At 72.4% G+C, this 115343-nt stretch carries 97 protein-coding genes, 1 pseudogene and 1 riboswitch (2 of these 99 running past the window's edge); of the genes and pseudogenes, 30 read left to right on the top strand and 68 right to left on the bottom strand.

The genetic code is table 11. From position 1 onward, the window contains the following. Positions 1-301 carry the beginning of an acetoacetate--CoA ligase gene (locus ABZ865_RS31975; RefSeq protein WP_361238040.1) on the bottom strand. It extends 1667 nt beyond the left edge of the window, so 301 of the gene's 1968 nt are visible here — the first part of the coding sequence; it begins with the start codon at positions 299-301; its stop codon lies off the left edge, out of view. Between the two features lie 214 nt (positions 302-515). Between ABZ865_RS31975 and ABZ865_RS31970 the strand changes: the two genes are divergently transcribed. Continuing rightward, on the top strand, positions 516-2876 hold the full coding sequence (locus ABZ865_RS31970; RefSeq protein ID WP_361238037.1) for a glycoside hydrolase family 31 protein: 2361 nt from the start codon (positions 516-518) through the stop codon (positions 2874-2876). Between the two features lie 9 nt (positions 2877-2885). On the opposite strand, the gene ABZ865_RS31965 is transcribed toward ABZ865_RS31970, so the two are convergent. Beyond that, the gene (locus ABZ865_RS31965; protein ID WP_361238033.1) at positions 2886-3422 is read right to left on the bottom strand and encodes an NUDIX domain-containing protein; all 537 of its coding nucleotides are present in this window, start codon (positions 3420-3422) and stop codon (positions 2886-2888) included. A 225-nt stretch (positions 3423-3647) separates the two neighbouring features. Between ABZ865_RS31965 and ABZ865_RS31960 the strand changes: the two genes are divergently transcribed. The 5 genes from ABZ865_RS31960 to glpK all read left to right on the top strand — a co-directional run bounded on the left by ABZ865_RS31960 (position 3648) and on the right by glpK (position 9724). Next, a complete protein-coding gene (locus ABZ865_RS31960) occupies positions 3648-4094 on the top strand; it encodes a zinc ribbon domain-containing protein (protein WP_361238030.1) in 447 nt (148 codons plus the stop codon). After that, a complete protein-coding gene (locus ABZ865_RS31955; RefSeq protein WP_361238028.1) occupies positions 4091-5281 on the top strand; it encodes a lipid-transfer protein in 1191 nt (396 codons plus the stop codon). The genes ABZ865_RS31960 and ABZ865_RS31955 overlap by 4 nt, the downstream gene beginning before the upstream one ends. Positions 5282-5412: 131 nt before the next feature. Beyond that, positions 5413-7062 carry a GGDEF domain-containing protein gene (locus ABZ865_RS31950; protein ID WP_361238025.1) on the top strand — a complete coding sequence of 550 codons (1650 nt, stop codon included), beginning with the start codon at positions 5413-5415 and terminating at the stop codon, positions 7060-7062. A gap of 357 nt (positions 7063-7419) precedes the next feature. Continuing rightward, a complete protein-coding gene (locus ABZ865_RS31945; protein WP_361238022.1) occupies positions 7420-8169 on the top strand; it encodes an MIP/aquaporin family protein in 750 nt (249 codons plus the stop codon). Between the two features lie 34 nt (positions 8170-8203). Next, positions 8204-9724 carry a glycerol kinase GlpK gene (gene glpK / locus ABZ865_RS31940; RefSeq protein ID WP_361238020.1) on the top strand — a complete coding sequence of 507 codons (1521 nt, stop codon included), beginning with the start codon at positions 8204-8206 and terminating at the stop codon, positions 9722-9724. A gap of 124 nt (positions 9725-9848) precedes the next feature. On the opposite strand, the gene ABZ865_RS31935 is transcribed toward glpK, so the two are convergent. The 5 genes from ABZ865_RS31935 to ABZ865_RS31915 are packed head-to-tail and all read right to left on the bottom strand — an operon-like array spanning position 9849 to position 17825. Then, positions 9849-10454 carry an ATP/GTP-binding protein gene (locus ABZ865_RS31935; protein ID WP_361238017.1) on the bottom strand — a complete coding sequence of 202 codons (606 nt, stop codon included), beginning with the start codon at positions 10452-10454 and terminating at the stop codon, positions 9849-9851. Beyond that, a complete protein-coding gene (locus ABZ865_RS31930) occupies positions 10435-14079 on the bottom strand; it encodes a hydantoinase B/oxoprolinase family protein (RefSeq protein ID WP_361238015.1) in 3645 nt (1214 codons plus the stop codon). The genes ABZ865_RS31935 and ABZ865_RS31930 overlap by 20 nt, the downstream gene beginning before the upstream one ends. 24 nt (positions 14080-14103) lie before the next feature. Continuing rightward, complete coding sequence (locus ABZ865_RS31925; protein ID WP_361238012.1) at positions 14104-14499, bottom strand: DUF742 domain-containing protein; 396 nt, start codon at positions 14497-14499, stop codon at positions 14104-14106. Between the two features lie 9 nt (positions 14500-14508). After that, positions 14509-14943, bottom strand: a complete 435-nt coding sequence (locus tag ABZ865_RS31920; RefSeq protein WP_361238010.1) for a roadblock/LC7 domain-containing protein — start codon at positions 14941-14943, stop codon at positions 14509-14511. Then, positions 14940-17825, bottom strand: coding sequence for a nitrate- and nitrite sensing domain-containing protein (locus ABZ865_RS31915; RefSeq protein WP_361238007.1), 2886 nt, complete (start codon positions 17823-17825; stop codon positions 14940-14942). Before ABZ865_RS31915 ends, ABZ865_RS31920 begins: the two co-directional genes overlap by 4 nt. 419 nt (positions 17826-18244) lie before the next feature. On the opposite strand from ABZ865_RS31915, the gene ABZ865_RS31910 reads away from it, so the two are divergent. After that, positions 18245-18787: a hypothetical protein gene (locus tag ABZ865_RS31910; protein ID WP_361238005.1), complete on the top strand. Its 543-nt coding sequence runs from the start codon at positions 18245-18247 to the stop codon at positions 18785-18787. Positions 18788-18845: 58 nt separating this feature from the next. Here the strand turns inward: ABZ865_RS31910 and ABZ865_RS31905 are convergent, their stop codons facing one another. From ABZ865_RS31905 to ABZ865_RS31890, 4 genes are all read right to left on the bottom strand, one after another. Continuing rightward, entirely contained in the window at positions 18846-23549 is a 4704-nt protein-coding gene (locus ABZ865_RS31905) for a hypothetical protein (RefSeq protein WP_361238001.1), read from the bottom strand. Between the two features lie 67 nt (positions 23550-23616). After that, complete coding sequence (locus ABZ865_RS31900; RefSeq protein ID WP_361237999.1) at positions 23617-24495, bottom strand: hypothetical protein; 879 nt, start codon at positions 24493-24495, stop codon at positions 23617-23619. Between the two features lie 31 nt (positions 24496-24526). After that, the gene (locus ABZ865_RS31895; protein WP_361237996.1) at positions 24527-26053 is read right to left on the bottom strand and encodes a hypothetical protein; all 1527 of its coding nucleotides are present in this window, start codon (positions 26051-26053) and stop codon (positions 24527-24529) included. 232 nt (positions 26054-26285) lie between these two features. Further along, positions 26286-26993, bottom strand: coding sequence for a GntR family transcriptional regulator (locus tag ABZ865_RS31890; RefSeq protein WP_361237993.1), 708 nt, complete (start codon positions 26991-26993; stop codon positions 26286-26288). Positions 26994-27181: 188 nt separating this feature from the next. Between ABZ865_RS31890 and ABZ865_RS31885 the strand changes: the two genes are divergently transcribed. The 5 genes from ABZ865_RS31885 to ABZ865_RS31865 all read left to right on the top strand — a co-directional run bounded on the left by ABZ865_RS31885 (position 27182) and on the right by ABZ865_RS31865 (position 31794). Further along, positions 27182-28501 carry an MFS transporter gene (locus ABZ865_RS31885; protein WP_361237990.1) on the top strand — a complete coding sequence of 440 codons (1320 nt, stop codon included), beginning with the start codon at positions 27182-27184 and terminating at the stop codon, positions 28499-28501. Further along, positions 28498-29337, top strand: coding sequence for a putative hydro-lyase (locus ABZ865_RS31880; protein ID WP_361237988.1), 840 nt, complete (start codon positions 28498-28500; stop codon positions 29335-29337). The genes ABZ865_RS31885 and ABZ865_RS31880 overlap by 4 nt, the downstream gene beginning before the upstream one ends. A 110-nt stretch (positions 29338-29447) precedes the next feature. Further along, entirely contained in the window at positions 29448-30206 is a 759-nt protein-coding gene (locus ABZ865_RS31875; protein WP_361237985.1) for a 5-oxoprolinase subunit PxpA, read from the top strand. Positions 30207-30310: 104 nt separating this feature from the next. Next, positions 30311-30928 (top strand): 5-oxoprolinase subunit PxpB, encoded by a 618-nt coding sequence (gene pxpB, locus ABZ865_RS31870; RefSeq protein ID WP_361238094.1) that lies wholly within the window; start codon positions 30311-30313, stop codon positions 30926-30928. Next, the gene (locus ABZ865_RS31865) at positions 30925-31794 is read left to right on the top strand and encodes a biotin-dependent carboxyltransferase family protein (protein WP_361237982.1); all 870 of its coding nucleotides are present in this window, start codon (positions 30925-30927) and stop codon (positions 31792-31794) included. The genes pxpB and ABZ865_RS31865 overlap by 4 nt, the downstream gene beginning before the upstream one ends. A gap of 167 nt (positions 31795-31961) precedes the next feature. On the opposite strand, the pseudogene ABZ865_RS31860 reads toward ABZ865_RS31865, so the two are convergent. The 5 genes and pseudogenes from ABZ865_RS31860 to ABZ865_RS31840 all read right to left on the bottom strand — a co-directional run. After that, positions 31962-32798, bottom strand: a pseudogene (locus tag ABZ865_RS31860) (SGNH/GDSL hydrolase family protein); the annotation flags it as partial. Further along, a complete protein-coding gene (locus tag ABZ865_RS31855) occupies positions 32795-33976 on the bottom strand; it encodes a glycosyltransferase (RefSeq protein ID WP_361237979.1) in 1182 nt (393 codons plus the stop codon). The gene ABZ865_RS31855 and the pseudogene ABZ865_RS31860, both read right to left, overlap by 4 nt. Continuing rightward, entirely contained in the window at positions 33973-35103 is a 1131-nt protein-coding gene (locus tag ABZ865_RS31850; protein ID WP_361237976.1) for a glycosyltransferase family 1 protein, read from the bottom strand. The genes ABZ865_RS31855 and ABZ865_RS31850 overlap by 4 nt, the downstream gene beginning before the upstream one ends. Before the next feature lie 160 nt (positions 35104-35263). Then, positions 35264-36682, bottom strand: a complete 1419-nt coding sequence (locus ABZ865_RS31845) for a HEAT repeat domain-containing protein (RefSeq protein WP_361237973.1) — start codon at positions 36680-36682, stop codon at positions 35264-35266. A gap of 311 nt (positions 36683-36993) precedes the next feature. After that, positions 36994-37386, bottom strand: a complete 393-nt coding sequence (locus ABZ865_RS31840; protein ID WP_361237970.1) for an ankyrin repeat domain-containing protein — start codon at positions 37384-37386, stop codon at positions 36994-36996. Between the two features lie 265 nt (positions 37387-37651). Between ABZ865_RS31840 and ABZ865_RS31835 the strand changes: the two genes are divergently transcribed. After that, entirely contained in the window at positions 37652-37846 is a 195-nt protein-coding gene (locus ABZ865_RS31835) for a hypothetical protein (protein WP_100825097.1), read from the top strand. 36 nt (positions 37847-37882) lie between these two features. Continuing rightward, complete coding sequence (locus tag ABZ865_RS31830) at positions 37883-39508, top strand: ATP-binding protein (RefSeq protein WP_361237967.1); 1626 nt, start codon at positions 37883-37885, stop codon at positions 39506-39508. A gap of 64 nt (positions 39509-39572) precedes the next feature. Here the strand turns inward: ABZ865_RS31830 and ABZ865_RS31825 are convergent, their stop codons facing one another. Next, on the bottom strand, positions 39573-41081 hold the full coding sequence (locus tag ABZ865_RS31825) for a PLP-dependent aminotransferase family protein (RefSeq protein ID WP_361237964.1): 1509 nt from the start codon (positions 41079-41081) through the stop codon (positions 39573-39575). Positions 41082-41249: 168 nt separating this feature from the next. Here ABZ865_RS31825 and ABZ865_RS31820 point away from each other — a divergent pair, with 168 nt between their 5' ends. The 4 genes from ABZ865_RS31820 to ABZ865_RS31805 all read left to right on the top strand — a co-directional run bounded on the left by ABZ865_RS31820 (position 41250) and on the right by ABZ865_RS31805 (position 44744). Further along, positions 41250-41921 (top strand): hypothetical protein, encoded by a 672-nt coding sequence (locus tag ABZ865_RS31820; protein ID WP_361238091.1) that lies wholly within the window; start codon positions 41250-41252, stop codon positions 41919-41921. Between the two features lie 5 nt (positions 41922-41926). Then, positions 41927-42694 carry a glycerophosphodiester phosphodiesterase gene (locus tag ABZ865_RS31815; protein WP_361238088.1) on the top strand — a complete coding sequence of 256 codons (768 nt, stop codon included), beginning with the start codon at positions 41927-41929 and terminating at the stop codon, positions 42692-42694. 61 nt (positions 42695-42755) lie between these two features. Further along, positions 42756-44102, top strand: coding sequence for an MFS transporter (locus ABZ865_RS31810; RefSeq protein WP_361237961.1), 1347 nt, complete (start codon positions 42756-42758; stop codon positions 44100-44102). Between the two features lie 267 nt (positions 44103-44369). Then, positions 44370-44744 (top strand): RNA polymerase-binding protein RbpA, encoded by a 375-nt coding sequence (locus ABZ865_RS31805; protein WP_003977404.1) that lies wholly within the window; start codon positions 44370-44372, stop codon positions 44742-44744. A gap of 132 nt (positions 44745-44876) precedes the next feature. On the opposite strand, the gene fxsA is transcribed toward ABZ865_RS31805, so the two are convergent. The 4 genes from fxsA to ABZ865_RS31785 form a co-directional block, all read right to left on the bottom strand. Then, positions 44877-45440 carry an FxsA family membrane protein gene (gene fxsA, locus ABZ865_RS31800; protein ID WP_361237958.1) on the bottom strand — a complete coding sequence of 188 codons (564 nt, stop codon included), beginning with the start codon at positions 45438-45440 and terminating at the stop codon, positions 44877-44879. Between the two features lie 68 nt (positions 45441-45508). After that, positions 45509-46303, bottom strand: a complete 795-nt coding sequence (locus tag ABZ865_RS31795; RefSeq protein WP_361237955.1) for a polyprenol monophosphomannose synthase — start codon at positions 46301-46303, stop codon at positions 45509-45511. Between the two features lie 543 nt (positions 46304-46846). Next, on the bottom strand, positions 46847-48448 hold the full coding sequence (locus tag ABZ865_RS31790; RefSeq protein ID WP_361237952.1) for an amidohydrolase: 1602 nt from the start codon (positions 48446-48448) through the stop codon (positions 46847-46849). 408 nt (positions 48449-48856) lie between these two features. Then, positions 48857-49297: an Lrp/AsnC family transcriptional regulator gene (locus ABZ865_RS31785; protein ID WP_100825104.1), complete on the bottom strand. Its 441-nt coding sequence runs from the start codon at positions 49295-49297 to the stop codon at positions 48857-48859. A gap of 262 nt (positions 49298-49559) precedes the next feature. Here ABZ865_RS31785 and ABZ865_RS31780 point away from each other — a divergent pair, with 262 nt between their 5' ends. Further along, complete coding sequence (locus tag ABZ865_RS31780) at positions 49560-50003, top strand: hypothetical protein (RefSeq protein ID WP_361237949.1); 444 nt, start codon at positions 49560-49562, stop codon at positions 50001-50003. A 22-nt stretch (positions 50004-50025) separates the two neighbouring features. Here ABZ865_RS31780 and ABZ865_RS31775 read toward each other — a convergent pair whose 3' ends face one another. Continuing rightward, complete coding sequence (locus tag ABZ865_RS31775; protein ID WP_361237946.1) at positions 50026-51120, bottom strand: phosphotransferase family protein; 1095 nt, start codon at positions 51118-51120, stop codon at positions 50026-50028. Between the two features lie 10 nt (positions 51121-51130). Next, positions 51131-52228, bottom strand: coding sequence for a hypothetical protein (locus ABZ865_RS31770; protein ID WP_361237943.1), 1098 nt, complete (start codon positions 52226-52228; stop codon positions 51131-51133). A gap of 137 nt (positions 52229-52365) precedes the next feature. Here ABZ865_RS31770 and ABZ865_RS31765 point away from each other — a divergent pair, with 137 nt between their 5' ends. Beyond that, on the top strand, positions 52366-52608 hold the full coding sequence (locus ABZ865_RS31765) for a hypothetical protein (RefSeq protein ID WP_361237940.1): 243 nt from the start codon (positions 52366-52368) through the stop codon (positions 52606-52608). Here the strand turns inward: ABZ865_RS31765 and ABZ865_RS31760 are convergent. Then, complete coding sequence (locus tag ABZ865_RS31760; protein WP_361237937.1) at positions 52571-53743, bottom strand: acyl-CoA dehydrogenase family protein; 1173 nt, start codon at positions 53741-53743, stop codon at positions 52571-52573. The two genes, ABZ865_RS31765 and ABZ865_RS31760, sit on opposite strands and share 38 nt — an antisense overlap. 334 nt (positions 53744-54077) lie before the next feature. On the opposite strand from ABZ865_RS31760, the gene ABZ865_RS31755 reads away from it, so the two are divergent. Continuing rightward, positions 54078-55316, top strand: a complete 1239-nt coding sequence (locus ABZ865_RS31755; protein ID WP_361237934.1) for a glycoside hydrolase family 18 protein — start codon at positions 54078-54080, stop codon at positions 55314-55316. Between the two features lie 78 nt (positions 55317-55394). Here the strand turns inward: ABZ865_RS31755 and ABZ865_RS31750 are convergent, their stop codons facing one another. The 5 genes from ABZ865_RS31750 to ABZ865_RS31730 all read right to left on the bottom strand — a co-directional run bounded on the left by ABZ865_RS31750 (position 55395) and on the right by ABZ865_RS31730 (position 60593). Beyond that, complete coding sequence (locus tag ABZ865_RS31750; RefSeq protein ID WP_361237931.1) at positions 55395-56066, bottom strand: TetR/AcrR family transcriptional regulator; 672 nt, start codon at positions 56064-56066, stop codon at positions 55395-55397. A gap of 102 nt (positions 56067-56168) precedes the next feature. Then, positions 56169-56309 (bottom strand): SCO1431 family membrane protein, encoded by a 141-nt coding sequence (locus ABZ865_RS31745; protein WP_361237928.1) that lies wholly within the window; start codon positions 56307-56309, stop codon positions 56169-56171. Between the two features lie 101 nt (positions 56310-56410). Continuing rightward, the gene (locus ABZ865_RS31740) at positions 56411-57784 is read right to left on the bottom strand and encodes a peptidase C39 family protein (protein WP_361237925.1); all 1374 of its coding nucleotides are present in this window, start codon (positions 57782-57784) and stop codon (positions 56411-56413) included. A gap of 268 nt (positions 57785-58052) precedes the next feature. Next, positions 58053-59594 (bottom strand): amino acid permease, encoded by a 1542-nt coding sequence (locus tag ABZ865_RS31735; RefSeq protein ID WP_361237923.1) that lies wholly within the window; start codon positions 59592-59594, stop codon positions 58053-58055. A gap of 42 nt (positions 59595-59636) precedes the next feature. Beyond that, a complete protein-coding gene (locus ABZ865_RS31730; RefSeq protein ID WP_361237920.1) occupies positions 59637-60593 on the bottom strand; it encodes a hypothetical protein in 957 nt (318 codons plus the stop codon). Between the two features lie 256 nt (positions 60594-60849). Between ABZ865_RS31730 and ABZ865_RS31725 the strand changes: the two genes are divergently transcribed. Beyond that, a complete protein-coding gene (locus tag ABZ865_RS31725; protein WP_361238085.1) occupies positions 60850-61470 on the top strand; it encodes a hypothetical protein in 621 nt (206 codons plus the stop codon). 430 nt (positions 61471-61900) lie between these two features. Beyond that, a complete protein-coding gene (locus tag ABZ865_RS31720; RefSeq protein WP_361237918.1) occupies positions 61901-63769 on the top strand; it encodes an AAA family ATPase in 1869 nt (622 codons plus the stop codon). Between the two features lie 92 nt (positions 63770-63861). On the opposite strand, the gene ABZ865_RS31715 is transcribed toward ABZ865_RS31720, so the two are convergent. The 9 genes from ABZ865_RS31715 to ABZ865_RS31675 form a co-directional block, all read right to left on the bottom strand. Continuing rightward, positions 63862-64953, bottom strand: coding sequence for a hemolysin family protein (locus ABZ865_RS31715; RefSeq protein ID WP_361237915.1), 1092 nt, complete (start codon positions 64951-64953; stop codon positions 63862-63864). Continuing rightward, a complete protein-coding gene (locus ABZ865_RS31710; protein ID WP_361237912.1) occupies positions 64950-66284 on the bottom strand; it encodes a hemolysin family protein in 1335 nt (444 codons plus the stop codon). Before ABZ865_RS31710 ends, ABZ865_RS31715 begins: the two co-directional genes overlap by 4 nt. Positions 66285-66491: 207 nt before the next feature. Then, on the bottom strand, positions 66492-66953 hold the full coding sequence (locus tag ABZ865_RS31705; protein ID WP_361237909.1) for a PH domain-containing protein: 462 nt from the start codon (positions 66951-66953) through the stop codon (positions 66492-66494). A 15-nt stretch (positions 66954-66968) separates the two neighbouring features. Then, the gene (gene hisG / locus ABZ865_RS31700; protein ID WP_361237906.1) at positions 66969-67817 is read right to left on the bottom strand and encodes an ATP phosphoribosyltransferase; all 849 of its coding nucleotides are present in this window, start codon (positions 67815-67817) and stop codon (positions 66969-66971) included. A gap of 55 nt (positions 67818-67872) precedes the next feature. Beyond that, a complete protein-coding gene (locus ABZ865_RS31695; protein ID WP_007491392.1) occupies positions 67873-68145 on the bottom strand; it encodes a phosphoribosyl-ATP diphosphatase in 273 nt (90 codons plus the stop codon). A gap of 34 nt (positions 68146-68179) precedes the next feature. Further along, a complete protein-coding gene (ribH, locus tag ABZ865_RS31690) occupies positions 68180-68665 on the bottom strand; it encodes a 6,7-dimethyl-8-ribityllumazine synthase (RefSeq protein ID WP_361237903.1) in 486 nt (161 codons plus the stop codon). A gap of 47 nt (positions 68666-68712) precedes the next feature. Further along, positions 68713-70023 (bottom strand): bifunctional 3,4-dihydroxy-2-butanone-4-phosphate synthase/GTP cyclohydrolase II, encoded by a 1311-nt coding sequence (locus tag ABZ865_RS31685; RefSeq protein WP_361237900.1) that lies wholly within the window; start codon positions 70021-70023, stop codon positions 68713-68715. Continuing rightward, positions 70020-70661: a nicotinamide mononucleotide transporter family protein gene (locus ABZ865_RS31680; RefSeq protein WP_361237897.1), complete on the bottom strand. Its 642-nt coding sequence runs from the start codon at positions 70659-70661 to the stop codon at positions 70020-70022. The genes ABZ865_RS31685 and ABZ865_RS31680 overlap by 4 nt, the downstream gene beginning before the upstream one ends. Continuing rightward, positions 70658-71263: a riboflavin synthase gene (locus ABZ865_RS31675; RefSeq protein WP_361237894.1), complete on the bottom strand. Its 606-nt coding sequence runs from the start codon at positions 71261-71263 to the stop codon at positions 70658-70660. The genes ABZ865_RS31680 and ABZ865_RS31675 overlap by 4 nt, the downstream gene beginning before the upstream one ends. 153 nt (positions 71264-71416) lie before the next feature. Further along, positions 71417-71547, bottom strand: a riboswitch (FMN riboswitch). Positions 71548-71914: 367 nt separating this feature from the next. Between ABZ865_RS31675 and ABZ865_RS31670 the strand changes: the two genes are divergently transcribed. Then, the gene (locus ABZ865_RS31670) at positions 71915-72658 is read left to right on the top strand and encodes an NAD(P)H-binding protein (protein ID WP_361237891.1); all 744 of its coding nucleotides are present in this window, start codon (positions 71915-71917) and stop codon (positions 72656-72658) included. Between the two features lie 163 nt (positions 72659-72821). Here ABZ865_RS31670 and ABZ865_RS31665 read toward each other — a convergent pair whose 3' ends face one another. Continuing rightward, the gene (locus ABZ865_RS31665; RefSeq protein ID WP_361237888.1) at positions 72822-74123 is read right to left on the bottom strand and encodes an ROK family transcriptional regulator; all 1302 of its coding nucleotides are present in this window, start codon (positions 74121-74123) and stop codon (positions 72822-72824) included. Positions 74124-74229: 106 nt separating this feature from the next. Between ABZ865_RS31665 and ABZ865_RS31660 the strand changes: the two genes are divergently transcribed. Continuing rightward, positions 74230-75444, top strand: coding sequence for an MFS transporter (locus ABZ865_RS31660; RefSeq protein WP_361237885.1), 1215 nt, complete (start codon positions 74230-74232; stop codon positions 75442-75444). Here the strand turns inward: ABZ865_RS31660 and ABZ865_RS31655 are convergent. Continuing rightward, positions 75404-75862, bottom strand: a complete 459-nt coding sequence (locus ABZ865_RS31655; RefSeq protein WP_361237882.1) for a thioesterase family protein — start codon at positions 75860-75862, stop codon at positions 75404-75406. The genes ABZ865_RS31660 and ABZ865_RS31655 overlap by 41 nt on opposite strands. 231 nt (positions 75863-76093) lie before the next feature. On the opposite strand from ABZ865_RS31655, the gene ABZ865_RS31650 reads away from it, so the two are divergent. The 3 genes from ABZ865_RS31650 to ABZ865_RS31640 all read left to right on the top strand — a co-directional run bounded on the left by ABZ865_RS31650 (position 76094) and on the right by ABZ865_RS31640 (position 79393). Further along, positions 76094-77497, top strand: a complete 1404-nt coding sequence (locus ABZ865_RS31650; RefSeq protein WP_361237879.1) for a solute carrier family 23 protein — start codon at positions 76094-76096, stop codon at positions 77495-77497. 145 nt (positions 77498-77642) lie between these two features. Then, positions 77643-78329, top strand: coding sequence for a DUF5995 family protein (locus ABZ865_RS31645; RefSeq protein ID WP_361237876.1), 687 nt, complete (start codon positions 77643-77645; stop codon positions 78327-78329). Between the two features lie 134 nt (positions 78330-78463). After that, positions 78464-79393 carry an LLM class F420-dependent oxidoreductase gene (locus ABZ865_RS31640; RefSeq protein WP_361237873.1) on the top strand — a complete coding sequence of 310 codons (930 nt, stop codon included), beginning with the start codon at positions 78464-78466 and terminating at the stop codon, positions 79391-79393. Between the two features lie 76 nt (positions 79394-79469). Here ABZ865_RS31640 and ABZ865_RS31635 read toward each other — a convergent pair whose 3' ends face one another. The 10 genes from ABZ865_RS31635 to ABZ865_RS31590 all read right to left on the bottom strand — a co-directional run bounded on the left by ABZ865_RS31635 (position 79470) and on the right by ABZ865_RS31590 (position 92274). Beyond that, a complete protein-coding gene (locus tag ABZ865_RS31635) occupies positions 79470-81167 on the bottom strand; it encodes an NAD(P)/FAD-dependent oxidoreductase (protein ID WP_361237870.1) in 1698 nt (565 codons plus the stop codon). 62 nt (positions 81168-81229) lie between these two features. Further along, on the bottom strand, positions 81230-82018 hold the full coding sequence (locus ABZ865_RS31630) for a carbon-nitrogen hydrolase family protein (RefSeq protein WP_361237868.1): 789 nt from the start codon (positions 82016-82018) through the stop codon (positions 81230-81232). A gap of 314 nt (positions 82019-82332) precedes the next feature. After that, the gene (locus ABZ865_RS31625; RefSeq protein ID WP_361237865.1) at positions 82333-82713 is read right to left on the bottom strand and encodes a DUF742 domain-containing protein; all 381 of its coding nucleotides are present in this window, start codon (positions 82711-82713) and stop codon (positions 82333-82335) included. A 7-nt stretch (positions 82714-82720) separates the two neighbouring features. Next, positions 82721-83158: a roadblock/LC7 domain-containing protein gene (locus ABZ865_RS31620; RefSeq protein ID WP_361237862.1), complete on the bottom strand. Its 438-nt coding sequence runs from the start codon at positions 83156-83158 to the stop codon at positions 82721-82723. After that, complete coding sequence (locus tag ABZ865_RS31615) at positions 83148-86393, bottom strand: nitrate- and nitrite sensing domain-containing protein (protein ID WP_361237859.1); 3246 nt, start codon at positions 86391-86393, stop codon at positions 83148-83150. The genes ABZ865_RS31620 and ABZ865_RS31615 overlap by 11 nt, the downstream gene beginning before the upstream one ends. Before the next feature lie 131 nt (positions 86394-86524). Then, positions 86525-87994 (bottom strand): HAD-IA family hydrolase, encoded by a 1470-nt coding sequence (locus tag ABZ865_RS31610; protein WP_361237857.1) that lies wholly within the window; start codon positions 87992-87994, stop codon positions 86525-86527. Positions 87995-88316: 322 nt separating this feature from the next. After that, positions 88317-89411 (bottom strand): ABC transporter ATP-binding protein, encoded by a 1095-nt coding sequence (locus tag ABZ865_RS31605; RefSeq protein ID WP_361237854.1) that lies wholly within the window; start codon positions 89409-89411, stop codon positions 88317-88319. A 3-nt stretch (positions 89412-89414) separates the two neighbouring features. Continuing rightward, positions 89415-90233: an ABC transporter permease subunit gene (locus tag ABZ865_RS31600; RefSeq protein WP_361237851.1), complete on the bottom strand. Its 819-nt coding sequence runs from the start codon at positions 90231-90233 to the stop codon at positions 89415-89417. After that, the gene (locus ABZ865_RS31595) at positions 90218-91117 is read right to left on the bottom strand and encodes an ABC transporter permease subunit (RefSeq protein WP_361237848.1); all 900 of its coding nucleotides are present in this window, start codon (positions 91115-91117) and stop codon (positions 90218-90220) included. The genes ABZ865_RS31600 and ABZ865_RS31595 overlap by 16 nt, the downstream gene beginning before the upstream one ends. Further along, positions 91114-92274 carry an extracellular solute-binding protein gene (locus ABZ865_RS31590; RefSeq protein ID WP_361237845.1) on the bottom strand — a complete coding sequence of 387 codons (1161 nt, stop codon included), beginning with the start codon at positions 92272-92274 and terminating at the stop codon, positions 91114-91116. The genes ABZ865_RS31595 and ABZ865_RS31590 overlap by 4 nt, the downstream gene beginning before the upstream one ends. A gap of 227 nt (positions 92275-92501) precedes the next feature. On the opposite strand from ABZ865_RS31590, the gene ABZ865_RS31585 reads away from it, so the two are divergent. Further along, on the top strand, positions 92502-93242 hold the full coding sequence (locus tag ABZ865_RS31585; protein ID WP_361237842.1) for a GntR family transcriptional regulator: 741 nt from the start codon (positions 92502-92504) through the stop codon (positions 93240-93242). 33 nt (positions 93243-93275) lie between these two features. Here ABZ865_RS31585 and ABZ865_RS31580 read toward each other — a convergent pair whose 3' ends face one another. The 9 genes from ABZ865_RS31580 to fmt all read right to left on the bottom strand — a co-directional run bounded on the left by ABZ865_RS31580 (position 93276) and on the right by fmt (position 102542). Continuing rightward, complete coding sequence (locus ABZ865_RS31580; protein ID WP_046726552.1) at positions 93276-93728, bottom strand: Lrp/AsnC family transcriptional regulator; 453 nt, start codon at positions 93726-93728, stop codon at positions 93276-93278. Between the two features lie 27 nt (positions 93729-93755). Beyond that, a complete protein-coding gene (locus tag ABZ865_RS31575) occupies positions 93756-95240 on the bottom strand; it encodes an amino acid permease (protein WP_361237838.1) in 1485 nt (494 codons plus the stop codon). Between the two features lie 366 nt (positions 95241-95606). After that, positions 95607-97049: a GuaB1 family IMP dehydrogenase-related protein gene (locus ABZ865_RS31570; RefSeq protein WP_361237835.1), complete on the bottom strand. Its 1443-nt coding sequence runs from the start codon at positions 97047-97049 to the stop codon at positions 95607-95609. Positions 97050-97182: 133 nt separating this feature from the next. After that, positions 97183-97512: a barstar family protein gene (locus ABZ865_RS31565; protein WP_361237832.1), complete on the bottom strand. Its 330-nt coding sequence runs from the start codon at positions 97510-97512 to the stop codon at positions 97183-97185. Further along, positions 97509-97937 carry a ribonuclease gene (locus ABZ865_RS31560; RefSeq protein ID WP_361237829.1) on the bottom strand — a complete coding sequence of 143 codons (429 nt, stop codon included), beginning with the start codon at positions 97935-97937 and terminating at the stop codon, positions 97509-97511. The genes ABZ865_RS31565 and ABZ865_RS31560 overlap by 4 nt, the downstream gene beginning before the upstream one ends. Before the next feature lie 144 nt (positions 97938-98081). After that, complete coding sequence (locus tag ABZ865_RS31555) at positions 98082-99125, bottom strand: sugar-binding domain-containing protein (RefSeq protein ID WP_361237826.1); 1044 nt, start codon at positions 99123-99125, stop codon at positions 98082-98084. A gap of 90 nt (positions 99126-99215) precedes the next feature. Further along, a complete protein-coding gene (gene rpe / locus ABZ865_RS31550; protein WP_361237823.1) occupies positions 99216-99902 on the bottom strand; it encodes a ribulose-phosphate 3-epimerase in 687 nt (228 codons plus the stop codon). Positions 99903-100063: 161 nt separating this feature from the next. Beyond that, positions 100064-101491, bottom strand: coding sequence for a transcription antitermination factor NusB (locus tag ABZ865_RS31545; protein ID WP_361237820.1), 1428 nt, complete (start codon positions 101489-101491; stop codon positions 100064-100066). A gap of 118 nt (positions 101492-101609) precedes the next feature. Continuing rightward, entirely contained in the window at positions 101610-102542 is a 933-nt protein-coding gene (fmt, locus tag ABZ865_RS31540; protein WP_361237818.1) for a methionyl-tRNA formyltransferase, read from the bottom strand. A 516-nt stretch (positions 102543-103058) separates the two neighbouring features. Here fmt and ABZ865_RS31535 point away from each other — a divergent pair. After that, positions 103059-103601, top strand: a complete 543-nt coding sequence (locus tag ABZ865_RS31535) for a hypothetical protein (RefSeq protein WP_361237815.1) — start codon at positions 103059-103061, stop codon at positions 103599-103601. 97 nt (positions 103602-103698) lie between these two features. On the opposite strand, the gene ABZ865_RS31530 is transcribed toward ABZ865_RS31535, so the two are convergent. From ABZ865_RS31530 to carB, 9 genes are all read right to left on the bottom strand, one after another. Continuing rightward, a complete protein-coding gene (locus tag ABZ865_RS31530; protein ID WP_361237812.1) occupies positions 103699-105846 on the bottom strand; it encodes a primosomal protein N' in 2148 nt (715 codons plus the stop codon). 423 nt (positions 105847-106269) lie between these two features. Next, positions 106270-107478: a methionine adenosyltransferase gene (gene metK / locus ABZ865_RS31525; protein WP_361237809.1), complete on the bottom strand. Its 1209-nt coding sequence runs from the start codon at positions 107476-107478 to the stop codon at positions 106270-106272. Positions 107479-107738: 260 nt separating this feature from the next. After that, the gene (gene coaBC / locus ABZ865_RS31520; RefSeq protein WP_361237806.1) at positions 107739-108944 is read right to left on the bottom strand and encodes a bifunctional phosphopantothenoylcysteine decarboxylase/phosphopantothenate--cysteine ligase CoaBC; all 1206 of its coding nucleotides are present in this window, start codon (positions 108942-108944) and stop codon (positions 107739-107741) included. A gap of 121 nt (positions 108945-109065) precedes the next feature. Continuing rightward, a complete protein-coding gene (gene rpoZ / locus ABZ865_RS31515; RefSeq protein WP_009187588.1) occupies positions 109066-109338 on the bottom strand; it encodes a DNA-directed RNA polymerase subunit omega in 273 nt (90 codons plus the stop codon). Between the two features lie 51 nt (positions 109339-109389). Beyond that, a complete protein-coding gene (gene gmk / locus ABZ865_RS31510; protein WP_361237803.1) occupies positions 109390-109947 on the bottom strand; it encodes a guanylate kinase in 558 nt (185 codons plus the stop codon). Positions 109948-110007: 60 nt separating this feature from the next. Further along, positions 110008-110331, bottom strand: a complete 324-nt coding sequence (locus ABZ865_RS31505) for an integration host factor (RefSeq protein WP_003977346.1) — start codon at positions 110329-110331, stop codon at positions 110008-110010. Positions 110332-110620: 289 nt separating this feature from the next. Beyond that, the gene (gene pyrF / locus ABZ865_RS31500; RefSeq protein WP_361237800.1) at positions 110621-111466 is read right to left on the bottom strand and encodes an orotidine-5'-phosphate decarboxylase; all 846 of its coding nucleotides are present in this window, start codon (positions 111464-111466) and stop codon (positions 110621-110623) included. Beyond that, positions 111463-112569, bottom strand: coding sequence for a quinone-dependent dihydroorotate dehydrogenase (locus ABZ865_RS31495; protein WP_361237797.1), 1107 nt, complete (start codon positions 112567-112569; stop codon positions 111463-111465). The genes pyrF and ABZ865_RS31495 overlap by 4 nt, the downstream gene beginning before the upstream one ends. Before the next feature lie 65 nt (positions 112570-112634). Beyond that, positions 112635-115343: the 3' portion of a carbamoyl-phosphate synthase large subunit gene (gene carB / locus ABZ865_RS31490; protein ID WP_361237794.1), read on the bottom strand. 600 nt of this gene lie beyond the right edge of the window; only the last 2709 of its 3309 coding nucleotides appear in the window; its start codon lies off the right edge, out of view; its stop codon occupies positions 112635-112637.

The raw sequence follows: 115343 nt of genomic DNA, 5'->3' as shown, positions 1-115343 counted from the left end.
CGGCACGCAGGGCGTGCTCGGCGTAGTTGAGGGTGGCTCCGGGGAACCACTGGGCGCCGGGCATCGAGCGGTCGCCGAGCACGCGCGCGTAGGGTGTCGAGAAGCGTACGTCGAACCACTCCGTGACGGCCTTCCAGAAGGTGTCCAGCTCGTCGACGGACCACCGGTGCAGGGCCGGGTAGCCTCCCTCGGCCGGGGCGCCGTGGTGCTCGGCGGCCCATGCCTGGAACTGGGTGATGCGTGCCTGGGCGATCCGCTCGGGATCGGGCTGCCAGAGCGGCTGGAGGTTCGCGGTCGACATGGGGCGGCTCCCGGGCTGTGCGCGTCGTGGGCGTCGGTCCGCGCACGTGCTGGGGTGTGCGCGTGACGCGGCTGACAGGGACGATGCCATGTGATCGACTTCTACACCAGGGTGCGCCCCACATAGTCCGTGTCGTGAAGATGTGGTCCCGGCACGGGTGAACGGCAGTTGAACGACACGCGCGCGTGGGGCGCTCAGTGGCAGGGTGAACAGCATGGACGGTCGTGACCTGGTGCGTTCGGTGAGTGGGGTCGGTGCGGGGAGAGCGGCTCAGGGGGTGCGTACCGTTCGCGCCGCGTGGCGCAGGAGGCGGATCGACGCCGCGGGGCTGCCGCCTCGGGGTGCCGAGCGTGCGCGGGTCCCGGGGCAGGTGCGGGAAGCGGAGCCGGGGCCCGGGGGCGGTCTGATCCGTTTCGCCCGGTCCGAGCTGAGGATCACCGTCGCGGTCAACGGGGCCGTCTTCTGGGGCTGGGACGGAGCGGGGCCTGAGCCGTCGTACGCGCTGGCCCAAGGCTGTCCCGAGCCGGATCCGCGGGCGGTGCTGGAGCCGGACAAGGACGGCGGCTGGCGGGTCGTGGCGGAGCGGGTGACGGTGGTCGTCTCGCGGCACGGCGCGGTGGAGGTGTGCACGCCCGGCGGGGTGATGCTGCGGCGGGACCTGCCGCCACGCTGGTGGGAGCCGGTGGGCGGGGGCGTGGCGCGGTGGATGCAGCGGTCCGAGGTGGCCGCGGACGCCCGGTTCTTCGGGTTGGGCGGGCGCGCGTCGGGGCCCCGGCTGCGGGACGGCACGTACCGGCTGTGGAACACGGACCCGGGGCGCGCGTTCGGCCCGGACGAGGATCCGCTCTACCTGACCATGCCGGTGCAGCTGGTGGTGGCCGACGCCGCGCCGCACCTGGTGTTCCACGACACGACGTGGGACGGCACGGTGACCCTGCGGGAGGGTGAGGAGGGTGCCGGGTCCGGGCACGACCGGGCGGGGCGCTGCGAGGTGCGCATGGACGGTGGTCCGCTGCGCTGCTGGGTGATGGTCGGCACCCCCGCGCGCGTGCTGCACACCTGGGCCTCGCTGACCGGGGCGCCCGCACTGCCGCCTGCGTGGGCGCTGGGCCACCATCACGCGCGCTGGGGCTTCGGCAGCGAGCAGGAGGTGCGCCGGATCGTCGCGGGCTACCAGGAGCGCGGTCTGCCGCTGGACGCCGTCCACCTGGACATCGACCACTACGAGGACCATCAGGTGTTCACCGTCGACCAGGAGCGCTTCGCCAAGCTTCCGGTGCTCGCCGACGAGCTGCGCCGGGACGGGATCCGGCTGGTGTCGATCGTCGATCCGGCGGTGAGGGCGGCTCCGGGCAACGCGGTGTACGACAGCGGGTCGGCCGTGGACGCCTTCGTCCGGGACGCCTCGGGGCGGACCGTGCGGGGCGAGGTGTGGGCCGGTGAGTCGGTCTTCCCGGATTTCACGCACGCGCGCGTACGTGACTGGTGGGGCGGGCTGTACCAGGAGCGGCTGGGGCAGGGCTTCGCGGGGTTCTGGCACGACATGAACGAGCCGACGTCGTTCAGCGCGTTCGGTGAGTCGACCCTGCCGCGTTCGGCCCGGCACGCCCTGGAGGGGCGCGGGGGCGACCACCGGGAGGCGCACAACGTGTACGGGCTCTGCATGGCCAGGGCGGCCTACGAGGGGCTGAGCGAGCTGTCGCCCCAGGAGCGGCCGTTCGTGTTCTCCCGGGCCGGCTGGGCGGGCATGCAGCGCTACGGGGGCACGTGGTCGGGGGACGTGGCGACGGGCTGGCCGGGGCTGCGGGCGTCCCTGTCGCTGGTGCTGGGGCTCGGTCTGTGCGGGGTGCCGTACTCGGGGCCGGACGTGGGTGGTTTCGACGGGAGTCCGTCGCCGGAGCTGTATCTGCGGTGGTTCCAGATGGCTGCGTACCTGCCGCTGTTCCGTACGCACGCGAGTCTGCGGGCGGGGCGCAGGGAGCCGTGGGAGTTCGGGCCTCAGGTGCTGGAGCACGCGCGCGTGGCGCTGCTCGAGCGCCGGCGTCTGCTGCCGTACTTCGTCACGCTGGCGCACCTGGCCCGGCGGACCGGGGCGCCCTATGTGCGGCCATTGTGGTGGAGGTCGCCGGAGGACCGCGCGCTGCGTGACTGCGGGGACGCGTTCCTGCTCGGCGACAGTCTCCTCGTGGCCCCGGTCCTGGACCCCGGTGCCGACCGGCGCGCGGTGCAGCTGCCGCGGGGCCGCTGGTACGACACGGTGACGGAGGAGGCGTACGAGGGTCCGGCGCAGGTTCTGGTGGACGCGCCGCTGTCGCGGATTCCGGTGCTCGCGCGCGCGGGTGCGGTCGTTCCGGTCCGCGGCGCGGACGGCGGGCTGGAGCTGGAGGTGTGGGCGCCCGCCCGGGGACGGACCGGGGGCGGGCTGGTGGTGCCGGACGCGGGCGACGGCTGGGACGAACCGGAGATCGAGCGCTACGTCGCCCGCCGGCAGGGCCGGCAGGTGGTGGTCACCCGGGAGGGGGAGGACGGCGCGGTCGAACCGTCCTGCCCGGTGCGGGTACGGGGCCTCGGCTGAGCGTGGGGCTCAGACGTACCGGCCCTCGAACCAGGCCCGCACCGCCGCGGTGTGCAGCGGGAAGGCGAGTTCCTCGGGCCTGCGCAGCAGGTGCCAGCCCTCGGTCTCGTCCGTCGCGGCGGACGTCGGCAGCCCTTCGACCGGGCGTTCCGGGAGGACTCCGAACAGCAGCAGGTGCCCGTCCGGCGAGCTCATGGCGTCCACGAGCCGCACGTCGCGGGCGGCCGCTTCGATGCCCGTCTCCTCCTTGAGTTCGCGGACGACGGCCTGCTTCCAGTCCTCCCGGTCGTCGATGTAGCCGCCGGGCAGTGCGATGCCGCCGCGCGCGGGGGCGACGGTCCGGGTGATGACGACCAGGGCCGTGCCCTTGGTGTCGTACACGGGCTGCAGCGCGATCGCGACGGGCAGCGGGTTGCGGTAGGCCACGGCGCCGCAGGACGGGCAGGTGCGCGGCCAGCCGGAGATGCCCTCCCCATAGGGCGCTCCGCAGCTCGAACAGTGTGAGTCAGGCGCGGAGTTGGCAGTTGAGTGCTGAATTTCGGACACGCGCGGACTGTATCCGATCAAAGGAAGGACGTCTTCCGCCAGCGGGCCGCACGGGACGATCAGAATCCGGAGGAGCCGCCGGAACCACCCCCGTCGGCCCCGGCAGCCCCTCCTGTTACCACGACGCAGGGAGAGGCCCGATGGTTCACCGGCGCGGCCTGCCGATTTTCGGTTGCCCGTGGCACACTTCTGACGATTCGTCAGATCGCTGCATGGGGAGGGGCCTTGTCGCGTACACGCACACCATCGGTCTCCGGCTGGTTCACCGGTGAAGGGGACGCCTTCCGGCTTCTCGGCACCCGATGCTCGTCGTGCGGCACGGTCTTCTTCCCGCGCGAGGACCTCCACTGCCGCAATCCGCGCTGCGCGGGCGGCGCCCTGGAGGAGGTCCCGCTGTCACGCAGGGGCCGGATCTGGTCGTACACCGACAGTCGCTATCGCCCTCCGTCACCCTTTGTGAGCAATCCGGAACTTCCGTGGGAGCCGTACGCGTTGATCGCGGTGGAGCTGGAGTCCGAGCGGATCGTGGTGCTGGGACAGGCGGCTCCCGGGGTCACCGTCGCCGATCTGACGGTGGGCATGGAGGTGGAGGTCGTCCCCGGAGTGCTCCACGAGGACGCGGAGACGACCTGGACGACCTGGAACTGGCGGCCTGCGGGGGTGAGGGCATGACGGCGGACGTGGCGGTGCTCGGCGTCGGCATGCACCCCTGGGGCAAGTGGGGGCGCGGCTTCGTGGAGTACGGGACGGCGGCTGCCCGCGCGGCACTCGCGGACGCGGGCCTCGACTGGACGGACGTCGGCTCGATCGTCGGCGCGGACACGGTCCGTGGCGGATATCCGGGGTACGTGGCGGGCGCGACGTTCGCCAAGGCCCTGGGCTGGCAGGGCGCCAGGGTCGCCAGCGTGTATGCGGCGTGCGCCTCCGGCGCGCAGGCGATCGCGGCGGCCCGGGCGCAGATCCTCGGGGGGCTCGCGGACGTCGTTCTCGTGGTGGGGGCGGACGCCGCGCCGAAGGGGTTCTTCCGGCCCGCCGGCGGTGAGCGCCCCGACGATCCGGACTGGCTGCGCTTCCGGCTGCTGGGCGCGACGAATCCGGCGTACTTCGGGCTGTACGCACGCCGGCGGATGGCGGTGCACGGAGACACCCCGGAGGACTTCGCGCTGGTCAAGGTCAAGAACGCCGCCCAGGGGGCGTTGAATCCGTACGCGCGCTACCGCAAACGGGTCACGGCCGAGGAGGTCGCGGGCTCGGCGGTGGTCGCCGATCCGCTGCGGCTGCTCGACATCTGCGCGACGTCCGACGGCGGCGCGGCGCTGGTGCTGTCGAACCTGGACTTCGCGCGCCGGCACGGGGCGGCACGACCGGTGCGCATCCGGGCGGTGTCGACGGTGACCCCCCGCTTCCCGAACACGGTGCTGGATCTGCCGGACATCGCCACCGACTCCGCGGCCACGGTGGCACCCCTGGACGAGACCTTCAGGGCATCCATAGCCCGCACCGCCTACGAGGAGGCGGGCATCGGCCCCGAGGACCTGTCCCTGGCCGAGGTGTACGACCTGTCCACGGCGCTGGAACTGCAGTGGTACGAGGACCTGGGGCTGTGCGGCGAGGGCGAGGGCGCGAAGCTGCTGCGGGAGGGCGCGACGGCCCCGGGCGGCCGCATACCCGTCAACACCAGCGGCGGTCTCGCCTCCTTCGGCGAGGCGGTGCCGGCCCAGGCGATCGCCCAGGTCTGCGAGGTGACCTGGCAGTTGAGAGGAGCCGCGGGCGACCGCCAGGTGACCGGCGCGCGGGTGGGGATCACGGCGAACCAGGGGCTGTTCGGGCACGGTTCATCGGTGGTCGCGGTGCGCTGAGCACCCCCGGGAGAGGGGCCGTGACGGGAGGGACGCAGGAGCATTTCCACGCTGTGTGACCACCCCGGAATCCTGCGTGAACGTCTTATGAACTGCGCCTGGGCGTATGCGGGCGGCGCCATCATGCTCCCGTGCACTCCTGGACGGATACTCTCCGCTTCGCCTTCCAACCGGTGGTCAATCTGACGACCGGCGCGATCGCCGCACTGGAGATACTCGCCCGCCCGGAGACCGGCGACATCCTGGCCGAAGCCCGTCGTGACCCCGAACTCGATGGCAGGCTGGCCGTGTTGGCGCTCCGCGCGGCGACTCGCAAGGAGACGCTGCTGCCACTGCATCTGAACGTGTTCGCGGCCACGCTCGCCGACCTCGGGGGACTCACTCTGCTGCACGACGCCGTCCGGGCGGCGGGCCGGATGCCGTGGGAGGTGACGCTCGACATCGTGCCGCCCTACACGCACGTGCCGCAGCCCGCGCTGCTGGAGGCGGTGAACACACTGCGCGAGCAGGGCTTCCGCATCAGCGCGGACGGCATCGGCGACGGGGACGTACCCCTGAGGCTGCTCACCGACCTCTGCCCCGACCTGGTCAAACTCGACGCCTCGCTGCTGGCCCGGCCGGCGGCGGTACGGGCCATGAGGACGCTCTGCGAACAGCTGGGCGCCCTGGTGGCTGTGGAGGGCGTAGAGACCGAACTGCAGTGCGCCGCCGCGCTGACGGCCGGTGCACAGCTGGCCCAGGGCGAGCTGTTCGCGCCGCCGGCCCGGATCCCGGTGGCGGACGTATACATTCCGCCCCGCTCCCCCGGCGCCGTGGCCGTGCCCCGGTCCGGGCCGTCGATACGGGAGTTCGTGCGCCCCGCCGCCGTCCTGCCGCTGAATGCTTCGGCCGGGCAGGTACGGGCGCTGCTGACCGGCTCGCCGGACATCTCCGGCGTGCTCCTCGTGGACCAGGCCGGGATCCCGGTCCGGTCGGTGCACCGGTCGCGTTTCCTGCTGTCGTTGTCCGGCCGGTACGGGCACGCCCTGTACGCGGACCGGCCGGCCTTCAAGCTCGGCGACGCACCGCGCACGGTCGGGGTCGACGCGACGGCCTGGGAGGTGCTGGACGTGGTGGCGGTCGGCGGCCGAGGCCGCACCTCGGACGATGTGGCGGTCGTCGACCGTCACGGCCGCTGCGTGGGTGTCGTACGGCTCGCGGACCTCGTGCGGGCGCTGGCCGAGACCCGCGTGGAGGAGGCGGCCGGGCTCAACCCGCTGACGCGGCTGCCCGGTTCGGACGCCATCACCAGCGAGGTCGACCGGCACATCGCCGACGGGCGGACCTTCGCGCTGAGCTGGCTGGACATCGACCACTTCAAGCAGGTCAACGACGGTTCCGGGTTCGCGGCGGGCGACGAGCTGATCCGCTCGGTGGGGCAGGCGCTGCAGGCCGCCGTGGCCGGGCCCGCGCGCGTGGGCCACATCGGCGGCGACGACTTCCTGGTGCTGGCCGAGGAGGAGGCGCTCGGTCCGCTGGTGTCCGCCGTGCTGGACGCACCGTGGTCGGCGGGCGGCCGCCCCGTCACGATGTCCCTGGCCACCGTCGTGTGCGGGCCCGGCAGCGTGGCGGACCACCGGCAGGCCGCCGCCCAGCTCGCACCGCTGAAGAAGGCGGCGAAGGCGCTGCACGGCGCCTCCTGGGTGCTGGGGCGGGCGGGCCTGCCCGGGCATGAGATCCGGCGCGGCTCCGGGGCGGCACCCGCCCCGGCGGGATACGCGACGGCCGAGCCGCTCGGCTGAACCTCCCTGCCGCGAACGGCCGTTGATCACTCGCCCGTGGCATGGAGCCGAGGGCCGAGGGCTCCGGACAACCGCTGTCATCGTTGCCGTCGGCGACCTTGACGGTCCCCGAGTGCCGGTGAACACTTCCGGGTGTCAGCCGACATCGCCGTACATTCTCGGCGTCATCAGCCACGCGCCACGGGCCTTTCTCCTGCTCAACGGCCCGTCCCCCATGGGCGATCCGGCTGCGACGGCACGCTCGTCACGGACGCCGGGCGGGGCACGGGACCTCCTGCCTTCGGCTGAAGTCGCCAAGAAACCGTTCCTGCACGGAGGGCCGGGGCCGATCCCCCGACCGGCGCCAAGGGAGCCGCCATGAGCAATGGAGACATTTTCGTCGGCGAAGTCATCGGCACCGCGATCCTGATCCTCTTCGGTGCCGGCGTCTGCGCCGCCGTCACCCTCAGGTACTCCAAGGCACGCGCCGCGGGGTGGATCGTCATCGCGTTCGGATGGGGATTCGGCGTGCTGGCGGGCGCGTACACCGCCGCACCGCTCTCCGGTGGCCAGCTCAACCCCGCGGTCACCATCGGCATCGCCGTTGACACCGGAAAGTGGGGCAAGGTCTGGGTCTATCTGCTGGGCCAGGTGGTCGGCGCCATGCTCGGTGCCGTCCTCGCCTACCTGGTGTATCTCGCCCAGTTCCAGGCCAACGTCCGCAAGGAGGGCGGCAGCGAGGGCGACGCCGACGAACCGGTGGCCACCCTCGGCATCTTCTCCACCATCCCGGAGATCCGGAACCCGGTCGCCAACCTCATCACCGAGATCATCGCGACGATCGCGCTCGTGCTGCCGATCCTCGCCTTCGGGCTGACCAAGGGGCTCGGCGAGTCCGGCACCGCGGTGCTGGTCGTCTCGCTGCTGGTCGTCGGCATCGGCTGCTCCCTCGGCGGGCCCACCGGCTACGCCATCAACCCCGCACGTGACCTCGGCCCGCGCATCGTGCACACCTTCCTGCCCATCCCGAACAAGGGCACGTCCGACTGGGGTTACGCCTGGATCCCGGTCGCCGGCCCGCTGATCGGCGGGGCACTCGCGGGCCTCGTCTACAACGCCGCCTTCTGACCCAGCGACCCGACCCAGCGACCCAGGGACAGCCATGACGGACACCGCCGAGAAGTACGTCGCCGCCATCGACCAGGGCACCACGTCCAGCCGCTGCATCATCTTCGACCACGGCGGCGCGATCGTCGCCGTGGACCAGCGCGAGCACCGCCAGATCTTCCCCAAGCCCGGCTGGGTGGAGCACGACGCCACCGAGATCTGGTCCAAGGTGCAGGCCGTGGTGGCCGGCGCGCTCGCCAAGGCCGGGCTGCGCGCCGACCAGCTCAGCGCCCTCGGCATCACCAACCAGCGGGAGACCACCGTCCTGTGGGACCGCGCCACGGGCAAACCCGTCCACAACGCGATCGTGTGGCAGGACACCCGTACGGCGGCCCTGTGCCACGAACTGGGCGGCAGCGACGGACAGGACCGCTTCCGCGAACAGACCGGACTGCCCCTGGCCAGCTACTTCTCCGGGCCCAAGGCGGCCTGGCTGCTGGACAACGTGCCCGGTCTGCGCGACCGCGCCGAACGCGGCGAGATCGCCTTCGGCACCATCGACTCCTGGCTCATCTGGAACCTCACCGGCGGCACGGACGGCGGCCGGCACGTCACCGACGTCACCAACGCCGGCCGCACCATGCTGATGAACCTGGACACCCTCCAGTGGGATCCCGCCATCCTCTCCGCGATGAACGTGCCCGCGGCGGTCCTGCCCGATATCAGGTCCTCCGCCGAGGTGTACGGCACCGCCGTCGGCCAGCTCGACGGAGTGCCCGTGGCCTCGGCGCTGGGCGACCAGCAGGCCGCCGTGTTCGGGCAGGCCTGCTACGACGTCGGCACCGCGAAGAACACCTACGGCACCGGCAGCTTCCTGCTGCTCAACACCGGAAACCGGCCGGTGCCGTCCAAGAACGGGCTGCTGACGACGATGGGCTACAAGATCGGCGACGAGGCGCCGGTGTACTGCCTGGAGGGGTCCATAGCGATAACGGGCGCTCTGGTCCAGTGGTTCCGCGACCAGCTCGGGATCATCCGCACCGCCGACGAGATCGAGACCCTGGCGGCGAGCGTCGAGGACAACGGCGGGGCCTACATCGTGCCCGCCTTCTCGGGACTGTTCGCCCCCTACTGGCGCTCCGACGCCCGCGGGGTCGTCACGGGGCTCACCCGGTACGTCACCAAGGCACACCTCGCGCGCGCGGTGCTGGAGGCGACCAGCTGGCAGACGCGAGAGGTCGTGGACGCCATGTACCAGGACTCCGGCGTGCAGATCACGACGCTCAAGGTCGACGGCGGCATGACCAAGAACAACCTGCTCATGCAGCACCAGGCGGACGTCCTCGGGGTGCCGGTGATCCGGCCCCGGGTGTCCGAGACCACCTGCCTGGGCGCCGCCTACGCGGCCGGCCTGGCGACGGGCGTGTGGAACGACCTCGACGAGCTGAAGTCGCACTGGCAGAAGGACGCGGAGTGGACGCCGGCGATGGAGGCGTCCGTGCGCGACCGCGAGTACCGCAACTGGCGCAAGGCCGTGGAGAAGAGCTTCGGCTGGCTGGAGGACGGCGACGAGTAGACGAGCGGTGACGTGAGCGCGCGGCACGCGCGCGTGGGACATCCATGAGCCCGCGCGCGTGGGCGCCGCCGTAGGACCACGGCCCGTACCCCGGTCGGCGGGGGTACGGGCCGTGCCCGTGCGGTCAGGTGGTGACGGCCGGGCGGCGGTGGGCGGCGTACGCCATCGCGTGCTGCACGACTCCGATGAGGACGTCCTTGACCGACTCCCGCTCGCGGGCGTCGCACAGCAGCACGGGGACGTCCTCGTCCAGATCGAGCGCCCTGCGGACCGTCTCGGCAGGGTAACGGTCCGCGCCGTCGAAGCAGTTGACGCCGACGAGGAAGGGTATGGAGCGCCGCTCGAAGTAGTCGACGGCGGCGAAGCAGTCCTCCAGGCGGCGCGTGTCGGCGAGGACCACGGCGCCGAGCGCGCCCTCGGACAGCTCGTCCCACATGAACCAGAAGCGTTCCTGCCCGGGCGTGCCGAACAGGTAGAGCACCAGGTCCTCGCGCAGGGTGATGCGGCCGAAGTCCATGGCCACGGTGGTCGTGTGCTTGCCCTCCACGCCGCTGGTGTCGTCGACCGGGCGCCCGGCCTCGGTCAGTGACTCCTCGGTGCGCAGCGGCCGGATCTCGCTGACCGCGCCGACGAGGGTCGTCTTGCCGACGCCGAAGCCGCCGGCCACCAGGATCTTGAGCGTGACGGGCTCGACCGGGGGCTTGCCGCGCTCAGAACGCCCGAGGATCATCGGTCTCTTCTCCTGCTTGATGGGAATCGGGCGACGGCCGGCCGTAGCCGCCGCCACCGGGGGTTTCGATGACCAGTACGTCGTCGGGGCCGACGTCCGCGGAACCGCTTCCGCCGAGATCGGTGACCGTGCCGTCGGTCCGCTCCACCCGGTTGGCGCCGAGCGCCCCGGGCGCGCCGCCCGCCATGCCGTACGGCGGCACGCGCCGGTGCTGGGAGAGCGTGGAGACGGTCATGGGTTCCAGGAAGCGGATGCGGCGCACGGCACCGTTCCCGCCGCGCCGGCGTCCGGCGCCGCCGCTGTCCGGCCGGACGGCGAACTCCTCGAGCCGGACGGGCAGCCGCCATTCCAGGACTTCGGGGTCGGTGAGCCGCGAGTTGGTCATGTGGGTCTGTACGACGTCGGCGCCGGCGAAGTCCTCACCCGCTCCGGATCCGGAGGCGACGGTCTCGTAGTACTGGTGGCGGTCGTTGCCGAAGGTGACGTTGTTCATGGTTCCGGAGCCCTCGGCCTGGACGCCGAGCGCGGCGTAGAGGGCGCCGGTGATGGCCTGGGAGGTCTCCACGTTGCCCGCGACGACGGCGGCGGGAGGCTCGGGGGCGAGCATCGAGCCGGGCGGCACGACGATGTCCAAGGGGCGCAGGCAGCCGTCGTTGAGCGGGATGTCGTCGGCGACCAGGGTGCGGAAGACGTACAGGACGGCCGCGTTGACGACCGAGAACGGGGCGTTGAAGTTGGTGTCGAGCTGCGCCGAGGTGCCGGTGAAGTCGATGGTGGCGTGGCGGGCGGCCCGGTCGACGCGCACGCGGACGCGGATGACGGCGCCGGAGTCCGTCTCGTAGGCGTACTCGCCGTCGTCCAGGGCGTCGATGACGCGGCGGACCGCCTCCTCGGCGTTGTCCTGCACGTGCCGCATGTAGGCCTGGACGACGTCGAGGCCGAACTCCTCGATCATGCGGCGGACTTCGTCGACGCCCTTCCGGTTGGCGGCGATCTGGGCGCGCAGGTCGGCGAGGTTGGTACGGACGTTACGGGAGGGGTGCGGCGCCTCGGTGAGCAGGCGGCGGGTCTCCTCCTCGCGGAAGCGGCCGTTCTGGGCGAGCAGCCAGTTGTCGAAGAGGACGCCCTCCTCCTCGATGGTGCGGCTGTTGGCCGGCATGGAGCCGGGGGCGATCCCGCCGATCTCGGCGTGGTGGCCACGTGAGGCGACGTAGAAGAGGATCTTCGGCTCACTCTCACTCTCCGTGTCCTGCGGGGAGTCGGTGTCGAAGACCGGGGTGATCACGGTGACGTCGGGCAGGTGGGTGCCGCCGTGGTACGGGTCGTTGACGGCGTAGGTGTCGCCCGGTCGCATCTCGGTGCCGCGGCGGCGGATGACCTCTTTGACGCTGGTGCCCATGGAGCCCAGGTGGACGGGGATGTGGGGCGCGTTGGCCACCAGGTTTCCGTCCGGGTCGAACAGGGCGCAGGAGAAGTCCAGCCGCTCCTTGATGTTCACGGACTGGGCCGTGGACTCCAGCCGGGCGCCCATCTGTTCGGCGATGGACATGAACAGGTTGTTGAAGACCTCGAGCAGAACGGGATCGACTTCTGTGCCGATGTCGGAACTCTCCGTGACCGCCACGCGTTCCATGACCAGATGCCCGTCGTCGGTCGCCGCGGCCCGCCAGCCGTCGTCGACGACGGTGGTGGCGCCGGCCTCGGTGATGATCGCGGGGCCGGTGACGGTCTCGCCGGGAGGAAGGGCCTCGCGGTGATGGAGGGGTACGTCGCGCCAGGCACCGCCGGTGTGGAGGCGGACGGTGTCGGGGGCGGCGGGGTTGCCCTCGTAGGGGGCGAGGGCGGAGAGATCGGGGGGTGCGGTGATGCCGGTGGCTTCGACGGAGAGGGCTTCGACGACGATCGGACGGTCGAGGGTGAAGGAGTAGGTGTCGCGATGACGTTCTTCGAAGGCGTGCTTCATGGTGCCGGGCTCGGTCAGCTCGACGGTCAGTGTGGTGTCGGTGCCGTCGTAGCGGAGCTGGGCGCGGCGGACGACCTCGATGCGGTCCTCCGGGACGTCCTCGGCGAGGAGTTCGGCGCGGGCGGCGCCCTCCAGGTCGTCGGCGGTCTTGCGGATGCCGGGCATCGAGGATGCCTCCAAGGAGGCCTCGACCGACTGTTCCCGCATCGCCGTGGTGTCGGCGAGGCCGATGCCGAGCGCGGAGAGGACACCGGCCATGGGGGGTACGAGGACGGTGCGGATGCCGAGCGAGTCGGCGACCATGCACGCGTGCTGGCCGCCCGCCCCGCCGAAGGTGGTGAGGGCGTAACGGGTGACGTCGTGGCCCTTCTGGACGGAGATCCGCTTGACGGCGTTGGCGATGTTGGCGACGGCGATCTGCAGGAATCCCTCGGCCACCTGCTCCGGGGTGCGGTCGTCGCCGGTCCGTTCGCGGATCTCGCGGGCGAGGGCGGTGAACCGGTCGTGGACGACGGTGTCGTCGAGGGGCTGGTCGCCGTCGGGGCCGAACACCGGGGGGAAGTGGGCGGGTTGGATCCGCCCGAGCATCACATTGGCGTCGGTGACGGTGAGCGGGCCTTCCGCGCGGTAGCAGGCGGGTCCGGGGTCGGCGCCGGCCGAGTCGGGGCCCACGCGGTAGCGGGAGCCGTCGAAGTGCAGGATCGAGCCGCCGCCCGCGGCGACGGTGTGGATGTCCAGCATCGGGGCGCGCAGCCGGACGCCCGCGATCTGGGCGGTGAAGACGCGCTCGTACTCGCCGGCGAAGTGGGAGACGTCGGTGGAGGTGCCGCCCATGTCGAAGCCGATGACGCGGTCGAAGCCGGCGCGCTGCGACATGCGGGCCATGCCGACGATCCCGCCGGCCGGCCCGGACAGGATGGCGTCCTTGCCGCGGAACTGACCGGCCTCGGCGAGCCCGCCGTTGGACTGCATGAACATCAGCCGCACATCCCGCAGCTCGTCGGCGACGTGCCGCACGTAGCGGCGCAGCACCGGCGACAGGTAGGCGTCGACGACGGCGGTGTCCCCGCGCGGTACCAGCTTCATCAGCGGGCTGACCTCGCTGGACAGCGAGATCTGCGGGAAGCCGATGCGCTCGGCGAGATCACCGATCGCGCGCTCGTGGGCGGGGTGCAGGTGGCTGTGCAGACAGACCACGGCGACCGAGCGGATCCCGTCGTCGTAGGCCCCCCGGAGCGGGCCCTCCAGCGCGTCCAGGTCGGGGGCCCGCAGGACGGTGCCGTCGGCGGCGATGCGTTCGTCGACCTCGACCACCCGCTCGTACAGCAGCTCGGGCAGTTCGATGCGGCGGGCGAAGATGCGGGGGCGGTTCTGGTAGGCGATCCGCAGGGCGTCGCGGAAGCCGCGCGTGATCACCAGGAGCGTGCGCTCGCCCTTGCGTTCCAGCAGCGCGTTGGTGGCGACGGTGGTGCCCATGCGGACGGCGTCGACGGGCTCCTCGGAGCCCCCGAGGAGTTCGCGCACACCGGCGACGGCCGCGTCGGCGTACCGGGCGGGGTTGTCGGACAGCAGTTTGTGTGTGAACAGCCGGCCGTCCGGGCGACGCGCGACGATGTCGGTGAAGGTGCCGCCTCGGTCGACCCAGAACTGCCAGCCTGTCACGTCACTACTCCGCTTCCGCGCCGGTCACAGCGCCCGGAGGCCGTTGATCACATCGCGCAGAATACTCTCGTCCGGCAGCTCGGCCGGGGGGACCGGGCGCGTCACATGAACGAGTTCGGCGTCCACGAGGTCTCCGACGAGGACCCGCACGACGCCGATGGGCAGGTCGAGTTCCGCGGCGATTTCGGCGACGGACTGCGGGTCCGTACGGCAGAGTCCGACGATCTCCACGTGCTCCGGGGCGAGCGTCGGGTCCGCCTCCGGATCGCCCGCGCCGGGCTCCGTGACGACCACCGCGATCAGGTCGAGACGGTGCTGGCCGGCACTGGTGGTGCGGCCGCGTGTCATGGCGTACGGACGGACGACCGGTCCGGCCTCGTCATCGAACCAGTGGCTTGTTCCCTGACCGTCTGCGCTCATGTCATCCCACTACCCGCCTGCGGGCAGATCGGTGCGCGGAGCGGCACCCAGATGCACGCCGACCCGCTTGACCAGGAGCGTCATCTCATAGGCGACCTGCCCGACGTCGGAGTCGGCGTCCGAGAGGACCGCGAGGCAGCTGCCGTCACCGGCTGCGGTCACGAACAGGAAGGCGTCGTCGAGTTCGACGACGGTCTGCCGGACCGCGCCCGCGTCGAAGTGGCGGCCCACGCCCTTGGCGAGGCTGTGGAAGCCGGACGCTACGGCGGCCAGGTGCTCGCTGTCCTCCCTGGTCAGGTCCTTGGACACCCCCGTGGCCAGGCCGTCGCCGGAGAGCACGACGGCCTTGCGGATGCTCGCGACGCGGTCGACGAGGTCGTCGAGGAGCCAGTTCAGCTCCCCCTTGTTCGTCGCCGAGTGGTCGGTCACCTTCGGTGCGGTCATCGACCGTCCCCCTTAGTCGTTCCTTGTGCTGAGCCGTTACGGGCCCCGTCGCCCGCGGCGTTCTCCTCACGGCCACGCTGCCAGCCGCGCTGGAGCGACGCCATGCGGCTGCGGACCTCGTCGGCGTCGCGATCGGTCGCCCGGTCCGCGGGTTCGGTGCGCCGTTCGGGGTCCTTCTTGAGCTGCGGGGCCAGGCTGGCCTGGCGGACGCGCCGGGGCAGCGGGCCGGTGCCGGTTCCGGGCCCGGGGGTCGCGTCGCCGGTGGGCGGGGTGCCGGCGCCCGGGCCGCCTTCGGAGGCGGCCGCCGGGGGCGGGGTCCGTCGGGGCAGGGCCGGGACCTGGGAGGTCTCGTCCGGGCCGGCCAGGGGCGTCGGGGGGCGGTCGTCGACAGCCGCCGGGCGCAGATCGGCCGGTATCGGGCGCTCTTCGACGCGATCGGCACGGTCTGCGCGGCCGGCCGCTCGGCGTACCGCGTCGCCGCGGCGGCGGGAGGGCAGCGGGGGCGGTCCGCCCGGGTCGGAGCGGCGCTGGCCGGCTTCGGGCGGCTCGCCCAGGCCGCCACGCCGGGGCCGCTGCTCGGTGACGGGCTTGCCGTGCGAGCTGACCAGCTTGGGGGTCCCCCGCCGGGGCAGCGGTACAGGGCCCAGGAGACGGTCGTCTGCCTCGGTGTCCTCCGCGCTTCGGGAGAACGGCTGCTGGAGCGGTTCGGCAGGCCGGACGGCGGCCCGGTCGTCGGCGGGGGCGAGGGGACGGCGGGGGCGGAACAGTCCGCCGCGCTCGCTGTCGTCGTCCGTCAGGGCGCCGGGGAAGTCGTCGAGGGCGTCGAGGTCCACCGGTGCCTCCAGTTCGACCGGGCCGTCCAGCAGGGAGGTCGGCAGGCCGGGCAGCGCGGGTGCCTGCGACCCGGCGACGGTGCGGCCGGACGACTGCCTGGCGTGCTTGGCGGACCGGTCCCGGTCGAGGCGGAAGCCGACGCCGTTGGTGTCCGGCACGTCGTCGGTCAGCAGCGCGTCGGGGATGAAGACGACGGCGGTGGTGCCGCCGTAGGGGGACGGCTGGAGGGAGACCCGGACGTTCTGTCGCTGGGCGAGCCGGCTGACCACGAACAGGCCGAGCCGGTCGGTGTCGGACAGCTCGAACTCGGGGGTCTCGGCGAGCCGGAGGTTGGCGTCCAGCAGGGCCTCGGCCGTCATGCCGAGACCGCGGTCGTGGATCTCCAGGGTGAAGCCGTTGGCGACCCGCTCGCCGAGGACCTGGACGGCGGTGTGCGGGGGCGAGAAGACCGTGGCGTTCTCCAGGAGTTCGGCCACGAGATGGGTGAGGTCGGCGACGGCGGGGCCGGTGACGGCGACGCGAGCCAGACGCCGGACCTCGACGCGCTCGTAGTCCTCGACCTCGGCGACGGCGGCCCGCACGATGTCCATCAGCTGCACGGGGCGGCGCCACTGCCGCGACGGCGCGGCGCCGGAGAGGATCACCAGGCCCTCGGCGTGCCGGCGCATGCGGGTGGTGAGGTGGTCCAGGCGGAAGAGGTCGGCGAGTTCGTCGGTGTCCTCGGTCCGGCGTTCCATGGTGTCGAGCAGGGTGAGCTGCTTGTGCAGCAGCACCTGGCTGCGGCGGGCGAGGTTGACGAAGACCTCGGAGACGCCGGCCCGCAGTTCGGCCTGCTTGACGGCGGCCTCGACGGCGGCACGCTGGAGGGTGTTGAGGGCCTGGCCGACCTCGCCGATCTCGTTCTTGTCGTACTCCAGCCGGGGTACCTCGGTCTCGACGTCGACTTGTTCCCCGGTGGACAGGCGGCGCATGACACTGGGCAGCCGCACCCCGGACGCCTCGTGCGCCTCCAGGCGCAACTGCCGCAGGTCGCGGATCAGGCTGCGGCCGATGCGTACGGACAGGACGATGGAGAGCAGGACGGCGACGAGACCGAGGAGGCCGGCGACGGCCGCCTGCGCGATGACGCTGACGGCCACGGGACGCATGCGGTCCTGGAAGCGGTCGCCGACCTGGTCGTCGAGGGTGCCGAGTTCGTCGAGGACGCTTGCCGCGGCGGAGTCCCAGCTCTGGGCGGAGACGCCGCGGAGGGTGCCGGAGTCGGTGCGGACGACGGTCTTCTCGGCCGAACGCAGCGGTGCGGTGGTGGCGTTGCTCCAGAACCGTTCGTAGCGTTCGCGCTCGGCGGCGGGCAGCAGCGGCCGGCTGATGTCGTACAGGAGGGTGCGCTGGGCGACGAGGTCGGAGATGTCTCGGGTCTCGTCGTGCGAGAGCCTGCCGACCACCAGCGCGGAGCCGAGCAGGGCGTCCTCGCGGGAGAGCAGTTCACGGGCGCGGCTGATGTTCACCAGCGCGCCGGCCTGCTTGTCCATCTGGACGTCGTCGATGGTGTCGAGGGCCGCGAGGAGGGAGAAGCAGGGGTCGACGAGGCGGTTGTAGAGGTTGTAGGCCTGGGCGCGGGTGACCGTGCGCTCCTCGACGCTGCGGCGCAGCGAGTCGAGGCCGTCGAAGGCGTCCAGGACGGTGGTGAGGCGCTCGCTGTCGTCCGCGTCCAGCCCGTCGACGATGTCGTGGTCCTTGGCGTTCGCGCGGATCCTGGTGATGGCGTGGTCGCTGGCGGTGCGGGTGCGGTGCAGCGCGGACAGGGCGTCGGCGGCGCGCGGGTCGGCGAGGTAGACGAGGGTCTGGCGGCGCTCCTGCTGCAGGACGCGGACGGTGTCCTCGGTGGGGTAGCCGATGTCCTGGACGGTGTCGGACACCCGGAAGAGCTGGGCGACTTCACGCCCTGTGAGCACCGTGGCGAAGCCCCAGATGACGGTCAGGGACACCAGCGGCACGAGAAGCAGCGCCACGATCTTCCGGCGGATCGACTTCCCGCGAAAGCGCATGGCCTCCCCCAGCTCGACCCCCGCCGGCCGGGGGTACACATGTGCGTCAACAAACGGCGCGAGCCTACTACCGCCTCACAGTTAACTCGAAGACTTGTCCGGAGGCTGAACTTCCGCATCAGCGGCGAGACATGGCGAGTTGTCCGGGCATTGCGGGAGATTGTCCCCGTCATGCGTGGCCCCTGGGGGATGCCGACCGAAGCGGTACAGACAGTCGGTTGGCCGGAATTTTTCGCAAGATGGGAATCTTCGAGGAGAGTTGTTCGTCCTTCTCTATGGGAAATGGGGGCGGAATCGGCCACAGGAGCCGCATCCCGCACCCCGGCGGCGTAAAAGAACGCAAGCCGGGCAGCCACTGGGGGTCGGTGTCTTCGGACACCGGGGCGAGCGGTCTGCCGGCGGTGGGGAGTGACACGGTGATGGGCACGGCGGAGCGGCGCGAGGCGCCCGAGGAGAGCATGGCGGTGCGCTCGGCGACGCGGCGGGAGCAGGGGGCGCCCGATCGCGACATTCCGGAGCGTCGGCGTGCCGGGGAGCGTGGGCGGGAGTCCGCCGACGCGCAGCCGTCGCCGTACCGGCCCCTGTGGGTCGAGGAGCCCGCGCGACGGTATCGGATGCCCGATCCGGTGCGCACGGCCGCGGTGCGGGCGGTGCTGATCATCGCGGTGACGCTGATCCAGGCCATGGTGGCGTTCCTGTGCACGCTGGCCGGGTCCTGGCTGGCGTTCCCGATGGTCATCAGCAGCGTGGCCAGCACGGTGGTGGCCACCTGGGCGGTGGTCGACGTGTGGGTGACCCGCCAGGTGTGGAACCAGCGCTACGGCGTGGTCTCCGAGCCGAGCAGCACGGCCCGCTCGCTCCGCCGGGAGCGCCGCGCCGCACGGCGACGGGAGCGGGCCGCCCTGCAGGATCAGGAGCGAATACGCCACCAGAGCGGCGCCGGACAGCTGTCCCACTCGTGACCTTCGGATGGCGGGCCAGCGACGCCAGGCAGGCGTGCCACACCGGCGCGGACGGTGATCAACCTGTGGCCGAGGCCGGCCGCTTGAACATCCGTGTCGCCGTGATCTCGCTGTGCACCGCTTCTCCGGCCTGGGGCTGCTGGGGCAACCCGGGCCGGAGGTGTTCCTCCACGCTGATGTACTTCAGGCCCGCTCTGAGGTCGGCGTCGTTGCGCAGCCGGATGACCAGCGGGAACTCGGCGAGCGCGGTCGTGTCGAACAAGCCCGTGGTGTACAGCAGTTGCACACCTAGCGCGTCGGACACGGCCCGCTGAAGCTCCAGCAGGTACGTCGCGTTGGCGCGGCCGATGGGGTTGTCCAGGAACAGCGTGCCGGCGTGCCGGTGCTTGTCGTGTCCCCGGTCGTTGGAGCGCAGGGCGGCCATCGTGCAGTACAGGGCAATGGCGGCGGTGAGCAGCTGACCGCCCGAGAACACGTCGCCCATCTGTCCGACGGGGACCCGCTCGGCGCGCAGCACGGCGTCCGGCTTGAGGATCTCGACGGCCACGCCCTTCGGCTGGAGCGCGGCGGCGACGCCGCGCAGCAGCAGGGACATGCCGTCGCGGCGCAAGTCGGAGTTCTTCTTCACGGCCGCGCGCGTGGCCTCGTCGATGACCTCGCCGAGCCGTTCGGTGAGCGTGGCCTGGTCGGGTTCCTCGAAGCGGATGCGCAGGAACTCCTGCCCGGACCACTCGCCGAGCCCCTCGGGCAGCCGGGAGAGCCGCTGGGCGGACCGGAGCGTCGCCAGCGCCGATTCGACGAGCCCGCGCAGCCGGTCCACGATCGAGTCGCGGTTGCGCTCCAGCTGCGCCAGCTCGTCGGTGAGGACGCGCAGCCGGGGCGCGAAGGCGTCCGCCCACTTCTGGGCGTGCTCGGGCAGCGTGGCGGCGGGCAGCTCGCGGATCTGCTGCCGGGCGGGGGTGCGGACCTGCTCGTAGCGCGTGGAGTTGGCGTGCCGGACGAGGACGTCGCTCGCCTCGCGTACGGCCGCCTCGGCGGCGGACAGGTCGGCGGCGCAGCCGCGCAGCGAGCGGCGGGCCTCGGCAGCCGAGTGCCGGGCCTCCTCCAGGCTGCCGGGGTACGGCTCCGGCTCCTCCTGCTCCTCCTCGGGGGTGTGCTCGCGCAGCAGGTCGCGGAGCATCGCGGCGATCTCGTCGAAGCCGCCGGCCGCGTCCTCGGCGGCCCGGTGGGCCTCCAGCAGCTCGGCGTGCGCCTCGCGGGCCTCGGCCAGCGCCTCGGTGCGGGCGGCGAGTTCGGCCGTGGCGGTGCGCAGCAGCGCCTGGGCGTGCTCGGCGTCGCGCGGGACCAGCTCCTCGGGCAGCTCGGTGTGCGCCTCGCCGTCCTCGGGGGCGTGCCGCTCGGCCTCACCGCGCAGCCGGCCGAGCTGCTCGCTCGCGGTCGACATACGGGTCTCCAGGAGCTGCACCAGCTCCTCCGCGCGCGCGGCGGCCGCCTGCCGGGAGGGGCCGTCGGAGCCGTCGGGCGACTGGAGCAGCTGTTCGGCGCGCGTGCGGACCTTGTTGCTGAGCCGGTCCAGTTCGGCGCGGGCGGCGCTCTCGTCGCTCTCCGCACGGGCCTGTTCGGCGCGCAGGTCGGCGCCGACGCCGACCTTCTCGTACACCTGGGAAGCGGCGCGGTAGGCCTCGCGGAGGGCGGGCAGGGACGCCTTCGGCGCGTCCGCCTCGCTCTCCGGTACGTCGTCGGGGGCGCCCGCGATCTCGGAGCGCTCGGCGCGCAGCGCACGCGCGGTGCGGCGGGCGTCGTCGGCGGCGCGCTGGGCGGCGCGGCGGTCCTCGTCTGCGGCGCGGGCCCGGTCCAGGCAGGCCTGGGCACGGCCCTCCGACTCAGCTGCCTCGTCGGCGAGTTCGCGGAGCTTGACCTGCCAGCCGGCGCGCTCGCGCAGGCGGTAGGCGAGCCCGGCGAGGGCGTCGGCGGCGCGGCGGGCCTTCTGCGCGGCCTCCTGCCGCTCGTCGCGGACCTGGGTGGCCTCGGCGGCGGCCTCGTCGGCCTCCGCGCGCGTGGTGCGCGTCTCGGCGAGTTCGGCCTCGGCCTCCTCGGCGAAGGCGCGCGCCTCCTGGGCGGTCTCGGCGAGTTCGGTGAGCCGTCCGACCGGGCAGCCGGTGCGCCAGGAGGCGAGCCGGGCGGCCAGTTCGCGGTCCTTGCCGAGCCGGGCGGCGAGCGCCCGGATCTCCTCGTCGCGCTCGGTGGCCCGTGCGCGCAGTGCCTGGCGTTCCTCGTCGGCCGCATGCTCGTCGTGCATGGCCGGGTTCGGCGGGACGAGAAAGACGTCCCCGGGGGTGGCGTCGGGGGCCGGGGTCGGAGCGAGCAGGGCGGCGGCCGTGCCGACGGCCACGGCGGAACGCGGCAGCAGGGCGGCGTCGCTGAGCGCGTCGCGGGCACGCGCGTGCGTGTCCGGGTCGGTGATGATCACACCGTCGACCAGTTCTGGGCGGGCGGCGAGCACGCGCGCGTGGTCGGCGGGGTCGACGGCCTGGGCCAGGTAGCGCCAGCCGGGCAGCGCGGGGATGCCGTGCTCGCCGAGGAACTCCACGGTGGCCAGCACGTCCGGTCCGGGCGGCAGCAGCCCGCCGTCGCCGAGGGCGCCGAGGATGCGGGCGTCGTCGGCGGCGGCGGTGCGCAGTTCGAAGAGGTGCCGTTCGGCGGCCGACACGGCGTCGTCGAGAAGGGTGCGCAACTCGTCGGCGAAGCGGTCGAGTTCCTCGGGGGTTAGCGGGCCGTCGGCGCGGGAGTGGGCGCCCTCGGACTCGTCGCCGCGGCGCGCGGCCGCACCGGCCGCGTCCGCGCCCTGGCCGTCGGACGCGTCGTCCGCTGCTCCCGTCCTGGGGCCGGGCACCCCGGCCCGGGCCGTGCCGGACGCTCCCGGCAGGCTCAGCAGCTCCGCGAGCCGTTCCTCGGCGGCCAGGGCCTCGGCGAGCCGCTGCTCGGCCTCGTGGGCCCGTTCGGCCGCGGTCGCCGCGTCCGCCGCGCGGGCCGCGGTCAGCTCGGCGCGCGACTCGGCGGAGGCCGCCTCGCGCGCCTGCTCGGTCGCCTTGCGGGCGGCCTCGCGGGCCGCGTCCCAGGCGGCCACGGCGGTCTTCTCGGCGTCGCTGGCGGCGAGCGCCGCGCGCGCGGGGTCCGCGTCCGGGGCGCTGTCGTCCAGCCAGCCCACGCGCACGGCCTCCGCCGTCTCCTGTTCGACCTCGGTGAGGCGCTGGCGCAGGTGGCCCGCCTCGCTGCGGGCGCGCTGGCCCTCGGTGGCGGCGGTCGTGGAGTCCCGGTAGGCGGAGTCGCTGACCTCCTGGAGCGCGGCGGAGCGCTCCTCCTCCTCGTTGGCGAGGGCCTCGGCGCTCTCGGCGGCCGCGTGCAGGGCCCGTACGAGGTCCACGGCGGCCTTGGCGCGGGCGGCGAGCGCGGGCGCGGCGTCCCGCTCGGCCTCCTGGATGGCGGCGGACACGCGCGCGACGCGGTCGGCGGCGGCGCGGTGGCGCAGCACGGCCTCGGCGGCCTGCCAGGCGGAGTGCAGGGTGCGCGCGTCGGCCAGCTCGCGCTTCTGCGCGGCGGCGGACTTCTCGGCTGCGGCGAGCGCCAGGGAGGCGTGCCGGTAGGCGAGTTCGGCGGCGACCAGGGAACTGCGCTCGCGGGCGCCCTCGGAGTGCGTGACGGCGTAGGCGGCGGCCGTGACACGCTGCGCGAGGTCGGCGGCACGCACCCGCTCCCGCACGGCCCGGGCGGACAGCCGCCGGGCCAGCGTGCGGGTGCGCCGCTCGGCGCCCGCGTGGACGTCACGCGCGCGTGAGCGGGCGTCGGCGGCCTCGACGATCCGTCCGAGCAGGTCGACCGAGCCCGCCGTGAACTCGCGTTCGGCGATCAGCTCGGCCCGCCGGCCCAGCTTGTTGCCGAACCCGCTGACGAGGTCGGCGAGGCCGTCGGTGTCACGGGTGTCGGTGACCGCGCGCAGCAGCAGGTCGGTGAAGTCGGAGTCCTTCTTGACCGCGAAGAGGCCGGCCGCCTCGCCCTCGTCGGCGTTCATCTCGCGCTGGTAGCGGAAGAGTTCGGGGTCGAGGCCGAGGTCGCCGAGGTGCTCGGTCCAGCGGTCGTGGATCTCCTCCCAGTGCACTTCGAGATGCGGGTACGCCTTGCCCGCCTCGGTGAACGCGTCGCGGAAGCCCTTCATGGTGCGGCGGCGCCCCTGGGCACCAGAGGCGCCCTCGACGGGCGGTCGTACGGCGGTGGACTCGGCGACCGGCAGGTTGTCCAGGCTCAGGCCGGGGCCGGGCCGGAAGGAGTACCAGGCCTCGGCGAACTTCCGCGGGTCGTTGGAGACCTGGCGCCCGCGCCACTCGCTGACCTTGCCGACGACCACGCACTCGCCGGTCTGCACGTGCTGCCACTCCAGCGCCACGTGCCCGCAGTCGTCGGCGAGCAGGAACTTGCGCAGCACGCCGGAGCTGGCGCCGCCGAGGGTGTTGCGGTGGCCCGGCAGCATCACCGAGAAGATCAGCTTCAGCAGCACGGACTTGCCGCCGCCGTTCTCCAGGAACAGGACGCCCGCGGGCGCGGGGCGGCGCGGCGGGCCGGCCGGCTCGTCCTCGAAGAACTCCGCCTGCGTGGGCGCCGGGTCGGGCACGGGCTCGCCGACGCCGCGCAGGTCAAGCACGGTGTCGGCGTAGCGCGCACCGGCGGGCCCGATGGAGTAGAGGCGGACCCGGGACAGCTCGTACATGGCGGACTCTCGCGTTAAGTCTTCGGAAAGGTGCGGTGGTTCGGGTGTTGCGGCGGCTTCGGGAGCGTCAGGAGTGGAACGGCAGCCCGGCGTCGGCCACCAGGTCCAGGTCGTCGGTCTCCTCGGCGGGCAGCAGGCTGGCCGAGCCGTCGGTGACCGGGACGACCCCCAGCTCCAGCAGTTCGGCCATCGCGGCGGTGCCCGCCATGTCGCGCACCTGCAGCTGGTAGCGGGCCGTGGTGCGATACGTGCCGCCGTTGTCGTCGCCCGTGCGCTGCAGGAAGCCCGAGTCGGTCAGGAACGCGACGGCCTTCGCCACGATGCCCGTGGTGGAGGCGGCCGGCCGGCGCGCGTCCTTGGTGGCGCCGGTGGCGCTGCGTCTCGCCCAGATCCGCCACGCCGCCTCCAGACCGGGGGCGTCGGTGGCCGGGTCGGTGTTCTCGCCCAGCTCCTCCGCGCGCTCCTCCAGCCGGCGGCAGGCCTGCCGCACGAAGGCGTCGACGCCGTTGACGGTGACCCGGCCGATGTAGGAGTCGTCGGCCAGGTCCTCGGGGCGCGGGAACGCCAGCGCGGCGACGGCGAGATGGGCGAGTCCGTGCAGGAAGCGGTCCCCGGAGTCGGTGGCGGTACGACGCGCGTAGTCGCCCATGCGAACGGCGAACACCGAGTCCTCGGCGGCCGTCACGGCCATCCCCGCGCGCGGGGACACCTCCAGCACGACGAGCCCGAGGCCGGCGGCGACGGCGTCCGCGAGCCGCGCGAACGCCGGGTCGTCGCGGTAGCGGCGCAGCAGCTCGGTGTACTCCTGGTCGCGCGCGGGCTGCAGCTTGGGCTGCAGCCCGAAGGCGACGAGCCGCGCCGCGTCGGCGGCGTCGGCGGGGGTGACGGCGGTCGTCGCCGACGGGGCGGTCGGCTCCGCCTCACTCCACTCGACGTGCTCGCTCACGGCTTGGGCTCCTTGTCGCGCTCTTGTTCACTCATGCTGCTTCCGTCCGGTCCGCCGCCATCCCCGCCGCGTCCAGCAGCGCGGTCCCGACGATCAGATCGGCGCCGCCGAACTCGGCATCGTCCAGCTCGGTCCCGTCGTCCACGGCGAACAGCAGCTTCTCCTCGCCCTGGCGGTACGCGGTGCCCACGGCGGGACTGGCCGCGTGCACAGCCAGCAGCGCGACCAGGTACGGCAGTTCCGGATCCTGTCTGCGCGCCTCCGCAAGCAGCCCCGACAACCTCCGCGGCGCGTCGGCGGGCAGGTCCAGCAACTCCATGGCCGCGGCCAGCTGTTCCTCGCTGAAGCGGCTGTCGTCCGGTGTCGCGATCAGGTCGGGCTCGGGCATCTCGGCGCCCAGGTGCTCCCGCTCGACCGGCGGGGTCAGCAGGATGTCGACGAGGTCGCCCACCCGCACGGACACCGGAGTACGCAACCCCGTACCCCTCGCGAAGAACGCGTCCGTGACCCGGATCGCCTGTTCCAGAGGCAGCGGCAGCACCGGCGCGACGAGATGGCCGTACAGGTCGATCCCGGACGTGGCCGTGGGCGTGGCGAAGGCCTGCCGGTCCTGTTCGGCGCGGAAGAGCGGGCCCGCCTCCAGCAGGCGCGACTGGAGCTGGGTGTGCCGCCGGATGCAGTCCTTGACGATGTCCACCAGCTCGGCGGCGCGCCGCTTGTGCTCGGGATCCTCGGTCTCGTCGCGGGCCTTGCGGATGTTGGTGAGGATCGCGTTCTCGTGGCGGTACCGGTCGGCCACGTGGTCGAGGGCCTCGGCGATCATGTCGGGCACGGTGTTGAGCCAGTCGACCGCGCGGACGTTGCGCCGGGTGGCATCCAGGGCGCGGCGCAGGGTCTCTGAGTACTGCACGGTGCGGTACCGGGCCTGCTCGGCGGCGAGCTGCGCGTCGGCGAGCCGGCCACGGTTGATCAGCACCTCCAGCTTGACCTCGGCGGCGATCTGGGCGCTGGTGACGTCGGTGTCCAGGGCGCCGACGAGGACGTTGACCGCTTCGTCGGTGGTGCGCAGGTAGACCGTGCCGCCGGGACCGGGGACCTCCTCGATCAGCTTGAAGTCGTAGTCACGCCGGACATAGGTGCCGTCCGGCGCGAACGTGCCGTACACCGCGCGGAAGCCGCGGTCCACGCTGCCGACGTTGATCAGGTTCTCCAGGACCCAGCGGGCCACGCGCTCGTGCTCACCGGTGGGCCGGTGCGGGGCCTGGGCGGCGATGCGCGGGACGAGCCGGGCGATTATCTGTTCGTGGTCGGCGCCCGTGTCGAAGTCCATGTTCAGCGTGACCAGGTCGATGGCGGCCAGGGCCACCTCGGCCATGCCGTACACCGAGTACTCGCCGGCCAGGTTGGCCTTGCGCGCGTCCAGGTCGTGCAGCGGCGCGGTGCAGGCGAGCGCGCGCAGCCGCCGCGCCAGCCCCTCGTCGGCGGCCGGGCCCGGTGCCGGGCGCGGCCCCGCGCTGAGCTGGGGCGGAACGCTGTCCGTCGATGCAGGCGAAGTCACGGTGCACAGATTAGGTCCTCGGTCTGACATCGACCCAAACGCCACAGAAGCGACGGCCGTCACAGCGACGCGAGACACCGTGCGGGAACGGGGTCGGGCCCTCGGCCGGAACCGGCTCCCCGGCCTCCGCCGCGATCGGCTCCCCGACCTCGCCGCGATCGGCACCCCGGCCCCGCCAGGGTCGGCACCCCGGCCTCCTCTGGCCTCCCCGGGGTCCGCGCCCCACCCGTCGTCAGCCCGCCCCGGGCCCTTCCTCGCCGACCCGTCGGCGGTAGACCTCCACGACCCGCCGCAGGGAGTCGGCGAGGTAGGTCTCCAGCAGCCGCTCCGCCTCGCGCCGGTCCCCGGCCTGGAGGGCCCCCAGGATCTGGCGGTTCCGCACGAGGTACGGCTCGTGCAGCCGGCGCGGGTCGTCGACGACGTGGAAGGCGAGCCGCAGCTCGGCGAAGACGCTGCGCATCAGCTCGTCGGTGCGCTCGCTGCCGGCCAGCGCGACCAGTTCCCGGTGGAAGTGGATGTTGGCCGTGCCCAGCGATTTCCAGTCATTCTCGTGCGCGGCCAGCTGCCCCTCGTTGACGGCGGCGGCAAGGCGGTCGAGCGCGTACGGCGGCTCGCCGAGCCCGCGCACGACGGCGCACTCCACCAGGGACCGGGTGCGGTAGATGTCCTCGACGTCCTCCACGGTCAGGACCCGGACGAACACACCGCGGTTGAGCTCGTGGACGAGGAGTCGCTCGTGCGTGAGCAGCCGGAACGCCTCGCGCAGGGTGTTGCGCGACACACCGAGCGCCCCGCCGATGCTGTCCTCCGACAGGCGTGTGCCTGGCGGGAAATAGCCCTCGGCGATGCGGCTTCTGAGGATGTCGGAGACGCGTTCGGCGGTGCTGGTGCGCCCCAGGAGGGCGCGGTCGTCGGCCAGTCCCGTCAGCTGCTCTGCCATGCCCGGAATTCAATCGCAGACCCAGGAACGAAACAACGTGGGTATTGAAGGATCGTTGAACGATCCTCTACGGTGCTCCGCACGGCACGCTCACACAGCGCTCCGGACTGCTCACCGCACAGCCCTCGGCACGGTTCTCCGCACTGCTCAGTTCCCCGCACCCTCCGTCCCCTTTCTGCGAGGTGCCCATGAGCACGACTCCTCCGCCCCGGTCCGTGACGTCAGGCGTACGGCCACCACTCAATGAACGCGCCGCCGAGGACGGCGCGTTCGGCTGGCTGCGCGCCCTCGGCCCGCGCGGCCGGCGCGCGTTCGCCGGTGCTTTCGGCGGATATGCCCTGGATTCCTACGACTACTTCACGCTGCCGCTGAGCATGGTGGCGCTCGCGGCCTACTTCGGCCTGGACAGCGGCCAGACCGGCCTGTTCACCACCGTCACGCTGGTGGTCTCCGCGATCGGCGGCGCCGTGGCGGGCGTGGTCGCGGACCGGGTGGGCCGGGTCCGGGCACTGATGATCACCGTGATCACGTACGCGGTGTTCACCGTGGCCTGCGGCTTCGCGCCCAACTACGAGACGCTGCTGGTCTTCCGCGCGCTCCAGGGCCTCGGCTTCGGCGGCGAGTGGGCGGTCGGGGCGATCCTGGTCGCCGAGTACGCGAGCGCGAGGCACCGGGGCCGCACGCTCGGCGCGGTCCAGAGTTCCTGGGCGGTCGGCTGGGCGCTGGCCGCGGTCGTCTACACACTGGTGTTCTCCTTCGCCGGGGACGATCTGGCCTGGCGCATCATGTTCTGGACCGGGGCGCTCCCCGCGCTCCTGGTGGTGTGGCTGCGCCGCCGGGTGCACGACGCGCCCGCGGCGACGGCAGCCCGGGAACAGAGCCCGCAGCGCGGCTCGTTCGCGGCGATCTTCCGGCCCGGCACGGACGGCGAGCCCGGGCTGCTGCGCACGACGGTCTTCGCGGGCCTGCTGTCCACCGGTGTCCAGGGCGGCTACTACACGCTGGCGACCTGGGTGCCGACGTACCTGAAGACCGAGCGGGGCCTGTCCGTCGTCGGTACCGGCGGCTATCTGACCTTCCTGATCTCGGGAGCCTTCCTCGGCTACCTGACCGGCGGCCACCTCACCGACCGGCTCGGCCGGCGCCGCAACATCTGGCTGTTCGCGCTGCTGTCGGCGATCTGCGTCCTGGCGTACGCGAACATCCCGCACGGCGCCAACACCCTGCTGCTGGTGCTGGGTTTCCCGCTCGGCTTCTGCATGTCGGCCATCTTCAGCGGCTTCGGCTCCTACCTGAGCGAGCTGTACCCGACGGAGGTGCGCGGCACCGGGCAGGGCTTCACGTACAACACGGGCCGCGCGGTGGGCGCCGTCTTCCCGACCCTGGTGGGCTTCCTGGCCGACAGCTGGGGCGTGGGCGGTGCGCTGGTCTTCGGCGCGGTCGGCTACGGCCTCGCGGCGCTGGCGCTGCTCGGGCTGCCCGAGACACGCGGGAAGGAGCTGGCATGACGCGGCCGCACCGTACCGACGACCGCCCGGTCACCCTCGTCGAGGAGCACGCGCACGCGTGGCGCCCGGAAACCGCGCGGCGCCGCTTCCGGGAGGGCCTGGCCGGGCCCACGGCCGGTGTCGCGGCCGGTCACACACAGGCCAACCTGATCTCGGTGCCGGCCGACTGGGCGTACGACATGCTGCTGTTCTGCCAGCGGAACCCCAAGCCCTGTCCGGTTCTGGACGTCACGGACGCGGGTTCCGTCACGACCGTCCTCGCCCGGGGCGCGGACCTGCGCACCGATCTGCCGCGCTACCGGGTGTGGCGGGACGGCGAGCTGGTGGAGGAGCCGACGGACGTGCGGGCGCACTGGCGGGACGACCTGGTGTCGTTCCTGCTCGGGTGCAGCTTCACCTTCGAGTGGGTCCTCTCCGGGGCAGGCGTCCCGATCCGGCACGTCGAGCAGGGCCGCAACGTGCCGATGTACGTGACCGGCAGGCAGTGCCGCCCGGCGGGCCGGCTGCACGGGCCCATGGTGGTGTCGATGCGCCCGGTGCCGCCGGAGCACCTGCGCACGGCGATCCGCGAGAGCAGCCTGCTGCCGGCCGTCCACGGCGGCCCCGTGCACTGCGGCGACCCCGCGGCCCTCGGCGTCGAGGACCTCGGCCGGCCCGACTTCGGCGACCCGGTGGACCCCGGTCCCGACGACATCCCGGTCTTCTGGGCCTGCGGAGTGACCCCGCAGGCGGCGGTGATGGCCTCCCGGCCGCCGTTCGCCATCACCCACGCACCGGGCCAGATGTTCCTGACCGACGCCCGCGACGAGCAGTACCGCGTGGTCGGCGTCGACTGACACCGACACGCGGCACGCGGCACGCGGCACGCGGCACACCGAACAGCACACAACACAGAAGCGCCCAGCACACAGCACCCAGCACACGAGGACCGGAGACACGGAAGACCATGACCGCGATCGATCTGAACGCCGACCTCGGCGAGGGCTTCGGCCGCTGGCGGCTGACCGACGACGAACGGCTGCTGTCCGTCGTCACCAGCGCCAACGTGGCTTGCGGGTTCCACGCCGGGGACGCGGCCACCATGCGCCGGGTGTGCGAGCTGGCCGCCGCACGCGGGGTGACGATCGGCGCGCAGGTCTCGTACCGGGACCTCGCCGGGTTCGGGCGGCGCGCGATGGACGTGCCGCCCGCCGAGCTGGCGGCCGAAGTGGCCTACCAGATCGGCGCCCTGGAGGTGTTCGCCCGCGCGGCGGGCGCGCGCGTGGCGTACGTCAAGCCGCACGGCGCGCTCTACAACCGGGTCGTGCACGACGAGGACCAGGCCCGCGCGGTCGTCGACGGCGTGCTCCTGGCGGACGCCTCCCTGCCGGTGCTGGGCCTGCCGGGCTCGCGGCTGCTGGAGCTGGCCGAGAAGGCGGGGCTGCGGGGCGTCACGGAGGCCTTCGCGGACCGCGCCTACACCGACGCGGGCACGCTGGTGCCGCGTGACCGGGACGGCGCCGTGGTGGCCGACCCGGACGCCGTCGTGGAGCGCTCGGTGGGCCTCGCGCGCTCCGGCGAGGTCACCGCGCACTCCGGCGCGCGGATCCAGGTCCGGGCGCGCTCGCTGTGCCTGCACGGCGACACACCCGGGGCGGTGGAGCTGGCCCGCCGGGTGCGCGAGCGGCTGGTCGCGGCGGGCGTGCGGGTGGAGGCCTTCGCATGACGACCCCGCCCGTCGACCGCACGACGACCCCACCCCTCGGCCACCCCGACGACCACTCGAGCGCCCCGCCCACCGACCACCCAAGTGACCTGCACCCCGGCCGCCTGAGGGTCCTGCCCGTCGGCGACGACGCGCTGCTCATCGAGGTCACCTCGGGCGAGCAGGCGCAGGCCCTGCACATGGAGCTGCTGCGCCGCCGCGCGGAGGGCTCGCTGACCGTCCGCGAGATCGTCCCGGCTGCGCGTACGGTCCTGCTCGACGGTCTGGAGGATCCTGTCCGTTGGGCATCCGAACTGACCTCCTCCGAAGTGCCTCCCGCTCCCCCACGCGCGCGTGAGCTGATCGAACTGCCCGTGCGCTACGACGGCCCAGACCTCGCCGAGGTCGCCGCCCACTGGCAGGTGACCGAGGACGAGGTGGCCCGCATTCACGCGGGCACCCAGTTCACGGTGGCCTTCTGCGGATTCGCGCCCGGCTTCGGTTACCTCACCGGACTACCCGCGCGCTACGACGTCCCGCGCCGGGCCACCCCGCGCACGGCGGTTCCGGCCGGTGCGGTGGCGCTGGCGGGGCCGTACACCGGCGTGTACCCGCGCTCCTCGCCGGGCGGCTGGCAGCTGATCGGCACCACGGACGCGCCGCTGTGGGACCACACGCGCGTACCGGCCGCGCTGCTGTCCCCGGGCACGCGCGTGCGCTTCGTCCCGGTGGGGGACGCATGACCGACCGTGCGCTGGTCGTCGTGCGGGCCGGGGCGCTGACCACGGTGCAGGACCGGGGACGGCCCGGGTACGCGCACCTCGGCGTGCCCCGCTCCGGGGCGCTCGATCCGCTCGCGGCGGCCCTCGTCAACCGGCTGGTCGGCAACGCCCCGGACGCGGCCGTCCTGGAGACCACGCTCAACGGCTGTGCGGTGTGCCCCCGTTCGACTGTGACCGCCGCGGTGGGCGGCGCGCCCTGTGCCGTCACGGTGGGCGGCCGCCCGGCGGCCTGGGGCGGCCCGGTCGTCGTACGCGCCGGTGAACTGCTGGAGGTGGGACCGGCCGTGGCGGGCGTCCGCGCCTACGTGGCCGTCTCGGGCGGTGTCGCGGTGGAGCCGGTCCTCGGCAGCCGCGCCACGGACCTGCTGTCCGGGCTCGGACCGGCGCCGCTCACGGACGGCACGGTGCTGCCGCTCGGCACCCCGGCCGGGCCTCCCGCGCGCGTGGACGCCGTTCCGCAGCCGCGCCCGCCGGCCGAACTCGTGCTCCGGGTGACGCCGGGACCGCGCGAGGACTGGTTCACGGGGCGGGCGGTCCGGGATCTGACCACGCGCGCGTACCGGGTGTCGTCGGCGAGCAACCGCATCGGGCTGCGCACCGAGGGGCCCGCGCTGGAGCGGGCCCGGCCCGGTGAGCTGCCCAGCGAGGGCATGGTCCTCGGCGCGGTCCAGGTTCCGCCGGACGGACGGCCGGTGGTGTTCCTGGCCGACCATCCGACCACCGGGGGCTACCCGGTGATCGCCGTGGTCCGCACCGCCGACCTCCCGGCGGCCGCGCAGGCGGTTCCCGGCACGCCCGTCAGGTTCGTCTCCGTGCGGCGCCGCTGAGCCTCGGCGCCGGCCCCGGGGACGTGCGGCCCCTCGGCCACTACGGGCACGTCCGGCCCCTCCGCCACCACAAGGGCGTGCGGTCCGTCCGCCACCACGAACGCGTGCGGTCCCTCGGCCACCACGAGCGCGTCCCGCCGCTCCGCCGCCACGAGCGCGTCCGACCGCTCCGCCGCCGCGAGGGCGGCCAGCGCCGACGACACCGAGGCGGCCGCGCGCAGGTCGAGGCGCGAGCTGGTGCCCCGCGCGCGGTGCCGTAGTTCGTCGGCGGCCAGCCTCAGCAGCTGGGGCAGCAGGTCGGTGCAGCGCCGGACCACCCAGCCGGTGCCGGCGGTGGCCAGCCACACCAGGCTCGCGGCGCGGGTCGGCGCGGGGAACTCCGGTTCGGGCGAGGGCGGTTCCCCGGTGGCCAGGCCCGCCTCCGTGAGCAGGGCGTGGAAGCGGACGGCGAGCTGCCGGTGGCCGCGCTCGCCCGGGTGGAGCCGGTCCGCGCTCCACAGGGCGCGGTCGGTGAGCCAGACGCCCTCGGAGGCGTGCAGGTGGATCGCGCCGTACCGGTCGGAGAGCGCGTGGACGACCGCGTTGACCGCCCGTTGCCGGCGTGCCAGCGGGCGGGCGAGGGCGGCCGGGAGTCCCAGCATCGCGCCGGGGTCGGGCAGGCAGGCGGTCAGCAGGGTGGTGCCCCGGGCGGTGAAGGCGGCGTACACCTGGTCGAGGCGGGCGGCCACCGCGTGGATGTCGTAGGTGTCGCGCAGGGTGTCGTTGACGCCGATGACGACGGACGCGAGGTCCGGGCGCAGGTCGAGGGCGGCCGGGGTCTGCCGTTCCAGCACGTCCAGGGTCTGGGCGCCGCTGACCGCGAGGTTGGTGAACTCCGCCTGCCCGGGGTCGGCCGCGAGGCCGCCGGCCAGCAGGGCGGCCCAGCCCCGCCAGCCGTCGCCGACCCGGTCGCCCACGCCCTCGGTGAGGGAGTCGCCGAGGGCCACGAAGCGCACGGGTCTCATGCCACGCCCTCCCGGACGGCCGGGCGGGCCGGGGTGTCGTCGCGCGTGAGCACCTCCGCGTCGTGGGCGGCGAGGAACGCCTCCACGGCCGCTCCCCACCCGAAGCACTCCGCACGCGCGCGTGCCGCCTCACGCCGCGCGGGCTCGGGACGCGCGAGGAGCAGCTCCACGGCGTCGGCGAACGCCTCGCCGTGATCGGCAGCGGTCGCTCCGGCGGTGCCGATCACCTCGGGGAGCGCGGAGGACGCGCTCGCCACGACGGGCGTCCCGGACGCCATGGCCTCCAGGGCGGCCAGCCCGAAGGTCTCGGCGGGCCCGGGTGCGAGGCACACGTCGGCCGACGCCTGGAGCGCGCCGAGGGCGGACCGGTCGGAGAGGTGGCCCAGGAAGGTCACCGGCAGCCCGCGTTCCCGCGCGCGCTGTTCCAGCCGGGGGCGCAGCGGTCCGTCGCCCGCCACCACCAGCACCGCCCGCCGCCCGCGGCGCAGCAGCGCGTCCAGGGCGTCCAGGGCGGTGCCGGGCCGCTTCTCGACGGACAGCCGGGAGCACATCACGAGCAGTGACTCGTCCACGCGCGCGTGGAGTGTGCGCAGGCCGGGGTCGCGCAGGGCGGGGTGACGTTCCATCAGGTCGACGCCCAGGGGGGCGCGTACGACGTTGCGCGCGCCGATGCGGACGAACTCGCGCTCGGCGAACTCGGTGGTGCACACGATCCGCGAGTAGACGTGCGCGGTACGGGTGTTGAGGGCGTCGGCGGCGCGCCGGGACAGGTTCTCGGGCAGTCCCCAGGTGCGCAGGACGCCGTCGGCGGTCTCGTGGGAGACCATCACGGCGGGTACCCGGGCGCGCCGGGCCCACCGGCCGGTCCACCGCAGGGTCGTGCGGTCGGAGACCTCCAGCCGGTCCGGGGCCAGGTCCTCCAGGAGGCCGGCAACGCGTCCCTTGTCGGTGAGGACGCGGTAGCCGCCGGTGCCGGGCAGCAGCGGGCCGGGCAGGGTGATGACCCGGCCCTGCTCGGTGTCGCGGTCGGTGTGCCGCTCGCCCGGCACGATCAGCACGGGCTCGTGTCCGGCCGCCAGGAAGCCCCGGCCGAGTTCGCGCAGGGCGGTGCGCAGGCCGCCGGAGGCCGGGGCGACGAAGTTGGCGAGCCGGACGATGCGCAGGGGTCGGCCGGTCATACCGCCACCGCCGTCTTCCGTGCCGCGAGCACGTCCTCGTAGTGGGTGATGAGCTGGTCGCCGACGGCGGCCCAGGTGCGCCCCTCGACGGTGGCCCGCCCGGCGGCGCCGTACGCGGCGCGCAGCAGCGGATCGGCGGCCAGGGTGCGTACGGCGTCGTGTACGGCGGTCGCGTCGCGCGGAGGGACGAGGAGTCCGGTGCGGCCGTGGTCGACCAGGTCGAGCGGGCCGCCGGCGGCGGGCGCGATCACCGGCACACCGCTGGCCATGGCCTCCTGCACGGTCTGGCAGAAGGTCTCGAAGGGGCCGGTGTGCGCGAACACGTCCAGCGAGGCGAAGATCCGGGCGAGTTCGCCGCCGGTGCGGCGGCCGAGGAAGACCGCGCCGGGCAGGGCCTCGGTGAGGTGGGCGTGGCTGGGTCCGTCACCCACGATCACGACCCGTACGCCCGGCAGGCCGCAGGCTCCGGCGAGGAGTTCGACCTGCTTCTCGGGGGCGAGCCGGCCGACGTAGCCGACGATCACCTCTCCGTTCGGGGCGAGTTCGCGGCGCAGTGCCTCGTCCCGCAGATCTGGCCGGAAACGAACGGTGTCCACGCCGCGCGGCCACAGCCGCACCCGGGGCACTCCGTGTTCCTCCAGGTCCTGCTGGGCGGCGCTGGAGGGGGCCAGGGTGATGTCGGCGGCGGCGTGCACGGAGCGGATCCGGCGCCAGGCGGCCGCCTCGCCGGCCCCCATGTAGGTGCGGGCGTAGCCGGCCAGGTCGGTCTGGTAGACGGCGACGGCGGGGATGCCGAGCCGGGCGGCGGCGGCCATGCCGCGGACGCCGAGGACGAAGGGGCTGGCCAGGTGGACCACGTCGGCGCGGTGCTCGGTGAGCGCGGCGGCCAGGCGCCGGCTGGGGAGGGCGACGCGGACCTGGGGGTAGCCGGGGAGCGGGAGGGAGGGGACACGGACGACGGGACAGGGCTCCGCCAGCGCGTCGGGCTTGGTGCCGGGCGCGGTGGTGGGGGCGACGACGAGCGGGAGGTGACCGCGATCTACGAGGTGCCGGGCGGTCTGGAACGCGCAGTGGGCCACGCCGTTCACATCGGGGGGAAAGGATTCGGTCACGATGACGACACGCATACGGGTGTTGTCGCCGTGCCGGACGTGGCCGCGTCAACTTCGATCTTTCCGGACGGGGAACGTCCCGTGAGCGTTGTGCGGCACAGGCTCGCAGGTCAGGGCGTGTCCCCCGTTGGCCCCTCGCTGTCCATGCCCGTCTGGTCCGCGCGTCACGCGGTGTTCATGAACCCGACCCCTCGGGTGCGATACGGCTGCGGACGGCCGTCTGCACCTCGTCCTCCTCGGCCGGATCGGCGGCGAGCCGGCGGAGCCGTTCGACGACCCGGGCGTCGCCGGTCTCGGCGTGCCGGGCGGCCACTTCGCGGGTGGTCTCCTCGCAGTCCCACAGGCACTCGACGGCGAAGCCGGCGGCGAAGGAGGGGTCGGTCGCGGCCAGGGCGCGGGCCGCGTGGCCCCGGAGGTGGGAGGAGGCCGTCTCGCGGTAGATGTGCCGCAGCACGGGGGCCGCGCACGCGATGCCGAGGCGTCCGGCGCCGTCGACGAGGGTCCCCAGGGTGGGCGCGTCGGGGCCCTCCCCGCGCACGGTCTCGCGCAGCGCGCCGAGGACGAGGTCACTGTCCTGTGCTCCGCCGCGGCAGGCGAGCATGCGTCCGGCGGCGGCGCCGAGCGCGTCGGGGCGCTGGGCCCAGCCGCGCGCGCGGTCGACGGCAGCGATGCTGCGCATCCGCTCGAAGGCGTCCACGGCGGCCTCCACGACGAGCGTCGTACCGTCGGCCACCGCCGCCTCGATCAGGTCGGGGGCGTCGGGGTCGTTGCTGTCGGCGAGGTAGCGCAGCGCCGTGCAGCGCGCGCCCTCGGTGCCGGTCCGGGCGGCCCGCAGGATCTCCGGGCGGTCCTCGGGGCCGGCCACGGCGACCAGGCAGCGGGCGGCGGGGACGTGGAGGGCGGCGCCGCGTTCGACGCCCTGCTGGGCCCATTCGAAGACGGCGCGTACGCTCCATCCCGGGCGTGGTCCGCCGGGCCCCATCTGGCGCTGCCAGCGGTCGAAGCAGCCGGTCTCCTGGGCGGCACGCACGCGCGTGGCGATCGACGCGCGCGGATCCTCGGCCCACAGCCGCCAGGGCCTCGGCTCGAAGGCGTCCCGTACGGCGGCGGCCAGCTCGGCCTCGCCCTCCGGGTCGGCGGGAAAGCGGGCCAGGACGGGGGCGGCGAGGGCGCGCAGGCCCGCGTCGTCGTCCCTGAGGGCCAGCTCGTCCAGCGCCCAGGCCCAGTTGGAGCCGTGGGCGGCGTACCTGCGCAGCAGTTCGAGCGCGTCCCGCCGGCCGTAGGAGGCGAGATGGCCGAGGACGGCCAGGGCGAGGCCGGTGCGGGACTCGTCGGTGTCGAGGAGGTCCTCGGCGTCGAAGAGGTGCGCCTCGATGGCGTCCAGCTCGCCGTTCAGGTCGAGGAAGAGCCGGGCGTAGTAGAGGGAGCGGTTCTCGAGCTGCCAGTCGTGGCGGGGGTCGTGGAGCACGCAGTGGTTCAGGGCCGCGAGCGCTTCCGCGCGCGGGGCGGTGAGTGCGTGCAGCGTGCCGTCGCCGCGGCCGCGCTGGAGCAGGCCGAGCAGCGTACCGCTGGGCGCTATGACCGGATCGAACATGGGAAACAGCCTCACATCAAGCGTCGACGCAACCGGGGAACACGCACTACCTGGCCGCGTGACACAACGTCGGAGCGCCCGCCGTCTCTTGCTTGCTGTAGACCATCTCTCTCTGCCTCTCGTCGGTGGCCCATGCGGACCGCATCACGGCCCGCGCGGTGCGGCAACACCTGCCCAGCCATCGCGTCCGTGAATCACGACGTCATGATGACCCGCGGTGTGTGCTGCCGCGACCGTATTTCCGGCGGCCCTGTACCGCCTCCCCCGTTTTCCGTGTCGTAGCTGGTCAGTGCCTGCTCAGGACGTTCGGATCACTGCGCGCCGAACAATTCCAGAAGTTCCGTCTTGGCGAACATGCGCGCCGTGTCCACGGCCGACGGGGTGCCCGCGGCGGGATCGGCACCGCCCTCCAGGAGAGCCTTGATCACGTCCGTCTCACCCTTGAAGACGGCCCCCGCGAGCGGGGTCTGACCCCGGTCGTTGACGCGGTCCGCCTCCGCGCCGCGGGCGAGCAGTTCGCGCACCGCGTCGGCGTGGCCGTGGTAGGCCGCGAGCATCACCAGGGAGTCACCGCGGTCGTTGGTGAGGTTGGCCGGAACGCCCGCGTCGACGTACGCCACGAGCGCCTCGGTCTGCCCCTGCCGGGCCAGATCGAAGATCTTGGTCGCCAGCTCCACGACCTCGGGGTCGGGGGCTTCACTCATCGCCGGTCCGCCTCTCATTACAACCGTTCAGGTGAATCGCAAGAGTACTGGCTCACGCCTCACATGACCCGAAGTGCCCGAGGTAAAGATCACCACACACCCGGCCGGGCGCAATCAACCTGCTCAACCGGCGTATCGACGACTCCACCAGCCGAGGGAAAAGAGCCGGATTTCACCCAGTTGCACCTTTTATCCTATGGATACATCCTGTGATCCTGGAAGTACTCATGGTGACTGTCCCCACCTCGACACCAGGAGGCCTCAAATGATCCTCTCCATGTCCGGCGTCGTCCTGCTCGGCATCATCGTCTTCCTCTTCTTCCGGAAGGACGGACTCAAGGGCTCGCACGCCTGCATCTCGGCGCTCTTCGGCTTCTACCTCGCCAGTACGGCCATCGCCCCCAGCATCAAGGCCGGCGGCGAGAGCCTGGCGAGCCTCCTCGGCGGCATCAAGTTCTGACCCGTCCCGCCCGCACGCACCACACAGGAGACAGCAGTGGCCCGGCCTCTCCCCCGCATTCTGAGCAAGGACAGCGCGCAGATCGCCCGGACGCAGATCGCCCGGAGCCGGGAGCTGGCCCGGACGGCGGCCGACAGCGCCACCGATGTCCTCCACCCGCTGATCACCATCTCGCGCGGGCTGCGCCGGCTGGCCTCGGCCGGGCGGCGCAAGTGGGCCGAGACACCCAAGGACAAACGCGGGCCACTGCTGTTCCTGGCGGCCTCGATGGTCCTGGTCGTGGCACTGGTGCCGTACGGACCGCTGCTCGCCGCCATCACCCTGATGGCGGCGGCGGCCTGGCAGGGCCGCGACCGCGCTCCGTCGGCACCCGAGGGCCCCGACGAGTCGCAGAGCGAACGGCTCCAGTGCCTGTACGAGGCCCTGGTGCCCTACTTCTCCACCGCCGAGGACCCGGCGCCGCTCTACTCGCACGGCGGAGAGTGGGAGAAGGCCTACGCGACACACGAGTTCGACGACGCCGGGCGCATCGACCACCTCGTGATCCGCTACCCGGCGTACTTCCCCGACGGCGACCCCGCCTCCCGCGCGCGGATCGAGCAACTGCTCGCCGCGAAGGCCGGGCGGGGCCGCGAGTACCACTTCACATGGGACGAGGAGGGCAACCGACTCACGGTGAACGTCCTCGCCCCGCTGCCCACCGACATCACCGCCCAGCGCTTCGTCACCGCGCCGGGCGAGACGGTCCTCGGCTTCACCGACCCCACCGAGGTCCAGCGCACGCTCCCCCTCTCCTACGGAGAGGAACAGCGCGACGTGCCACCGGTCGTCTGGCGCACCGGCATCCGCTCCACCGAGCCGCACCTGCTGGCCATGGGCCACCCCGGGAGCGGCACCTCCACCCTGCTGCGCTCCATCGCCCTGCAGGCCGTCCAGTACGGCGACGTCCTCATCGTCGACGGCGGCGGCACCGGCGAGTACGCGTGCCTGACCGGCCGGGACGGGGTGCTGGCCGTGGAGTGCGCGCCGGCCGGCGCGGTGGCGAGCCTGGAGTGGGCCACGCACGAGACCGAGCGGCGGCTCATCGCGATCAACCGGGCCCGGCAGGCGGGCGATGCGCCGCCGGAGGACACCAGGCGCCCCCTCTGGATCCTCCTGGACCGCCCGACCGTCTTCACCCACCTCGCCGAAGCGGACCACCGCACCGATCCGCAGGCCCTGCTCCAGGTGCCGCTGCGGCACGGCCGTACCGCGAACGTCACCGTGGTCGTGGCCGAACAGTTCGACAGCGCGGAGACCCTGAGCGAGGCGGTACGACAGCACACGCGCGCGCGTGTCGTACTCGGACCCGCCGCCCCGCAGCAGGTGCAAGCGGTACTGGGGGCTCCGCCCCACACCACGCCCCTGACCCATGTGCCGGCCGGGCGTGGGTACGCACGCCTCGGGTCCGGCCCCGTGCTCCGCCTTCAGGTCCCGTCCACGCCGGACCCCTACGACGACGCGACCAGCGAGCCGGACCGCCAGGCGGTGCTGTCCCTTCTGCCACCGCGTACGGCTCCCGCGGACGCGGAGCCGACGGAGAGGGCCGAGACGGTCGAGCCGGTCGAGGCGGTGAACTCAGCACCGCTGGCCGCGGAGGCCGTGGCCGCGGAGAGTTCGTAGGCGCCCGGCGTCGCGGCTGGGCGGGGGCGGGGGCGAGTCGCTCACCGACGCCTACGGTGTGCCGCTACGCCACGAACGTGCGGGGTGGTTCCGTGCCGCCGGTGGCGCCGGTTTCCACCAGGCGGGCGGCTGCCGCGAGGCGGGTGGCGGCTTCTTCGGCCACCGCTCCGCCGACCGTGAAGGGGAGACGGACGTAGCCCTCGAAGGCGCCGTCGACGCCGAAGCGGGGGCCGGAGGGGACGCGGACGCCGACGCGTTCGCCCGCCTCGGCCAGGCGCGAGCCGGACAGGCCGCCGGCGCGGACCCAGAGGGTCAGGCCGCCCTGGGGGACCTCGAACTCCCAGTCGGGGAGTTCCCGGCGCAGCGCGGCCACCAGGGCGTCACGGTTCTCGCGGGCCTGACCCCGGCGCAGCTCCACGGCCTGCTCCCAGCCTCCCGTGCTGAACAGCCAGTTGACGGCCAGTTGCTCCAGGACGGGGGTGCCGAGGTCGGCGTAGGCACGCGCGGCGACCAGGCTGCGGATGACGTCCGGGGCGGCGCGCACCCAGCCGATGCGCATGCCCGCCCAGAACGCCTTGCTGGCCGAGCCGACCGTGATCACGGTCGAACCGGCCGGGTCGAAGCCGCACACCGGACGGGGCATCCCGTCGCCCGCGATCTCCTCATCGAGCCACAGTTCGCTCATCGTCTCGTCGGCGACCAGCACGGTGCCGGCCGACCGCGCCGCGTCCACCAGCCGGCGCCGCTGGTCCTCGTCGGCGAGCGCGCCGGTCGGATTGTGGAAGTCGGCGACGACATAGGCGAGCCGGGGCGCGGCCTCGCGCAGGACTTGGCGCCAGCGGTCCATGTCCCAGCCGGTCAGCCCCTCGGCCATCGCGACGGGGATCAGCCGCGCACCTGCCTCGCGCATCAACTGGAGGATGTTGGCGTACGACGGCGACTCGACGGCGATGCGCTCGCCGCGGCCCGCGAAGAGGTGGCAGATCGCGTCGATGGCACCCATGGCCCCGGTCGTCACCATGATCTGCTCGGGCATGGTGGCGATCCCGCGCGCGGTGTAGCGCTCGGCGATCATCGCGCGCAGGGCGGGCAGCCCGGCCGGGTAGTCGCCGTGCGTGTGGGCGTACGGCGGCAGCTCCTCCAGCGCGCCCTGCACGGCCCGGGTGAGCCAGGGTTCGGGGGCCGGGAGAGCCGCGCAGCCCAGGTCGATCATCGAGCCGAGCGCCTCGGGCGGCAGGGGCTCGAGTCCGCGCGCCGGCAGCGGGTTGCCCGCCGGGACCGCCGTCCAGCTGCCCGCGCCGCGCCGGGACTCCAGGAAGCCCTCGGTGCGCAGCGCCTCGTACGCGGCGGCGACGGTGGTGCGGCTGACGGAGAGGGCGAGGGCCAGTTCCCGTTCGGCGGGCAGTCGGGCGGCCACCGGGACGCGCCCTTCGAGCACCAGGAGCCGGATGCCGTCGGCCAGGGCACGATAGGCGGGCGGGCGCCGCGTGCCGGGACCGGCGGGGCGCTCCTGCTGGGAGGTGAGCAGCCGGGCGAGCTGCGCGGCCCCCACCGCCGAGGTCCACTGCGCCATGACGATCAGTCCACCTTCCCCGAATTGGCCATGGATGGCATTCCATCCCAAGCCACAGAGTGTCACGGGTCAGGCCACCGCCACCACCCAGGGGGGTATGTCGTGTCCACCACCGGGTCCACAACAGGATCCACGGGCCGGTCCACAGCCGGATCCACCGCTCGTTCCATCACCGCAACCACCACCCCATCCACCACCGGCCGCATCGGGCGACGACTGATCCAGCTGTACGTCGGACTCGCGCTGTACGGCGCGAGTTCCGCGCTGCTCGTCGAGGCGGGGCTCGGGCTCGAGCCCTGGAACGTGCTGCACCAGGGCCTCGCGGAACTCACCGGGATGACCATCGGCGTCGTGTCGATCATCGTGGGCGCGGCGGTGCTGCTGCTGTGGATCCCGCTGCGCCAGCGGCCCGGCCTCGGGACCGTCTCCAACGTCTTCGTCGTCGGCCTCGCGATGGACGGCACCCTCGCCCTGGTCCCGGACGCGCACGACCTCGCCGTACGGATCCCGCTGCTGGTCGCCGGCATCGTGCTGAACGGCGTGGCGACCGGCCTCTACATCGCGGCGAGCTTCGGGCCGGGCCCGCGTGACGGGCTGATGACCGGGCTGCACCGGCGCACCGGCCGCTCGATCCGGCTGATGCGCACGGTCATCGAGGTGGCGGTCGTGGTCACCGGCTTCGCGCTGGGCGGCACCATCGGTGTCGGCACGCTGCTGTACGCGCTGGCCATCGGTCCGCTGGCCCAGCTATTCCTGAGGGTGTTCGCCCTCCCGACGGCATCGGGCGGCAGCACGGTCGTTGCCGAGCGGACACCGGAGGGGGTCATACTGCGTCCGTGACCACCGTGACACCGCCCATACGCCATCCGTATCTCGACCACCCCGTTCCGATCGCCTTCGCCCACCGGGGCGGGGCCGCCGACGGGCTGGAGAACACCGTGGCGCAGTTCCGGCGCGCGGTCGAGCTGGGCTACCGGTACATCGAGACCGACGTCCACGCCACGGCGGACGGCAGGCTCGTCGCCTTCCACGACACGACGCTGGACCGGGTCACCGACGGGGCGGGCCGCATCGCCGACCTGCCGTGGGAGGACGTACGGCACGCGCGCGTGGGCGGGCGGGAACCCGTGCCGCTGTTCGAGGAGCTGCTGGAGATCTTCCCCGAGGTCCGCTGGAACGTGGACCTCAAGGCGGAGCCTGCCCTGCGGCCCTTCCTGGAGCTGATCGAGCGCACGGACGCCTGGGACCGGGTCTGCGTGGGGTCCTTCTCCGAGGCACGGGTGCTGCGGGCACAGCGGCTGGCCGGGCCGCGCCTGGCCACCTCCTTCGGCACGCGCGGGGTGCTGAGCCTGCGGCTGCGCTCCTGGGGGCTGCCGGCCGCGGTGCGCCGGTCCGCCGTCGCCGCGCAGGTGCCCGAGGCCCAGTCGGGGGTCCCGGTGGTCGACGAGCGCTTCGTCCGCGCCGCCCACGCGCTCGGGCTCCAGGTGCATGTGTGGACGATCAACGAGCCGGAGCGGATGCACCGGCTCCTGGACCTGGGCGTCGATGGCATCATGACCGATCACATCGACACGTTGCGCAAGGTCATGGAGGACCGCGGCGTCTGGGTCTGAGCACCCGGAGCGGCCGGGCCCCGCCTTCGCACGGCACTCAGGCGGGGAAGCGAGGGCACGGGTGGGCACCGACACCCTGCGGGCAGGGACGGCCGACGAGGCCGCCGCACTACGGCGCGAACAGCGCGGCTGGTACTTCTACGACTGGGCGTGCTCGGTCTACTCGACGAGCGTCCTGACCGTGTTCCTCGGCCCGTATCTGACCGCGGTCGCCGAGCACGCGGCGGACGCCGACGGCTTTGTCCACCCGCTGGGCGTCCCGGTCCGGGCGGGGTCCTTCTTCGCGTACTCCGTGTCCCTGTCCGTGATCCTCGCGGTCGTGGTGATGCCCCTGGTGGGGGGCGTGGCCGACCGTACGGGCCGCAAGAAGCCGCTGCTCGCGGCCGCGGCCTACACCGGGGCGGCGGCCACGACGGGCATGTTCTTCCTGGACGGCGACCGGTATCTGCTCGGCGGGGTGCTCCTCGTCGTGGCCAACGCGGCGCAGTCCGTGGCGATGATGCTCTACAACTCCTACCTGCCGCAGATCGCCCCGCCCGAGCAACGCGATGCGGTCTCCTCCCGGGGCTGGGCCTTCGGCTACGCGGCGGGCTCGCTCGTCCTCGTCGCCAACCTGGTCCTGTACTCGGCGCACGACTCCTTCGGGCTGTCGGAGGCGGCGGCCGTCCGCGTCTGTCTGGCCTCGGCCGGACTGTGGTGGGGCGCCTTCACGCTCGTACCGCTGCGCAGGCTGCGCGACCGGCACGCGCGCGTGGAGCGCGCCGTCGCGCCCGGGCTCCGGCAGCTCGCGGCGACCGTCCGGGACATGCGCCGGCACCCGCTGACGCTCTCCTTCCTCCTGGCCTATCTCATCTACAACGACGGCATCCAGACGGTGATCTCCCAGGCGTCGGTCTACGGCTCCGAGGAGCTGGGACTCGGGCAGTCGACGCTCATCGGCGCGGTGCTGCTGGTGCAGGTGCTGGCCGTGGCGGGAGCGCTCGCGATGGGGCGGCTGGCGCGGACGTACGGCGCGAAGCGGACGATCCTCGGTTCGTTGGTCGCCTGGACGGCGACTCTGGGTGCCGGCTACTTCCTGCCCGCCGGGGCGCCGGTGTGGTTCTTCGTGCTGGCCTCCGGGATCGGGCTGGTCCTCGGCGGCAGCCAGGCGCTGTCCCGGTCGCTGTTCTCCCACCTGGTGCCGCCGGGCAAGGAGGCCGAGTACTTCTCCGCGTACGAGATGAGCGACCGCGGGATGAGCTGGCTCGGCCCGCTGCTGTTCGGCGTGACCTACCAGCTGACCGGAAGCTATCGCTCCGCGATCATCTCCCTGGTGGCCTTCTTCGTCATCGGCTTCGCCCTGCTCGCGAGGGTTCCGGTGCGGCGGGCGATCGGCGACGCGGGGAACCCGGTACCGGACAGGATTTAGCGTTCGGCACCAAAGGGCGGTAGTGTACGCGTTTGGCCTGCCAGGCGTACCGTTACTGCGCGTCAAAGATGCCGAAACGCTGGGTGACATCTGCTAGCAGATGTGACAAACCGGGCGCTGGTGGGTACAACAAGGGGCGGCTACGACGGCGACGCATGACCCGGAACGGGACCCGGAACGGGAATCTTTACCGCCGACCGGACGTTGACCGGATGACGACGACAGCGACACCTGTCCTGTGGGCGACAAGCCCGGGAGGCACGATTCATGAGTGAGCGAGCTCTTCGCGGTACGCGCCTCGTGGTGACCAGCTACGAGACGGACCGCGGCATCGACCTGGCTCCGCGCCAGGCCGTGGAGTACGCATGTGAGAAGGGGCACCGCTTCGAGATGCCCTTCTCCGTCGAGGCGGAGATTCCGCCGGAGTGGGAGTGCAAGGTCTGCGGGGCCCAGGCACTTCTCGTCGACGGCGACGGCCCTGAGGAGAAGAAGGCCAAGCCTGCGCGTACCCACTGGGACATGCTGATGGAGCGGCGCACCCGTGAGGAGCTCGAAGAGGTCCTCGAGGAGCGCCTGGCGGTTCTGCGCTCGGGAGCGATGAACATCGCGGTTCATCCCCGGGACAGCCGCAAGTCCGCGTAGTCCCTGCGGGGCTTCGCCGGAGACACAGCGCACGTGAACTGACCGCGGGCGCCGTACGTCACCTGACGTACGGCGCCCGCGGTCTTGTGCTGGGCTGTGAACGCTTGGGCCGGGATGTGAACGAGGGTGTGCTCAGCGGGTCAGCGGCGGGCGCTGCTCTGTCGGCGCGTCCCCCGGCTCGGGCCCGTCGTTCCTGATGACCTCGCCCTGGACCACCTTGCCGTCCGGGCGGTGGATGCGGACCTGCTGGAAGGCGTCGCCCAGGGTGCCCGGTGCGGCGCGGCGGAGAGTCTTGTCGAAGGCGCGCTCCGCGGAGCGGCTCACGGCCTTCTGGACCGGCGGGAGCAGCAGGAGCAGGCCGGCCGCGTCGGAGATCAGGCCGGGGATGATCAGCAGCAGGCCGCCGAGCATCATCAGTCCGTTGCCGCCGCCCCGGGACGGGGAGCCGCCGCGCTGGAGCGCCTCGTTGAGGTTCTGGAAGGCCCGGCGGCCCGCACGCTTGATGACCACCGAACCGGCCGCGAAGCCCGCCACCAGCAGCAGGAACACGGTCAGACCGCCCGCCGCGTCCGCGACCTGGGTCAGCAGCCAGATCTCCAGCACCAGCCACGCGGCGACGCCCAGCGGCAGATATCTGCGCAGCCGGGAGCGCCGGGGCCGGGCGGTGGTCGGAGCGGTGGGTGCGCCAGTCGTCATGCTCCCAGTGTGCCTGGGCGCGGCTCAGCGCGGGATAAGGGGCCCCTGCCCCGGGGCCCCGCCCGGCCTCAGCTCTGCTTGCCCTTGCCGGTGATCCGGTTGACGCGGTCCCGCACGCCCCAGGCGGTGACCCGCCACAGCGCCTCGACGAGGATGTCCTTGCTCATCTTGGAGTCGCCGAGTTCGCGCTCGACGAAGGTGATGGGGACCTCGACGACGTGGTAGCCGGCCTTGACCGCGCGGCGGGCCAGGTCGACCTGGAAGCAGTAGCCCTGCGAGGCGACCTCGTCCAGGCCCAGGCCCTCCAGCGTCTCGCTGCGGAAGGCCCGGTAGCCACCGGTGATGTCGCGCAGCGGCAGATCGAGGGCGACTCGGGAGTAGAGGCTGCCGCCGCGGGAGATGAACTCGCGGGACTTGGGCCAGTTCACCACCCGGCCGCCGGGCACCCAGCGGGAGCCGAGGACCAGGTCGGCCCCCTTGAGCGCGGTCAGCAGGCGGGGCAGTTCCTCGGGCTGGTGGGAGCCGTCGGCGTCCATCTCGACCAGCACGCCGTAGCCCCGCTCCAGGCCCCAGCGGAAGCCCGCGAGGTAGGCGGCACCCAGGCCCTCCTTGCCCTTGCGGTGCAGCACCTGGACCTGCTCGTCCGCGACGGCCAGCTCGTCGGCGAGTTTGCCCGTGCCGTCCGGGCTGTTGTCGTCCGCCACCAGGACATGTGCCTCGGGGACGGCCCGGCGCACCCGGCCGACGATGGTCTTGATGTTCTCCGCCTCGTTGTAGGTCGGGATGATCACCAAGGCCGTGCCGAGCGGGCCGAACTGCCTCTCCTGGGCCTGGGCCTCGCGGGCCCCGTCGCCGTCGTTCACTGCTGCCCCTTTGCCCCTTCACATGTCGTACGCAGGGATCCACCATAGTGGCCGCGGCCTGCGATGACGCCTCGGCACGTTCCAACACTGGTGTCGATTCCGCAAGAGCGGGGTAAGAACGTACATTTCGGCACCGCGCAAGCGGCGGATGGGGGCCCGGCGCCCTTCGGGCCGACCCGGGACCCGCTGGCTGTGGGTCGACCGAAGCCGTTGTCTACTGAGCGCCCGGGCCCCACCCGGGTCACACCTGGCCGACCGGCGGCAACGTTCCCCCGTCGGCGCGGGCGCTGAGCCTGGCTCCCAGTGACGGTGCCCCGGTGCGGCACACCGTCCCTGACCCAGCGGCGCTGCGACGAGTTGCGTGAACGCTTCCCGGTCGGGCGTCCGGTGGTGGACTCGGACGAACCTACCGGCCTCCCGCCGCCGACTGTCAACAGCCCCCTGACCTGCGCGGACGCGAGCCCTTGGGTGAGGAGCGCGGAGGATGCGCAGGTCGGGAGACGGGGCGGCGGAGGAGGGCCGGCGCCGCGCCACCCCGGCAGATCACTCGCCCGGCCGTACGAACACCGTCCGTCCGCCGACCACCGTGCGCAGGCAGACCGGCAGGTCACGCCCGGGGGTCAGGTCGGGCAGGCCGGGGGTGCCCGAACGGGGGTCGGTCGACCAGCGCGCGACGCGGTCGTCGGGGGCCTGGACGACGAGTTCGTCGGTGCGCCAGACCGCGTAGTCGGCGGGCGCTCCCGGCACCAGGACACCCGCGTCGTCCCGGCCGATGGCCCGCCAGCCGCCCCGCGTGTGCGCGGTGAACGCGGCGCGTACCGACACCCGGTGCTCGGGAGTGTGGTGGAAGGCGGCGGCACGGACCGTGCCCCAGGGGTCGAGCGGGGTGACCGGGCTGTCCGAGCCGAACGCGAGGGGTACGCCGGCGCGCAGCAGGGCCGCGAAGGGATTGAGGGTGCGGGCCCGTTCGACGCCGAGGCGCTGGGCGTACATGCCGTCCTCGCCGCCCCAGAGTGCGTCGAAGGCGGGCTGCACGGAGGCGATCAGGCCCAGCTCGGCGAAGGCGGCGACGGCCTCGGGAGTGAGCATCTCGGCGTGCTCGACCCGGTGCCGGGCGGCGCGCACGCGCGCGAGGCCGACCTTCTCGGCGGCGGCGCGCACGCCCTCCACGACGGCGGCCACGGCGGCGTCGCCGATGGCGTGGAAGCCCGCCTGGAGGCCCGCCTCGGTGCAGGCGGCGACATGGGCGGCGACTGCGTCGGCGTCCAGGTAGGCGGTGCCGGTGTGGTCGGCGTCGGCGTAGGACTGGTGCAGGCAGGCGGTGTGCGAGCCGAGGGCGCCGTCCACGAAGAGGTCGCCGGCGGCTCCGATCGCGCCCAGTTCGCGCGCCTTCTCGACATCCTGCTCGGCCCAGTAGCCGATCACGCGGGGACCGGGCAGCTCGGCGGCGAGCCGCAGCAGGTCCGTGAAGTCGTCCTCGGAGGAGATCTGCGGGCCACCGCACTCGTGCACCGAGCCGATCCCGAGGGAGGCGGCGCGGGCCAGGGCGGTGCGCTGGGCCTCGGCGCGCTGGACGGGGGTGACGGCCCCGTAGGCGGCTTCCCGCACGGCGTGGTGGTCACCGGCGGTCAGCGGGCCGTCCACCGGGCCGAGACCGGGCACCAGGTCGAGCAGGGCGGAGGTGACGACCGCCGAGTGGACGTCGATGCGGGACAGGTACAGGGGGCGGCCGCCGGTGGCCTCGTCGAGTTCCGTGCGGGTCGGCGGGCGGCCACCGGGCCAGCGGGCGGCGTCCCAGCCGTGGCCCAGCAGGACCCGGTCGTCGGGGCGGGCCGCGGCGAACTCGCGGACGAGGGCCAGGGCCGCCTCCAGGGACGGCGCGTCGGACAGGTCGAGACCGGTCAGGGCGAGGCCCGTGGCGGTGGTGTGCACATGCGCGTCGGTGAAGGCCGGGGTGACCAGGGCGCCGTCGAGGTCGATCACCTCGTCCACGCCGTCGGCGAAGGCGTCCGCGGCGCCCTCGGAGCCGACCCAGGCGACCTGGCCGCGCTCCACCACCATCGCGGTGGCGAAGGGGTCGGCGGGGCTGTGGACCTCTCCGCGGCGCAGGAGGACGGTCTGGTGGTCGGCGGACTGCTCACTCATGCCCGACAGTCTCTCGCGTACGCGGGGAACACCGGGCACCGGGGCGCCCGCGATCCGGATCCTCGGCGCACGATTCGTGCGGCGGGGACGGTGCGCGCCGCCACGCCGGAACGATGAGACTCCCCCGGCCGGGAAGGAAGTGCGAACCGCCCACCGGCAACCGTGCGCTCCGCCAGGCCCGGACGTTACGACTCCCCCAGCCGGGAAATGCGAACCGCCCACCGGGGACGGTGCACATCACCAAGCCCGGACGGTGACACTCCCCCGGCCGGGAGTGCGAACGGCCCACCAGGAACCGTGCACGTCACCAAGCCCGGACGATACGACTCCCCCAGCCGGGAGGTGCGACTCGACCGGCCGAGCGGTGTGACTCGTCCGGTCAAGAGATAGGACCGCGGCCCCGGCGTGTCAGATCTTCGGGGGACGCGCCTCGTACGGCGTGGACAGCACGACCGTGGTCCGGGTGGAGACCCCGGCCAGGGAACGCAGCCGGGCCAGCAGTTCCTCCAGCTCGTGCGGGGTGGCCACCCGCACCTTGAGGATGTAGTTCTCGTCGCCCGCGACGCTGTGGCAGGCCTCGATCTCGGGGACGCCGGCGAGGCGGTCCGCGATGTCGTCGGGGGCGCTGGGGTCGAACGGTTTCACCGAGATGAAGGCGGTGAGCGGCAGCCCGACGGCCTCCGAGTCCACCACCGCGGCATAGCCGCGGATGACGCCACGCTGTTCGAGCCGGCGCACCCGCTGGTGCACGGCCGACGTCGACAGGCCCGTGGCCTTGCCCAGGTCTGTGTAGCTCATCCGCCCGTCCTTGACGAGCAGCTGCACGATTTGACGGTCCAGCTCCTCCATGGCGCCAAAACCTACAGTGCGCTTGATCTCCTCGGATACCTCAGCAACGCAGGTCATACCCGGTTTGTGATGTGGCCGAGAACCGTCCCTGAGCCGTCCGGGGGACGCGAGGGCGGGCACCTGCGCACGGCATGTGACGAACGCCACAGCTCTTGGGCGGCCTCCGTGATGCTCTCGTGATTACCGCGGAGACGGGACGGGAAGTGCTTGCTGTGGTCGAGGCCGCAGTGCCTGACCGGCCCAGTCTTAGGGGGAGAATCCCATGCAGAGTGTCAAGCGCCCTGGTCGTTCCGTGTCCAAGCGCCAGCAGCCGCTCGTCGAGCCCGCGCCGGAGGGCGTCGAACCCGACGTCGACGAGCTGGACCTCGACGCCGACGACGCCTACGACACCTTCGAGATGTACCGGGTGATCTGCCCGGACTGCGCGCAGCCCATCGCCCTGCTGGCGGACGAGGAGTCCCTGCCGGAGCACGCGCTGTGCGCCTCGCCGTGGAACCCGTTCGGGCTCACGGTCTGCCCGGGCACGGGCCGTGCGGCGGCCGAGGCCCGCCCCGCCGACGAGTCCTTCGCCCCGCAGGAGCAGGACACCGCCCTGCTGCTCACGCTCCCCCAGGGTCTGAACTGGCGGACGCAGCCCTTCTCCCACGTCGGCGGCCCGGGCTCGCGCCCGATGCGCGTACCGACGATGCGCCGCCAGGCCGCCTGAGTCCCTCGCGGACCGGCCCGGCTCAGTCCCAGTAGCTGCCCTGCACCATGGCGCGCAGACTGCCGTGGTGCAGGATCAGTGTGTCCGGTCGCGCCGGGACGGCGACCTCTCCGAAGTAGGCCTGGCGGTAGGCGACGCGCAGCATGACGATCGCGTGCCGCAGGGCGGCGTAGAGGGTGTAGAAGTCCATGTCCCGGGGGGTGTGGCCGGTCAGCCGCGCGTAGCGGGCCTCGACGCGGTCGCGGCGCAGGAGGTCCGGCAGTCCGCGCTGCCCGGAGGCGACCGTGAGGTCGTGGAAGAAGCGGTGCAGGTAGACGGTCCAGCCGAGGTCGACCTCGCGCGGGGCCGGGGCCGCCATCTCCCAGTCGAGGACGGCGACGGGGTCGAAGCCGTCGTAGACGACGTTGCCGATCCGCGCGTCGCCCCAGGTGAGGACGGGTTCGCCGGGCTCGCGCGGCCACAGCTCCTCCAGCCGGTCGAAGGCGGCCTCGATGAGCGGTGAGCGGGCGAGTCCGTCGATCACCCAGTGGTAGTAGGCCCGTTGGTTGGTGACGTGCCGGCGCAGGGCGTCCCCGTCGCCGGGCAGGTTCAGGAAATCGGCTTCTCCGACCGGGACCTGGTCGTGCAGCCGGGCGAGCAGCCCCACCGTCGCCGCCTCCAGGTGCTCGCGCTCGGCATCGCTCGCCGCGTGCAGCCAACTGCCCTCGTACGTGTACGGCATGACGTCCGGGGGCACGCGCCCGGCCACCCGTTCCATGACGAAGAACGGCGCTCCGAGCGGGCCCGGGTCCTCCTCCAGCCACAGCACGCGGGGTACCGGAACGTCGGTGCGCTCGGCGACGAGCCGCAGGGTGCGGTACTGGCGGGCCATGTCGTACTCGGGGAACACGGTGTACGCCGCCGGGTCCGCCGCCAGCCGCAACGCGCAGGAACGCACCGGTGGCCGGGGATGCTCGATGTCGAACAGCAGGGTCTCGCTGGACATGCCGTTGGAGGCCGGCACGGTGACGCCGACGGCCTTGGCGCCGGGCAGCCGGGTGCCGAGCCACGCCGTGAGGCGCCGGGCGAGTTCCTCGGGGTCGCGGGTGCTGGTGCGCGGACGGGGTGCCGTGGCCATCTCGTCCTCCTCAGGGCGCGACCGAGTCGAATCCGGTGAAGCCGCTCGGGTCGTGGCGGCCGAACGAGCCGTGCTCGAAGATGCCGTACCCGGTCCGGCCGTCGAGCCGGAAGCGGGCGGAGTGGTCGGTGACGCCGTAGTCGGCGAGGGGGTGCGGCGCCGCCATGTCGTAGGTGCGGCGGTCGACCCAGCCGCGCCCCTGCCAGGTCCCGTGCTGCCAGTCGTCGGCCGGCGGATAGCCCGCGCCGACGGCGAGCGGTGAGGAGGCCAGGACGTCCACCTCCAGTTCCGAGGGCTTGCGCGGGTCGCCTAGGTGGATGACGGCGCGCTCGGGGTGGCGGGTGCCGGAGCGGTAGGTGATCTCGGCCCGGGGCCAGCCGAGCTGGCGGTCGCGATGGCCGGGTCGGACCAGGGTGGCGTCGTTCAGGGAGCGGTAGCCGTCGGCGTCCTCCTGGACGATGACCATCAGGAAGCGGTCCTCGAAGCGGACCGGGCACCAGATCCAGTGGAAGCCCTCGGGCGGGTGGTCCACGGCGAGCCGGCCACCGTCCTCGCCGGGCACCGGCCGCACCCCCCAGCTGCGGTCCCGGGTGCCGGTCCAGTCCGCCGCGGAGACCCGGAACTCCGCTCCCCCGGCCCGGATCACCCCTTCCGCCGTGCCCGCCTGCACGAACCGGCGCCCCTCCAGGGTGAGCCGGTCGCCGCGGCGCTGGAGGTGGTGCGGCTCCCACAGGGCGGGGAAGGCGGCGGTCCAGGTCAGGTCGTACGACAGCTCGTCCTCGCAGACCAGGCGCAGGCGCCCGAGCGGCTCCTGGACCTCGATGCGCAGCGGGCCCACGGCGAGCCGCATCCGGTCCTCGCCGAGGGCGTCCGAGGCGCGGACGGCGTGCAGGGTGTTGCCGGTGCGCAGGGTGGCATAGGCGTCGATCACGCCCAGGTTGGGGTAGACGCCGAGGCCGAGGATGAGCAGGGCGCGGCCGGCGTGGTCGAAGACGTGGAAGATGCAGCGGTCGTAGGCGTTCCGGTCGCCGGTCGCCACGTGCTTCATGGACAGCGGGACCTGGTGGACGGGGTACTCGTCGAGCGGTACGGGACGGTCGTCGGCCATGGACATCCCCCTGGAGACGGTCAGCTGACGGTACGTCAGACGACCGCAGGAGACCAGAGGGGGAACGGGACGTCCGTGAACTCACGCGCGATTCCGCCGGGCGGTGACCTGCGCGGGCGGCACCGCGTTGACCTGGCATGACCCCCACGTACACGGCCACCGGGCGTCAGCGCCGGATCTTCGTCCCCCGGCCCGCGGAATCGGTTCCGCCGCCGCAGCCGCAGGACCCGCCGATCTACCGCGAGCTGATGCGCGCCTGGGCCGACCGGGGCCGCACCCTGCCGGGCCGCCACGATCCGGAGTGGATCAGACTGACGGCCCCGACGGTCCGCAGGGGGCAGTTCAGCGACCCTCCGGTCCCGCCACGTGACGGGCGATGACCATCCGCTGGATCTGGTTGGTGCCCTCGACGATCTGGAGCACCTTGGCCTCGCGCATGTAGCGCTCGGCCGGGAAGTCGGCGGTGTAGCCGTAGCCGCCGAGGATCTGCACGGCGTCGGTGGTGACCCGCATGGCCGTGTCGGTGCAGTGCAGCTTGGCCATGGCGGCCTGCTTGGCGAACGGCCTGCCGGCGTCGCGCAGCCGGGCGGCCGCGAGGTAGAGGGCACGGCCGGCCTCGATCTGGGTGGCCATGTCGGCGATCATGAAGCGCAGGCCCTGGAAGTCGGCGATCGGGCGGCCGAACTGCCGACGCTGGGCGGCGTAGCCGACCGCCTCGTCCAGCGCCGCCTGGGCCACGCCTATGGCGCAGGCCGCGATGCCGAGCCGGCCGGAGTCGAGGGCCGACAGGGCGATGGAGAAGCCCTGGCCCTCCTCGCCGATGCGGCGGTCGTCGCCGACGCGGACGCCGTCGAGATGCACCTGGGCGGTGGGGCTGCCCTTCATGCCCATCTTCTTCTCGGGCGCGGCGGCGCTCAGCCCCTCGGCGTCGCCGGGCACCAGGAAGGCGGTGATCCCGCGCGGGCCCTCCTCGCCGGTGCGGGCCATCACGGTGTAGAAGTCGGCGATGCCGCCGTGGGTGATCCAGGCCTTGGTGCCGGTGAGCACCCACCCGTCGCCGTCCCGGACGGCCTTGGTGCGCAGGGATGCGGCGTCCGAGCCGGAGGACGGCTCGGAGAGGCAGTAGGCGCCGAGCAGGCCGCCGCCGAGCATCGCGGGCAGGTGCTCGACCTGCTGCTGCTTGGTGCCGTAGGTGGCGAGGCCGTAGGAGGCGAGCGTGTGCACGCTGACGCCGAGGCCGACGGTGAGGCGGGCCTGGGCCAGCTCTTCCAGGACCTGGAGGTAGACCTCGTAGGGCTGGTCGCCGCCGCCGTACTCGGTGTCGTACGGCAGGCCCAGCAGGCCTGATTCCGAGAGCAGGGTGAAGACCTCGCGCGGGAAGCGTCCGGCGTCCTCCTCCTCGGCCGCCTTCGGCGCGATCTCGCGCTGCGCGATCTCCCGGACGAGCGCGAGCAGGTCCCGCGCCTCCTCCGTGGGCAGTTGACGCTCCACCGGCTGCGGGTCGCGGTCGGACATGGCGTCGGTCTCCTCCCTGTTCGGGCACATCAGCGGATGTGCGCCTTGGGTGGGGCGGCTCCGCCTGATCGTTCCGGTTCGCCGAGGGCGCCTGCTCCCGGGTCTCGGAAGCGGCTGACCAGCGGCTCTGTGCCGTGAGTATGCCCGATCGGCGACCTCCCGTCACCAGTTAACGACCGCTTACTTCAAGAATCCAGCCGGAACCCCGGACCGCTCGGATATTGGTCCGAACCATTGACCTACTGGTCTAGTCCTCCTACTGTGCAAGACCGACGCTTTACCGCGTTCATGCCAATCGGCGCGCATTCCCCTCTCCCCCAGGAGGAGCCACCCGATGCAGACTCCCCACGGCCGCCGCCCCCGGTTCCGGGCGCTGGTCGCCGCCGCGTGTTCGGCCGCCCTCGGCGCCGGACTGCTGGCCGGCGCGGGCACCGCCACGGCGGCCGCCCCCTCGGCCCCGCACATCCGGGCCGGCTCGAAAGTCGTCGGCTACTTCACGGAATGGGGCACCTACGACCGCAAGTACTACGTCAAGAACATCCAGACCTCGGGCTCCGCGGCGAAGCTCACCCACATCAACTACGCCTTCGGCAACGTCACCGGCGGCAAGTGCGCGATGGGCGACTCCTACGCCGCCACCGACCGCGCCTACACCGCCGCCGAGTCGGTGGACGGCGTCGCCGACACCTGGGACCAGCCGCTGCGCGGCAACTTCAACCAGCTGCGGAAGCTGAAGAAGAAGCACCCGAACCTGAAGGTCCTGTGGTCCTTCGGCGGCTGGACCTGGTCCGGCGGCTTCGGCGAGGCCGCGAGGAACCCGGCCGCCTTCGCCCAGTCCTGCTACGACCTGGTGAAGAACCCCAAGTGGGCGGGCGTCTTCGACGGCATCGACATCGACTGGGAGTACCCGAACGCCTGCGGCAACACCTGCGACACCAGCGGCCGGGAGGCGTTCAGGAAGGTCATGGCCGCGCTGCGCTCGAAGTTCGGCTCGGGCAGCCTGGTGACCGCGGCCATCACCGCGGACGCCTCCAGCGGCGGCAAGATCGACGCGGCGGACTACGCGGGCGCGGCCCAGTACGTCAACTGGTACAACCCGATGACGTACGACTACTTCGGCGCCTGGGACTCCACCGGCCCCACGGCCCCGCACTCCCCGCTGCACTCCTACTCGGGCATCCCGAAGGCGAACTTCTCCACCTCGGCGACCATCGCCAAGCTCAAGGGCCTCGGCATCCCCGCGTCCAAGCTGCTGCTCGGCATCGGCTTCTACGGACGCGGCTGGACCGGAGTCACCCAGGCGGCACCGGGCGGCACGGCCACCGGTCCGGCGGCGGGGACGTACGAGCAGGGCATCGACGACTACAAGGTGCTCAAGACCAAGTGCCCGGCGACCGGCACCGTGGGCGGCACCGCCTACGCCAAGTGCGGCACCAACTGGTGGAGCTACGACACCCCGGGGACCATCGCCACGAAGATGACGTACAAGAACCAGCAGGGCCTCGGCGGCACCTTCTTCTGGGAGCTGAGCGGCGACACGGCGAACGGTGAGCTGATCAAGGCCATCAACTAGGAGGGGCCCCCGGGGCAGGCCCTGGCCCCGGCACAGGGGGACGAGGAGCGGGGGACCACGAGCCTCCGCTCCTCGCCGTCATCCGTCCCGACGGGCCGGCGGCGGGGCCGGGTAGGAGGGGTCCAGCTCCTCGATGGCGCGCAGGGCCCCGCCCAGCGTCTTGACCAGCAGCTCGCGCATGGTGTCGCGGGAGAGTCCGGGGCGGTCGATCCAGTCGAGCGTGGCCCCCTCGACGCTGCACACCCAGGAGAACAGCCCCATGCGGGCCAGCGGGGCGATGTCGCGGCGGCCGTAGGCGCCTTCGGCGATGGTGGCGACGATGGCCTCCCGGACCCCGTCGCGGATGGCGTGCACCTCGGTGTCGAAGCCGACGCCGCCGCTGACGACGGTGCGGTAGGCGGCCTGATGGTGCTCGGCGAAGCGCAGATAGCTGTCGATGGTGCGGTGGACCCGGTCCACGGCGGGCAGTTCGAGGCCGCTCGCGGCGAAGGTGACCAGATCGGCGACGGAGTCCTGGATGATCGCCAGGTAGTAGCCGCGCTTGGACCGGAAGTAGTAGTAGATCAGGCCCTTGGCGACATGCGCCTGCCGGGCGATGTCGTCCATGGAGAGTGCGTCGTAGGACGTGTCCGCGAACAACTTGCGGCCGATGGCGATGAGTTCGGCTCGCCGCGCCGCGGAGCGCTCGGTGCCGCGCGCCCGGAGGGGGGCACCCCCCGCGGGGACGGGGCCGGGAACTTCGGGGAGCATGGCGGCACGTTGCTGACGCATAGTCAATATCGACCCTGGTCTGGGAGGTCGGCAGGACCTCCGCAGTATGTCAGAACATGCCGCGGACGCGACGGGGTCCGGTCAGAGCAGACCGAGCTGCGTCACGAGCATCGCGACCACCACGACGAGCACCCAGCCCATCGCGTGTTCCAGGATCTTCGGGCCGTCTTCGTGCGGTCCGCCGGTGCGCGCGCGGGTGGCGGTGGCCTGGTGTGCGGTCATGGTTTCTCGCAGAGGTCGGACGTACAGAGCGGAATCCCCCCGCCCATTTGTCCACCTTGCCACCCGCGACGGCGTTTGCGGCGGAGACGTTGCTCACATGGTCAGCGCACACCCACCGCGGCGAGTGCCTTGCGCTGGCGCGGGCTCGGGTGGGCCGGGAAGTACAGGTAGCAGACGCCGCCCGTACCGGAGACGACCTTGCCGGAGGCGTTGTACCGCTTGGTCCGCAGCCAGATGTTCTCGAACTCGCGCCGGAGGTAGACCCTGCGCACCGCCGGGTCGCTCGGGGAGGCCGGGTCGTTGGCGATCACGTCGCCGTCCGCCGTGAAGCCGATCACCGTCATGAGATGGCCCGAGGTGCCGTAGCCGGCGCCGGTCAGCTCGGTCTTCAGGAAGGACTGGGACGTTATGGCCGGGATGCCGGCCGCGATCAGGGTCTCCAGGTCGCTGAGCGAGGCGAGCCGGGTGACGACGCCCTGGAGGTCCGAGTACGTGGACGCGTAGGCGGCGTTGAAGGGCCAGTTGCCGCAGCCGCCGTACTGGTAGTCGTAGGTGAAGCGGGCCGCGTGGTCCACCTGCGGGTCGGCGTAGGACGGGTCGACCCAGGACAGCTGCTCGGGGGTGAGCCGGCCGCCCCAGTACTCGATGATCATCTGCGAGGAGGTGGGGCTGCACCAGGCCTCGCCGCCGTTGTCGTACTCCGGGTACTGGCCCTTGTGGATCTCCTGCGAGTAGCGCGGGACGGCCAGTTCCTGGGCGAGGCCGGCGGTGGAGGCGGGCACGGTGAAGCGGTCGGGGATGTCGGAGCCCATGGCGCCGAGCCGCCAGACCGTCGGGGTGAGGTGGGTGCCGGGCCTGCGGTAGAGGGTCAGGCGCAGCCGGTACGAGATCAGGCGCAGGCCGGTGCTCGCGTCGTCGATGGCGAAGGTGTCGGTCCAGATGCTGCTCTTGCCGTCGGTCTGGTCGTCGACCGAGGTCCGCCTGATGTCCTGGTCGCCGGCCGCCCAGCGGCCCATCACGTACCAGGGGGTGTCGGTGCCGTCCGAGTACGTGCCCTGCAGCTCGACCTGGAGCCAGGTGCCGTCGGGGGTGTGCGCGTTCCAGGAGGCGATGGCCTCGGTGGCGGGCACGCCCAGCACGTGGACCGGGGAGGTCCAGGTGGCGTACTCCCAAGTGGCGGTCGTGCCGGTGTGTGGGTCGGTGTAGTCGACACGGCCCACGGGGGCGCCGATCAGTACGCCGGGGCGGGGCCCGGAGACGGCCCGGACGCCCCGGGCGGTGCCGCAGCGCCAGTCGCGGTACGTGGTCCAGGCCTGGTAGTCGATCGGGCGGGTGGGTGCGGGGCCGGTGTCGGCTGCGGCGGGTGCCGCTCCGGTGGCGGCGACCGCTGGGGCCGTTCCACCGGCCACCGCGGCGGCGACGGCTGCGGCGGCGGCGAGGACGGTTCTGCGGGACGGCTGTTGGGCTCTGCTCATGGGCGCAATTACCCCCAGGTGTCCGAGTCGGGGCTGGTCCGGTGCACGGTTGTGCGCCAACTATGGAGCAGGCGGCATGCCCCTGCCAGCACTTCGGCGCATGCGGCGCAACCATTTTTGGTCTACGCCAATGAAGGGGTACGGGACGGCCCCGGCGCGGGCGGGACACCGCGCGCCGGGGCCGTGCTCCGGAGGGGCTGAAGCACCCCTACATGGAGTGGTTGTAGCACCCCTGTATATGGATGGGCCGGATATATGGACGGGCCGGTCAGATCAGGTCCATCGCGGCGACCTCGTCGGGGCGGCCGTAGCTCACCGGGCCCTGGAAGCGGCGGCGGGCGGTGGCGAACCACCACACCGTGGCCACGAGCACGACGACGGCCAGCGCGATCGGCGCGTAGTTGAAGGAGTCGACGGTGATCGGCGAGGCCTGCGGCAGCATGAACAGCACGCTGCTGAGGACGATCCAGATCACCGCGATCCAGCCGATCGGCCTGCCCCAGCGGCCCAGGTGCCAGGGCCCCGGCTGGAACTCGTCGCCGAGCCGCAGCCGCAGGAAGATCGGCACGGCGTAGGCGAGGAAGAGCCCGACCACGTTGACGCTGACGATGGCGGTGAACGCCGTGTGCGACCACCAGCCCGGCACCACCAGGGCGAGCGAGCAGGCCACCGCGAGCCACACGGCCTTCACCGGCGTACGGGTGCGCAGCGAGACCGAGTGCCACCAGCGGGAGCCGGGCATGGCTCCGTCCCGGGAGAAGGCGAAGATCTGCCGGGTGTTGCTGGTGAGGTTGGCGAGGCCGCAGAAGAGCATCGCGCCGATGACGACGAGGAGCATCACCTTGGCGGTGCCGAGTCCGAGGCCGTCGATGAGGATCTGGACGGGCGGGGCGGAGGAACTCGCCACCTTGTCGTAGTCGCCGATGCTGTAGACCAGCGCCAGCATCAGGATGAGACCGGTGATCGCCGAATAGCCGATGGCGCGGGTGATCCCCTTGGGCGCGTTGACCGTCGCCCGGACCGTTTCCTCGGACATGTGGAAGCTGCCGTCGAACCCGGTGAAGGTCCAGCTGGTGACGAGCAGGCCGAGCATGCCGCCGTAAAGGCCGTTCGTGAAGCCGGTGTTGTTCACGAAATGCGTCACGAAGGACGCCGACTGATGATGGTCCGGCATCACGATGAGTGTGCTCACGATCACCACGAGTCCGATCAGCAGCCACCACACGGAAATCCGGTTCAGTACGGCGACGAGTTGCACGGTGTAGGTGTTGGCGAGCCCCTGCAGCACGATGATCAGCGCGGTGATCAGGACCGTCTGGTGTGCGGTCGGCCGGTAGGAGGACCACTGCAGGGCGACGAACGCCTGGATGAACGTGGCGGCCGCGTAGCCGGTGGCGGCGGTGCCGCCGATCTGGCCCACGAAGTTCAGCCAGCCGGTGTACCACGACCAGGCGCCCTTGTGCCGCTTGGCGAGTTTGCCGGCGGAGAAATAGAGCGCGCCGCTCGTCGGATAGGCGGAGGCCACTTCCGCCATGGCCGCTCCGATGAAGAGCACCATGACGGACACGCCGATCCAGCCGAACACGAGAATACGGGGGCCGCCCGCGTTCATTCCGTATCCGAAGGACGAGAAAATGCCCGACAGGATGTTGATGATGGTGAAGGAGATCGCGAAATTGTCGAACGCCTGGAAGCGCCGGGTGAGTTTCCGCGGATAACCCATCGCGTGCAGGGTCGCGTCATCGTCCAGCACGACCGCGTTCTCGTCCCCGCGGGCCTTCGCCCGTGGCGTCGATATCCGTTCCGACACAGATCGGCCTTTCTCTCGGTGGGGGGCAGAGCAGGTGCGGGGTCAGGCGGATCCCGGGACGGGCAGGCCGCAGGCTCGCCGGGCCCGGGAGAGCTGTTCGGCGGGCTCGCCGAAGGCGCTCCAGGGCATGCGCGAGGCGTACGGGCCCATCGCCGTGAAGACCGCCCGGGCCTCGAACTCGCGCTGGCCCATGACCAGTGCGTGCGCGAGGTAGGCCAGGTCGAGCACCGGCGTGAAGCGGTAACCGGCCACCGCGGGCAGCCAGTTGTGGTAGATCGCGAGCGCGGCGGAGCGCCACTGGGGCTGCTCCCAGACGCGATCGGCGAGCAGCTGGGTGGGGTTGTAGCTCTCCACGAGGGCCACCAGCGGCAGCAGCCGGAGGGCGCGGTCGGCGGGCGCCCGCTGGCTGAGGAAGGCGGCCACGTCCCAGGCCGCGTTGACCGAGCCGCCGTGGCGGGTGAAGAAGAACGACAGGAAGCGGTGGTGCCCCTCACGGTTCCAGGGGTCCAGGGACAGGATGTGCGCGAACAGCCGCCAGGGGCCGGGCGGGGCGGTGAGCAGCCCCTGCGGCGCGGGGTCGCGCAGCCGGTGCAGCCGGGCCATGGCCAGCTTGGCGACCCAGGGCGTGGGGTCGTCGGGGGCCAGGGCGGCGGCCCGGTCGCAGGCGGTCAGCGCGATCCGCTCCAGCGCGTCGGCACGCTCGTCCCGCGCGTCGGCCGCCCGCATCGCGCGCTGCACCGCGACCCGGGCCCACATCAGCGTCGACTCGGGCGTCGACTCCTCGGCCAGCCAGCGCTCCACCAGGTCGGTGCCGGCCGCCTCGGAGGCCAGCACCAGGGAGCGGTGGGCCCGCAGGGCGAAGTCCGTGCGCGTTTCGGCGAGCGCGTCTGACGCGTATCGAAATCGTCCGGCGCGCACATCGACGCATACGCTCGCCAGGACACGGTCGTCGGCCGCCGGATGCCATACATAGTGCCCTTCGAATAACTCCGCGGCCATGTCCCCCTGTCCGTCCCCGGTCGGCGCATCACAGTTGCGCAGGAAGCACCTTACTCAGCGGTCGGCACCCCGGGAACGCCGATTTTCACATATCGGTCAGCGGATCGAGAATATTAATCCGTTTGATTGACCGGCGGTCAGCCAGTAGTTCAAAAAGTGACGATTTCCAGACCCGCCGGTCCCACCACTATGGGCCGCTACTAGACTGTTTCCGGAAAACTCCCCCACACCACCGCATCACACCTCAGGAATCGCCATTCACGACCTCGCCGCCCGGCTGCGCGGGCTCCCTCCGTCCCTGGGACCGGTCCGGCTGATCGGCGTCGACGGGCACGCCGGCTCCGGGAAGTCGACCTTCGCCGGGCGGCTGGCCGCCGCCCTGGGCGGGGCCCCGGTGCTGCACCTCGACGACATCGCCAGCCACGAACAGCTCTTCGCCTGGACCGACCGGCTCATGACCCAGGTGATCGAACCCCTCGGCCGCGGCGAGACCGCGCGCTATGCCCCGTACGACTGGACCGCCCGCGCGTTCGACCCACCGCGCCCGCTGCCGCCCGCCCCGGTGGTCGTGATCGAGGGGGTCGGCGCCGGCCGCCGGGCGCTGCGGCCGCATCTGGCGCTGCTGGTGTGGATGGAGCTGCCCCGGGAGCAGTCCTGGGCGCGCGGGCGGCTGCGGGACGGCGACGAGCAGCGGGAGTTCTGGGACGGATGGGTCCGGGCCGAGCACGCGCACTTCGCCACCGACCCCTCGCGCCCCCGCGCCGATCTCCTGGTACGCCAGACACCCGAGGGGTACGAGATGCTGGCGGGGCCACCGACGACGCCTGGACCGGACCAAGAAGTCACCCACCGTGACGGACCGTCGGCAATGTGGTGAACGTGTGAAGACCCTTGCGGGCGAACTTCTTTGAGTGCCCCAACTCTGCTTGACCCGGGGCCCGTACAGGACTTACGTTCTGAATGTGCGGCTTTTGGAGCCGCCCCCCATACGCGAAGCCCCCGGTTGTTCCCCCGTGATCGGGGGCTTCGTTCTGCCCGCGGCGCGTTTCCCTGCCGCCCCGCGCACCGATCCGCTCACCCTCGGTCACCGCCCACGTGTGCGCCCCGTCTGCTCCCACCTCGTCAAACGGCCCGTGCCGCACCCTTCGGGCGCGGTCTTCACACGGGTACGATGCCCTCGGTGCGACCTTCGGGCGGCTGCCTCGCGCACCTGCAACTCCGGTCCGCGGCACGGCGGTTCGACCGCGGCGACCGCCGGGCGCCTGCCCGGTGGTGAACCAACGGGGGCTCGGTCTGTGGGGGACGTGATGGACTTCGGCACGCAGGGCCCCGAGGCCCCGGCCGACCTCGCCTGGCTGCGAGGTGTGGACGCCTACACCATGGGGGCCTATCCGCAGGCCGAGGAGGAGTTCCGCGCCGCGGCCCGGATGGACCCGGGGATGGCGGACGCCTGGCTCGGGCTGCACGCGCTCAGGGTGGACACGACGACCGCGCTGCTGCGGATGTTCCGGCACCGGGACCGCTTCGGAGAACAGCGCGCACGGCACCGCCGGCCCCTCAACTCCTGGTACTGGCTGGGCTGGTGGGTGCAGCCGGTGCTGGAGAGCCCCCGGGATCTGCTGCTGGCTCACGCCTCGCACTGGCTCGACGGCCGGCACGTACCCGAGCTGGACCGGGCGCTGGCCGGGCTGCCGCCCGTGGACACCGACCCCCAGGTCCGCTTTCTGCACGCCTGCCGCTCCTACCTGGTCAAGGACTGGGACCAGCTGGTCCGGCACACCGACCCGCTGCTCGACGACCCCCTGCTCGGAATCGAGGCCGGCCTGTTCGGCGGGATGGCCCGGGTGCGGCTGGAGATGTACGGGCAGGCCGAGCCGCTGCTGGCGGCGGCGCTGATGCGCTGCCGCAGCGAGCAGCCGCAGCGCAAGGAGCTGCGGTACTGGCTGGCGCGGGCGCACGAGGGCACCGGGCGCAGCGCCGCCGCGCTCCCCCTGTACCGGGCCGTGCACCGGGTGGACCCCGCCTTCATGGACACCTCGGCCCGGCTCGCCGCGATCGCCGAGGGAGACGGGTACGACGACCCTGCCGACTTCGCCGCGATCACCCTCACCGGCGCGGGCCAGGACACGGTGGACGGGCCGGACACCCTCGATCCCCTCTTCGGCACCGAGGGCCGCGATCTGCGCCTGCCGGACCCGGATCTGCCGACCGGGCCCCTGCCGTCGGTCCCCGATCCGGGGGTGCGGGTGAAGAGCGGGGTGCCGTCCGTGTCCTCGCCGCTGCCGGCGGGGCCGACGGACCCCGCGTTACTTGAGGAGGCGCTCGCCGAGCTGGAGCGCATGGTGGGGCTGGAACCGGTCAAACGCCAGGTCAAGGCGTTGTCCGCGCAGTTGAACATGGCGCGGCTGCGGGCCGGGCAGGGGCTGCCGGTACAGCCGCCGAAACGGCATTTCGTCTTCTCCGGCCCCTCGGGCACCGGCAAGACCACGGTCGCCCGCATTCTCGGCCGCGTCTTCTACGCCCTCGGTCTGCTGGGCGGCGACCACCTCGTCGAGGCGCAGCGGGCCGACCTGGTCGGGGAGTACCTGGGCCAGACGGCCGTGAAGGCCAATGAGCTGATCGACTCCGCGATCGGCGGGGTGCTGTTCGTCGACGAGGCGTACTCGCTGTCCAACTCCGGGTACGGCAAGGGGGACGCGTACGGGGACGAGGCGCTGCAGGTGCTGCTGAAGCGGGCCGAGGACAACCGCGATCACCTGGTGGTGATCCTCGCCGGCTACCCGGAGGGCATGGACCGCCTCCTCGCCGCCAACCCCGGCCTGTCCTCCCGCTTCACCAGCCGGGTGGACTTCCCCTCCTACCGGCCGCAGGAACTCACCGAGATCGGCAAGGTGCTCGCGGCGGAGAACGGGGACCAGTGGGACGAGGAGGCGCTGGAGGAGCTGCGGTCCATCGCGGGGCACGTGGTCGACCAGGGGTGGATCGACGAGCTGGGCAACGGGCGGTTCCTGCGGACGCTGTACGAGAAGAGCTGCGCGTACCGGGATCTGCGGCTGTCGACGTACCCGGGGACACTGTCCCGCGAGGACCTCGCCACGCTCCGCCTGCCGGACCTGATGCAGGCGTACGGAGAGGTGCTGTCCGGCCGGGGACCGCACGACCCCTCGGCCATGTAGGTACCGCGGACCGGACCCGCGATTGCCTGCGGCTGCGTGGCTACGGCGCCACGCAGCCGGAGTACGGCCCGCGCTCCAGTGGCGCTGAACCGCTAGCTCGCCATCGCTCCCTCCGGTTCTCCGGTTGCTCTTGGTTCGGAGAGTTTTCGGGTCGGTTCGGGGATCACCCGGTGGGCCGGGTCGCGGACCTCGCCGACCAGGAGTTCGAGGACGTCTTCCAGGGCGACCAGGCCGAGGACCCTGCCGCTGGTGTCGGCCACCTGGGCCAGGTGAGTGGCGGCTCGGCGCATGACGGTGAGCGCGTCGTCCAGCGGCAGCTCCGAGCGGAGGGTCGCCATCGGGTGCCAGACCTGCTGGGGCACGGCTCGGTCGGAGTCCTCCAGGTCAAGCACGTCCTTGACGTGGACGTAGCCCATGAAGGCGCCCGCGTCGGCGGCCACCGGGAAGCGGGAGTATCCCGTGCGGGCCGTCAGCTGGACGATCTCCCCCGGGGTGACCGACGGCGGCACCGTGACCAGGGACTCGCGCCGCAGCAGGACGTCCGTCACCGGGCGGGAGCCCAGTTCCAGGGCGTCCTCCAGCCGCTCCTGCTCCTCGGGGTCGAGGAGGCCCGCCTGGCCGGAGTCCTCCAGCAGACGGTTGAGCTGCTCGCTGGTGACCACGGCCTCGACCTCGTCCTTGGGCTCGACCCGGAACAGCCGCAGGATGCCCTGGGCGCAGGCGCCGAGGGCCACCGTGATCGGCTTGCAGAGGCGGGCGAAGTACACCAGTCCGGGGCTGAGCCACAGCGCCGCCTTCTCGGGCGCCGCCATCGCGAGGTTCTTCGGCACCATCTCGCCGACGACCAGGTGGAAGAAGACCACCGCGGCGAGCGCGATCACATAGCCCAGCGGGTGGATCACGCCGTCGGGAAGGTGGACCGCCTCGAACACCGGTTCCAGCAGATGCGCCACCGTCGGCTCGGCCACCGCGCCCAGCGTCAGGGAGCAGACGGTGATCCCGAACTGTGCCGCGGCCATCATCTGCGGCAGCCGCTCCAGGCCGTACAGCACCTGCCGGGCCCGCGCGGTGCCGAGCGGTTCGATCTGGCTGCGGCGGACGGAGACGAGCGCGAACTCGGCGCCGACGAAGAAACCGTTGGCGAGCACGAGCAGCGCGGCGAAGACCAGTTGGAGGACGCTCATCGGGCGGCCTCCGCGACGTTCACGGCCGGGACGGTCCGGACCAGGCGGACCCGTTCGGCGCGGTAGTGGCCGACCTGGCGGACGGACAGCCGCCAGCCGGGCAGTTCGGCCCTGTCGCCGGGGACCGGGATGCGGCCGAGCAGGTCGGCGACCAGGCCGGCGACGGTCTCGTACGGGCCCTCGGGCACGTCGAGGCCTATCCGCTGCAGGATGTCGACGCGGCAGCTGCCGTCCGCATCCCAGGCGGGCCTGCCGTCCTCGGGCGGGGCGGCGGCGAGTTCGGGCATGTCCTGGCGGTCGTGCTCGTCGCGGACCTCGCCGACGAGTTCCTCGACGATGTCCTCCAGCGTGACCACACCCGCCGTGCCGCCGTACTCGTCGACGACGACCGCGATGGGCTGCTCGCTGCGCAGGCGCGCGAGCAGGGGCTGGACCGGCAGGGTCTCGGGGACGAGCAGCGCCTTGCGGGCGATGCGGCTGACCGGGGTGCGCAGCCGTTCGTGCGCATGGACCGCCAGGGCGTCCTTGAGGTGGACCATGCCGACGATCTCGTCGATCTTCTCCCGGTAGACGGGGAAGCGGGACAGGCCGGTGGCGCGCGTGAGGTTGACCACGTCCTCGGCGGTGGCCGAGTCCTGGAGCGCGCTGACCTTCACGCGCGGGGTCATCACGTGCTGCGCGGTGAGGTCGCCGAGGGACAGGGTGCGCACGAACAGGTCGGCCGTGTCCTGCTCCAGGGCGCCGGCCTGCGCGGAGTGCCGGGCCAGGGACACCAGTTCGCCCGGGGTGCGGGCGGAGGCCAGTTCCTCGGCGGGTTCGACGCCGAGCGCGCGCACCAGCCGGTTGGCGACGGTGTTGAGCGCGGCGATCACCGGGCGGAACAGGCGGGAGAAGTGGTACTGCGGTCCGGCGACGAAGCGGGCGACCGGCAGCGGCTTGGAAACGGCCCAGTTCTTGGGCACGAGCTCGCCGATCACCATCTGGACCGCCGAGGCGAGCAGCATGCCGACGACCACGGCGACACCGGAGACGGCGCCCCCGGGGATGCCGATCGCGGTGAAGGGGCCGCGCAGCAGCTCGCCCAGCGCCGGTTCGGCGAGCATGCCCACGACGAGGGAGGTGATGGTGATGCCGAGCTGGGTGCCGGAGAGCTGGAAGGAGAGTTCCTTCAGCGCCTCCACGACCGTACGGGCGCGCTTGTCGCCCTCGGCGGCGGCCTTCTCGGCGTCCGGCCGCTCGACCGTGACCAGGCCGAACTCGGCCGCCACGAAGAAGCCGTTGGCGAGAATCAGCAGAAAGGCCGCTCCGAGGAGCAGCAGGGGGATGGTCACGCTGCCACCGCCTCCCCGTTGCTATGTCGGGTCGGGGCGGCGCAGGTACTACAGGACGATCCGTCCATCGCTGGAGGGAGTCACTCCTCGGGTAGCAGGAACCCCTGGACACCGGGCGGTGCGCAGGGGCGGAGGCGTAGCGAAAAGCGCCTCCGCCACCAGATTAATCAAGACACGGCCCGCGCGGGCAGGTCGGGCGACCCGGAGTCAGCCCTGATCTTGGGCTAGGCGGGCCGCCGAGCGGGCTTCGACGAGCGCCCTGAGGGCGTGCGCGTCGGCGATGGCGCGCTGTTTGGCCAGGCCCGGCTGGATGCCGAGCGCGGGCAGGCTGGTGCCGTCGCTGAGGTCGAGGAACACCCAGGGGTCGCCCGCACGGAGGTTCACCCGGAGGATCTCCGCCCAGGCCAGGCGCCGTTTGCTCGCGATGTTGACCACGGTGACACCGGACTCGTCGGCGACGACCCGCACCCGGGCGAGCTGGGCGAGCACCCAGAAGATCAGCGCCCCGGTGAGGACGAAGCTGAGCCGCTCCCCCGGGCCGAGCTCCAGCAGCAGGGCGATCCCGGAGATGACCACGAAGATCGCCACGCCCGCCGTGAGCAGGATCACCCGGGTGTGGCCGGGCCGGAAGGTGACGGGGAGGTCGGGAAGGTCTGGAAGGTCGGACATCTGGCTGCGGATCCCTTACAGGCGGCAGGCGTGGATGGCCGTCGTGAGAATGGCGCGGGCGCCGATCTCGTACAGGTCGTCCATGATCCGCTGGGCCTCCTTGGCGGGGACCATGGCGCGGACGGCGACCCAGCCCTCGTTGTGCAGCGGGGAGACGGTCGGGGACTCCAGGCCGGGGGTGAGGGCCACGGCCTTCTCCAGCTGCTCGACGCGGCAGTCGTAGTCCATCATCACGTACGTCCGTGCGACCAGGACGCCCTGGAGGCGGCGCAGGAACTGCTGGACCTTGGGCTCGTCCGCGTCGGCGCCCACGCGGCGGACGACGACGGCCTCGGACTTCATGATCGGCTCGCCGAAGACCTCCAGGCCCGCGTTGCGCAGCGAGGTGCCGGTCTCGACGACGTCGGCGATGGCCTCGGCGACGCCCAGCTGGATGGCGGTCTCGACGGCGCCGTCGAGGTGGACGACGGAGGCGTCGATGCCGCTGTCGGCGAGGTACCCCGCGACGATCCCCTCGTAGGAGGTGGCGATGGTCTTGCCCTTGAGGTCCTCGATGCCGTTCGCGGTGCCGGGCTTGGCGGCGAAGCGGAAGGTGGAGCGGGCGAAGCCGAGCGGGAGGATCTCCTCGGCGTCGGCGCCGGAGTCGATCAGCAGGTCGCGGCCGGTGATGCCGATGTCGAGGCGGCCGGAGGAGACGTAGATCGCGATGTCGCGGGGGCGGAGGTAGAAGAACTCGACCTCGTTCTCCGGGTCCACGATCCGCAGCTCTTTGGACTCCCGGCGCTGCTGGTAGCCGGCCTCATGCAACATCTCCGCCGCAGGGCCGGACAGTGAACCCTTGTTGGGGACGGCGATGCGCAGCATGAGGTCGGCTTCCTTTGCGTGAAGGGGGTTTTCTACGGCTGTTACGGCGTGCGGTTCACAGGTGGGCGTAGACGTCGTCCAGGGAGATCCCGCGGGCGACCATCATCACCTGGACGTGGTACAGCAGCTGCGAGATCTCCTCGGCGGCCGCCTCCTTGCCCTCGTACTCGGCGGCCATCCAGACCTCGGCGGCCTCCTCGACGACCTTCTTGCCGATGGCATGGACGCCCTTGCCGACCAGCTCGGCGGTGCGGGAGGTGGCGGGATCGCCGTGGGCGGCCTTGTGCTGGAGCTCGGTGAAGAGCTCCTCGAACGTCTTCTTGGACATGGTGAGCCCCACCCTACGCGGTTCGGGGGACTCCCTAGTGCCAGGGTTCAGATACTGAGCGGAGCGTGGCCGCCGTCGCCACCGCGGCCGTCACGGCCTCGTGCCCCTTGTCCTCGTTGGAGCCCTCGATGCCGGCCCGGTCCAGGGCCTGCTCCTCGGTGTCGCAGGTGAGCACGCCGAAGCCGACGGGGACGCCGGTGTCGACGGCGACCTGGGTGAGGCCCTGGGTGACGCCTTGGCACACGTAGTCGAAGTGGGGGGTGCCGCCCCGGATGACGACACCGAGGGCGACCACGGCGTCGTAGCCGCGGCCCGCGAGGACCTTGGCGGCGACCGGCAGCTCGAACGTGCCGGGGACCCGGATCAGGGTCGGCTCGTCGATGCCCAGTTCGTGCAGGGCGCGCAGGGCGCCGTTCACCAGACCGTCCATCACCTTCTCGTGCCACTGCGCCGCGATGACGGCGACCCTGAGGTCGCTCGCGTTGCGTACGGACAGTTCCGGTGCACCCTTGCCGCTCACGTCTCTCCTAAGTGCTTTCTCTTACTGGTTGCCGCAGGTGGACACGGCTACTGGTTGCCGCAGCCGGCCGCGGACGCGGCCGGGGTGGCTGTCGCGGCCGGCGTCTCCAGCCAGGGCAGGTCGTGCCCCATCCGGTCCCGCTTGGTGCGCAGGTACCGGAGGTTGTGCTCGCCCGCCTGGATGGGCATCGGCTCGCGGCCGGTGACCTTCAGGCCGTGGCGCAGCAGCGCGTCGGTCTTGTCGGGATTGTTGGTCATCAGGCGTACGCCGCGCACGCCGAGGTCGGCGAGGATCTGGGCGCCGGCGCCGTAGTCGCGGGCGTCGGCGGGCAGCCCGAGTTCGAGGTTGGCGTCCAGGGTGTCGCGGCCCTGCTCCTGGAGCTCGTAGGCGCGCAGCTTGGACAGCAGGCCGATGCCGCGTCCCTCGTGCCCGCGCAGGTAGACGACGACTCCCCGGCCCTCGGCCTGGATGCGGGCGAGCGCGGCGTCCAGCTGGGGGCCGCAGTCGCAGCGCAGCGAGCCGAAGACGTCGCCGGTGAGGCATTCGGAGTGGACGCGGACCAGGACGTCCTCGCCGTCGCCGATCTCGCCGTGGACGAGGGCGACGTGCTCGACGCCGTCGACGGTGGACCGGTAGCCGTAGGCGGTGAAGGTGCCGTGCGCGGTGGGCAGGCGGGTCTCGGCCTCGCGGCGGACGGTGGGCTCGCTGCTGCGGCGGTAGGCGATCAGGTCCTCGATGGAGATGATCGTCAGGCCGTGCTTGCGGGCGAACGGGATCAGCTCGGGCAGCCGCAGCATGCGGCCGTCCTCGCCGGCGATCTCCACGATGGCACCGGCCGGGCGCAGGCCCGCGAGCTTGGCGAGGTCGACGGCGGCCTCGGTGTGGCCGTTGCGGACCAGGACGCCGCCTTCCCGGGCGCGCAGCGGGAAGATGTGGCCGGGGCGGACGAAGTCGGTGGGCTCGGCGGTGCCGGTGGCCAGCAGCTGGAGGGTGGTGGCGCGGTCGGAGGCCGAGATGCCGGTGGTCACACCGTGCGCGGCGGAGGCGTCGACGGAGATGGTGAACGCGGTCTTCATCGACTCGGTGTTGTCCGCGACCATCTGCGGCAGCTGGAGCCGGTCGAGTTCGTCACCCTCCATGGGGGCGCAGATCAGGCCCCGGCACTCGCTCATCATGAAGGCGACGATCTCGGGGGTCGCCTTCTCGGCGGCGATGACGAGGTCGCCCTCGTTCTCCCGGTCCTCGTCGTCCACGACCACGATCGGGCGGCCGGCCGCGATGTCGGCGATGGCCTGCTCGACCGGGTCGAGCCGGAGGTCTTCGAAGTCGGTGTCGTACAGAAGCGGTGCCGCGGTCATGCCGGCGCTCCTTCCAGGACGGGCCGCGCGTTCCTGCGGGAGCGCAGCCACCAGTCGCGCATGCCCCACAGGACGAGTGCGCCGTAGATGACGTAGACGAAGCCGGAGAAGGCGTAGCCGTTGGCGAAGTTGAGGGGGACGCCGACGAGGTCGACGAGCAGCCAGGCGAACCAGAACTCGACCATGCCCTTGGCCTGGGCGTACATGGCGACGATGGTGCCGACGAAGATGTAGGCGTCGGGCCAGGGGTCCCAGGACAGCTTCGGGTAGGCGGTGAACAGCAGGGCGACCGCGACCGTGCCGGCCGCCGCGGCGGCGAGCATCGCGGCGCGCTCGGGCCAGGTGGCGAACCGGGGGACGATGTGGCCGTCGGCGGCCTTGCCCCTGCCGCGGTTCCACTGCCAGAAGCCGTAGACCGCGACGGCCATGACGACCGCCTGCTTGCCGGCGCTGCCGGTCAGGTGGCCGTAGAAGGCCGCGAAGAGGATGAGGCCGGAGACGAACTGGACCGGCCAGGTCCACAGGGAGCGGCGCCAGCCGAGGGCGAGGGCGGCCAGGCCGAAGATGTTGCCGATCATGTCCGACCAGAGGATGTGCTGGCCGAACAGCGTGAACGCCTCGGAGTTGAGCGAGTTCACCGGCCGGCCCCCTGACCGGCCGCGAGCAGCCGCTCCACGTACTTGGCGATGACGTCGACCTCGAGGTTGACCGGGTCGCCGGGCTGCTTGTGGCCCAGCGTGGTCAGGGCGAGGGTGGTGGGGATGAGGCTGACGGTGAAGTAGTCGGGGCCCGCTTCGACGACGGTGAGGCTGATGCCGTCGACGGTGATGGAGCCCTTCTCGACGACGTAGCGGGAAAGGTCCGCGGGCAGTGAGATCTTGACGATCTCCCAGTTCTCGGAAGGGGTGCGCGCCAGCACCTCGCCGGTGCCGTCGACGTGGCCCTGCACGATGTGCCCGCCGAGCCGGGCGCCCACGGCGGTGGGGCGTTCGAGGTTGACCCGGGAGCCGACGGCCAGCGCGCCGAGGCTTGAGCGCAGAAGCGTCTCGGCCATGACGTCGGCGGTGAACTCGTCGCCCTCGTGGTCCACGACGGTGAGACAGACCCCGTTCACGGCGATGGAGTCGCCGTGCTGCGCGCCCTCGGTCACGACGGGTCCGCGGAGCCGGAAGCGGGAGGCGTCGCCGAGGTTCTCGACGGCGGTGACTTCACCCAGCTCTTCGACGATTCCGGTGAACACTTCCCGGGTCCTCCTGCCACATTGGGGCACGGACTCCGGGGCCTGTCGATGACGACAGAATGTACGGGAGGACACACCGGTCGCGACGCCGAAAAGGACCCGCCCGGACGGGCGAGCCCAGATACGGCGGCGCGCACAGAACATGCCCGCCCGCCGCGCACTGCCTCCCATCCGGACTTTAACCGTCGGTCCAGGAATTTCACCTGGTCAACCGGCCGCTGGAAGCGACCGGGTCGCGGACTGTAACCGCCGGTTCGGACTTTCACCGACCCCGGAGTGCGCTGCTTCTGGTACAGAGCCAGTGTGCCACGCCCTCCCCTCGCCCATACAGGTGAACGGTGTGGATTGCCTCACAGTGCGCGCATATGGACTTGCGCGGCGTGTCCGCACCAGGTCAACTCCCGGACTACGAACGGGGCTTGAAGTTGGTCCAGACCTATTGACCCTACTGGTCTAGTCCTTTTAGGGTGCGGGCGGACCCGGCGGCGGTGACGACGGCCCTTGCCCGCCGCCGGGCCCCCACTACTCCGGCACAACCCCTGCACATCACCCACGCCGGGGCATGTCACATTTCCGGGGCCCGCGCGGTCACACCTGTGAAGGGCGCTCCGAACCAGGGGGCGCCGGGTGTACCGGAGGGACGGAAACAGCATGACCACGATCCTGGTGACCGGCGGGACCGGCACGCTCGGGCGGCTCGTCACGGAGCGGCTGCGGGCGGACGGGCACGAGGTGCGGGTGCTCAGCCGGCGCGCGCAGCCGTACGCGGTCGACCTGCGTGAGGGCGGGGCCGGGCTGGACGCGGCCCTCGAGGGCGTGGAGACGGTGGTGCACTGCGCGAGCACCCAGCGGGGCGGGGACGAGCAGGCGGCGCAGAACCTGATCGCCGCGGCTCGGCGGACCGGGGTCGCCCACCTGGTGTACATCTCCATCGTCGGCGTCGACCGGGTGCCGTTGCCCTACTACCGGAGCAAGTTCGCGGTGGAGCGGCTGATCGAGGAGTCGGGGCTCGGCTGGACCGTGCTGCGGGCGACCCAGTTCCACGACCTGCTGGTGACGCTGTTTCAGGGGCTGGGCAAGGCGCCCGTCATGCCGCTCCCGGCGGGGGTGTCCGACCAGCCGGTGGAGGTCGCCGAAGTCGCCGACCGCCTCAACGAACTGGCCCTCGCGGCACCGGCGGGCCGGGTCACCGACATGGCAGGCCCAGAGGTCCGCTCCCTCGACTCACTCGCCCGCGCGTATCTGCGTACGACCGGCCGACGCCGGCCCGTACTGAACGTGCCCCTGTTCGGCAAGACGTACGGCGCCTTCCGCGCAGGCGGCCATCTCGCCCCGGACCAGGCGGTGGGCAAGGTGACATTCGAGGAGCACCTGGCACACCGCTTCGGACGCTGAGGGCCGGGCTGGGGGGGCCAGCCGGGGGTGCCGCTGGGCGGCGAGGGCCCAATCTGCCCCTTCCAATCCCGCCGCGACGGCGCTCAGCCCAGGCGGTCGACTCCGTGGTGGTCGAGCGCCGTCGCGGCGGAAAGAACTCCGCCCGGCGCTTCGTCCGTGCTCTCTAGCGATCGGCCGGAGCGAACAGCTCGTCCTGGGCCCGGTCCCGGGCGGTCAGCAGGGCCCCGCGCAGGACGGCGGCGCCGCCGAGGGTGCCGGCTCGCACCTCGGTGACGAGCGGCGACATCCGGCGCAGCCGCTCCTCCACCAGCCCCGCGAGCACCGCTCCCCCGGCCTGTCCGACCTCTCCGCCCAGCACCACGCAGCCCGGGTCGAGGATGGCGGTGACGGAGGCCGCGCCGATGGCGATCCGGTCGGCGAGGACGTGGAGGAAGCGCGCCGCGGGAACGGCGGGTGCGGCCGCGCCGTCCGCCGTCCCCGCCCGCGCCGACTCCGGCTCCGCCGCCTCCACTTCCGCCACCGCCTCGGCCACGACGGCCGCGGCACCGGGCCCGTCCATCACCTCGTCCGGCCCGCCCATAGCTCCCGTCACCTCCAGCCCGAACTCCCGGGCCAGGTGCCCGATCGCCGCCGCGCCCGCCAGTGAGTGGAAGCCGCCGTCGCAGTCCGTGGCCGAGGGGAGGGAGGTTGTTCCCGGTACCGGCAGGAAGCCGATTTCGCCGGTGCCGCCGGAGGCGCCTCGACGGAGGGTGCCGTCGAGGACGACGGCGGCGCCGACGCCGTGACCGAGCCAGAGGAGGACGAAGGTGTCCCGGTCGCGCGCGGCACCCTCGCGCTGCTCGGCGAGGGCTGCCAGGTTGGTCTCGTTCTCCACGGTGACCCGGGCCTCCGGCAGCCGTTCCTGGAGCGCGGCGGCCAGTCGCCGGTGCCAGGCGGGCAGGCCGCTGGAGTCGCGGAGGTCGCCGGTGGCCGGGTCGACCAGGCCCGGCGCGCCGATGCCGACGGTGTGCAGCCGGCCCCACGCCCCGTCGCCCTCGCGCACCGGCGCGTCCAGGGCGCCGGCCTCCTTCGCGGCGCGCTCCACCGCCGCCACCGCCAGCTCGACGGCGGGCCCGGTGCCGGTGTCCCCGCCGATCGGCACGGACGCCTCGGCGAGCACCCGCCCGACGAGGTCGGACACCAGGACGAAGACCCCCTCGGTGCGCACGTCGAGCGCGGCGAGGTGGGCACGGTCGGCGACGATGCCGTACAGCCGGGCGTTCGGGCCCCGGCGCTGCTCGCCGGACTCGCCGACGACCGTGATGAGGCCGGAGACGGTGAGCCGTTCGACGAGGTCGGCGACCGTCGGCCGGGACAGTCCGGTCAGCTGTTTCAACTGCCCTGCCGTCAGCGGGCCTTCCTGCTGCAGCAGCCGCAGGGCGAGCCGGTCGTTGATGGCCCGGGCGGTGCTCGGTGATGCGGGCATGACGGGAATCCTCCCAGAAACAGGCGGCCGTAATACTCCCTATCTATCAGGCAGGGTCCCTGATAATTTACGCCCGGACAGCGGAACACCGGGGAGGGACTGGAAGATGAGTGACGTGAGCCGGACACGCGAGGACGTCAGGCGCGCCCGGTACGCCGTGGCCGCCGTGTTCGCCGTGCACGGCGCGGTGACCGGCTCCTTCGCGACCCGGGTGCCGTGGATCCAGGACCACGCCTCGCTGAGCGCGGGACAGCTCGGCTTCGCGCTGGCGTTCACGGCGTTCGGCGCCTCCTGCGCGATGCCGCTGGCGGGCCGGATCAGTCACCGCTTCGGCAGCCGTACGGCCCTGCGCGGACTGATGGCGCTGTGGACGCTGTCGCTGGTCCTGCCGTCCCTCGCGCCGAACCTGTACACGCTGTGCCTGGCGATGTTCACCTACGGCGCGACCGCCGGCATGGCGGACGTCGCCATGAACGCGCTCGGCGTCGAGGTCGAGCGGCTGCTCGACAGGTCGATCATGTCGGGCTTGCACGGCATGTGGAGCGCGGGCGCCCTCGTCGGCTCGGCGGCCGGCACGCTCGCCGCGCACCTCGGCTCGGACGCGCGCCTGCACTTCGCGCTCGCGGCGGCCGTCCTCACCCTGCTCGGCATGGTGGCCTGCACCTGGGTGCTGGACGTGCAGCCCGCCGAGGACGAGGAGCCGCCGCCGCGGTTCGCGCTGCCGCCTCGCTCGGCGCTGCTGATCGGCGCGGTCGGCTTCTGCGCGGTGTTCGCGGAGGGGGCGAGCCTGGACTGGTCGGCGGTGTTCCTGCGCGACCGGCTGGACAGTTCGGCCGGGGTCGCGGCGGCGTGCACGACCGGGTTCATGCTGACCATGGCGGTGGCCCGGATCGCCGGGGACGCGGTGGTGAACCGATTCGGCGCGGTGCGCACCGTACGGGCCGGTGGGGTGCTGGCCGGCCTGGGCGGGCTGCTGATCGTCCTCGCGGGGCATCCGGCGGTGGCGATGTCCGGCTTCGCGCTGATGGGGCTCGGCATCGCCGTGGTCGTCCCGCTGTGCTTCGCGGCGGCCGGCCACGCCGGGCCCAACCCCAGCCAGGCGATCGCGGGCGTCGCGACCATCACGTACACCTCGGGACTGATCGCGCCCAGCCTGATCGGCGGGGTGGCGCAGGCGACGAACCTGATGGTCTCGTTCTGCGTGGTGACCGCGCTGGCCAGTGGGCTCGCCGTGTTCGCGGGCGTGCTGCGCACCGCCGAGCGCGGCGGCCGGACCGAGATCAGTCGGCAGGCCGCAGCAGTTCCCGACCCACGGCCCTGAAGGCGTCGCTCCACGGCGCGGGGCGCAGCGTGGTGGCGTCCAGCCGGACCAGCACCCGGGTGCCCCGCGCGTACGTCTGGATGCCGTCGGCCGAGCAGAGGCGGAAGCCGTAGGTCAGGCCGGTGGTGCCGAGCCGGTCCAGCCACAGGTGCACGGCGTAGGTGCCGGGCCGGGTCACGGGCGCCTCGTAGCCGATGCGCAGTTCGCGGACCGCGTTGCAGGCGTCACCGGCGGCCACCCAGTCGCCGTCGAAGCGGACCCCGTGCTCGTTCCACAGCTCGGTCCAGGCGCGCTCGACCAGGAGCGGGTAGCGGGCGTTGTGGAGGAGCCCGAGCGCGTCCAGGTCGTCGAAGTGGACGGTGACGGGGATCAGCCGGCCGTAGGCGACGGCGGGGGCGATCGGGGCTTCGGCGGTCACGGGAAGGGCTCCTGAGCAAGGGGTACGGGGCGGCGGGGACACTCCATACTAAGCGACCGCTCAGCAGCCCCGACCGGGAAGCCCAGGTCAGGCCCGGCCGCGCGAGGATCCTGTCGTGTTGTCAGACATATGAACATGGTTCATGAGTGGGACTGCGTGAGCGGAGAGCGGCCAGGTAGCCGTGACAATGGTCCGGTCCGTCTTCACGTACAGAGAAAGCGAAACCCCACCATGGACCTCGGCGTGCGCTGGAAACTGCACGGTGACGGGCGCACGCCCGCGCCCGGAGCGGTGGTACGCCCCGACGAACGCCTCTCCTGGCCGCGCACGGTGGGTCTGGGCGCCCAGCACGTCGTGGCCATGTTCGGAGCATCCTTCGTGGCCCCCGTGCTCATGGGCCTGGACCCGAACCTGGCGATCATGATGTCGGGTGTGGCGACCATGATCTTCCTGCTCGCCACCCGCGGCCGGGTGCCGAGCTATCTGGGCTGCTCCCTGTCGTTCGTGGGCGTGGCCGCGGTGATCCGCGCGCAGGGCGGCACGAGCGCGACCGTGACCGGCGCGGTCTTCGTGGTCGGCATCGCGCTGTTCCTGGTGGGACTCGCGGTGCAGCGCTTCGGCGCCCGGATCATCCATGCCGCGATGCCGCCGATCGTCACCGGCGCGGTCGTGATGCTGATCGGCTTCAACCTGGCTCCGGTGACCGCGTCGACCTACTGGCCGCAGGACCAGTGGACGGCCCTGCTGGTGATGCTGTTCACCGGCCTGGCCGTCGTCTGTCTGCGCGGTTTCTGGTCGCGCATCGCGATCTTCCTGGGCCTGCTCTTCGGGTACGCCATCTCCTGGGTCTTCGACCGGCTCTTCGGCCAGATCCACTCGAACGACGGCAGCGGCAAGGTGACCGACCACTGGCGTCTGGACTTCTCCGGTGTCGGCAAGGCCGACTGGATCGGGCTGCCCCACTTCCATGGACCGTCGTTCCAGCTGTCCGCGGTCCTGGTCGCGCTGCCGGTCGTCATCGCCCTGGTCGCGGAGAACGCGGGCCACGTCAAGGCCGTCGGCGAGATGACCGGCACCCGCCTCGACGACAAGCTCGGTACGGCGATCTCGGCCGACGGCGTGGGCTCCATGCTGTCCACCGCGTTCGGCGGCCCGCCCAACACCACGTACTCCGAGAACATCGGCGTGATGGCCGCGACCCGCGTCTACTCGACGGCCGCCTACTGGGCCGCCGCCGGCTTCGCGCTGCTGTTCGGCGTCTGCCCGAAGTTCGGCGCCGTCGTCGCCGCGATCCCGGGCGGTGTCCTCGGCGGCATCACGGTCATCCTGTACGGCATGATCGGCCTGCTCGGCGCGCAGATCTGGGTCAACGCCAAGGTGGACCTGCGCAATCCGCTGAACCTGGTCCCGGCGGCCGCGGGCATCATCATCGGCGTCGGCAACGTCAGCATGAAGTTCACCGAGCACTTCACCCTGAGCGGCATCGCCCTCGGCACGCTGGTCGTCATCACCGGGTACCACACCCTGGGCGCCTTCGCTCCCGCCCACCTCAAGCCGCAGGAGCCGTTGTTGGACGAGGGCACGTCGTCGTACGACGAGCCGACGGAGGAGCCGTCCCGGGAAGCCGGGTCGTAGCCGCCCCTCATCCTGGTTCCGCCTGGCCCCGGTTCCGCCCCGTCGGGGTTCCGCAGCGCCTCGCTCGGCCCGGCGTTCCCCCGTTCCGGCGAAGCCCCGGGCCGGTCGGCGCGCCCCGTCGGGCCGGGGCTGGGACCCTTCCCCCATGGCGCAGTTGGAACACCTCACCACGCCCGTCGACACCGTTCTCTCCCGGATGCGCGCGCTCGACGCGGAGCTGCCCGAGCGGGACGGCGTCGCCGTGTTCAACCGTGTCTACCTCGCCGTCACCGAGGAGGTCGGCCGGCGCCTGGCCGGCGGGGACTTCGCGGACCCGCGGGCGGCCTCGGAGCTGGACGTGCGGTTCGCCGAGCGGTACCTGGCGGCGGTGGACGCGGCCGCCCGGGACCGCCGTCCGCCCGCCTGCTGGCGGCCCCTGTTCCAGCTGCGCCGCCATCCCGGGGTGCGGCCGCTGCAGTTCGCGCTGGCGGGCATCAACGCGCACGTCGGGCACGACCTGGCGCTCGCCGTGGTGGACACCAGCCGTGCGCTCGGCTGCGAACCGGCCGACCTGGAGGACGAGTTCGACCGCGTCGGCGAGCTGCTCGTCTCGCTGGAGGAGCGCATTCGCGAGGATCTGATGCCGGGCCCCGACCTGCTCCAGATCGCCGACCCGCTCACGCATCTGGTGGGTTCCTGGAGTCTGGAGCGGGCCCGGGACGCGACCTGGGCGGCGGCCAGGGCGCTGTGGGCGCTGCGCCGCTTCGAGGACGTCGCCGAGGAGTTCACCGAGCGGCTGGACGCGGCGGTCGGCCTGGCCGGCCGGATGCTGCTCACCCCGCTCACCGACTGAGAGGGGCTGACTGGGAGCGGGTGACTGGGACCGGCTGAGATGGCCGGATCCGGCTCCTGGGCGAGCCTGTTCGGGAACACCCCTGTGATCGCCGTACGTTGACGGTTCACCACCCAGTGCAGAGGAGCAGCGGTATGGCGACCCGGCTCGGCCTGAGTCTTCCCCAGATGCGGCAGTACTCCCTCGGCAAGGACGTGCCCGACGTGGCACGCGCCGCCGAGGAGATCGGTTACGACAGCCTGTGGGTCTTCGAGCGAGCCCTGTTCCCGGAGCCCGCCTCCCAGGGCCTGTACGGCGTGGAGGGCCTCCCCTGGCCCGACCAGTACCGGGGCGTGGCGGACCCGCTGATCACGCTCACCCTCGCCGCCGCCGTCACCGAGCGGGCCCGGCTGGGCTCCAGCGTGCTGGTCGCGCCGCTGCACCAGCCGTTCCAGCTGGCCAAGTCGCTCGCGACGCTGGACGCGGCGAGCGGCGGCCGGGTGCTCGCCGGTTTCGGCACCGGCTGGTCGCTGGACGAGTACGCCGCCGCGGGCATCCGGCCGATCGCGGAGCGCGGCAAGGTGCTCGACGAGATCATCGACGTGTGCCGGGCGGTGTGGGGCCCCGACCCGGTGCGCTACAACGGACGTATCACCAAGATCGAGTCCGCCGTGGTCGGGCCCAAGCCCGCCCGGCCGATCCCCATCCTGCTGGCGGCGAGCAACAAGAAGGCGCTGACCCGGCTCGTGGACCACGCCGACGGCTGGCTGCCGGTGGGCATGGGCGTCGAGCAGATCGCCACGCAGTGGCAGGAACTGCAGGAGCTGGCCGAGGAGCGCGGCCGGAAGGAGCCGATCCAGACCGTGCTGCGGGTGAACACCGAGCGCCTGCCCAAGGCGTACGACGGCGTGGACCGCCGGCCCTTCCAGGGCAGCGTGGACCAGATCGTCGAGGACCTGGTGGCGCACGCGCAGATCGGTCTGGAGGAGATCCTCATCGACCTCCAGGGCACCGCGCGGGACGGTCAGGAGCTCAAGGACGTCGCCGCCGAGGTGTTTGAGAAGGCGCGGGCGGCCGGGGTCTGATCCCGCCCGCCCGCGCCTCGGTCTGATTCCGGACCGATCCGGGTCGGATCCCGGTCGGATCCGGGTCCGATGCCGGTCAGTCCTCGGGCAGTTCCACCGGCGCGATCTCGTCGAAGACGTCGCCGGGGCCCGGGTTGGCCGCGTCGGTCTCGCCGCCGAAGTGGTGCATGACGCCCCAGACCGCGTTCAGCGCGGTCTGGATCGCGCCCTCGGCCCAGCCGGCCGTCCAGGAGATGTCGTCACCGGCGAGGAAGATGCCCCGCTTGTCCTCGGGCAGCCGGTCCTGCATGAAGTGCGTGTACAGGCGCCGCTGGTAGCGGTAGTGGCCGGGCAGGTTGGCCTTGAACGCGCCCATGAAGTAGGGCTCGTTCTCCCAGGAGACGGTCACCGGGTTGCCGATGATGTGCTTCCGGATGTCGACCTTCGGGTAGATCTCGCCGAGGGACTTCAGCATGACCTCCATCCGCTCGTTCGCGGACAGCGGCAGCCACTTCAGGCTGTCGTCGCACCAGGTGTAGGACAGGCAGATCACGGCGGGCTGGTCCGGGCCGTTGTCCAGCAGGTAGGTGCCGCGGGTCATGCGGTCGGTGAGCGTCATCGACATGACATCCCGGCCGGTCTCCTCGTCCTTGTCCAGCCAGAACGGCCGGTCCACGGGCACGAAGAGCTTGCTGGACTCCATGTAGTGGGTGCGCTCGATCGCGGTCCAGTGGTCGATCGGGAAGAGCGAGTCGTCGCAGGCGATCTTGGACAGCAGCATCCAGGACTGGGCGGTGAAGATGGCCGCCTTGTAGGTGCGGATGTCGCCGTTGGCGTCCGTCACGGTGATCTGGTTGCCCGCGGTGCGGTGCAGCCGGGTCACGGCCGGCTTCGGCTCGCCGTCCACGTGCAGGGACTTCAGCGAGGTGCCGTACGGCCAGTGGACGATCTTCTCCGGCTCGCGCTCCCACAGGCGCAGCGGCAGCTGCTGGGAGCCGCCGACGATGCCGCGGTGGTGGTCGTCGGCCTCGGTGTAGACGACGCGCAGGATCTCAAGGATGGAGTTCGGGAAGTCGGTGTCCCAGCCGCCGGTGCCGAAGCCGACCTGGCCGAAGATCTCGCGGTGCCGGAAGGACTTGAAGGCCTCGGAGTCGCAGAGGAAGCCGTAGAAGGTCTGGTTGTCGAGCTTCTCGACCAGCTTCGCCCAGATCTCGCGGATGCGCGGGACGTCCCGCTCGCGCATGGCGCGGTTCATGTCGGAGAAGTCGGCGCCCTCGTCGAGGCACTTGTTCCAGGCGTCGGCGACGTCACGGTAGACCTGCGGCAGGTCGGCGACGGTCTCGGCGTAGTGCGACTCGCCCTTGAGGTCGACCACGGTCGAGGGGGTCGCCTCGGCCAGCGGGTTCGGGAAGGGCTTGGTCTCCAGGCCGACGAGGTCGATGTAGTGCTGGAGGGCGGTGGAGGACGGCGGGAAGCGCATCGCGCCCAGCTCGCAGTTGAGCGACTCGTCGCAGCCCTCGAAGCCGACGGTGCGCAGTCGGCCGCCGAGCTGGTCGGCCTCGTAGACGACGGGCTTGAGGCCCATCTTCATCAGCTCGTAGGCGGCCACGATGCCGGACAGACCGCCGCCGATGACGGCGACCTCGGTGCCGTGCTCGGTCGCGGGGATCTGGCCGAGGCCCGCCGGGTGGGCGAGGAAGTCGTCGTAGGCGTAGGGGAAGTCCGGGCCGAACATGGTGATCGGCGGCTGCTGCTCGTCGGCGTGCTCGACGGCGTTGGGCACCGTGGACGTCATGGGGTACGGACTCCTTGCGCGAAGTGAGACAGGGGGAAGCTGGGGCAAGCCGCGGCGGCGGCTCAGACGAGCGACCCGTACAGGCCGGGGCGGCGGTCCTTCAGGTACGGGTTGTCCTCGCGGGAGGCGGCCAGGAAGGCCGGGTCGGCGTCGGCGACCACCAGCTGCTCGGCGCGGCCTGCGCGGGTGCGGGCGACGCCGTCGGGCCCGGCGAGGGTGGACAGTCCGAAGAACTCGAACTCGCCCTCCTGGCCGACCCGGTTGGCGTACGCGATGTACATCTGGTTCTCGAACGCTCGCACCGGGATCATCGACTCGGCGACGAGCTCGAACGGATGCATGTTCGCGGTCGGCACGAGGAGGAGGTCGGTGCCGGCCAGCGCGTGGGCGCGGACGTTCTCCGGGAACTCGACGTCATAGCAGATCATCAGGCCCACGGTCAGGCCGTTCAGCTCGGCCTGGACGACCGGCTGCTCGCCCGGCGTGAAGTGGTCCCGCTCGAAGCCGCCGAAGAGGTGGGTCTTGCGGTAGTTCGCGAGGCGGGTGCCGTCGGCGGAGATCAGCTGGGCGGAGTTGTGGACGGTCTCGCCGTCGCGCTCCGGGTAGCCGTACGCGATGGCCAGGCCGTGCCGGGTGGTCATCTCGGCGATCGCGTCGGCCGAGTCGCCGTCGGCGGACTCGGCGAGGCGGGCGATGTCGTCGCCGATCGCGTACCCGGTCAGGAACATCTCCGGCGCGACCAGCAGCTCGGCGCCCGCAGCGGCGGCACGGCCCGCGGCCTCGTCGAGGACCTTGAGGTTCTCGACGACGGAGCCGGGACGGCCGGAGCTCTGGAGCAGGGCGGTGCGCATGCGAGATCCTCACCGGAACGGGGCGTTTTGGGGACAGTTAGAAGGTACGGTCGGCGCGCTCGGCCGGACAAGAAGGAGCCGTTGCGCGCCGGTGCGCGGTTCGTTGCGTGGGTGGGGGGTCCGGCGGCGATTCGTTGCGCACCCTGACGAGCGGTTCCCGGCATACCTGAGACGCAGGTCACAGGCGGGATTCACCGGTCGCTGCGGACGCTGGGACGCCGGCAGCCGAGCACGGTGCGGCGGCCGGGCATCAGTGCAGGTCAGTGGGCCAGTCGGCTCCCGAGCCGACCCGATTCGGCACGGCTCGCCCCCGCCTACAGCTGCTTCAGCCGGTGCATGATCTCCCGCAGCAGCTCCGGATCGGCGGCCGGGCCGGTGACGGGCGCGCGGCGGGGCTCGTCGATACGGACCAGGCCGGCCTCGGCCAGGTCACCCAGGAGGACACGGACGACGGTCAGGGGCAGGTCGGCGTCCGCGGCCAGCTCGACCACCGGGCGCGGGCCGCGCCGGATCTGGTCGAGCAGGGCCGCACTCGCGTGGTCGATGCCGGGGCCGGCCGTGCCGGTCTCCAGTGCCGTGACCCGGGACATCAGGTCGATGGCATGCCGCTCCGAGGGCTGCGTGCGGCCCCGGGTCACGGTGTAGGGGCGCACCATGGACCCGGTCTCGTCCTCGTACCAGTGCTCGTCGCTCACCGCGGTGTCAGGGGGCCGAGCGGGTCGCGGCGTCCAGGTGGCGGCCGAGGCGGCGGACGAGCAGGGCCATCTCGTGGGCGAGCTGTCCGACGTCGGTCCGGGCCTCGCTGAGCACGGCGAGACGGCTGCCGTGTCCGGCGGGGGTGATGAAGAGGTAGGCGTCCTCCAGCATGACCATGGTCTGCCGTACCCCGCCCGCGCCGAACCGCTCCCCCGCCGTGCGGGCCAGACCGTGGAAGCCGGAGCAGACGGCGGCCAGGTGCTCGATGTCCCGACGGCGCATGCCCTCCGAGCAGCTCAGCGGGAGACCGTCGGCGGTGAGCAGCACGGCCTGCCGGACATGCTCGGTCCGCGCCACGAGATCGTCGAGCAGCCAGCCGAGATCCGTACCGGGCGCCCCGGCGGCCACGGCCGGGTTCTCGGGGGTCTGGTCGTCACCGTACATCGTCGGTGTCCATCCCTTCATCGGCGTTGCCGGTCACGTGGTGGGCGTCGGCGGGGGCGTGGTGGGGGGCGGTGGGCGCGTGGCCGGTGTCGCTGGGCGCGTGATGGGCGTCTGTGGGTACGTGGCGGGTCTCGGCGGGCGCGTGGCTGGTGCCGGTAGGCACGTGGTAGGCGTCGGCGGGCGCGTGGCCGGTGCCGGCGGACGAGTGGTGGGAGCCGGCGGGCGCGTGGCCGGTGCCGGCGGACGAGTGGTGGGCGTCGGCCGGCGCGTGGCCGGTGCCGGCGGAGTCGTGGGAGCCAGCGGGCGCGCTGTTGGTGCCGGTGGGCACGCGGTGGGCGTCGGCCGGCGCCTGGCCGGTACCGGCGGACGAGTGGTGGGAGCCGGCGGGCGCGTGGCCGGTGCCGGTAGGCACGTGGTGGGCGTCGGCGGGCGCGTTGCCGGTGCCGGTAGGCACGTGGTGGGCGTCGGCGGGCGCGCGGCCGGTGCCGGCGGACGAGTGGTGGGAGCCGGCGGGCGCGTTGTCGGTGTCGGTGGGCGTGGGCAGGCCCTTGCGGCCGCGGTCCAGTCCGCGCTGGAAGGCGCCGAAGATCGCCCGCATCTCGTCGGCGTCGACCTCGCGCCGCGGTGCCGCGTCCCGCGGCGGCGGATCGTCGCGCAACTCCCGCGCGAGGGAGGCCTGGCGGGTGCGGGTGGGCAGGGCGGGGGCGTCCGGGGTGGCGGTGTCGTGCCGCGGGAGAGCAGGGGCGGCGGACACGTCCTGCGTGTCGGCGCCCGCCAGGTCCGCGGCGGCGGAGAGGCCGGGGCCGGCGCGCCTCGGGAGATCAGGCGCGGCGGACACGTCCCGCACGTCAGCCCCCGTCAGGCCTGCGGCAGTGGCGGACGGGGCGGGGGCGTCATGCCCGGCAAGGTCGGAAGCGGGCAGGGCAGGCCGCTCATGCCCGGCGAGGTCGGGAGCCCGCACGGCAGGCGTGTCCTGCCCGGCGAGGTCAGCAGACCGCACAGCAGACCTGTCACCCCCAGCCAGGTCAGCAGACCGCACAGCAGGCCTGGCCTGACCGGCGAGGTCAGCGGCCGGGTGCACGGACGTGTTGCTCGCCGACTGCTCGGGATCGTCCGTGCGCCGGGGCGCCGAGCGCCTTCTGGTGGGCAGTTCCAGAACCGGCGCCCCCCGCTCGACCGCCTCCGGCGCGTGCGGCACCAGTTCCCGTACGGCAGCCCCGCCTTGTTGCACGGCAGCGCCACTCTCCCGCCCGGCGGGTCCGTCCTCCCCCACGGTGCCCGCGCCATCCCGCACGACGACCGCACCCGAAGCGGCCCCCGCCGGTTCCACCTGCGCCAGTACCGCGTCGGGAAGGAGCACCACCGCGGTCGTACCGCCGTAGGGCGAGTCACTGAGGCTCACCTCGATGCCGTGGCGGGCGGCGAGGCGGCCGACGACGTAGAGGCCGAGGCGGTCGTGGCGGGTGGGGTCGAAGGCGTCGGGGTCGGTGAGGGTGCGCTGCGCCTCCTCGCGCTGCTCGGCGTCGAGACCGAGGCCCCGGTCGTCGATCTCCAGGACGAAGCCGCTGCCGACGCGTCCCGTGCGGAAGGTGACCTGGGTGTGCGGCGGCGAGAACACCGTGGCGTTCTCCAGGAGCTCGGCGAGGAGGTGCACGACGTCGGCGACCGCGTCCGCCGCGACTCCGACCTCCGGCATCGGCGGCACGACCACGCGCGCGTAGTCCTCGATCTCGCTCACCGCCGAGGCGACGACGTCCGCGACGGGCACCGGCCGCCGCCACCGGCGTCCGGGTGCCGAGCCGGAGAGGATGATCAGGCTCTCCGCGTGCCGGCGCATCCGGGTGGTGAGGTGGTCGATGCGGAACAGCTGCCGCAGGACCTCCGGGTCCTCGGTGCGCCGCTCCAAGGTGTCGACGAGCTTCAGCTGCCGGTGCACGAGCGCCTGGTTGCGGCGCGCGATGTTGAGCAGCACCGCGAACAGCCCCCGGCGCAGGCCGGCCTGCCGGACGGCGGCCTCCACGGCGGCGAGCCGCGCGGTGTTGAAGGAGCGGCCCACCTGGCCGATCTCGTCGTCGCGGCCCCCGTCGGCGGCGAGCGGCGGCGCCTCGGCGAGCGCGTCCACCTCCTCACCCGCGCTCAACCGGCGCATCACATCCGGGAGTTGGCGGCTGGAGAGCAGGTCGGCGGCGTCGCGCAGGGTCTCCAGGCGGCGCGAGATGCGCCGGGCACCGCGCACCGCGAGCCAGAGCGACAGGGCCACGGCGGCCAGTCCGACCACGCCGACGACGCCGGCCTTGATCAGCTCACGGTAGGCGAAGGCCCGCCCGCGCGTGGCCGAGTTCTCGGCGGCGCGGGTGCACAGCTGCATGTAGCGCTTGACGGCCCGGTCGCTGGTCGAGCGCCAGCTGTCCGCGGCGACGGCCCGACCGGCCCCCGCGGCCCCGGCCCGCAGCAGCGCGTCCTCGCCGCCGACCAGCGAGCGGTGCAGGTCACCGCGCTGGAACTCCTCGAACAGGCCCCGCGAGTCGGCCGGCAGGTCCGGCACGTACGTCCGCTCGAAGACGCGCCGGTCCTCGATGGTCGCGGTCAGGCTGTCGTACTGCTGGTCGGTCAGGGTCCCGGCCGCCCGCGCCCCGGCGACCAGGGCGTCCTCCCGGGACACGAACTCCCGTACCCGGACCAGCTCGACGACGACCTGGGCCTCCCGGGCCAGCTGTCCGGCCTGGAGCGCGGTGAGCGTGGACTGCACGTCGAACCCGGGCTCGACGAGCACGCTGTACTCGTCGACCGCCCGGTCCCAGGTGATGTGCCGGGATAGCACGTCCTCGCGCAGCTTCTCCAGCTTCCCGGTGGCAGCGACCATGGTGTCCAGGGCCTGCCGCTGCCGGTCGGTGAGCCGGTCCCGGTCGCCGCCCTGGACCGCCTGCCGCATGGCCTCCACGGCCCGGTCGGTACGACGCTGCTGCCCGAGCAGGTCGCCCGCCGCGGCCGTGTCGAGCCGGGCGCCCAGGTAGGCGGCGGACAGCCGGCGTTCGATCTGGATCTGCCCGATCGCGGTGTCCACGGGGGTGCCGAAGTCCTCGTACACCCCCTGGAGCCGGATCAGGGCGCGCAGCTCCGCGGTGACGGACACCATGGCGAAGCTCCACAGGGTCATCAGCGCGACCGCGGGGGCCAGGGCGAGTGCCACGATCCGCGTGCGGACGGTGGTGGGACGGCCGACGGGCCAGCGCATGGATTACCTGCCGGGGTTACCAGTCAGTAGAAAGTGCGGCACAACCTACGGGATCCGCCGCCCGGACCGCAATGGTGACCTGCGGTAACCCCGGGTCACTTCCGGGGTCGCTTCGAGGGTCACCTCCGGCGTCACTTCTGGGGCAGTGCGAAGCGGGTGACGACGGCGGCGTGGTCGGAGGGCCAGTCGTTGCCCGCGACGTCGGGCCAGGGGCAGGGGCTGCCGATGACGAGCGTCCGCGCGTCCCGGACGGTCAGGCCACCCCGGTGCAGCACGTAGTCGATGCGGTCCTGCGGCTCGGGCCGCCCGCTGCCGTCCTCGTGGACCGGGTGGATCGGCGACCAGGTGTGCCCCGGCTCGGCGACCGGGTCGGGGTGCGCCTCGCGGTAGGAGTCGGCGAAGCCGGCCCCCTCGGCCGCCCGGGTCACCGGCCACTCCACGTCCGGCCAGTCCAGGTGGGAGGGGCAGTTGAAGTCGCCGACGAGGACCACCGGGACACCGTCACGGGACGACTCGGCGATCCGGTCCAGGGTGTCGCGCATCTGCGTGAGCCGTACGTCCTCGTGGGCGATCAGCTCGGGCGCGCCGAGCCCGTCGAAGGCGGACTCGTAGGGCCCGTACGGCGTGTAGTGCAGGTGGGCGGTCCACACGTCGACCTCGCGGCCGGGCGCCGCCTCGATCCGGACGCCGGCGGCGCCGTAGAAGCCGACGCCGGGGTCGCCGAAGCGGGCGGTGATCGGGTGGCGGCTGATGACACCGAGGTTCTCCCCGGCCCGGTGGTGGTGCCAGCCGAGCGCCGCGGCGAGTTCCTGGGCGGCCGTTCCCGCGGTCTCCTGGAGCCCGACGACGTCGGCGCCGCTCTCCAGGACGGCCTTGACCTGCTTGGCCCGGTGGTCGTCGACCTCGCTGCCGCCCAGCCACAGGTTCCAGCTCATGACCCGGAGTTCGGGCGCGACCATCGCCCGCAGATCGTCGGTCGTCACCCCGACGAGGCTGTCGCGCACGGTCCTCCCGGGCGCCGCTCCGATCGGCGCGAGCGAGGGCACGGCGAGGACGACGCACCCGGCGGCCTCGGCGGAGGCCACGCCGGTCTCGGTGTCCTCGACGGCCACGCAGCCGGCCGGGTCGACACCGAGCGCGCGGCAGGCGGCGAGGTACGGGTCGGGCTCCGGCTTGGTGCGGGCGGTGTCGTCGGCGGTGACGGAGACCGCGAACCGGTGGGCGCCGAGGGCGTCGAGGACGACGTCGGCGACCGCGCGCGGGGAGGCGGTGACCAGCGCGGTGGGGACGCCGGCGGCGGCCAGCGCGTCCAGCAGGCCGAGCGCGCCGGGGCGGGGCGTGATCCCGGTGCGGACCCGGGCGGCGAACTCCCGGTGCAGCTCGGCCGCGAGGCCTGCGGCGGCCCGGCCGGTGGTGGCCGCGAGCCAGCCGGCGGTGTGCTCGACGGGCCGGCCGAGCACCTCCGGCTGGTCGGCCTCGGTCAGCGTTCGCCCGGCGACCTGCTCGACCGCCTCCCACCACAGGTGCTCGGTGTCGACGAGCGTGCCGTCCATGTCGAACAGGACGGCCTGGAGCGGGAGTGCGGGGGTGTGGGGGGTCACGTGATTGTCTTCCTTCACCTGGTTCTTGCGAGAAGTCCGGGCATCCGGACTCGGGACGCATCGCATGCTGCCGACAGCGGAGCGAGACGCCCCGGCCTCCGCGAGCCTGGCGTTGCCAGTCTGCGAGCCCTTGAAGGCACGAACCGGCTTGCCCGGGGACACGGTTGTGGTTGGCGTCGAGCGGCTGGCGTCGCCGGGGTCCTCCCGGCGTGGGGCCTTGTCACCGGTCCCGCGCCCGTCAGGGCGGATGCGACCTTGATGCCGCAGCCAGCGGCAGCCGAGGAGCGCGACGAGGTGTGAACCGCCGGGCAGACTCGGCTGTTCACGGCCGAGAAGGTGACTTCTGGATGCGTTCGGCCACCAGCACCGGGCGCTCGGGCAGCGACACGCTGACGGCGGCTCCGGCGCCGAGGCCGGCGGCCTCGTGCGCGGGCAGGTCGGCCTTGGCCTCGGTGCCGTCGGCGAGCCGTACGGTGATCCGGACGACGGCGCCGAGGAAGGCGGTGGCGGCGACCCGCCCGGTGCCCTGCTCGTCGGCGCGCACCTGGACGGCCTCGGGCCGCACCAGCACGTCCACGTCCCCGTCCGGCACCTCGCCGTCGGCGGGCAGCCGCTGCCCCAGCACCTCGACCGTGCCGTCCTTCATCGTGCCCGGGATCCGGCTCATCGTGCCGACGAACTCGGCGACGAAGGCGGTGGCGGGGCGGCCGTACAGCTCGGCGGGTTCGGCGCACTGTTCGAGCCGGCCGGCGCGCATGACGGCGACACGGTCGGCGACCGAGAGGGCCTCCTCCTGGTCGTGGGTGACGAAGAGGGTGGTGATGCCGAGTTCCTGCTGGAGCCGACGGATCTCCTCGCGCAGAGTCAGGCGGACCTTGGCGTCGAGCGCGGACAGCGGCTCGTCGAGGAGGAGGACGCGGGGGCGCAGGGCGAGGGCGCGGGCGAGCGCGATGCGCTGCTGCTGGCCGCCGGAGAGCTGGTGCGGGTACCGCTCGCCCTTGTCGCCGAGGCCGACCAGGTCCAGCAACTCGGCGGCACGGGCGCGCCGCTCGGCCGTACGGACCTTGCGCATGCGCAGTCCGAAGGCGACGTTGTCGACGGCGTTCAGGTGCGGGAAGAGGCTGTACGACTGGAAGACCATCCCGGCGTCGCGGCGGTGGGCCGGGACGTGGGTGACGTCCTCGCCGTCCACCAGTACCGCGCCGGAGTCGGGGTGTTCGAACCCGGCGAGCATGCGCAGCGCGGTGGTCTTGCCGCAGCCGGAGGGGCCGAGGAGGGCCAGGAACTCGCCGGGACGGACGGTCAGGTCGAGTCCGTCGAGGGCGACGGTGGCCCCGAACTCCCTGCGCAGCCCCCGGAATTCGACGGTGGCGGCCGCCTTTTCGGCGGTGGCCTTCTCAAGCGTGGTGACGGTCATGGTCTATCCCCGGGAGGAAGCGGTTCGGGTGCGTCCGCCGGCACCGGCGAGCGCGAGGAGCAGGGCCCAGGTGACGAGCAGGCTGAGCACGGACACGGCGACGGACATCTGGGCCTGCGAGCCGCCGACGTTGTAGATCCACACCGCGAAGGGCTGGTAGCCGAGCAGGTGGGAGACGGTGAACTCGCCGAGGACCAGGGCCAGCGTGAGGAAGGAGGCGTTCAGCAGGGCCCCGCGGAGGTTGGGCAGCACCGCCCGGACCAGTGCCTGCGGCCAGGAGGCACCGCAGCTGCGGGCGGCCTCGACCAGGGTGCGTACGTCGATGGCGCCGAGGCCCGCGTCCAGGGCGCGGTAGACGAACGGCAGCGCCATGACGACGTAGGCGAGGACCAGCACGACGGGGAAGTTCTCGTCCTGGATCACCACGAAGGTCTGGAACAGCGGCGTCCGGGAGAGATGCTCCGGGCCCCACTTGAGCACGGTGACGATGCCGGCGACGAACGCGATCGGCGGCACCACCAGCGGCAGCGAGCAGACCACCTCCACCACGGGCCGCAGCCGGGGCGCGCCGAGCCGCAGCGCGACCACGGCGGGCACCATCAGCAGCAGGACGACGGCGATGGTGGCCACGGCCAGCTCCAGCGAGAGCAGCAGGCTGGACGTGAAGCCGTCGGCGGACAGGATCTGGGTGTACGCGTCGAAGGTGACGCCCTGGCCGGGGACGTCGACCGTGAAGACCACGGACGCGGCGAGCGGGACCAGGAAGTACAGCGCGGCCAGGCCGAGGACGGCCCAGCGCCAGGGGGTCAGGCGTCGAGCCATCGGGCGCTCCGTCGTTGCAGGGGCAGGTACACGGCCATCACCAGACCCGCCACCAGCACCATGTCGAGGCTGAGGGCGAGGGCGACGTTCTCCTGGCCGACCAGGACGTTGCCGGACAGCGCGTCGGCGATCTGCAGGGTGACCAGCGGGACCGCGCTGCCCACCATCGCGGCGGCGGTGGCGTAGGCGGCGAAGGCGCTGCCGAACAGCAGCACAAGGCCGCCGAGCAGGGAGGGCGCGAGGACGGGCAGGGCCACGTGCCGCCAGTACTGCACACCGGTGGCGCCGTTGTTGAGCGCGGCCTCCCGCCACTGGACGCGCAGGCCGTCCAGGGCCGGGGTGATGGTGAGGACCATCAACGGGATCAGGAAGTACAGGTAGACGAGGACCAGGCCCCAGAAGCTGTAGAGGTCCCAGCCATGGTCCGTGAGGCCCAGGTGCACGGTCAGGACGCCGGCGTTGCCGAGGGTGGCGACGAAGGCGAAGGCCAGCGGGACGCCGCCGAAGTTGGCGAGCACGCCGGAGGCGGTCAGCACGGCTTCGCGCAGAGCGCGGGAGCGGGAGCTGACCACGGCCTGGGCGAGCGGCAGCCCGAGCAGGGCGCCGAGCGCGGCGGAGATCGCCGACAGCTTGACGCTGCCGATGAGCGCGGTGAGGTACGGGCCCTGCAGCGAGGTCGAGAGGTTCTCGGCGGTGTAGGAGGTGGCGCCGGTGGTCTGGTCCTTGACCGTGAAGGCGCCGTTCAGGATGGCGAGGGCGGGCAGGCCGAAGGCGATGGCGGTGAACACCAGCAGCGGGACGACGGCGAGCCAGCCGGGGGCGCGGCGCCGCCGCTTCGCCGAAGCGACGGGCGCCACGTCCGCTCGCGTGAGCGCGGCGGTCATCCGGAGACGGCCTTGCCCCAGCCCTGCCCGAGGACCGTCTTGGCCTTGCTCTGCTGGGCCTCGGTCGGGAAGGTGGGCGTGCCCGTGACCTTCGGCAGCTTGGCGGCGGCCGTCTTGTCGAGGGTGCCGGCCTTCTCCAGGGCGGGCATCAGGGCCGGGCGGGCGTAGCCCTTGAGCCACAGGTTCTGGCCCTCGGCGCTGTACAGGTACTCCTGCCACAGGCGGGCGGCCGCCGGGTGCGGGGCGTCCTTGTTGACGGCCTGGGAGTAGTACTGGGCGTACTGGCCGTCGCTCGGGATCGCGACCTTCCAGTCGACGCCCTTGGACGTGAACTCGTCGGCGTAACCGGCGTTCAGGTAGTCCCAGTCGATCGAGATCGGGGTCTCGCCCTTCTCGACGGTGGCCGGGGTGGACTCGACCGGCGTGTAGTTGCCGTTCTTCTTCAGCTTGGCGAAGAAGTCGAGGCCGGGCTGGATGTCGTCGAAGGAGCCGCCGTTCGCGAGCGCGGCCGCGTAGACGCCGCCGAAGGCGGAGCCGGACTTGGTCGGGTTGCCGTTGAGGGCGACCTGGCCCTTGTACTCGGGCTTGAGCAGGTCCTTGAAGGTGGTCGGGCAGTTCTTGACGCGCTTGGCGTCGCAGCCGATGGAGATGTAGCCGCCGTAGTCGTTGTACCAGCGGGCCTGCGGGTCCTTCTGGCCCTCGGGGATGTCGTCGTAGGAGGCCACCTTGTAGGGCGCGAGCAGGCCCTGCTGGGCGGCGCTGAGCGCGAAGGAGGAGCCGAGGTCGAGGACGTCCGGGGCGCGGTCCTGGCCCTTGCGCGAGGTCACGGCGTTGATCTCGTCCTGGCTGGTGCCGTCGGGGCTCTCGACGTCGATCTTGATGCCGTACTTCTTCTGGAAGCCGTCGATGAGGGCGCCGTAGTTGGCCCAGTCGCGGGGCAGCGCGATGGCGTGCAGCGTGCCCTCCTTCTTGGCCGCCTTGACCAGGGCGTCCAGTCCGCCGAAGTCGGCGGCGGAGGTGGCGGTGGCGGCGTTCTTGCCGTCCTTGGTGGCGGTCGACGCGTTGTCGGGAGCGGCGCCGCAGGCGCTCAGGGCGAGCGCGGCGACGACGGCGAGGGAGCCGCCGAGGACGGCGTTTCTCGGCAGGGACACGGTCACGGTCTCTCCAGGGGTGCGCACGAGGGTGAAGGCGGTGCGTTTGAGGAACTGCGGAGAACTTGTCTGAACAAGTTGCGTCACAGTACGCCCGGCGCAGGTGTCCTGTCTGTAAACCGCGACGAAACTTTGTGCCCTTGTTGTCTGCACAATCCAGACCGTTACAGATCACGCTCAGGTCTCGATTAGGCTGGTCACGCTGTGCACAGCAAGCTGAGCAGAGGGGAAGCATGACCGCGCGACACGAGGAGATCGCCGACGAGCTGCGGCGCGCGATCGACCGCGAGGAGTACACGGTCGGCAGCCGGCTGCCCTCGGAGTCGGAACTCGCGACGCACTACGGCGTCTCGCGCGGCACGGTCCGCCAGGCCGTGGCCGCCCTGACGGCCGAGGGCCTCATCGGCTCCCGGCAGGGGGCCCGCCGCGTCGTGCTCGCCAGCCGCCGCAGTCAGAGCTTCGCGGAGCTGCGCAGCTTCGCCCAGTGGGCCCGGGCCATGGGCCGCGAGGCCACGGGCCACGTGGTGGCTCAGGAGTACCGCCCGGCCACCCAGGAGGACGCCGTGCGCCTCCAACTGGCCGCCGGGACACGGGTGTTGCACGTGCTGCGGGTACGCGGCCTGGACGGCGAGCCGGTACTGCTGGAGCGGACCGTCTACGCCGACTGGATCTCACCGGCCGTGGCGGCCATCGAACCCGACTGCCCCTCGGTCACCCAGCGCCTCTACGACGACACGGGCCTCGTCTTCGCATACGGCGAGCACATCATCGACGCGGTCGCCTGCGGCGCGCAGGACGCCGAGTTGCTGGGGGTGCGCCGTACGAGTCCGCTGCTGCGGGTGCGGCGGGTGACCACGACCCGCGAGGGGCGGCCGGTGGAGTGGTCGGACGACCGGTACCGGCCGGACGCGGTGAGCTTCAGCGTGCACAACTCGATCGACAACAACGCGCTCGCGCGCACGACGCCGGAATAGAGCTCAGGGGTCCCCCCGGGCTGGAATCCGCCCCTACCCCGGGGCCCCCGAGGAGAACCTCCGGAGCAACGGCGAAAGCACCAGCACCGACTTGGTGCGCTCGACGAACGGTTCGCCGGCGATCCGCTCCAGCACGCGCTCGAAGTGACGCATGTCGGACGCGAAGACCTGGACGACCGCGTCCGCCTCGCCGGTGACGGTCGAGGCGGCCACGACCTCCTGGTACCGCTCGAGGCCCCGCTGGATGGTCTCCGGCGAGGTGTTCCGCCGGCAGTAGATCTCGACGAACCCCTCCGTCTCCCAGCCGAGGGCGGCCGGATCCACCCGGACGGTGAATCCGGTGATGGCTCCGGTGGCGCGCAGCCTGTCCACGCGCCGCTTGACGGCGGGCGCGGACAGGCCGACGAGCTGCCCGATGTCCGCGTAGGAGCGGCGGGCGTCCTCGGCGAGGGCGTGCACGATGCGTTCGTCGAGATCGTTCAGCACAGGGGGTGGTTCACTTCTTCGGGTCGGTCACTTCTCTGCCGCCACCGCGACGCCCTCAGGGGCCGCGAGACGGGAACGGCGATATCCGTACAGGAAGTAGAACACGAGCCCGACGGCCATCCAGCACCCGAAGACGACCCAGGTGACGGTGTCGAGGCTGAACATGTTGTACGCGCAGAACAGGAAGCCCAGCACCGGCAGGACCGGCCCGAACGGCACCCGGAACGTGCGCTCCAGCTCCGGTCGCCGGTACCGCAGGATGACGACCGCGATGTTGACCAGGGCGAAGGCGAACAGCGTGCCGATGCTGGTGGCGTCGACGAGCTTGCCCAGCGGGATGAGGGCGGCGAGCACACCGCAGAAGAGGGACACGAGCACCGTGTTGAGACGGGGAGCGCCGGTCTTCGGGTGGACCTTGCCGAGCGCCTTCGGCACCAGGCCGTCGCGGGACATGGCGAAGAGGATGCGGGTCTGGCCGTAGAGCACGGTGAGCACCACGCTCGCGATGGAGATGACCGCGCCCAGCGCGAGCAGGGTGCCCCAGAAGGTCTGGCCGCTGACGTCGTTCATGATCGCGGCGAGGGTGGCCTCGGAGCCGTCGAACTTCTTCCAGTTCCAGGCGCCGACGGCGACACCCGCGACGAGCACGTACAGCGCGGTCACGATGATCAGCGACAGCATGATCGCCCGCGGCAGGTCCCGCTTCGGGTCCTTCGCCTCCTCACCGGCGGTGGAGGCGGCGTCGAAGCCGATGTACGAGAAGAACAGCGTGGCACCGGCGGCGCTGACCCCGGTCATGCCGAGCGGCATGAAGTCGGCGTAGTTGCCGGACTTGAAGCCCATGAATCCGATCGCGCAGAACAGCACGAGCGCGGCGATCTTCACGCAGACCATGATCGTGTTGGCGCGGGCGGACTCACGCGCGCCGCCGAGCAGGAACACCATCGCCAGGAGGACGACGATCAGGGCGGGCAGGTTGATGATGCCGCCCTCGCCCGGGGCCGAGGACAGGGCGTCCGGGATGGTGACGCCGATGGTCCCGTCGAGCAGCTGGTTCAGGTACTCGCCCCACCCGACGGCCACGGCGGCCACCGACACGCCGTACTCCAGCACGAGGCACCAGCCGCAGACCCACGCGACCAGCTCGCCCATCGTTGCGTATGCGTACGAGTAGGAGGAGCCGGCGACCGGGATGCTGCCCGCCAGCTCGGCGTACGACAGGGCCGAGAACAGAGCCGTGAGGCCGGCGATCACGAAGGCCAGGGTGACCGCGGGACCGGCCTCCGGGACGGCGTCACCGAGGACCACGAAGATGCCGGTGCCGAGGGTCGCGCCAATGCTGATCATGGTGAGCTGCCACAGCCCGAGGGACCGCTTCAGCGCCCCTCCCTCGCCCTGGCCGCCCTCCGCGACCAGGCGTTCCACGGGCTTGCGACGCATGAGGCGCATGGCGACGCCCGGGGACGCGGGGGCGCTTCTCTCGTTCTGCGGGGGTGCGCCTTGGTCGAGCACTCGGGGGCTCCTTATCGCTGCCGGTCGGGCGAGCGGGGACGGGCGAGCGCCTGCCAGGGCAGGAACGGTCGCCGAGCGGAGTCCCCGCCACGCTACGTACAGCGCAGCACCCTACGAGGAGTGGCTTAACGGGCGTAATGCAGCAACCTTGCGCATAGCCGCAAGATCGTTGCGTTCCTCGGCACGCTGTGTGCATTCGTTGCGCACAGGCTGTCGACCGTTGCACGGGCGCCTCACGGACCCTTGTTCCACCGTCTTCCGGAGGGGCCCGGAACCCTTCCGTCGAGGATCCGGAAACGCCGACGGCCCCCGCCCTCCCGTCGTCGGGAGGACAGGGGCCGTGGGGCCGTTCTCGGTCGGCTCGGGTCAGTTCCAGCTGGCGTGCAGCGGCTTGCCCTCGGCGTAGCCGGCCGCGCTCTGGATGCCGACGATGGCCTTCTCGGCGAACTCCTCCAGGGAGGAGGCGCCGGCGTAGGTGCAGGAGGAGCGGACGCCCGCGATGATCGAGTCGATCAGGTCCTCGACGCCCGGGCGGCCCGGGTCGAGGAACATGCGGGAGGTGGAGATGCCCTCCTCGAACAGCGCCTTGCGGGCACGGTCGTACGCCGACTCCTCCGACGTGCGGTTGGCCACGGCACGTGCGGAGGCCATGCCGAAGGACTCCTTGTAGAGGCGGCCGTCCGCGTCCTGCTGGAGGTCACCCGGGGACTCGTAGGTGCCCGAGAACCAGGAGCCGATCATCACGTTGGACGCACCGGCCGCGAGGGCCATGGCCACGTCGCGCGGGTGCCGGACACCGCCGTCGGCCCACACGTGCTTGCCGTACTTCTTCGCCTCGGCGGCGCACTCCAGGACTGCGGAGAACTGCGGGCGGCCCACGCCGGTCATCATGCGGGTGGTGCACATGGCGCCCGGGCCCACACCGACCTTGATGATGTCCGCACCGGCGTCGATCAGGTCCTTGACGCCCTCGGCGGAGACGATGTTGCCCGCGACGATCGGCACCTGCGGGTCGAGCGCGCGCACGACCTTGATCGCGCCGATCATCGACTCCTGGTGGCCGTGCGCGGTGTCGATGACGAGCGTGTCCACGCCCGCGTCGAGCAGCTGCTTGGCCTTGCCCGCCACATCGCCGTTGATGCCGACGGCCGCGGCGATGCGCAGCCTGCCCTGCGCGTCGACGGCCGGGGTGTACAGCGTGGCGCGCAGGGCGCCCTTGCGGGTCAGGATGCCGGCGAGCTTGCCGTCCTTGTCGACGGCCGGGGCGTAGCGGCGGTTGTGCGTGTCGAGGGTGTGGAAGGCCTCGCGCGGGTCGATGTCCGCGTCGACCAGCAGCAGGTCCTTGGACATGACCACTTCGAGCTGGGTGAAGCGGTCGACCCCGGTCAGGTCCGCGTCGGTGACGACGCCGATGGGCCGGTGCTCCTCGTCGACGACCACACCGGCGTTGTGCGCGCGCTTGGGCAGCAGGGCCAGGGCGTCGGCGACGGTCTGGTGCGGGGCCAGCACGATCGGGGTGTCCAGCACCAGGTGGCGGCTCTTCACCCAGGAGACCACGTCGGTGACCACGTCGATCGGGATGTCCTGCGGGATGACCACCAGGCCGCCGCGCCGGGCGACCGTCTCGGCCATGCGGCGACCGGCGATCGCGGTCATGTTGGCGACGACCAGCGGGATCGTGGTGCCCGTGCCGTCCGGCGAGGCGAGGTCCACGCCCTGACGCGAGCCCACCGCGGAGCGGCTCGGCACCATGAACACGTCGTCGTACGTCAGGTCGTACGCGGGCTGGATGTCATTGAGAAAACGCACGTGCTGCACATCCCAGTCGATCAGAGGTGACCCCCCGACGGGTGCGCCAGGGGGAAAAGAGCACGTACTTCATTCTCCCATGACGGGGCCGCGGCCATGCCCCCACAGAACATCCAGGCTGGTCGGAGGGGGCCTAGGAGGTTCCTCCAAGGGCCAGGACCACGGCGAGGGCGGGGGTGCGGTCCGCCGCCTCGGCGAACACGTCCTGCGCGGTCCGCCACTCGTCCGGGTTCCGCTCGGCGAACGGCCGCCAGCCCCGTACGACGACCAGGAGCCCCTGTTCGACGGCTCCCTCGGGCCACACGGTGTGGTCGGACAGCGAGTCGGCCAGCGCGTCCCAGTTGCGGCCGAACCAGTCGGGCAGCGCGAGGGCGCTCGCCACCCGGTCCATCAGGCCCGCCTTGCCGGTGATCCCGTCGAGGTCGACGGTGACCGTGAGCCGGCCCGCCAGGTCTTCGCTCATCTCAGCACCGCCCGGAACGAGTCGTAGTGATCATCGGTGTAGTAGATCTCCCCGCCCTGTCCGGTGATGATCCGCCGTGCCCCGCGGTCGCGGGATCCCGGGGTCTGCACCGTGTACTCGTGGTAGTAGCCGCGCGGGTGCTTCGGCAGCCGGCCTTCGAAGTTCCCGAAGACGGACCCGTCCCGGGCGTACGGGAAGGGCCCGCCCTTGTCGATGAGCGCCAGGGTCTGCCGGGCCTCCGCCGGAAGCCGGGACGCCTGGATCGTCGCCATGCCCCTGGCCCAGCCCGGGGTGGCGGCGGTGGCCGAAGCCGTCGGGGTGCTCGTGCCGGACGAGCACCCCGTCCCCGTCAGCAGGACGGAGAGGCAGACGAGCAGCCCCGCGAGCACGCGCGGGACGGACAAGGGGACGAGCCGCAGCAGCATGCCGCCGATGCTGCCACGCCCGTCCCGTCACGGCGTCACCGCGACCCGCCACTGCGCCCTGAAGGGGCGCGGGGAACTGCGCGCCCAGCCACAACGGCGCCGCAGACAACACACGACCCCATCGCGGCATCACCAGCGGAGCGCCTAGTGACCGTCGGGGTCGGCGCGGCTGAGCGCCGGCTTCGGGGTCGGCCCCGCCGTCATCAGGTAGTCGGCGGCCGAGGTGTCGGTCACCAGGCTGGTGACCAGCCCGGAGCGCAGCACCGCGTCGATCGCCGGCGCCTTGCGCTGGCCGCCCGCGATGGCCACGACCTCCGGGATACGGCGCAGCTGGTCGGCCTTGACCGTGATGCACCGCTCCCCCAGGTCCCGGCCGATCCGACGTCCCTCGGCGTCGAAGAGGTGCGCGGACATCTCGGCGGCGACACCGAGCGAGGCGTAGTGCGCCCGCTCCTCGTCGCTGAGCATGTCGTGCACGGTCGAGATGCCCGGCTCCCAGGAGCCGATGGAGACACAGGCGACCGTGACCTTGTCGAAGTACTCGAAGGCCCGGGCGATCCCCGTCTGGTTGCGCAGCGCCGCCGCTGTGGCCGCGTCCGGCAGCAGCATCGGCGCGTAGATGGGGTGGGCGTCGCCGCCCGACACCTGTGCGGCGCGGCGGACCGCCTCCACCGAACCGCGCTCGGCGGTCCCGGCGTCGTACACGCCCGTCAGCTGCACCACCGTGCACGGCGGCAGCCGGTCGAGCGCCGCCGCCATGTGGATGGTGGAGCGGCCCCAGGCCAGACCGAGCACGTCCCCCTCGTTGACGAGTTCGCCGAGCAGGTCGGCGGCGACCTCGCCGAGGTTCTCGGGGTCGGGGGTCTCCTCGGCCTCGGCCGGGGACTCGACCACGACGGCGTGCCTCAGGCCGTACCGGGCGCGGAGCGCGTCGGAGCGCTCGGCGTCCAGCTCGGCCGGCACGCGGATCTCGATCCGTACGAGATCCCGTTCGAGGGCCGTCTCCAGGACCCGGGCCACCTTGAAGCGGCTGACGCCGAACTCCTCCGCGATCTGGATCTTGGACTTGCCCTCGAGGTAGAAGCGGCGGGCCATGGCCGCCGCCTGCACCAGCTCAGCGGGTCCCATCCGCATGGCTGACCGGCCCGCCGACATACCCGACACGGCGATCTCCTCACTGCTGTTCACACTCTGGATTCGCCGTTCATCCTTGCAGATTCGGCGCAACTGATCTGCCCTGACAGGGGCCGTACCCTCAACCGTTCACATAGCCGTGGCTCAGTGGTCGCATGCCCAGGACGCCTTGGCGGTCGCCGCCTCGGCCTGGGCGCGCAGTGCCCGCACCGCCTCCGCCGGGTCCTCGGCGCCGTACACCGCCGAGCCGGCGACGAAGACGTCCGCTCCCGCGTCCGCGCACCGCTCGATCGTGGACGCCGACACACCCCCGTCGACCTGCAGCCACATCTGGAGACCGTGCTTGTCGATCAGCTCACGGGTGCGGCGGATCTTCGGCAGCATGATGTCCAGGAACGCCTGGCCGCCGAAGCCCGGCTCGACCGTCATGATCAGCAGCATGTCGAGTTCCGGCAGCAGGTCCTCGTACGCCTCGATCGGCGTCGCGGGCTTCAGCGCCATGGAGGCGCGGGCGCCCTTGGCGCGGATCTCCCGGGCGAGTCGCACGGGAGCGGCCGCCGCCTCCACATGGAAGGTGACGGACGAGGCACCGGCCTCGACGTACTGCGGCGCCCAGCGGTCGGGGTCCTCGATCATCAGGTGGCAGTCGAGCGGGGTGTCCGTGGCACGGGCCAGGGACTCCACGACCGGCACGCCGAGCGTGAGGTTCGGGACGAAGTGGTTGTCCATGACGTCGACGTGGAGCCAGTCGGCGCCTTGAACCGCCTTGGCCTCCTCCGCGAGGCGCGCGAAGTCGGCGGACAGGATGCTGGGGTTGATCTGCACGGCCATGACCCAAGCCTGCCATGCCCTGCGGGGCTTGGCCGAGTCAGGCCCGGAATGGTTGCGGTGGAGCGTTTGCTGCGGGCCGGTGGGGGTTGCTCGCGCCCACGCGGCGGAGCCGCATATCGATACAGCCCCGCGCCCCTGGGTTTGCTGTCCTCAGCGGCGTTTCAGCCCGTTCTGCGGATCAGGGCAAGGTACATCGCGTCCGTGCCGTGCAGATGCGGCCAGAGCTGTACGTCCGGGCCCTCGCCGAGGTCGGGGACGCTGGGAAGCAGGGGGCGGGCGTCGATGAGCTCGGTGTCGGGGCGCTGCTTGAGCACGTCGGCGACGACCGCGCGGGTCTCGGCGAGATGCGGGGAACAGGTGGCGTAGCCGACGACGCCGCCGACGCGCACGGAGTCGATGGCGGTACGCAGCAGAGCGCGCTGGAGCGGCGCGAAGTTCTCCAGGTCCTCCGGCCGCCGCCGCCAGCGGGCCTCGGGGCGTCGGCGCAGTGCGCCGAGTCCGGTGCACGGCACATCCATCAGCACACGGTCGAAGGTGCCGGGCCGCCACGGCGGCCGGGTCCCGTCGGCGGCGATGACCTGGTACGGCCCCCGGTTGCCGACCAGGGCCTTGGCCACCAGCCCGGCCCGGTGCGGCTGCTTCTCGGAGGCGAGCAGCGCGGCCCCGCGCTCGGCGGCGAGGGCGCCCAGCAGCGCGGCCTTGCCGCCGGGACCGGCGCAGCCGTCGAGCCACTTCTCGTCGGAACCGTCGAGCGGCGCGTTCGCGAGCGCGAGGGCGACCAGCTGGCTGCCCTCGTCCTGCACGCCGGCCCGCCCCTCGCGCACCGCCTCGACGGCACCCGGCTCGCCGCCCTCGGTGAGCCGCACGGCGTACGGCGACCAGCGCCCCGCCACGGCGGCGTCCTCGCGCAGCAGTTCCTCGGTGGTGGCCCGGCCCGGCCGCGCGACCAGCGTGACCTCGGGCCGCTCGTTGTCGGCCGCGAGCAGGTCCTCGATGCCGGCCCGCCCGCCGCCGAGGGAGTCCCACAGCGCGGAGACGACCCAGCGGGGGTGCGAGTGCACGACGGCGAGGTAGTCCTCGGGGTCGTCCTCGTAGGGCGGCGCGACCTTCTCCAGCCACCCGTCGAGGTCGTCCTGCGCCACCTTGCGCAGCACGGCGTTGACGAACTTGGCCCGTCCGTCACCGAGCACGACGCGTGCCAGCTCGACGGTGGCGGACACGGCGGCGTGCGTCGGGATCCGGGTCCCGAGCAGCTGGTGCACGCCCAGGCTCAGCACGTCGAGCACCGGCGGGTCGACCTCACGAAGCGGCCGGTCCACACACTCCGCGATCACGGCGTCGTACGTGCCCTGCCGGCGCAGCGTCCCGTACACCAGCTCGGTGGCGAGGGCCGCGTCCCGCGCGTCGAACTTCTCGGGACCCTCCTTCTCCCGCGCCTTGCGCAGCAGCGGCGGCAGCACGAGGTTGGCGTACGCGTCCCGCTCGTCCACGGCACGCAGCGCGTCGAAGGCGAGGATGCGGACGGGGTCCTTCTGGGGACGGCGGTAGGGCTTGGCGGGCCGGCGCGGCCGCCGGGACTGCTCGCTCACGAAAAAGGTGCTCCGGATGTGAAGAGAGGGGTGCGCCTCCCAGCCTACGTCGGCTGCGCCGACGCACCCTCACCGCCGCCGTTGCGGGGCCTCAGGCCGCCTCTGCCCGCGCGGGGCCTCAGCCGCCGAGCGTCTCGCCCTCGGCGATGCGCACCCCGCGCGCCCAGTCGGCGGCCCGCATCGGCTTCTTGCCCTGCGCCTGCACCCAGAGCAGCTCGACGGCGTACGACCCGGTGCCCACGTGCACGTTGTTCTTGCCGACCGCAAGCTGCCCCGGGGCGAGGTCGGTGCGCTCGGGGACGGGCGTGACCTGGATGAGCTTGAGCCGCTCGCCCCGGAACGTGGTCCAGGCGCCGGGCGCCGGCGTGCAGCCGCGCACGACCCGGTCGACCCGGAGCGCCGGCGCGGCCCAGTCCACCTGGGCGTCCTCGACGGTGATCTTCGGCGCGAGGGTGACGCCGTCGGCCTGCTGCGGTACGGCCTTCAGGGTGCCGTCCTCGATGCCGTCCATGGTGGCGGAGAGCAGCCCGGCACCGGCGAAGGCGAGCCGGGTGAGCAGGTCACCACTGGTGTCGGTGGGCCGGATCGCCTCGGTGACGGTGCCGTAGACGGGCCCGGAGTCGAGCCCCTCCTCGATGAGGAAGGTGGAGGCACCGGTGATCTCGTCCCCGGCCATGATGGAGTGCTGCACGGGCGCGGCGCCGCGCCAGGCGGGCAGCAGCGAGAAGTGCAGGTTGACCCAGCCGTGCGTGGGGATGTCCAGCGCCACCCTGGGCAGCAGGGCGCCGTAGGCGACGACGGGGCAGCAGTCCGGGCCGATCTCGCGCAGCCGCTCCAGGAACTCGGGGTCCCGCGGCCGGACCGGCTTCAGCACCTCGATCCCGGCCTCCTCCGCCCGCTCGGCCACGGGCGACGCGACCAGCCTGCGCCCCCGCCCGGCCGGCGCGTCGGGCCGCGTGACGACGGCGGCCACCTCGTGGCGCCCGGAGGCGATCAGGGCGTCCAGAGCGGGAACGGCGACCTCGGGGGTACCGGCGAAGACAAGCTTCATGGGTGGGCTGGGGCCTCTCGGGCGTGATCGGACGGGCAGCGCACCAGTCTATGACGACGCGTGTGACGACGAGGGAACGACCACAAAGCCCCACCCCCCCCACCGCCACCCAACCCGAACACAAAGCCGCCAACGGCGAGACCCCCCACAAGCCGCCCACCCCCCCAGCCAACCGCAACGGGCGGTGCGCGGATGGGAGAACACCCCGCGGAAAGCCGCCAACGCCGAGAACACCCCACAAGTCGCCCAACCTCCCAGCCAACCGCAAACGGGTGGCGCGCGGGCGGGAGACCCCCCGACGGAAAGCCGCCAGCGGCGAGAACACCCCACAGGTCGCCCCGCCTCCCAGCCAACCGGAACGGGCGGCGCGCGGGCGGGCCAACGGCGTACGCATATGCCCGTACGCCCCCACCCCGTGACCAGCGGACCGCACACGCGTTGGTCAAGAAAGAGTTGACCACATCGGGCCCTTTTCGCGGCCCAATTCCTTTCAACGCCGGTTCGAGAGGCTTGTTCATGGCCGACCACGCCACCCACGACGCCCAGGCCCGGGCCAGCCTGCACTTGCTGGTGCGGGACATCGAGCGGGTCCGCCGCCAGGTGGACGCACTGCGCACGCTCACCGCCCAGTTGGGCAACGTCTACCGCCCGCGCCGCTCCGGCCCCTCCACGGGCTTCGTCGTCTACGGACGCGCCCCCGCCCCGACGGTCCGCCTCGCCCAGGAACTCCGGGACAGTGTCGAGACCCTGGTCACCGCCGCCGTGGACTTCGACCGCTCGCTCGGCTTCTCGTGGGACGCGGTGGGCTCGGCTCTCGGGGTCACCAAGCAGGCCGTGCACCGCCGTTACGGCGCCCGCCGCGCCGCGGCCCAGGCGGCGGCCGAGACCGAGCAGTCGACGGAGCCGACGGGTGCCCGCACGATCAACGTGAACACCGGCCTGCCGCCGGTGCCGACCGTCCCCGCGGCCCGCTCCATGCCGACGCAGCCGACCGCCGGCAGCCCCGCACTCCGCGACGACGCGCGGCCCACGGCCTTCCCCAGCCCGCGCAACGGCTGACCCGCCCTCACCTTGCCCTCCCGGGAGCCACCGGGAGGGCATTCGTACGGGGACCCGCGCCCCGCGCTCCCCAAGAACCAACCACCGACCACGACCATCAGCCGATATCCGGCGGATCGATGCGCACCCGCACCGTCTCTCCACTCCCCCGTGCCATCCGCGCGGCCTGGGCCGTCTTGAGGGCGGTGGCCAGGGCGGCGCCGCTCCCGGGGGGCACCCGGACCAGCGCCCGCTCCCAGTCCTCGCCAGGCGGGGGCGCACCGGGCCTGCGTGGCCGTCCGGGCAGGGTGGGCGGCACCGGCACCGGCCCCAATACCTCGGCATCCGACGGTAGTTCGACGGCCCTCAGGAACTCGGCGACGGCCTCCGTCGTCCCCGACACGGCCGCCATCCGGGACACCGGCGGGAATCCCAGCTCGGCCCGCTCGGCCAGCTCCCGCACCGCGAACCCGATGGGGTCCCACCGTACGAGCGCCTGCACGGGCCGCAGCGTCGGCTCGGCCACGACGGCCACGGTCCCCCCGTCGCCCTGCGGCCGTACCAGCGCGGCCGCCGCGATCCACCGGCGCAGCGCGTCCTCACCGGCCCGCAGGTCCGGCCGTCCGAGCATGGCCCAGCCGTCCAGCAGCAGGGCGGCCGCGTAACCGCCCTCGGCCACCGGCTCGGCCCCCGGCGTGCTCACGACCAGCGCGGGCGCGCCCGGCACGGTGTCCAGCACGTGCTCACGCCCCGAGGTGCGCACCGGTACGGCGGGGAAGGCGCGCCCCAGCTCCTCGGCCGTCCGGCGTGCCCCGACGACCTGGGCCCGGAGCCGGAAGCCGCCGCACTCCGGGCAGTGCCAGGCGCCCTCCTCGCGCCCGCACCAGTCGCACCGCAACGCGCCCGCGTCCTGCGCCTGGAGCGGTCCGGAACAGTGCCGGCACCGCGCGGGCGCCCGGCACTGTGCGCAGGCCAGGCGCGGCACGTATCCGCGCCGGGGCACCTGGACCAGCACCGGCCCGTGCCGCAGCCCCTCCCGGACCACCTGCCAGGCGAGGGTGGGCAGCCGGGCGGCGCGGGCGGCCTCGTCGCGTGCGAGGTCGTCGTCGCCGACCGTCCGCACCAGGGGCGTGGTCCGCCGCACCTGCTCGCGCCCGGCGACCAGGGGCCGCGCCCAGCCGCTCTCCACGAGCTGCGCGGCTTCCACCGTGCAGCTCCAACTCCCCAGCAGAAACCCGCACTTGTCCAGGGCGGCGCGCAACAGCAGCACATCGCGCGCATGGGGCTGCGGGGCGTGCAGTTCACTGTGGCTGTCGTCCCCGTCGTCCCAGATGGCCACGAGCCCCAGATCCCGCACCGGCGCGAACATGGCCGCGCGCGTTCCGACGACGGCACGCACGGACCCCCTGCTGACCGCGAGCCACTGCCCGTACCGCTTCTCGGGCCCGGCGTCGGCGGTGAGCAGCGCGTGCCGGCCCTCACCGAGCAGCGCGGTCAGCGCGGCGTCGACCCTGGCGGCGGCCCGCCCGTCCGGTACGACGACGAGGGCGCCGCGCCCCGAGGCGAGCGTCGCGGCGACGGCCCGGGCCAGCTCCTCGCTCCACTGCGGCCCCGGCAACGCGTTCCACACGGCCCTGGGCGCTCCCCCGGAGGCCAGCGACTCCAGGAAGGCGGCCCCGTGCTCGTAGCGCGCCCACGACCCGGCGTCGGGCGCGGGCGGTGGCGGCAGGGGCGCGGGCGACGGCCGCCGCTCGGCCCGGACGCTGCGCGGCGGCACGGCGAGCTGCAGCACATCCGCGAGGCTCCCCGCGTACCGGTCGGCAACGGCCCGCGCCAGGCCCAGCAGCTCCGCACTCAGCACGGGCTCGGGCGACACGACCTGGGCGAGTGCGGCCAGCGGCCCCGCGTACTCGGACTCGGCCCGCCGCTCGATGAGGAAGCCGTCGATGAGCCCGCCGCCCTCGCGGCGCCCTTCGCGCACCCGGTGCCGCCCGGCCCCGAACCGCACCCGCACCCTGACCCCGGGCTGCGCCTCGGCGTCCAGTTCCTCGGGCACCGCGTAGTCGAAGTACCGGTCGAGATGCAGCACGCCCTTGTCGACGAGCACCCGCGCGACCGGCAGCTCCTTGGCGAGCGCGGCGCCGCGCCAGGTCCGCGGCTTGGCCCGGGGCACCTTGGCCCCCCGCACGCTCTCCCTGATGAGCGCGAGCTGCTCCGGCGGCGCCCCTTCGGCCCCGCCGTCCCTCGGCCCGTTCTCGCTGCTCACGCTTGCATTCTTACCAAACAGTACTGACAACCGTGCCGCCCACCGACGCCCGCCCGAGCTCACCCCGGCCACGGCCCACGCCTGACGGCGCCTCCGCCTTCGGCCGCTCGGCCACACCGGTCCCTGACCGGGACCGGCAGCAGGATTTGAACCTGCGAGGGATCAACCCAGAAGTATCCGCGACCATCACACCGGACGGGCACCGGTCTCCCGAGATCAATTCGGCCGTGGTCAGCACATTCCAGATTCACCGCACGCACAAGGCGCACTCCACCGAAGTAACCACAGCCCGCGCACCGGGAGATCATCACCCTACGGGCGGACGGCCCTCGCGGCGAGCCATTTCGCGCTCCGCCCTGGAAAGACGCAGAGGCCCGGCCTCCCGAAGGGGAGACCGGGCCTCGGCGGTGAAGCTCTGTGGGCTTAGAGGCCCACGGCCTTGCGGAGGGCGTCCACGCGGTCGGTGCGCTCCCAGGTGAAGTCGGGGAGCTCGCGGCCGAAGTGGCCGTAGGCGGCCGTCTGGGCGTAGATCGGGCGGAGCAGGTCGAGGTCGCGGATGATGGCGGCCGGGCGGAGGTCGAAGACCGCGTCGATCGCCTTCTCGATCTTCTCGGCGTCGACCTTGGCCGTGCCGAAGGTCTCGACGAAGAGACCGACCGGCTCGGCCTTGCCGATGGCGTAGGCGACCTGTACCTCGCAGCGGGAGGCGAGGCCCGCGGCGACGACGTTCTTGGCGACCCAGCGCATGGCGTAGGCGGCGGAGCGGTCGACCTTGGACGGGTCCTTGCCGGAGAAGGCGCCGCCGCCGTGGCGGGCGAAGCCGCCGTAGGTGTCGATGATGATCTTGCGGCCGGTGAGGCCGGCGTCGCCCATCGGGCCGCCGATCTCGAAGCGGCCGGTCGGGTTGACCAGCAGGCGGTAGCCCTCGGTGTCCAGCTTGATGCCGTCGTCCAGGAGCGCCTTCAGCTCGGGCTCGACGACGAACTCGCGGATGTCGGGGGCGAGCAGGGAGTCGAGGTCGATGTCGGAGGCGTGCTGCGACGAGACGACGACGGTGTCGAGGCGGACGGCCTTGTCGCCGTCGTACTCGATGGTGACCTGCGTCTTGCCGTCGGGGCGCAGGTAGGGAATGGTGCCGTTCTTGCGGACCTCGGACAGCCGCTTCGACAGGCGGTGCGCCAGGAAGATCGGCAGCGGCATCAGGGTCGGCGTCTCGTCGGAGGCGTAGCCGAACATCAGGCCCTGGTCGCCGGCGCCCTGCCGGTCCAGCTCGTCCTCGTCGCCCTCGACCCGGGACTCGTAGGCCGTGTCGACGCCCTGCGCGATGTCCGGGGACTGCGCGCCGATCGACACCGAGACGCCGCAGGAGGCGCCGTCGAAGCCCTTCTTCGAGGAGTCGTAGCCGATCTCGAGGATCTTGTTGCGGACCAGGGTCGCGATGTCCGCGTAGGTCTTGGTCGTGACCTCGCCGGCCACATGCACCAGGCCGGTGGTGATCAGCGTCTCGACGGCGACGCGGGAGGACGGGTCCTCGCGCAGAAGCGCGTCGAGAATGGTGTCGCTGATCTGGTCAGCGATCTTGTCGGGGTGACCCTCGGTCACGGACTCCGAGGTGAACAGGCGACGGGACACAACGCTCCCTGGGGTTGCAGCGGCTGCTGGCTGATCATTTGCGGACGAGCACGGGGCTGCGCCGGCGTCGTCCGAGAACAGTTTACGGGTCGCACTCCGCCGCAGGCCCACCCGTCTCGCCTCTCGGGAGCGCTGTGACCTGCGGCACGCGCATTCTGCACAATGCCCGGCGCACTTGGCCAGGCCCCGTGCGCTCCCTTGCGGCGCCCGGAAAAGACGCCGGATGGCCGAATCCACCCCGCCCGGACGGCGCAGCGGGGTCAGCTCAGGCGGGCCGCCACGAGGTCCCAGACGGTGTCGGCCAGGGCCTCCTTCGGTCCGTGGGGTACGGGGGTCTCGCTGCCGTCGGCGCCCAGGACCAGGGCCTCGTTCTCCTCCGAGCCGAAGGTCTTGCGCTCCCCCACCTCGTTCACCACGAGCAGGTCGCAGCCCTTGCGGGCGAGCTTGACGCGGCCGTTGGCGAGGACGTCGTCGGTCTCGGCGGCGAAGCCGACGACGATCTGGCCGGGCCGGGCGCGGTCGGCGGAGATCTCCGCGAGGATGTCCGGATTCCGTACCAGGACGATCGGGTCGGGGTCCTGGCCGTCCTTCTTCTTGATCTTCCCGGCGGCGTAGGCGGCCGGGCGGAAGTCGGCCACGGCGGCGGCCATGACCACGGCGTCGGCGTCCGCCGCGGCCTTGAGGACCGCCTCGCGCAGCTGAACGGCGGTGCCGACCTGGACGACGTCGACGCCGGCCGGGTCGGGCAGGCCGGTGTTGGCGGCGATCAGGGTGACCCGGGCGCCGCGGGCGGCGGCCGTGCGGGCGAGGGCGTAGCCCTGCTTGCCGGAGGAGCGGTTGCCGAGGAAGCGGACGGGGTCGAGCGGCTCGCGGGTGCCGCCGGCGGAGACGACGACGTGGCGGCCCTTCAGGTCGGGTTCGGTGACGCCGCGGGCCAGCACCCGGCGGCAGACCTCGAAGATCTCCGCCGGCTCGGGCAGCCGGCCCTTGCCGGTGTCGACACCGGTGAGGCGGCCGACGGCGGGCTCGACGACGACGGCGCCGCGGCGGCGCAGCGTGGCCACGTTCTCCTGGGTGGCGGGGTGCTCCCACATCTCGGTGTGCATCGCGGGGGCGAAGACGACGGGACAGCGGGCGGTGAGGAGGGTGTTGGTCAGCAGGTCGTCGGCGAGGCCGTGGGCGGCCTTGGCGAGCGTGTCGGCGGTGGCGGGGGCCACGACGACGAGGTCGGCGTGCTGGCCGATGCGGACGTGCGGGACCTCGTGGACGTCGTCCCAGACCTCGGTGGAGACCGGGTTGCCCGACAGGGCGGACCAGGTGGCGGCGCCGACGAAGTGCAGCGCGGAGGCGGTGGGCACCACGCGCACGTCGTGGCCCGACTCCGTGAGCCTTCTCAGCAGCTCACAGGCCTTGTACGCGGCGATGCCGCCGCTGACCCCCAGAACGACCCTCGGCTTGTCCGCCATCTCTCGCCATCTCTCCCTGGCTCGGCACCGTACGCGACCAAACGTACGAGACCATCAGACACCACAGGCCCGGCAGTGTGACTGCCGGGCCTGTGGATAAGTCAACCGCAATCCGAAGGTACTACTGAACCGGGCCCTCGATGGCCTCGGAGGTCAGCAGACCCGCGTTGATCTCGCGCAGGGCGATGGACAGCGGCTTCTCGTGCACGTGGGTGTCGACGAGCGGACCGACGTACTCGAGGAGGCCCTCGCCGAGCTGCGAGTAGTACGCGTTGATCTGACGGGCCCGCTTGGCCGCGTAGATCACGAGGCTGTACTTCGAGTCGGTGGCCTCGAGGAGCTCGTCGATCGGCGGGTTGATGATGCCCTCGGGCGCGGAGATGGAAGAGGACACGCTCTACCTTCCGATGGATGGGAAAAGATCAGTATCAGTGATCAGTCACGATCACACAACGTCCATCAAGGCTAGCAGCTCGCGAGCCACGTCCTCGACGGAGGTGTTGACCAGGGTCACGTCGAACTCCGGCTCGGCCGCCAGCTCGGTCCGGGCCGCCTCCAGGCGGCGCTCTATGACCTCGGGCGGCTCGGTCCCCCGGCCGGTGAGCCTGCGCACCAGCTCCTCCCAGGAGGGCGGAGCCAGGAACACCAGCTGGGAGTCGGTCATGGACTCGCGGACCTGCCGGGCACCCTGGAGGTCGATCTCCAGCAGCACGGGCTCACCGTTCTCCAGCCGCTCCTGCACGGCGGCGCGGGGCGTGCCGTAGCGGTTGCCCGCGAATTCGGCCCACTCCAGCAGCTCGCCGTTGGCGATCAGCTTGTCCATCTCCTCGTCGGTGACGAAGAAGTAGTGGACTCCGTGCTTCTCGCCGGGGCGGGGCTTACGGGTGGTCGCCGACACCGAGAGCCAGACCTCGGGGTGTTCCTTGCGCATATGGGCGACGACCGTGCTCTTGCCGACCCCGGAGGGGCCGGAGAGCACGGTCAGCCGCGGACGTTCACTCATGCAGCGATTATTCCAGCAATCCCGGGGTGCCCGGGACTCCCGGTCCGGCGGAGCCCGGACTCAGGAGCCGGTGCTGCCGAACTCACGCTCCAGGGACGCGATCTGGTTGGAACCGAGACCGCGCACGCGGCGGCTCTCGGAGATGCCCAGACGCTCCATGATCTGCTTGGCGCGGACCTTGCCCACGCCGGGCAGCGACTCGAGCAGTGCGGAGACCTTCATCTTGCCGATGACGTCGTTCTCCTGGCCCTGCTTGATGACCTCGTGCAGGGAGGCGCCGGAGTGCTTGAGTCGATTCTTGACCTCGGCCCGCTCCCGGCGAGCCGCGGCGGCCTTTTCGAGCGCGGCTGCGCGCTGTTCAGGGGTAAGGGGCGGAAGAGCCACGCCTACGTCACCTCGGATGTCGAACTGTCGGATACGGACCGGTGAGGAACCTAGTCGCCCCACACCTGGGGAGCCACGAGCAACACGCTTCGCCCGTCCTCCCACTGCGTGGGAGGTACCCCACTGCTCGGAGACTAGCGGGCAAGTCCGCCAGAGTCAGCGAGAACAGCGGAAAAGTCCTGGTCAGCCTCCGTCAGGCCAGACATTTGAGACATATTGACCTCGATTTGAGGATGTATTCACACTCAAGCCGCCCCGCCGCCGCCTGCCGGAACGCGCCCAGGCGCCCTCAGGCGCCGCCGACGGCGGCCCGGATCTCCTCCGCGAAGCGCTCGGTGGCCGTCCGCAGCGCCCCGACGTCGGGACCGTGACGCAGAACACCCCGGCTGACGTTCGGCACGACGTTGCGCACCGCCGACCCGAACACCTTGGGAAGGTCGGCCGCGGTCGCCCCCTGCGCCCCGACGCCGGGCGCGAGGAGCGGGCCGTTGATCTCGAGGTCGTACGACGACAGGTCGCCGACCGTGGCGCCGACGACCGCGCCGAAGGAGCCCAGCGGCTCCTCGCCCGCGTTCTCGGCGGCCAGGTGCGCCAGCATGGTCGCGCCCACGGTGCGGCCGTCCGCGCGGACCGCGTGCTGGACCTCCGGGCCCTCCGGGTTCGAGGTCAGGGCCAGCACGAACAGTCCGGTGCCGGTCTCCCTGGCCAGGGCGACGGCGGGGCTGAGCGAGCCGTAGCCGAGGTAGGGCGAGACGGTGAGGGCGTCGGAGAACAGCGGGGCGTCCTTGTGCAGGAAGGCCTCGGCGTACCCGGCCATGGTCGAGCCGATGTCGCCGCGCTTGGCGTCCATCACGACGAGGGTGCCGGCCGCGCGCGCCTCCTGGACCGTCCGCTCCAGCACGGCGACGCCCCGGGAGCCGAACCGCTCGAAGAAGGCGGCCTGCGGCTTCATGACGGCGACCCGGTCGGCCACCGCCTCGACGACCGTGCGGCTGAACCGCTCCAGACCGGCCACGTCGTCGTTCAGACCCCACTCGGCGAGCAGGGAGGCGTGCGGGTCGATGCCGACGCACAGCGGGCCGCGCTCGTCCATGGCGCGGCGCAGCCGGGCACCGAAGGGCTCGTAGGAGGTCATGCGGGCTTCCTCACGTCGGCGCCGACCGCGTCGGCGAGGGTGGCGTACGGGCTGGTGCGCAGCCGCGCGGCAAGGCCCTTGTGGATGGCGCGGCACCAGAAGGGGCCCTCGTAGATGAAGGCGCTGTACCCCTGGACCAGCGTGGCACCGGCCAGGATGCGCTGCCAGGCGTCCTCGGCGGTCTCGATGCCGCCGACGCCCACCAGGGTGATCCGGTCGCCCACGCGCGCGTACAGGCGGCGCAGCACCTCCAGGGAGCGCTCCTTGAGCGGGGCGCCGGACAGGCCGCCGGCCTGCTGCACGAGCGCGGGTGCGGACTTCAGGCCGAGGCCCTCGCGCGCGATGGTCGTGTTGGTGGCGATGATGCCGTCCAGGCCCAGCTCCACGGCGAGGTCGGCGACGGCGTCGACGTCCTCGTCGGCGAGGTCGGGGGCGATCTTCACCAGGAGCGGCACCCGGCGGTTCGCGACCGTGCGGTCGGCGGCCTCGCGCACCGCGCTCAGCAGCGGCCGCAGCGCCTCGGTGGCCTGCAGGTTGCGCAGGCCGGGCGTGTTCGGCGAGGAGACGTTGACGACCAGGTAGTCGGCGTACGGCGCGAGGCGCTCGGCCGACTTCACGTAGTCGGCGACGGCCTCCTGTTCGGGTACGACCTTGGTCTTGCCGATGTTGACGCCGACGACGGTCTTGAAGACGGGCTCGCGCGAGGCCAGGCGGGCGGCGACCGTGAGCGAGCCCTCGTTGTTGAAGCCCATGCGGTTGATCAGCGCCCGGTCCGCGACGAGCCGGAAGAGGCGCTGCTTGGGGTTGCCGGGCTGGGCCTCACCCGTGACCGTGCCGATCTCGACATGGTCGAAGCCGAGCATCGACATCCCGTCGATCGCGACCGCGTTCTTGTCGAAGCCGGCGGCGAGGCCGAAGGGCCCGTGCATGCGCAGCCCCAGGGCCTCCGTGCGCAGTTCCTTGTGGCAGGGCGCGAGCGCGGCCGCGACGAAGGTGCGCAGCACGGGGACGCGCACGGCGAGGCGGATCCAGCGGAAGGCCAGGTAGTGGGCCTTCTCGGGGTCCATCCGTTTGAAAACCAGACGGAAGAACAGCTTGTACATCTCGAAAGTCCTCAGGTGTCCTCATGCAGAGGGGGACACCGTTTCCGGTGTCCCCCTCGGGGCTGCTAGTCGCGGGCCGCGGTCAGGTGTTCCGCGTGTTCCTGGAGCGAGCGGACGCCCACGTCACCGTGGTTGAGGGCGTCGATGCCCTGGACGGCCGCGGCGAGCGCCTGGACGGTCGTCAGGCACGGGACCGAGCGCGCCACCGCCGCCGTACGGATGTCGTAGCCGTCGAGGCGGCCGCCGGTGCCGTACGGGGTGTTGACGATGAGGTCGACCTCGCCGTCGTGGATCAGCTGGACGATGGTCCGCTCGCCGTTCGGGCCGGGGCCCTCGGACTGCTTGCGGACGATCGTGGCGTTGATGCCGTTGCGCTTGAGGACCTCGGCCGTGCCGGAGGTGGCCATCAGCTCGAAGCCGTGCGCGACCAGCTCGCGCGCCGGGAAGATCATCGAGCGCTTGTCGCGGTTGGCGACCGAGATGAACGCGCGGCCCTTGGTGGGCAGCGGGCCGTAGGCGCCCGCCTGCGACTTGGCGTAGGCCGTGCCGAAGACGGAGTCGATGCCCATGACCTCGCCGGTGGAGCGCATCTCCGGGCCGAGCACGGTGTCGACACCGCGGCCGTGGATGTCGCGGAAGCGCGTCCACGGCATGACGGCCTCCTTGACGGAGATCGGCGCGTCCAGCGGCAGCTCGCCGCCGTCGCCGGTCGCCGGGAGCAGGCCCTCGGCGCGCAGCTCGGCGATGGTCGCGCCCAGCGAGATGCGGGCGGCGGCCTTGGCGAGCGGCACCGCGGTCGCCTTGGAGGTGAAGGGGACCGTACGGGAGGCGCGCGGGTTGGCCTCCAGGACGTAGAGGATGTCGCCGGCCATCGCGAACTGGATGTTGATCAGGCCGCGCACCCCGACACCCTTGGCGATGGCCTCGGTGGAGGCGCGCAGGCGCTTGATGTCGAAGCCGCCCAGGGTGATCGGGGGCAGGGCGCACGCCGAGTCGCCGGAGTGGATGCCGGCCTCCTCGATGTGCTCCATGACGCCGCCGAGGTACAGCTCCTCGCCGTCGTACAGGGCGTCGACGTCGATCTCGATGGCGTCGTCCAGGAAGCGGTCGACGAGGACCGGCCGCGAGGGGCTGATCTCGGTCGACTCGGCGATGTAGGAGGCGAGGCGGGTCTCGTCGTAGACGATCTCCATGCCGCGCCCGCCGAGGACGTACGACGGCCGGACCAGGACCGGGTAGCCGATCTCGTCGGCGATGGACTTGGCCTCGGCGAAGGTCGTCGCGGTGCCGTGCTTCGGCGCCGGCAGGCCCGCCTCGGCGAGGACGCGGCCGAAGGCGCCCCGGTCCTCGGCGGCGTGGATGGCCTCGGGCGAGGTGCCCACGATCGGCACGCCGTTGTCCTTCAGGGCCTGCGACAGGCCGAGCGGGGTCTGGCCGCCGAGCTGCACGATCACGCCCGCGACCGGGCCCGCCTGCTGCTCGGCGTGGACGATCTCCAGCACGTCTTCCAGCGTCAGCGGCTCGAAGTACAGGCGGTCGGAGGTGTCGTAGTCCGTGGAGACGGTCTCCGGGTTGCAGTTGACCATCACGGTCTCGTACCCGGCGTCGGACAGCGCGAAGGATGCGTGGACGCAGGAGTAGTCGAACTCGATGCCCTGGCCGATGCGGTTGGGGCCGGAGCCCAGGATGATCACCGCGGGCTTCTCACGCCGCGCGACCTCGTTCTCCTCGTCGTAGGAGGAGTAGAAGTACGGCGTCTTCGCGGCGAACTCGGCGGCGCAGGTGTCGACCGTCTTGTAGACCGGGCGGATGCCGAGGGCGTGCCGGACCTCGCGGACGACGTCCTCGCGCAGGCCGCGGATCTCGGCGATCTGCTGGTCGGAGAAGCCGTGCCGCTTGGCCTCGGCGAGCAGCTCGCGGGTCAGCTCGGGGGCCCCGGCAAGCTCGTCCGCGACCTCCTTGATCAGGAAGAGCTGGTCGACGAACCACGGGTCGATCTTGGTGGCCTCGAAGATCTCCTCGGGCGTGGCGCCCGCGCGGATGGCCTGCATCACCGTGTTGATCCGGCCGTCGGTGGGCCGTACGGCCTCGCGCAGCAGCGTGCCCTTGTCGCCCGGGTCGCCGACGAAGGTGAACTGGCTGCCCTTCTTCTCCAGCGAGCGCAGCGCCTTCTGGAAGGCCTCGGTGAAGTTGCGGCCGATGGACATGGCCTCGCCGACCGACTTCATGGTGGTGGTCAGCGTGGAGTCGGCCTGCGGGAACTTCTCGAAGGCGAACCGCGGGGCCTTGACGACCACGTAGTCGAGGGTCGGCTCGAAGGACGCCGGGGTCTCCTGCGTGATGTCGTTCGGGATCTCGTCGAGGGTGTAGCCGACGGCGAGCTTGGCGGCGATCTTGGCGATCGGGAAGCCGGTCGCCTTGGAGGCGAGCGCCGAGGACCGCGAGACGCGCGGGTTCATCTCGATGACGATGACGCGGCCGTCGACCGGGTTCACCGCGAACTGGATGTTGCAGCCGCCGGTGTCGACGCCGACCTCGCGGATGACGGCGATGCCGATGTCGCGCAGGATCTGGTACTCGCGGTCGGTCAGCGTCATCGCGGGCGCGACGGTGATGGAGTCACCGGTGTGCACGCCCATGGGGTCGAAGTTCTCGATGGAGCAGACGACCACGACGTTGTCGTGCTTGTCGCGCATCAGCTCCAGCTCGTACTCCTTCCAGCCGAGGATGGACTCCTCCAGGAGCACCTCGGTGGTCGGGGAGAGCGTGAGGCC

Origin of the sequence: Streptomyces sp. NPDC047085 (assembly GCF_040643735.1) — a bacterium.
In the GTDB taxonomy this organism is placed as follows: domain Bacteria; phylum Actinomycetota; class Actinomycetes; order Streptomycetales; family Streptomycetaceae; genus Streptomyces.
This window is presented reverse-complemented; position numbering and strand designations above follow the sequence as displayed.

Excerpts from the sequence above, each read along its gene's own strand:
- ABZ865_RS31635 (WP_361237870.1), bottom strand. The coding sequence starts at position 81,167 with ATGACGTCCACGGTGCCCAACGCCGTCGAGCACGCCGACGAGCAGCAG.
- ABZ865_RS31745 (WP_361237928.1), bottom strand. The coding sequence starts at position 56,309 with ATGACCGCACACCAGGCCACCGCCACCCGCGCGCGCACCGGCGGACCG.
- ABZ865_RS31920 (WP_361238010.1), bottom strand. The coding sequence starts at position 14,943 with ATGACCGCACCGAAGGTGACCGACCACTCGGCGACGAACAAGGGGGAG.
- ABZ865_RS31585 (WP_361237842.1), top strand. The coding sequence starts at position 92,502 with ATGACCGCGCGACACGAGGAGATCGCCGACGAGCTGCGGCGCGCGATC.
- ABZ865_RS31565 (WP_361237832.1), bottom strand. The coding sequence starts at position 97,512 with ATGAGCGAAGACCTGGCGGGCCGGCTCACGGTCACCGTCGACCTCGAC.
- ABZ865_RS31740 (WP_361237925.1), bottom strand. The coding sequence starts at position 57,784 with ATGAGCAGAGCCCAACAGCCGTCCCGCAGAACCGTCCTCGCCGCCGCC.
- ABZ865_RS31685 (WP_361237900.1), bottom strand. The coding sequence starts at position 70,023 with ATGACCGCGGCACCGCTTCTGTACGACACCGACTTCGAAGACCTCCGG.
- ABZ865_RS31620 (WP_361237862.1), bottom strand. The coding sequence starts at position 83,158 with ATGTACGGTGACGACCAGACCCCCGAGAACCCGGCCGTGGCCGCCGGG.
- hisG (WP_361237906.1), bottom strand. The coding sequence starts at position 67,817 with ATGCTGCGCATCGCCGTCCCCAACAAGGGTTCACTGTCCGGCCCTGCG.
- glpK (WP_361238020.1), top strand. The coding sequence starts at position 8,204 with ATGACGGACACCGCCGAGAAGTACGTCGCCGCCATCGACCAGGGCACC.
- coaBC (WP_361237806.1), bottom strand. The coding sequence starts at position 108,944 with ATGGCGGACAAGCCGAGGGTCGTTCTGGGGGTCAGCGGCGGCATCGCC.
- ABZ865_RS31885 (WP_361237990.1), top strand. The coding sequence starts at position 27,182 with ATGAGCACGACTCCTCCGCCCCGGTCCGTGACGTCAGGCGTACGGCCA.
- ABZ865_RS31925 (WP_361238012.1), bottom strand. The coding sequence starts at position 14,499 with ATGAGCGCAGACGGTCAGGGAACAAGCCACTGGTTCGATGACGAGGCC.
- ABZ865_RS31825 (WP_361237964.1), bottom strand. The coding sequence starts at position 41,081 with ATGGCGCAGTGGACCTCGGCGGTGGGGGCCGCGCAGCTCGCCCGGCTG.
- ABZ865_RS31760 (WP_361237937.1), bottom strand. The coding sequence starts at position 53,743 with ATGTCCGACCGCGACCCGCAGCCGGTGGAGCGTCAACTGCCCACGGAG.
- ABZ865_RS31850 (WP_361237976.1), bottom strand. The coding sequence starts at position 35,103 with ATGCGTGTCGTCATCGTGACCGAATCCTTTCCCCCCGATGTGAACGGC.
- ABZ865_RS31645 (WP_361237876.1), top strand. The coding sequence starts at position 77,643 with ATGGCGCAGTTGGAACACCTCACCACGCCCGTCGACACCGTTCTCTCC.
- ABZ865_RS31715 (WP_361237915.1), bottom strand. The coding sequence starts at position 64,953 with ATGAGCGTCCTCCAACTGGTCTTCGCCGCGCTGCTCGTGCTCGCCAAC.
- ABZ865_RS31915 (WP_361238007.1), bottom strand. The coding sequence starts at position 17,825 with ATGCGCTTTCGCGGGAAGTCGATCCGCCGGAAGATCGTGGCGCTGCTT.
- ABZ865_RS31780 (WP_361237949.1), top strand. The coding sequence starts at position 49,560 with ATGCAGAGTGTCAAGCGCCCTGGTCGTTCCGTGTCCAAGCGCCAGCAG.
- ABZ865_RS31630 (WP_361237868.1), bottom strand. The coding sequence starts at position 82,018 with ATGCGCACCGCCCTGCTCCAGAGCTCCGGCCGTCCCGGCTCCGTCGTC.
- ABZ865_RS31775 (WP_361237946.1), bottom strand. The coding sequence starts at position 51,120 with ATGGCCACGGCACCCCGTCCGCGCACCAGCACCCGCGACCCCGAGGAA.
- ABZ865_RS31705 (WP_361237909.1), bottom strand. The coding sequence starts at position 66,953 with ATGTCCGACCTTCCAGACCTTCCCGACCTCCCCGTCACCTTCCGGCCC.
- ABZ865_RS31600 (WP_361237851.1), bottom strand. The coding sequence starts at position 90,233 with ATGGCTCGACGCCTGACCCCCTGGCGCTGGGCCGTCCTCGGCCTGGCC.
- ABZ865_RS31865 (WP_361237982.1), top strand. The coding sequence starts at position 30,925 with ATGACCGACCGTGCGCTGGTCGTCGTGCGGGCCGGGGCGCTGACCACG.
- rpe (WP_361237823.1), bottom strand. The coding sequence starts at position 99,902 with ATGGCCGTGCAGATCAACCCCAGCATCCTGTCCGCCGACTTCGCGCGC.
- ABZ865_RS31945 (WP_361238022.1), top strand. The coding sequence starts at position 7,420 with ATGAGCAATGGAGACATTTTCGTCGGCGAAGTCATCGGCACCGCGATC.
- ABZ865_RS31840 (WP_361237970.1), bottom strand. The coding sequence starts at position 37,386 with ATGAGTGAAGCCCCCGACCCCGAGGTCGTGGAGCTGGCGACCAAGATC.
- fxsA (WP_361237958.1), bottom strand. The coding sequence starts at position 45,440 with ATGACGACTGGCGCACCCACCGCTCCGACCACCGCCCGGCCCCGGCGC.
- ABZ865_RS31615 (WP_361237859.1), bottom strand. The coding sequence starts at position 86,393 with ATGCGCTGGCCCGTCGGCCGTCCCACCACCGTCCGCACGCGGATCGTG.
- ABZ865_RS31805 (WP_003977404.1), top strand. The coding sequence starts at position 44,370 with ATGAGTGAGCGAGCTCTTCGCGGTACGCGCCTCGTGGTGACCAGCTAC.
- fmt (WP_361237818.1), bottom strand. The coding sequence starts at position 102,542 with ATGAAGCTTGTCTTCGCCGGTACCCCCGAGGTCGCCGTTCCCGCTCTG.
- ABZ865_RS31790 (WP_361237952.1), bottom strand. The coding sequence starts at position 48,448 with ATGAGTGAGCAGTCCGCCGACCACCAGACCGTCCTCCTGCGCCGCGGA.
- ABZ865_RS31765 (WP_361237940.1), top strand. The coding sequence starts at position 52,366 with ATGACCCCCACGTACACGGCCACCGGGCGTCAGCGCCGGATCTTCGTC.
- ABZ865_RS31670 (WP_361237891.1), top strand. The coding sequence starts at position 71,915 with ATGACCACGATCCTGGTGACCGGCGGGACCGGCACGCTCGGGCGGCTC.
- ABZ865_RS31640 (WP_361237873.1), top strand. The coding sequence starts at position 78,464 with ATGGCGACCCGGCTCGGCCTGAGTCTTCCCCAGATGCGGCAGTACTCC.
- ABZ865_RS31845 (WP_361237973.1), bottom strand. The coding sequence starts at position 36,682 with ATGTTCGATCCGGTCATAGCGCCCAGCGGTACGCTGCTCGGCCTGCTC.
- ABZ865_RS31970 (WP_361238037.1), top strand. The coding sequence starts at position 516 with ATGGACGGTCGTGACCTGGTGCGTTCGGTGAGTGGGGTCGGTGCGGGG.
- pyrF (WP_361237800.1), bottom strand. The coding sequence starts at position 111,466 with ATGACCTCCTACGAGCCCTTCGGTGCCCGGCTGCGCCGCGCCATGGAC.
- ABZ865_RS31495 (WP_361237797.1), bottom strand. The coding sequence starts at position 112,569 with ATGTACAAGCTGTTCTTCCGTCTGGTTTTCAAACGGATGGACCCCGAG.
- ABZ865_RS31880 (WP_361237988.1), top strand. The coding sequence starts at position 28,498 with ATGACGCGGCCGCACCGTACCGACGACCGCCCGGTCACCCTCGTCGAG.
- ABZ865_RS31605 (WP_361237854.1), bottom strand. The coding sequence starts at position 89,411 with ATGACCGTCACCACGCTTGAGAAGGCCACCGCCGAAAAGGCGGCCGCC.
- ABZ865_RS31665 (WP_361237888.1), bottom strand. The coding sequence starts at position 74,123 with ATGCCCGCATCACCGAGCACCGCCCGGGCCATCAACGACCGGCTCGCC.
- ABZ865_RS31755 (WP_361237934.1), top strand. The coding sequence starts at position 54,078 with ATGCAGACTCCCCACGGCCGCCGCCCCCGGTTCCGGGCGCTGGTCGCC.
- ABZ865_RS31935 (WP_361238017.1), bottom strand. The coding sequence starts at position 10,454 with ATGATCCTCGGGCGTTCTGAGCGCGGCAAGCCCCCGGTCGAGCCCGTC.
- ABZ865_RS31875 (WP_361237985.1), top strand. The coding sequence starts at position 29,448 with ATGACCGCGATCGATCTGAACGCCGACCTCGGCGAGGGCTTCGGCCGC.
- ABZ865_RS31535 (WP_361237815.1), top strand. The coding sequence starts at position 103,059 with ATGGCCGACCACGCCACCCACGACGCCCAGGCCCGGGCCAGCCTGCAC.
- ABZ865_RS31955 (WP_361238028.1), top strand. The coding sequence starts at position 4,091 with ATGACGGCGGACGTGGCGGTGCTCGGCGTCGGCATGCACCCCTGGGGC.
- ABZ865_RS31855 (WP_361237979.1), bottom strand. The coding sequence starts at position 33,976 with ATGACCGGCCGACCCCTGCGCATCGTCCGGCTCGCCAACTTCGTCGCC.
- ABZ865_RS31720 (WP_361237918.1), top strand. The coding sequence starts at position 61,901 with ATGGACTTCGGCACGCAGGGCCCCGAGGCCCCGGCCGACCTCGCCTGG.
- ABZ865_RS31910 (WP_361238005.1), top strand. The coding sequence starts at position 18,245 with ATGGGCACGGCGGAGCGGCGCGAGGCGCCCGAGGAGAGCATGGCGGTG.
- ABZ865_RS31730 (WP_361237920.1), bottom strand. The coding sequence starts at position 60,593 with ATGGCCGCGGAGTTATTCGAAGGGCACTATGTATGGCATCCGGCGGCC.
- ABZ865_RS31835 (WP_100825097.1), top strand. The coding sequence starts at position 37,652 with ATGATCCTCTCCATGTCCGGCGTCGTCCTGCTCGGCATCATCGTCTTC.
- ABZ865_RS31695 (WP_007491392.1), bottom strand. The coding sequence starts at position 68,145 with ATGTCCAAGAAGACGTTCGAGGAGCTCTTCACCGAGCTCCAGCACAAG.
- ABZ865_RS31905 (WP_361238001.1), bottom strand. The coding sequence starts at position 23,549 with ATGTACGAGCTGTCCCGGGTCCGCCTCTACTCCATCGGGCCCGCCGGT.
- ABZ865_RS31560 (WP_361237829.1), bottom strand. The coding sequence starts at position 97,937 with ATGCTGCTGCGGCTCGTCCCCTTGTCCGTCCCGCGCGTGCTCGCGGGG.
- ABZ865_RS31750 (WP_361237931.1), bottom strand. The coding sequence starts at position 56,066 with ATGCTCCCCGAAGTTCCCGGCCCCGTCCCCGCGGGGGGTGCCCCCCTC.
- ABZ865_RS31650 (WP_361237879.1), top strand. The coding sequence starts at position 76,094 with ATGGACCTCGGCGTGCGCTGGAAACTGCACGGTGACGGGCGCACGCCC.
- gmk (WP_361237803.1), bottom strand. The coding sequence starts at position 109,947 with ATGAGTGAACGTCCGCGGCTGACCGTGCTCTCCGGCCCCTCCGGGGTC.
- ABZ865_RS31595 (WP_361237848.1), bottom strand. The coding sequence starts at position 91,117 with ATGACCGCCGCGCTCACGCGAGCGGACGTGGCGCCCGTCGCTTCGGCG.
- ABZ865_RS31785 (WP_100825104.1), bottom strand. The coding sequence starts at position 49,297 with ATGGAGGAGCTGGACCGTCAAATCGTGCAGCTGCTCGTCAAGGACGGG.
- ABZ865_RS31770 (WP_361237943.1), bottom strand. The coding sequence starts at position 52,228 with ATGGCCGACGACCGTCCCGTACCGCTCGACGAGTACCCCGTCCACCAG.
- ABZ865_RS31890 (WP_361237993.1), bottom strand. The coding sequence starts at position 26,993 with ATGGCAGAGCAGCTGACGGGACTGGCCGACGACCGCGCCCTCCTGGGG.
- ABZ865_RS31660 (WP_361237885.1), top strand. The coding sequence starts at position 74,230 with ATGAGTGACGTGAGCCGGACACGCGAGGACGTCAGGCGCGCCCGGTAC.